We start from the raw sequence: 115,343 nt of genomic DNA, 5'->3' as shown, positions 1-115,343 counted from the left end.
CGCCGGCTAAAAACGAAAGAGAAGTTGCTGATTTTAGTTTAGATGCACCCGAAGAGTCTGTTTCATCCAGCGATGTTCATGAAGAAAATGAACAGCCGCGCCGTTTTGCACGTAACAAACGAAGCAAAACGCCAGTGAGAAGACGTGAAGAGCCGAATTTTGGTGACGATCAAATGCGTATTGATTTTGACACCAGTGAAGCAGCTAGCGCTGATTTTGGCGATGAAAGCTTTAGTGCTAATGAGTCAGGTAATGATGGTGCTGGAAGTACACCAAAGACCGCTAAGTCGTCGATTGAACCTGAGGTTTTAGTATTAAATGTAAGAACGCCAGAAGGCGAGCCCATTTCAGGCGCTGCACTATTACCTATGTTATTAACATTAGGGTTTAAATTTGGCGATCAAGACATCTTCCACCGCCACGTAAACTCAAATGGCAAAGGGCCAGTGTTGTTTAGCCTTGCTAACATGTTTAAGCCTGGGGTTTTCGATATTGATAACCTAGAGAACTTTGAAACCCAGGGTATTTCACTGTTTATGATATTGCCTATTGAGGGTGACCCTCATCAAGTGTTTAACATGATGCACAATGCAGCCCGCAAATTGGCAGATGAGTTCGGCGCACAAGTACTTGATGGGCGCCGAAGCGTATTAACGAAGCAGGGCTTACAGCAATACGTCGAGAAAATTCGTGAGTTCGAGCGCAAGCGCATGATTGCGCGCAGCTAGCGTTAATTTTTCACTTGCGCCTCAATCTTGTGGATTATTCATGTAGGTGCAACAACAAAAAAGGACTTGGCTCATACCCAGGTCCTTTTCTGTTGATTAGGGTCTATTGATCTTTGATGTATAACAAGGGCTAGCAAGCCATAGCATTGTAGCGTGGCTGTACGTTTCACAACCTGACTGAAATAGATCAGATTTTTGCAGCCCATTTGGAACATACAGCGGCTTGGGCGAATAGGCCTTGGCAACGAATTGTAATACTTTTAACTATTTAAACGGCGTGACAACAACTCCATGTCAGATTCTTTAGAACAAGCAAAGCAACAAATAGCAACACTTCGCAACACACTTAATGAGTACAACTATCAGTACTATGTGATGGATGACCCTTCGGTTCCTGATGCAGTATATGATAGAGATATGCAGGCGCTTATTGCGCTAGAAAAACAATATCCTACGCTTCAAAGCCCGAATTCTCCCAGTCAAAAAGTAGGGGGCGCAGCGTTGTCGGCCTTTGAACAAGTTATCCATGATGTTCCTATGCTGTCGCTGGATAACGCCTTTGATGAAGAATCACTGCTTGCCTTCGAAAAACGTTTAAAAGACAGACTAAAAGATTCGGCAACGTTAGATTTTAGCTGCGAACCCAAGCTAGATGGTTTAGCGGTAAGTATTCTGTATGAAAATGGCGAATTAGTGCGTGCTGCCACCCGTGGTGACGGCCAGGTAGGCGAGAATATCACGGCTAACGTGCGTACCATTTCTAATGTGCCGTTAACGCTTCGTGGTGAGCATTACCCTGAGCGCGTAGAAGTGCGCGGTGAAGTGTTTATGCCTCGTGAGGGCTTTGCAAAACTCAACGAACATCAAAAAGAAACGGGTGGTAAGGTTTTTGCGAACCCTCGTAATGCTGCGGCTGGCAGTTTACGACAGTTAGACTCTAAAATTACGGCCAAGCGCCCGCTGATGTTTTATGCTTATTCGCTAGGCGTAGTGCAACCTGAAAATTTTGAATTACCCACAACACACAGCGAGCGCCTTAAGCAGTTGGGTAATTGGGGGCTGCCGCTGTGCCCTGATATCGACACCGCCGAGGGCGGTAAAGGCTGCTTGGCGTACTACAACCACATTTTGGAAAAGCGCGATAGTTTGCCGTATGACATTGACGGCGTTGTGTTTAAGGTCAACCGTATTGATCTGCAAAATGCCCTTGGATTTGTGGCTCGAGCGCCTCGCTGGGCAATTGCGCAGAAGTTTCCTGCGCAAGAAGAAGTAACTAAGCTACTTGACGTTGAGTTTCAGGTAGGAAGGACTGGTGCGATCACGCCGGTTGCCCGCTTAGAGCCCGTGTTTGTAGGCGGAGTTACAGTATCTAATGCTACTCTTCACAATCAGGACGAAATTTCCAGATTAGGTGTTAAAGTTGGCGACACCGTGGTAATCCGCCGTGCGGGTGACGTTATTCCTCAGGTCGTGTCTGTGGTAGAAGCTAACCGCACAGGTAGCGAAACTGACATTAGCTTCCCAAGCCAATGCCCGGTTTGTGACTCGCAGGTTGAAAAACTAGAAGATGAAGCGGTTGCCCGTTGCACCGGTGGGTTAATTTGTGCAGCACAACGCAAGCAGGCGCTTAAGCATTTTGCTTCGCGTAAAGCATTCGATATTGATGGTCTGGGCGACAAGTTAGTCGATCAGTTAGTTGACGCTGATCTTGTGCACAGTCCCGCCGACTTTTTCACGCTTTCGTTAGGCGATGTTGTTGGGCTAGAGCGCATGGCTGAAAAGTCTGCCAGTAAGCTACTGGCATCGCTTGAAGCTTCAAAGCAAACCACGCTTGCCAAGTTCCTATACGCATTGGGGATCCGTGAGGTTGGCGAAGCTACTGCGGCAAACTTGGCTGCGCACTTCGAAACCTTGGAGGCTATTCGCGAGGCGTCGCTTGAAGCACTGGTTGAAGTCCAAGACGTAGGTGAAGTGGTGGCTACCCACATTTTCAATTTCTTCAACGAGTCACACAATACCGATGTTATTGATGCGCTGTTAAAAGAAGGAATTAACTGGCCTGCTATTGAAAAGCCAGATTCGGATAACTTGCCTCTTGAAGGCAAAACGTGCGTTATTACAGGCACGCTCAGCGAAATGGGACGTTCTGATGCGAAAGCCCGTTTGCAGTTACTTGGTGCAAAAGTGGCAGGTTCCGTAAGTAAGAACACTGACTTCCTTGTAGCAGGTGAAAAAGCGGGTTCCAAGCTAACCAAAGCACAAGAGCTAGATGTTGAGGTATGGGACGAAGCTGCGCTTATCGCTTTTTTATCAGAGCATGAAAAGTAGCCTGTTTGGCTTAAATTCAATAAGAGCGCTCGGCGTAGTGGTTTTCTTGAATAGATTAACGCCGAACTCATATTGATTGTTACCAATAAAAAACGCCACTTCTATGAAGTGGCGTTTTTTGTAATTCTTGCTCTGTCTTTTACGGCGTACTTTGTACTGAACGTTGTAAGGGGCTTGAGAAAAGGTAAATATTTCTACAAACCCTCAAGTGTAGGGCTCTCACGCTAGTGGGCTTCTTGATTCCGCATTTGTCTGCGTCTTTCCCAGGCTTTTTTCACTTGAAAGCGCCAAACCCAGTTTAAAGAGAAATAACCCGCTAGTCCAAACACAACCGAGCAAATTCCACACCCGACTAGAAATGCAGGGCCGATGGTATTAATGCTTTCTACAACCCACTGCCAACTAAACTGAAATTCAAAATGCTCAGGCTTGGTCCCAAGTACAGTAGTACCAACCTTGTAAGCCCCATAGAATATAGGCGGGATAGTAAATGGGTTAGTCACCCAAACAGTTGCAACAGATAAGGGCAGGTTTGCGCGAAATGGAATAGCTAAACCGGCAGAAAGCCACATTTGAAACGGTACCGGCCAAAACGCGAAAAATAAACCTATGCCAAATGCACCAGATGCAGAACGACGGTTTAAGTGCCAAAGATTAGGCTCGTGCAATACGCTACCAAAAATTTTTAAAGCTTTGTTTTGCTTAATGCTTTGGTGATCTGGCAAAAAACGTCGGATAAATTTCTTAGGCATAAATATCAATGCATCTCGAAAATAAAATCAAAAAAGACAGAAAAAATAACAGTAAACGGAATTGCGCAACATGAATTTGCACCACCCACATTCACTCACTGTCAATTGCTACGTGAAAACATGGTCAATCGTATCACAATTTGCTTAAGCTGTTTTTGCGCCAGCGCAATAAGTGCAGTTTTCTGGCAAAAACTTCCAAGTACTCACAGCATGGCATTGATGATTGCCATTTTAATTACATCTGTGACTATCATTATATTCATTTCGACGACAAAACCCGCTGAACATCATGTATTTCCAGAGGAGCTGCTATGTTGGGCAGTGAGCGGACTGCTGTCTGGAGTACTTTGGGTGGCGAGTGTAGGGCATTTTTACTACGCTTGGCAACTGCCCCAAGGGAAAATTCAACAAGATGTCACAATTTCAGGTAGAGTTTTGTCGGGGGGATGTGTCTTCGGCACAGCTAGGGTACCGGAAGCGACTTATCAGTATGTTGTCGCTATTGAGTCTGTCGACCGTGAAAGCACAGCGACATTTCTAGACGACGGTATACTTTCCCCCTTGCCTAAGCGTGTTTTAACTAGCACGTTTAATTTCAAAGCTCGTCTTACTCACCAACGTTATGAATTCCCAAATGATCGAAAAAGCGAAAGCTTAGACAATAAGAAAATCGCATATGCTCAACAGGGGACTATAGGCGTGCGGCCTCAATCAGCTTCTCCGTCTCAGGTGAAATTAAATTGTTTGCACAACGGCGATACCTTCACCGCAATTGTAAAACTTAAACCTGCATACGGTACGGCTAATCCTGTTGGAGCTAGCCGACAACAGCAGTTGGTTAGCCAATTTATTCATGCAACTGGCTATATCAAGTCGATAGAGCACGATAAAACAAAGCATAATCACTCAGTGCGTTATGAACTTGCTACAACATTGCAGAAGCTAGACCTTGTTCATGAAAAATGGTGGCGCGCATTGCTGCTAGGGGATAAAACGGGCTTTACGTTGGGTGATTGGACGCTGTTACAACGCACCGGCACTGGGCACATGTTTAGTATATCAGGCATGCATCTATCACTTATCGCTGGGGTCTGCTTATTGTTTTTTAACCCCGTTATATTTTTACTCACGCATGTTACAGGCCTATTAGGCAGAGCGAAATATTGGTTAGTACGTTCAGCCTCCATCAACTATCCGGCAACAGGTCGAAAGAACAGAGAGCAGCAAACAAGTAAGATGTTTCAAACCAGCGCGCCAATTAGAGCCTCTGTGCTTTGTGTGCTTGTCGCTGCTTGTTTTTGTTACGCGTTGCTTAGTGGAAGCGCATTGCCGGTTGTGCGTGCGCTGATACTGGTAACTATGGGGAGCGTGCTGTCTCTTTCTCGACATGCATGGCGGCCAGTAAATGTTGCGCTCACAATGCTTACTTTGAGCTTGTTGCTGTTTCCTCTCTCTATATTAAGCGCTAGCTTTTACTTGAGCATAGGGGCTGTACTGTGCATTTGGTTTTTAGTTGTTGTTTGGGGGCTACAGCGAGCACCATGGTATGTGTCTTTGTTTAAACTACAAGTAGCACTTACCGTAATAATGATGCCCCTAACCCTAATATGGTTTGGTAGCGCCAGTTTTGTTGCAGTTGTTACCAACTTAATCGCCTTGCCTGTCATATCGTTACTTTTACCTATTTGTTTAATTTCGTTGTTAGTCCTTCATTTTGCTGAGTTGCCTTTCGCACAACAAGTTACGGGCATGCTTATGCATTACAGTGATGTGTGTTTAGGGTATTTGTTATCGCTTTTGAACGTTCTTAGTCAGTTTTCTGGGAGCGCTATCAATTTTTACGTAAGTAGTGGTGCGGCACTTTGTCTAATTGTCGCTTTTTTTATTTTTCTTTTGCCAACATGGCGGTACAAAGTTATCAGCGTAGCGATTCTCTTACTTCCATCGCTAAGCATTTTTCAAAAGTGGTTACCTACCAATGAATCGACATGGGCGCTACATGTGTTTGATGCGGGCCAGGCCAGTGCTATAGCAGTGACTGCGGGAGGTCGGGCTATGATTATTGATTCTGGCGCTCAATTTAATGGCAATGCTCACACTGCATTAAAACACCTGTTACCTTTTTTAGAAAGCAAGCATATTTCAAATATAGATGTTGTAGTTCATACGCATAGTGACAACGATCATGCAGGTGGCGCATTAGCCATAAAACAACACGCCTTAGCTAGAAAAGCCACTTTCTACACGCCAACATTAGGTTGTGAGCGAGGAAAGCGTATACGCTGGCAGAACTTAACAATCAATTTTCTATGGCCGCCAAATGGCAACAAAGAAGACAACAATGCCATGTCGTGTGTGGTTAAAATAACAAGCGACTCTAGTAGCGTGTTAATTCCTGGTGACATTGAGAAAACAAGCGAGTACGCGTTGATAACCCATGAAATCAAGGATGGTTTTTCAGAGAACGCTTCAATGGATCCTTTACCGAGCTCTACAAATCTAAGTGCCGACATTCTTATTGCGCCGCATCACGGAAGCAAAACGTCGTCTACCAATATTTTTATAGAACACGTTGCACCAAAAGCTGTGATCTTTACGCAAGGTTATGAGAATAGATGGCAGTTTCCTGCTTATGTTGTGGCTAAACGTTACGAGCGTTTGGGCGTAACGCAATATTTAACAAGCTATCACGGATATATAAGCGCAACCTTCGATAAGGACACTTTCCATATAGATTCCCAACGTGGGACTTTGAATAAACGCTGGTATTTACCAGGCATAGCACCGCGACACCTCAAAGACTAAGTAATATCGTCAAAATTCCAAAAATATTACCTTGTAACGAAACGAAGATGTGCACGAATACCTTTAAATAGATAAGAAGTGGCCACACATTACTCAGTTAGTTGGCAGACTAACCAATTTTGCCGCTATATTAGTGAATTAGAGCGAGAACGAGTACAATACTTTCAACGCGTTTTTGTTAACGTTTCAAACAGGTTAAAAAAACTACATGCAACAAGCCGACAACTCGGATTATCAAATTAAGCGCTTTTTACAGTATCTTAAAGCGTATAAAGTGCCTTTCGTTTTTGCCATCATCGGTATGATTGGTTATTCCGCGGTAGATACTTTTGTATTCTCGCAGCTTCAGCCAATGATTGATGAATCGTTGGGGAACAATGACCGCGACTATCTTCGTTTAGCCGCTTATGCGATTGTACCGCTCTTCTTGTTACGGGGTGTTTTCAACTTTTTAGGTAGTTACACGCTAAGCTGGATTGGTGCACAGGTGGTAATGCGCATGCGCCAGCAGTTGTTTGAAAAATACATTCATCTTCCTGTGGCATTTCACGATAATCATGCGGTTGGCGGGCTTATCAGTAAAGTCACCTACGACACAGAGCAAGTGGCTAATGCATCTGGTAAGGCGCTGCTTACATTGGTGAGGGAAGGCGCACTGGTCATCGGTTTGCTGTGTGTCATGTTCTATTACTCATGGCAGCTTTCGCTCATATTTCTTTTAATTGGCCCGATTGTGGCGGTGATTGTTTCTATCGTCAGTAAGCGTTTTCGCGTTGTAAGTAAAAACATTCAACAATCAATGGGCAACCTAACATCGTCGGTAGAGCAAGCGGTGAAAGGTCACAAAGTTGTGATCATGTTTGGCGGTCAAGAAATAGAGCAAAAGCGTTTCGAGCAGAAAAACAATCACAACCGTCAACAGTCAATGAAGCTGAATGTCACCTCTATTTTGAGTGTGTCTTCAATACAAGTAATAGCGTCAATTGCCCTTGCTGTCGTTCTGTTTATTGCCAGCACGCCCGGTATGCTTGAAAAGCTTACAGCAGGCGTATTTATTAATGTGGTCTTTTGTATGGTGATGCTGCTTAAACCTCTTAAACAGCTCACTACCATTAATAACCAATTTCAAAAAGGTATGGCAGCCTGCGCCAGTATTTTTGAAATTCTTGATGAAGCAGATGAAGAAGATAAAGGAAAAAACAAAGTAGAGCGCGCAACAGGAAAAATTGAATTTGACGACGTTACGTTCTCTTATCCAGGAAAACAGACGCCCGCGTTATCTAATGTGAGCTTTATCGCAAACCCTGGGCAGTCGATTGCTTTGGTAGGGCGCTCGGGAAGTGGTAAATCGACCATCTCGTCGCTGCTTACACGCTTTTATGTACCGCAAGAAGGTGAAATTCGCTTGGATGACACGGCGCTCAACGATATTGATCTTAAAGATCTGCGGGCGCAGTTCGCCGTGGTATCGCAAAACGTTACGCTGTTTAACGATACCATAGCTAACAATATTGCTTATGGTGCGCGCCAAAACGTATCACGTAAAGACATCGAAAATGCGGCAAAGATGGCGCATGTTGATGAGTTCTTATCGAACTTACCTGAAGGGTTAGATACGGTTATTGGTGAAAACGGCTTAATGCTTTCGGGTGGACAGCGTCAGCGTATTGCTATTGCGCGGGCAATACTTGCCGAAGCGCCCATACTAATTCTTGACGAAGCGACATCTGCCCTTGATACAGAGTCTGAACGTTTGATCCAAGACGCATTAGAAACGCTGCAAAAACGATGCACCAGCATTGTTGTGGCGCACCGCTTGTCTACCATAGAAAACGCAGATTGCATTATGGTTGTGGAGCAGGGGCGCATTATTGAAAAAGGTAAACACAACGAATTGCTTGAAAAAGGTGGTCACTACGCGCAACTGCACGCGTTGCAATTTGGTGAGACTAAGTGAGTCAATCTCAAAGTAAAACCAATCACGATAAATGGTATTTCGGCCATCCTTTAGTGTGGCTGCTCTCACCATTTGCGCTGCTGTTCTACTTTATTTCGGCAATTCGCCGGTTACTTTTTAAAATTGGACTCAAAAAGGCCTTTAAGGTTAACGCTCCCGTGATTGTCGTTGGCAACATATCAGTGGGCGGCAACGGAAAAACGCCAGTCGTATTAGCTTTAGCCGATTATTACCAGAAGCAGGGCATTAAGGTCGGTATTTTAAGTCGTGGCTATGGCGCTAAATCACCAGAATACCCGCGATTAGTGAAAGGCGAAGATGATGCGTCTGAAGTGGGTGACGAACCTCGTTTACTGGCCATTAGAAGCCAGTGCGACGTTGTTATCGATCCAGTCCGCGCGCGCGGAGCCGCATATTTAAGTGACGAATTACACTGCGATTTAATTATTTGTGATGACGGCCTTCAACATTACGCGCTTCATCGCGACGTTGAAATTGTAGTGATGGACGATAGAAAAGTAGGCAGTGGTTATTTGCTGCCAATGGGGCCCCTTCGCGAAGGACAATGGCGCCTTGGTACCGTTGATGCGCTAGTACATAATAGCCGTTCAATGCCGACATTTAGCCATGCTGTAGCGCCTCAATATTTAATGACCTTAGTACCAGGGGACTTCACCTCTGTTTCAAACAGAGTAAGAACCAGTCCCCTTGAAGAGATACAAAAAGTGCCGTGCAGCGCAATTGCTGGAATAGGTTCACCTCAGCGTTTTTTCTCTCAGCTTAAAGAAATGGGTATCCAGCTTTCTTCGGCTACACCGCTGGCGGATCATCATGCGATCACACGGTCAGACATACCGAATGGCAGAGTGTTAATGACAGAAAAAGACGCCGTTAAAGCTGCACCTTTTGCTCATAACGACTGCTGGTTTTTACCTGTTACCGCGCATTTAGCGCCAGACTTTTTTAATTTAGTGAATGTGAAACTTGCCAAAGCAGGTTTGAAGATCAACCAAGACGGACAGGAATAATAACAATGGCCTTTGATAAAAAGCTTTTAGAAGTTTTGGCTTGCCCAGTGTGTAAGGGAAAATTAGTTCTGAGTGATGATAGCACCCAGTTAGTGTGTCGATTTGATAGATTGGCTTTCGATATTAAAGATGGCATCCCCGTACTTATCGAAAGTAAAGCAACAGCATTGTCGTTAGACGATGTAGACGCAACACGGTAATAATCCGTTAAACTAAGTGGTAAATAAGGGCGAAACAAAGTTATGTCATTTACAGTTGTAATCCCTGCTCGATACGGCTCAAGTCGGTTTCCTGGCAAACCCTTAGCGCTTATTGACGGAAAGCCGATGATTCAACATGTGGTTGAACGTGCTAAAGAAGCTGGAGCCGATAACGTCATCGTTGCCACCGACGATGAACGTATTCAAAACGTCGTGCTTGGTTTTGCTCAAGTATGCATGACGTCTGTCAACCATCAGTCAGGCACAGAGCGTATTGCCGAAGTTGTCGAAAAAGAAGGCATTGCGAGTTCTACGATTGTGGTTAACGTACAGGGGGATGAGCCATTTATTCCCGCCGAAAACATCAGGCAGGTTGCAGATAATCTTGCCAATGCGCCTCAGTGCCAGATGGCGACGCTATCTACGCCTATCGAAAGTGTTGAGGATGTGTTTAACCCCAATATCGTTAAGGTGTTGGTAAACGAAAAGGGTGAGTCTATCTATTTTTCACGTTCTCCTATTCCTTTTGAACGCGATCACATGATGGCAAACCCACAATCTGCAAATACGTCGCTGTACAAACGCCATATAGGTATTTATGCCTATCGTGCTGAATACATTAAGCAATATGTTGCCTATGCGCCTAGCTCTCTGGAGCAAATTGAATCCTTGGAACAGCTTCGAGCCATATGGTATGGCGATAAGATTCACTGTGAGGTGGCGATAGCGCCACCGCCAGTTGGAATTGATACCCCGGAAGATCTAGAACGTCTTTTAAAGACTATAAGTTAATAAGAAATGAGTGCTGAAATAGGGCTGACGCTTTGTAGTAAATTAGCAACAAGCCTAATCTAAACAGCCAGTTCTTGTAAAAGGTGAGTGAAACCTTTTAAACGCATACACATAGTAACAAGGGAACCGTTATGAACGTAGTTATTACCGGTGGCAACAGAGGCATAGGCCTTGCGCTTACCAAGCGATATAAAGCACGTGGTGCGAAAGTTTATGCTACCTGTCGAAACAGTTGCGACGAGCTAAACAGTGCTGGTGTAACAATCATCAAAGGTGTGGACGTATCCCAACCAGAAATGTTGGCTGAAAAGCTTGCACCTTTAATGGACGTTGACATCGATTTGCTCATTAATAATGCCGGAGTGCTCGGACACGAGAGTATTGACGATTGGGATCCAAATACCATCGATTATCAATTTAGGGTTAATGCATTAGGTCCATTGTTAGTTACTCAAACACTATTACCGGCAATGGCAAAAGACGGTAAAATTGCCATGATTACCAGTCGCATGGGTTCAATGGCAGACAATGGGTCAGGCGGCTACTATGGCTACCGAATGTCCAAAGCCGCACTAAACGCGGCGGGAGTTTCCATGGCGAATGATCTGAAGCCCAAGGGGATTGCAGTAGGTATTTTTCATCCTGGATTCGTTCAAACAGAAATGGTGAATGGAGCGGGAGATATTGATGCTGATACCTGTGCTGAGCGTTTGTCACAACGCATAGATGAGCTAAATGTATCTAACGCAGGTCGCTTCATCCATTCAAATGGTGACGAGTTGCCCTGGTAGGTTTAATGATGGCTTGCCACAAACTCAATCAATAATGCATCACACCAAGAGAGCGCTTACGAAAAGCGCTCTTTTACTTTTAAACTACACCTGTCTTTAACTGTACGTGTCCTTAACTACATCGTTCCAATGCGTCCTAGCTTTAGCGCGTTAAATCATACGTATCAATGATTTGCTTAATAGACCCGTCTTTAAAACGAGCGCTAAGGGCTTGGTTAAACTCTGGAAATAGTGATGCGCACTTTGATTTGGCGGAGATAGCAAAATGTACATTGTTTGATGATATAGGTGACTGGCTTATTCGCATGCCGTCATTTTCTGGGTCGTTCAAGTGGCTTAGTGCTGCGCTTTGTGGTGAAACAGCGTAGTCAGCGCGATGTCGACGTATCATTTCATACATTTTGTCGTGGTCTTTAACTTCGATAATATTCAAGTTTGATTTAATGCTATCGAATTTTTCACCTAAGCTTATTCCTCGAGGCATCACACCAATATATTGCGCGAGTGCGTTAAGCGAAAGGTCGGTACCTCGCGTTTGAGAAAGTGAAGGAGAGAGCACAACGTAAACCTCTTCTGCTGCAAACGGTGCGGTGATAAGCCATTTTCGACTACGAGCTTGGTTCCAATAGTTTCCCGCCAAAATATCAAGCTCGCCCGCGTCGAGTTTGGATTCTATTCGTTTCCAGGGGAGCCCGGTTTCTATCTTTAGTGTGACACCTAAATCCCGTGCTAGCAGGGTTAAAACGTCAAATGCTATCCCCGTAGCTTTCAACCTTCCTTCAAACTCGTTAAATGCGTAGGGAAACCACTGTTGTGCTCCCGCGGTGTGTAAAGTCTTGCACTCTGTACTGGCATATGCACGAGGGTTGAATACGAAAGTTAAAATGAGCACTATGCCAAATGACAAGATGTGGCGGGAAGAGTGTTTCAGTTTGGAGTAGGGTAACATTGCCATATTTTATTCACGTACCACAGAAGATGGCATTGATAGTTTTACTTGTTTAATTGTGTGTAGGGTCTGTTATACATAAAACCCTATCGACTGGCAATTAGCCGATAGGGTTACAAAAATAACGAATAGATGACTTTCGAGTATAGACTGCAGTTAATCGAAAGTTACAGCGCGGGATCAGCGCCTTCGTCTTCTTCGTCTTGGTCTTCAGACAATACTGCCCATACATCGTGTTCGTTAGCGTGAATAACTTCTGCCCATACACGATCGCCAGGTTTTACGTCATAAACGCCGTTTAAATGAACCAGACCATCAACTTCCGGTGCGTCTGCATAGGTACGGCCAACGGCACCTTCTGCATCAACGCTGTCGATAACAACTTGATATTCGTTACCGATTCTCGCTTGAAGTCGCGCTGCGCTTATTTCGCCCTGTACTTCCATAAACCGTGCAAGGCGAGCTTGTTTCACTTCTTCTGGCACTGGGTCGGGGAGGTCATTTGCTCTTGCACCTTCAACAGGGGAATAGGCGAATGCACCAACGCGATCAAGCTGCGCTTCGCGAAGGAAGTCCAATAACTCTTCAAACTCTTCTTCCGTTTCGCCCGGAAAGCCGACGATGAATGTCGAACGAATGACTAATGATGGGCACTGTTCGCGCCACTTTTTAACGCGCTCAAGAACACGTTCAGCGCTACCAGGGCGTTTCATTAACTTAAGAATACGTTTGTTGGCGTGTTGAAACGGAATATCCAAGTAAGGAAGGATTTTACCTTCGTTCATTAGTGGAATTAGGTCATCCACATGCGGGTAAGGGTACACGTAATGTAAACGGACCCAAATGCCCATTTCGCCCAGTTTTTCACACAACTGTTGCATGTGTGCTTTAACCGGCATGCCGTTCCAAAAGCCCGTTCTGTGCTTAACATCAACACCATAGGCGCTAGTGTCTTGTGAAATAACCAATAGCTCTTTAACACCAGCGTCTTTCAAACGCTTAGCTTCATCGAGTACGTTACCCACTGGGCGGCTGACAAGGTCGCCACGCATAGAAGGAATGATACAGAACGTGCAACGGTGGTTACAGCCTTCTGAAATCTTTAAATAAGCATAATGACGAGGCGTTAATTTTACACCATGGTCAGGGATCAGATCTTCAAACGGATTGTGCTGAGGTTTTGGAAGATGATCGTGTACTTGCTCAACTACCGTTTCGTAGGCATGAGGCCCCGTGATAGCCAGTACATTTGGATGAAGCTCTCTAATTTCGTCTTCTTTAACACCTAAACACCCTGTAACGATAACTTTGCCGTTTTCTTTAAGTGCTTCGCCTATGGTGTCTAATGACTCTTCTACCGCCGCGTCAATGAATCCACAGGTGTTAACGATAACCAAGTCGGCATCGTTGTAGGTAGGGACTACGTCATAACCTTCGGTGCGAAGTTGAGTAAGAATACGCTCTGAATCAACTAAGTTCTTAGGGCAACCTAAGCTAACAAAACCAATTCTGCTGCCATTGCTTTGTTGCGAAGGTTTGTTGTCACTTAATACCTTCACTGGCGTTTCTAGCGTGGTGGTTTTATTTACTACTTTGTTTGGATTAAACGTTTCTAATGTCATCTAAAATATCACCTGGAAAATGACTGAGCTTAAAATGGCCGCGGATTATACAGGAAAACACGCTTGTACGCAGTATATATAATTAGCGACCAAGATATAAACTATTGACGCATTTTCACAATACAGTCGTTATTTAGGCACTAAATGTGAAAACAAGTATAAACGGCCACGGGTTTCATTGTAAAAGCGGCGCGAACAAGGTTTAAAAATACCTTACCCACCCCCACGTTAATCACTTCTTGAAAATAAACATTATCAGAGTTGAATGCGCTTTAGGGTTCAAATTAATAAAATAGAAGTGAATGCATGCTTAAATTACCGCTAACTTTTTATGATGAGTCAGGGCGAATCCTTCCTCCCCGTTGGCTTTACAGCGTGTTTATACTTCTATGCATTGACTGGCTCGCGTTCGTCTTTTCTCTGGCTTCCCGCACTCAAACTAGTGAGCTACTTACGTTCTTTTACCCACAAAAAGAAACGTTAGGGTTGGGGTTAGCGGCAAGTTTACCTGTGTTAATTGCGTTATCTTTGGTTAGTCAACGAGATCGCTTATGGAAAAAAGGCTTTTTAGCATGGCGCCGATGGGTTATTCCGCTGGCTCAATTGGGGGTGTTGGCATTGTTGAGTGTTCAGCTTTACTACGCTATGCATCATCACTGGGGGTTTGAAACTATTACGGGTGTAAAAATCGTTTTTTACAGTATAGCCTTGTATGCAATTTCAAAAAGCCGTCATTTAAAGTGGATGGTAGAGGATTGGGAAACACCTAACCCCTGAACCTCATTCTCCAAAAACATCCTTATTGCAAATGTGTTTAATGCACTCAATTGAACAGACGTTAAACTGAGTGCAAAATCTGTGAGAACGTTAGTGGCTGCGTAAGTGGTTCCCCAACGCCTGTTCATAATAGGCAAATACGCTGATTTGACTGTCGTTAACCAGACGTTCATAGCAAATACCCGCTAAGGCATAGGTATTTTCACCAACCTGAAGAAAAACGGCAGGTGCTTTAGGATTTGACTGATCGTAAATCCATTCACCATCTAGCTGCGCTTTTAAAATTTCTCCAACGTATGCGCCAAAGATATTACAGATGGTGAACACTGCTTCATCTTCTAACGCTAAATCGTGATATTTGTCTACGAAACTAAGTAAAATATCGTCCACCAGTGCTACGCTAGCAGGTGAGTAGTCGAGTACAATTTCGAACTCATCAGCTGCTGTAGCCACAGCATCCTTCGCGCAATCTGCCATTAATTTATTGAGTTCATCAGGTGACATGTTGTTCTCCTTCTCACCGATACCTTTGGTATAACAAGTTAACGCTTAAAAAGTCGTTAAGACAAGGTGTTATAAGTTTATGACTATTGTGCGCAAGTTATCGGCCAAAGTCTATTTTTGTCCAGTTAATCTATTTATTACACTTGCAGCGGCAAACATACCAAAGGTGGCGGTTACGGTGACCACAGCACCAAAGCCGCCTGCACAGTCTAGTCGAGTACCACCTTCCATTGCAGATTTGTTGTAACAAACCGAGCCGTCTGGTTGTGGGTAGCGCAATTGCTCTGTTGAATAGATACATTCAACGCCAAAGCGGCGTTTTGGGTTTTTACTAAAATTATAGTTACGTCTAAGCTCACTGCGTAGCTTAGCCGCTAGGGGGTCTTGTGTTGTTTTAGCTAAATCGCCTTTAGTGACTTGAGTTGGGTCTATTTGACCGCCCGCACCGCCAACCGTAACAATGGGAATTTTGTTGCGTTTACAGTGGGCTATCATCGCCGCTTTAGCGCGAATACTGTCAGTGGCATCGACTACAGCGTGCATTTCTTTGGTTAAAAGCGTGGCCGTATTTTCTGGAGTGACAAAATCCTCAATACAGTTCACTTTGCAAGCAGGATTTATCAAGTGAATTCTCGATGCAATAGCGTCGACCTTTGCTTCTCCTATGGTATTGGAAAGCGCGTGAATTTGGCGATTTGTATTAGTTACGCAAACATCGTCTAAATCAATAAGGGTTATAGTACCTATACCCGAACGAGCTAGTGCTTCTGCAGTCCAACTTCCCACACCGCCAATGCCGACTACAGCCACATGACTGTTGGCTAAATTATTAGTTTGCTGTGCGCCATACAAACGCACAATACCGCCTAAACGTGGATCATCAGACATGTTTCACTTCACTTAAAATAAACTAACTCAAAGGCGTGTGTTTTCATAAAAATGTGCAAACACGCTAGCAGGGCGCGCATCATCTCAAAAGTGAACACTAAAGATCAATACACTCCAGTTTTTTCGAATAATAAATCCGATTTTAAGCGACATACGTTCTACCCAATACATGTTTAAATGAATTCATCGTTTAATGAAGTAATAAAAAGGGGCAGGCATATGGGCTTACTCGTTGATGGAAAATGGCAAGACAAGTGGTACGACACCAGCAAAAATGGTGGGAAATTTGAGCGCCAAGCATCTAAATTTCGTGACAAAGTTAGTAATGAAGATGGTTCCACGTTTCCCGCTGAATCTGGTCGCTATCATCTTTATGTCTCGTTAGCTTGTCCTTGGGCCCACAGAGCGCTCATATTTAGAAAGTTAAAGGGCTTGGAAGCGCATATTGATGTTTCGGTGGTACATCCTGAGATGCTTGATCAAGGCTGGGAGTTTAAAGATTACCCAGGATCAACGGGGGATAAGCTTTATAACTTTGATTATGCGCATCAAATTTATACTGAGGCAGCTCCTGAAATAACCACCCGTGTCACTGTTCCAATCCTTTGGGATAAACGAACAGAAACTATCGTTAATAATGAATCAGCTGAAATTATCCGTATTTTTAACAGTGGGTTTAATTCACTGACTAATAATGAAGACGATTATTATCCTAACGCCCAACGTGAAGAAATTGATGCCGTCAACAATATGGTGTATCACGACATAAATAATGGCGTGTACAAAGCTGGATTTGCTACAACGCAAGAGGCCTATGAAGAGGCAGTAACTGCATTGTTCTGCGCCCTAGATAGGGTTGAAGAAAGGTTGAGCAAACAACGTTATTTGGTTGGCAGCAAAATAACAGAAGCAGACTGGCGCTTATTTACCACGCTGATACGCTTCGACGCTGTGTATCACGGGCATTTTAAATGCAATAAAAAGCAAATCGCAGATTATCCAAACATCTACGGCTATATGAAAGAACTTTATCAAGTTCCGGGCGTTGCTGAAACGGTAAACTTCGACCATATCAAAAGGCACTATTACTACAGCCACACTATGATAAATCCAACCCAGGTAATCCCCGTCGGGCCAGAGCAAGATCTTATGTCGCCTCACGGTCGCGATAAAATAGAACGTTAAAGCACACAAAAGGTCGATAATACAAAAAGCTAAACGTGAAGCTCGTAAAAGATAGTGAAGGCTAAGATTTAAGGTAGATACACATTATGTCAGTGGAAGTGAGTGAACAAAAATCGATAGAGAAAGTGGTTACAGGTATGCCAACAAGTGATGGCGCGGGGGTGTCGCTTACTCGTATTATTGGGCAACCTGATCTACCTCGCCTCGATCCCTTTTTAATGTTGGATTTTTTTGGTTCAGATAATCCAGGTGAATACATTGCTGGTTTTCCACCACATCCTCACCGTGGTTTTCAGACAGTTACTTATATGCTTGCAGGAAAAATGCGCCATAAAGACTCTGTAGGCAATGAGGGGGTTATTGATGCTGGTGGCATTCAATGGATGAATGCGGGTCGAGGCATAATACATGAAGAAATGCCAGAGCAGGAGGAGGGCTTGTTACAAGGCTTTCAGCTGTGGGTGAATCTTCCGGCCGTAGAGAAAATGTCAGCGCCGAACTATCAAGACATACAGCCAGATAGTGTGCCTACAGTACACATTCAAGATGCAGTAATCAAAGTGTTAGCAGGTGAAATTGATGGTGTGAAAGGGCCTGTGAAGACAACGGCGGTTGCGCCTACTTTTTTAGACGTTGCACTACGAAGCGGGAGTTCGGAAATTGCACTGGGTTCGGATGAAGCTGCCTTTATTTATGTGTACGAGGGAAGCGTGGTCATTAATAGCGGCGAACTTAGCAAAGAAACAATTGTGTCGCAGGGAGAGCTGGGTGTTTTGTCTCAAAGTGGCAAGCAGCTATCTGTATCCGCTGATACAGGTTGTAAATTTATAGTGGTCTCAGGTAAACCTATTGAGGAGCCTGTGGTCCAATATGGGCCTTTTGTAATGAACACTCAGCAGGAAATTGTTCAGGCATTTAACGATTACCAAAGCGGTTCATTAGCGAAGTAGATACAAGGTTTGCCTGTTTTGATTCGACTATGGGTAATTATCTATGCGGACTGGTAGTAGACTGAGCTTTTAATCAATACCTCTTAATTAGGTTCAGCAAGGAGCAGCACTGTCGATGCAATTTGAAAGCGTCGCCGAAAAACACGTGCTATCACTTTTAGAATTTGAGCGTAGTAACAAAGCCTATTTTGAATTGTCTATAGCACCAAGAGAGGCAGCGTTTTATTCATTGGATGGCGTTGGCTACCACATTAGCGAATTGCTTTACTTACAACAGCAGAAAAGAGCTTGGGGTTATGTGCTTGTTGATGAACAACGAAATAACAAGGTTGTAGCGCGTGCTAACATCGAAAATAGAGCAGGCGACAAGGCGGAAATCGGCTATCGAGTTGCAGAGAAGGATTGTGGAAAAGGCATTGCTTCTCACTGCGTCTCATTTTTAATTGAGGAGGCCAAAAGCATGGGCATAAAATTGCTCACTGCAGAAGTCATGGACAACAATGCCGCTTCTGAAAAAGTCCTTATCAAGAATGGTTTTAGTCCTACGCTGTGCTTTCGCCGAAAGTATCGTCATCAAGGCGCTTTCCATAACAGTATCTACTTCGAACTCGCGCTTTAAACTCATCGATTGAAAACAGCGTTAGCGAAACGTTGCGCTGATTAAATTGAATTAGTAATTCACTCCCTCTAATGATTTAATATCGGTATGTCTAATCTCTTTTACGACAATAACAAAGGGGCGTATGCGCTTTTGTGTTGTAAAAAGCGATAATGTAATCGTAAATAGTTAAAACAAAGGGAATTTCGATCCAAATGGCAACCCCAATTACCTGCTTTAAAGCGTACGATATTCGTGGCGAATTGAACTCACAACTGACTGAAGATGTAGCGTATCGAATTGGCTATGCTTTTGCGCAAGAATTAAATGCGAAAACTGTTGTTGTTGGTAGTGACGTGCGTCTTACGTCAACACCATTAAAATTAGCGTTAAGCGCAGGTCTAATCGATGCTGGTGCAACAGTGACCGATATTGGCATGGCAGGAACAGAAGAAATTTACTTCGCTACCAAACACCTTGGCGTTGATGGTGGTATTGAAGTAACGGCAAGTCATAACCCCATTAATTACAACGGCATGAAATTGGTTAAGGCGGGCTCTGTTCCAATTAGCGGCGACACAGGTCTAAACGCCATAAAAGAGAAAGCGGAAGCATTAGAAGATAGCTTCGTGTCAGAGCGATTAGCACACTACACTGAGGGGGCGTTAATTGATGCCGATGCGTTTTTTAACGGTACGGCCCATGTAAAAGAAGACAAGCTTTCTGAAACCGAAAAATATACGGTTAAATCGTGTATGTCTGACTATGTATCTCACATGCTGTCTTATGTGAATTTAAGTAATTTTACACCGTTAAAAGTGGTAGTTAACGCTGGTAATGGTGCAGCAGGCCCTGCACTTGACGCCATTGAACAAGAAATGAAAGCGCAGGGTGTTCCGATAGAATTTGTAAAAGTACATCACAATGCTGATGGTACATTTCCAAACGGCATCCCCAATCCATTGTTACCTGAAAACCGTGCTGACACTGCTGATGCCGTTAGAGCGTCAGGAGCTGATTTTGGCATTGCATGGGATGGTGATTTCGACCGTTGCTTCTTGTTTGACGCTGATGGTGAATTTATTGAAGGATATTATATCGTTGGCTTGCTTGCTGAAGCCTTTATCGAGAAAAACACCGACAGTAAAATCATTTATGACCCTCGCGTATACTGGAATACAGAAGATATCGTAGCGAATGCAGGTGGTACACCCATTAAGTCGAAAACCGGCCATGCGTTTATTAAGGAGCGTATGCGCAAAGAAGATGCGGTCTATGGGGGTGAAATGAGTGCGCACCATTACTTTAGAGATTTTGCCTACTGTGATTCAGGCATGATCCCTTGGTTGTTAATTGCTGAATTGGTGTGTGTGAAAAAGCAAACACTAGCGAGTATGGTAAAAGCGCGAATTGAAGCGTTTCCATCTTCTGGTGAAATTAACAGTAAACTAAAAGATGCTGATGCAGCGCTGGAACGCGTTACAAGTAAATATCAGCCACTAGCCAGCGTAGTCGATACTACCGATGGTTTGGGTCTGGAGTTTGGTACTTGGCGCTTTAATTTACGTAAATCGAATACTGAGCCAGTTATTCGCTTAAACGTTGAAAGTAAAGGCGACATTGCGTTGATGGAACAAAAAACCGAAGAGCTACTTTCGCTTATTCGCGCTGAATAACCTCGTTACTTTTCGTTAATAACGCTAGAAGTAAAAAACGAAGGCGATAATATAGCGATATTATCGCCTTTTTTTTCGAGATTTAAACCTGTTAAAGCTATATTTATCAATTGCTTATACTGGTTATGCGTAACTTTTTGCTTGAGTTAGAAACTCGCTTAAGCACCGCAGGCTTTTGCCTCTTTTACTTTTTTCGCAATTATCTAATTTTATGTCTCTAAAGCTAAGCTGGTAGTAGTAACGCTAGACGAGCAAGTAAATCATCCAGGCGTGACAGATAACAACGACACTTGTTAATCCCATCCGCAAGCTTATGTAACTTACAATCTGCTCTTTAGGAAGGCTAAGGACAAATTTGTCGTAAATAAGTACTGCAACGTAGCTTAACGATAAAACGCCAAACACCTTCACGTCATGAGAGAACACTAAACACAGCCACCCAATTATGGTCGGCAACATAGCGACTAACATTTGTTTGTCATAACGTTGGTTACTTATCGCATCCCACCAATGAATGCCACCAAAGAAAGACAATAGCACAGCTGAGTATTGGACAAAGTAAACAGCGCTTTGTGTAAGCGATAACAGGTTAAGCTGATAAGCCAGTGGCATAGCCACAAAAGGAATGAGACCGGCAATACCTAGAAAAACCGCTGAATAGGGCATTGTTGTTCCTTGAAGTAATCTTGTATAAACAAAAATAGCGCCATAAAGGCGCTATTTTTACTATTAAGCGTAATACTTAGTTCAGTATTTACTAATTTACTACTTAATTGGCGTGTACTTACGCTGGTTGTGACCAGTGTAAAGCTGACGAGGACGACCAATTTTTTGTTTAGGGTCGCTCATCATTTCATGCCAGTGTGAAATCCAACCTACTGTACGAGATAGGGCAAAAATACACGTAAACATGTTGGTAGGAATACCAATTGCTTTAAGAACGATACCTGAGTAGAAGTCTACGTTCGGGAACAGTTTCTTCTCTGCAAAGTACGGGTCACTTAACGCAATCTTTTCTAGTTCCATCGCTACTTCTAGTAGTGGATCTTTTACGTTAAGCTCGCTTAATACTTCGTGACAGCTTTCACGCATTACTGTTGCACGTGGATCGTGATTTTTATAAACACGGTGACCGAAGCCCATAAGACGGAATGGGTCATTCTTGTCTTTAGCGCGTGCAATAAACTCAGGAATACGATCAACTGTGCCAATTTCTTCTAGCATGTTCAGACATGCTTCGTTTGCACCACCATGAGCAGGACCCCAAAGTGAAGCAACACCAGCAGAAATACATGCATATGGGTTCGCACCAGATGAACCGGCAAGACGAACGGTAGACGTTGAAGCATTCTGTTCGTGGTCTGCGTGAAGCGTAAAGATACGGTCCATCGCACGCTCAACAGCTGGGCTGATTTGATATTCTTCTGCTGGTACAGAGAACATCATGTTCAGGAAGTTAGCTGCATAGCTTAAGTCGTTTCGTGGATAAACAAACGGCTGACCTACATTGTACTTGTAGCACATAGCAACAAGAGTAGGCATTTTAGCAATTAGACGGTGTGCGCTGCGAATGCGCTGTTCTTCATTAGAAACGTCTAAATCGCTGTGGTAGAACGAAGACATCGCGCCAACGGTACCACATAGCATTGCCATAGGGTGGGCGTCGTTGCGGAAACCATGGAAGAACATGTTAATTTGTTCATGTACCATGGTGTGACGAGTAATTGTCTCTTTAAATTCTTCGTACTGTTCTTTTGTTGGTGCGTCACCGTGAAGAAGCATGTGACAAACTTCTAAGTAGTCTGCGTCACGCGCTAATTCTTCAATAGGGAAACCGCGGTGTAATAATACACCTTGAGCGCCATCAATATAGGTAATTGAAGACTCGCAAGATCCTGTCGCCATAAAACCTGGGTCGTACGTGAAATAACCGTGCTGGCCTAACGTACGGACATCGATTACATCTTGTCCTTCGGTGCCAGACAAGATAGGAAGCTCGATTTCCTTACCGCCGGCTTTAAGAATGGCTTTCTGATCTGCCATAAAATGCTCTCCTCAGAATGGTTCTGTTTGCAGCGAAAACGGACGAAAATATCCGCTTCGTTGGGAAAAGTGGGCGTATTTGTACTTTATTATGCACTAACAAGTCAATTTAATTGCATATTTGCACAATAAATATTCCGAATTGCTTAAAAAAATACTAGCAATCAGATAACGATTAATTAACTCGTTGGGATTTCACTTTGCCCGATACGGTGCAATTATCAATGGGTTTTCGATAAAGGTAAACCACCGAACGATAAATATATTAACAGCTTAGTTTAAAAAGTAACCTTTTGATGAGGAATAAATACGCACACAGATTAAAAGTGCTTAATTTCTCGTTGTTATGCATAGTTATTCCATTTAGCTGCTGGTAAACTTCTTAACACTGTAATTGCGCTCGTTTAAACGTGTTGCGCTCAATTTTGATCTCTTTTTATTCAAAATAATTATCATAAAAGTGTATATAGCGACTAAAGTCTTACTACGGCACAAAAAATTGTAATTATATACTACGCTGGATATACTCAGCGGTGCTTTGGAAATGGAATAATTATTCTGTTACAGGCATTAAAGAATAATTCACAAATTGTTAACAACTCAATGGATGAGGCAATTAACAGGTTAAAAATCGAATTCACTTACTCAGGACATAATAAAGGTAAGAAATTCATTATCCCCTACGGATTAAACAGGCATACATTGTGAAAAAGCAAAGACCAGTAAATTTAGAACTCAATACTATTAAATTTCCGCCCTCTGCTATTTCGTCAATTCTCCACCGCGTAACCGGTGTTGCAATGTTCTTCGCGCTACTTTTTGTTATCTGGGCATGGGCAGTTTCTGTTCATTCGCCTGAAGGTTTCGCGGACGTACAAGCAATCATGGACGGTTTCCTTGGAAAATTTGTCGCAATTGGCACAGCTTCAGCGCTGACGTATCACATTCTAGGCGGCCTAAGACACGTTGTTATGGATTTAGGTCACTGGGAAGAATTAGAGTCGGGTAACACAAGTGCAAAAGCAGTAATCGCACTTTGGGTTGTACTGACCGTAGTATTGGGAGTTGCATTATGGTAACCAACCAAGCAAGCATAAAGCGTGACGGCGTACAAGACTACGTTTCACTTCGCGCTACAGCAGCAATTATTTTCGCGTACTCGGTTTTCATGGCGTGGTTCTTTATTACCACCGATAACCTAACGTTTATCGAATGGCGAGGGTTGTTCTCTGGCCTAGCTATGAAAGTTTTCACATTGGCAGCACTTGTAGCAGTGATGATCCACGTGCGCATCGGCCTTTGGCAGGTGCTTACAGACTATGTTAAATCAGCAGGTCTGCGCGCAGGACTACAATATATCTTAAATATAATCGCATTCGGCTATGTAGCTGTTGGCCTATTCGTATTGTGGGGAGTGTAAAATGAGTTTACCCGTTCACGAGTTTGATGCAGTTGTAATTGGTGCTGGCGGTGCAGGTATGCGCGCAGCATTACAGATTTCGCAGTCTGGTAAATCATGTGCACTGTTATCTAAAGTATTTCCAACCCGTTCTCACACTGTGTCTGCGCAGGGTGGTATTACCGTAGCACTTGGTAATTCGCACGAAGACAACTGGGAATGGCACATGTATGACACCGTTAAGGGCTCTGATTATATCGGTGACCAAGACGCAATCGAATACATGTGTAAAACTGGCCCAGAAGCAATTATTGAAATGGAGAACATGGGCTTACCCTTCTCGCGTTTCGAAAATGGTAAAATCTACCAGCGTCCTTTTGGCGGCCAGTCTAAGAACTTTGGTGGCGAGCAGGGCGCTCGCACAGCAGCTGCAGCTGACCGTACTGGTCACGCGCTTCTACACCTTCTTTACCAGCAAAACGTAAAGAACAAAACAAAAGTTTTCTCTGAGTGGTATGCACTTGACCTAGTTAAAAACCAAGACGGAGACGTTGTTGGTTGTACCGCGATTGATATCGAATCTGGTGAAGTAGTTTACTTCAAGTCTCGCGCAGTTGTACTTGCAACAGGTGGTGCGGGTCGTATCTACGCATCTACTACAAATGCACACATCAATACCGGTGACGGTGTTGGTATGGCACTTCGTGCAGGCGTTGCAGTTCAAGATATGGAAATGTGGCAGTTCCACCCAACGGGTATTGCTGGCGCAGGAACATTGGTAACAGAAGGTTGTCGTGGTGAAGGTGGTTACCTTCTAAACAAAGACGGCGAACGTTTCATGGAACGTTATGCACCTAACGCGAAAGACCTTGCTGGTCGTGACGTTGTTGCGCGTTCAATGATGACTGAAATTCGTGAAGGTCGTGGTTGTGAAGGCCCATGGGGTACTCACATTAAGCTTAAGCTTGACCACCTTGGTAAAGACGTTCTTGAGTCTCGTCTACCTGGTATCCTTGAGCTTTCACGTACGTTTGCACACGTTGACCCAGTGAAAGAGCCAATTCCAGTAATTCCTACTTGTCACTATATGATGGGTGGTATTCCTACAAATGTTGATGGCCAATGTCTAACGGTTGATGAAAACGGTAACGACAAGGTTGTCAACGGTCTATTTGCTTGTGGTGAGATTGCCTGTGTATCTGTACACGGTGCGAACCGTCTTGGCGGTAACTCACTTCTTGACCTTGTTGTATTCGGTCGCGCGACCGGTTTACACCTTGGTAAGACATTGTCTGAAATGGCACCAACACGCGACGCATCAGAGTCTGATCTTGAAGCTTCTATGACGCGTTTCAACCGTTGGGAAAATTCAGAGAAAGGTAAGGGCGAAGACCCAGTTCAAATTAAGAAAGACTTGCAGAAATGCATGCAGCTTAACTTCTCAGTATTCCGTGAAGGTGAAGCAATGGCGGAAGGTCTTAAAGAGCTTAGCGAAATTCGCGAGCGTCTTAAGCATGCACGCCTTGACGACAAGAGCGCAGACTTCAATACCCAGCGTATTGAGTGTTTAGAGCTTGATAACCTGATGGAAACCGCGTACAGCACAGCAGTAGCAGCGAACTTCAGAACGGAAAGCCGTGGCGCCCACAGCCGCTTCGACTTCCCGGACCGTGATGATGATAACTGGTTATGCCACAGTATCTACGATCCGAACACTGATAAAATGCTTAAACGTGAAGTGAATATGGCGCCTAAGCTTAGGGAAGCATTCCCGCCTAAAGTGCGTTCATATTAAGAGAGGCAACGATCATGCAATTAACTTTTTCGATTTATCGTTATAACCCAGAAGTAGACGCGAAGCCTCGCATGCAAGACTACACTCTAGAAGTAGAGGAAGGTCAGGACATGATGGTGCTAGACGCGCTACTTGCACTTAAAGAGCAAGATCCGACGCTTTCTTTCCGTCGCTCGTGCCGCGAAGGTGTATGTGGTTCAGACGGTGTGAACATGAACGGCAAAAACGGCCTAGCGTGTATCACTCCGCTTTCTGCACTGGGCAAAGGTAAAATAGTAGTACGTCCACTTCCAGGTCTACCGGTAGTACGTGACCTTGTTGTTGATATGACGCAGTTCTATACACAATACGAGAAGATTAAGCCGTTCTTAATCAACGACAGTAAGCAGCCGCCAGCACGCGAGCACTTACAGTCGCCAGAGGAGCGTGCAAAACTAGACGGTCTTTACGAGTGTATTTTATGTGCATGTTGTTCAACTTCATGCCCGTCATTCTGGTGGAACCCTGATAAGTTCATCGGTCCTGCTGGTTTGCTTCACGCTTATCGCTTCCTTATCGATAGCCGTGATACTGCGACTGAAGAGCGTCTTAACGACCTTGATGATGCGTTCAGCGTATTCCGCTGTCACGGTATCATGAACTGTGTAAGTGTATGTCCTAAGGGCTTGAACCCAACTAAAGCAATAGGCCAAATTAAGTCTATGCTTTTACAACGGGCTGTTTAGTACTATATTCTGTTAACTTCCTAAAGTTACAGATAGTGATGCTCTAAATAGCCATCCCAAAAGGATGGCTATTTTTTTATATATTCGCTGTTATAACACTTGGTTATGCTGAGAATAACCTTATAATACATCTTGATTGTTAACTAGATTTTATAAAACGTAGCAAGGCAAATTAAATGCAAGAAAGCGTGATGAAAGCGTGGTGGGATTCCTCGCACATGGCAGGTGCCAACGCTGCCTATGTTGAAGAGTTGTATGAAACCTATTTAGAAGACCCGCAAAGTGTCTCTGAAAATTGGCGACAAATCTTCGATAACCTCCCCAAAGTCGATGGCGTAGAGTTAGAAACCAATCATACAACAATTAAAAATCAATTTAGGCAACTTGCTGCGTTAGGGCCTACAGCCCGCATGTCTAGTCCGTCTGTGCCTTCTGCAAGTGTTTCAGACGACAGGCAAGTTAAAGTTCTTCAGTTAATTAACGCGTTCCGCTTCCGCGGGCACCAGCACGCTAACTTAGACCCTCTTGGTCTATGGAAACAAGAGCGTGTTCGCGACCTTGAACTATCTCACCACAGCCTTTCTGAACAAGATTTTGATACAGTCTTCAATGTAGGGTCTTATGCTATTGGCAAAGATTCTATGCCGCTTGGTGAACTGTTTAAATCGCTTAACCGCACTTACTGTGGCTCTATCGGTGCAGAATATATGCACATCACTGATACCGAGCAGAAGCGTTGGTTACAACAAAAAATTGAATCTGTTCAAGCAAAACCTGAAATTTCTCGCGATGAGAAGTTAGGCATTCTTAAAGGCCTTACTGCGGCTGACGGAATGGAAAAGTACTTGGGTTCTAAATTCCCAGGTGCAAAGCGTTTCTCGCTAGAAGGTGGCGACGCACTTATTCCAATGCTTAAAGGTTTAATTACCAAAGCAGGCACTGCGGGTACCAAAGAAGTGGTTATCGGCATGGCTCACCGTGGTCGTTTGAATGTTCTAGTTAACGTGCTGGGTAAAAATCCTTCTGTCCTGTTTGACGAATTCTCAGGTAAGCACGACGACTCACTAGGTGCGGGTGACGTTAAGTATCACGCAGGCTTCTCTTCAGATTTTGCAACGCCTGGTGGCAACGTTCACTTAGCGCTAGCATTTAACCCGTCTCACCTTGAAATTGTTAACCCAGTAGTAATGGGGTCAGTACGTGCACGTCTTGCTCGCCGCAACAACGACACCAATACTGTACTTCCAATTACTATTCATGGTGACTCGGCAATAGCAGGTCAGGGTGTAGTACAAGAAACCTTCAACATGTCACAAACTCGTGGCTTTGCTGTGGGTGGTACAGTTCGAATCGTGGTAAACAACCAGGTTGGATTCACGACGTCTAAAACTGAAGATACCCGTTCTACACAATACTGTACTGACATTGCTAAAATGGTACAGGCGCCAATTTTCCACGTGAACTCTGACGATCCTGAAGCGGTTGCCTTTGTTACACAGCTTGCGCTTGAATACCGTAATAAGTTTAAGAAAGACGTTGTAATTGATTTAGTTTGTTACCGTCGTCATGGTCACAACGAAGCGGATGAGCCAAATGCAACTCAGCCGTTGATGTACCAAAAAATTAAAAAGCATCCAGTTCCACGCGTAATCTATGCTGATCAGCTAATTGCTGAAGGTGTGATAGAGCAACGTGATGCAGATCGTTATGTTGAAGAGTACCGTGAAGCTCTTGACCATGGCGCGTGCGTTGTTGAAGAGTGGCGTCCAATGACAGAGCATAGCGTTGACTGGTCTCCGTACCTTGGTCACGACTGGGATACGCCTTACGATGGAGCGCTTTCAGTTGAGAAGCTTAAAGAGCTAGGTGAGTCAATCACTACTATTCCTGAAGAGCACAAGCTTCAGTCTCGCGTAAACAAGCTTTACCAAGACCGTAAAGCGATGGTTGCTGGCGAGAAAATGCTTGATTGGGGCATGGCTGAAAACTTGGCCTATGCAACTATCGTTGATGCCGGCGAAGATATTCGTATTACCGGTCAGGATTCAGGCCGTGGTACTTTCTTCCACCGTCACGCGGTGTTACACAATCAAAAAGATGCGTCGACATATATGCCACTACAGCATATTCGTGAAGGACAGGGTGAAATTGAAATTTACGACTCTGTGCTTTCAGAAGAAGCGGTTATGGCATTTGAGTATGGTTATGCGACAGCGGAGCCTACGTGTCTGACTATTTGGGAAGCACAGTTTGGTGACTTCGCTAACGGTGCGCAGGTTGTTTTTGACCAATTCTTAAGCTCTGGTGAAGCGAAGTGGGGCCGTTTGTGTGGTCTAACCGTTTTACTGCCACATGGTTATGAAGGTCAGGGACCAGAGCACAGTTCTGCACGCCTTGAACGTTTCCTTCAAATGTGTGCTGATCACAACTGGCAAGTGTGTGTGCCTTCTACACCTGCACAGGTTTACAACATGCTTCGTCGCCAAGTGGTGCGTCCTATGCGTAAGCCACTTATCGTAATGTCGCCTAAGTCACTATTACGTCATCCTCTTGCGGTATCTTCACTTGAAGAGCTAGCAGAAGGTAAATTCCATAACGTAATCGGTGAAATTGATGACATCGATCCGAAAAACGTAAAGCGTGTTGTTATGTGTTCGGGCAAGGTTTACTACGATTTGTTAGACCAGCGCCGTAAAAATGAGCAAACAGACGTTGCAATCATCCGTTTAGAGCAACTTTATCCATTCCCACAAGAAGAATGCGCTAAAGTTGTGGCACAATACAGCCATGTAAAAGATTGGGTTTGGTGTCAAGAAGAGCCTCAAAACCAAGGCGCTTGGTACTGTAGCCAACACCACTTCTGGCAAGCAATTCCAGATGGTGCAAAATTAACATATGCAGGCCGTGATGCATCCTCGTCACCTGCAGTAGGTTATGTATCCGTTCACAACCAGCAACAGAAAGCTCTGGTTGAAAACGCACTCACAATTAAATAAGGAACAGTAATGACAATTGAGATAAAAGTTCCGGTTCTACCTGAGTCAGTTGCCGATGCCACCATTGCAACCTGGCACGTAAAGGCCGGTGACGCAGTTAAACGCGACCAGAACCTGGTTGATATTGAAACTGATAAAGTGGTTTTAGAAGTTGTGGCGCCAGCGGACGGTACAATTGGTGAGATCCTAAACGAAGAGGGTGCAACTGTTTTAGGCGAACAAGTTATTGCTAAACTAGAAAAGGGCGGTGCTGCTGCACCGGCTGAAGCTAAAGCAGAAAGCAAAGCAAAAGACGATTCAAAATCAGACGCGGCACCAGCGGCTTCTGGTAAAACTTCTGATGTTAAAGTGCCAGTACTTCCAGAGTCTGTAGCTGACGCAACTATCGCTACATGGCACGTTGCTGTAGGTGAAGCTGTTTCTCGCGACCAAAACCTGGTTGATATCGAAACTGATAAAGTAGTACTAGAAGTTGTTGCTCCTGCAGACGGTTCTCTTGCTGAAATTATCGCAGAAGAGGGCGCCACCGTAACAGCTGAAGAAGTGATTGCTAAATTTGTAGAAGGTGCAGCAAGCGGCGCTTCTGCTCCAGCAGCGTCAAGCGAAAGCGATGACAGTGACGAGAGCAGTGATGCGCTTAGTCCTTCTGTTCGTCGTTTACTTGCAGAAAAAGGCGTTGACGCAGCTAAAGTGAAAGGCACTGGCAAAAATGGCCGTATCACTAAAGAAGACGTAGAGAAATACCTTAAAGGCGGCGACAGCTCAGCGAAGGCAGCGCCTGCTGCGTCTGAATCTGTTTCAGCTGACTTACCAACGGGTAATCGTACCGAGAAGCGTGTTCCAATGACGCGTCTTCGCAAGACAATTGCTAACCGTCTTCTTGAAGCGAAGAACTCTACGGCAATGCTAACAACGTTTAACGAAGTAAACATGAAGCCAATCATGGACCTTCGTAAGCAGTACCAAGACAGCTTTGAGAAGCGTCACGGTATTCGCCTTGGTTTCATGTCTTTCTACGTGAAAGCGGTAACCGAAGCCCTTAAGCGTTTCCCTGAAGTTAACGCGTCTATCGACGGTGATGACATTGTTTATCACAACTACTTCGATGTATCGATTGCTGTTTCTACACCACGTGGCCTTGTAACACCAGTACTTAAAGATACTGACACACTAGGCATGGCAGGTGTTGAAAAAGGAATTAAGGAACTAGCACTTAAAGGCCGTGACGGTAAGCTGTCATTGGCTGAACTACAAGGTGGTAATTTCACAATCACCAACGGTGGTGTGTTTGGTTCACTAATGTCTACACCAATCATTAACCCGCCACAGAGCGCTATTTTGGGTATGCATAAAATCCAAGACCGCCCAATGGCTGTTAATGGCAAAGTAGAAATTCTACCAATGATGTACCTAGCGCTTTCTTATGACCACCGTATTATCGATGGTAAAGAATCAGTAGGTTTCTTGGTAACCGTTAAAGAGATGCTAGAAGATCCAACACGTCTACTTCTAGACGTATAAGACTTTCGTCTCACGGAATTGTGGTTAGGCGCTTAGCTTGTGTATGCTTGCTTTGCGCCTAACGCAACGCTGATATTTGCCCTATAATATCAGTCAAACTAATCAAGTCGCATTTGCGGCTTTTGTCTTACTAAAAATCGGATAGAAACACCATGAATTTGCATGAATACCAAGGTAAGCAGCTATTCAAAGAATACGGTTTGCCTGTTTCTGAAGGATACGCAGCAGACACTGCTCAAGGTGCTGTAGAAGCCGCTGACCGAATTGGCGGAAACGAGTGGGTAGTTAAGTGTCAGGTACACGCGGGCGGTCGCGGTAAAGCTGGCGGTGTAAAGCTAGTTAAAAACAAAGACGACATTCGCGCTTTCGCTGAAAACTGGCTTGGCAAAAATTTGGTGACTTTCCAGACTGACGAAAACGGTCAGCCTGTGAGCAAAATCCTAGTTGAATCTTGCACAGATATCGCTAACGAGCTTTACCTTGGTGCAGTAGTTGACCGTACAACCCGTCGCGTTGTATTCATGGCATCTACTGAAGGTGGCGTTGAGATTGAAACTGTTGCAGAAGAGACTCCAGAAAAAATCCTTAAAGCTGAAATCGACCCAATTGTTGGCCCTCAGCCTTACCAAGCGCGCGAAATGGCGTTTAAACTTGGTCTTTCTGGCGTTCAAATTAAGCAATTCACTCAAATTTTCCTTGGCCTAGCTAAGATGTTTGAAGAGCTTGACGTTGCCCTAATCGAAATTAACCCGCTAGTTATCAAAACTGACGGTAACCTACACTGCCTAGATGCGAAAGTAGGTATCGATGGTAACGCGCTATATCGTCAGCCTAAGCTGAAAGATATGCAAGATCCTTCACAAGAAGATGCGCGTGAAGCCCACGCAGCTCAGTGGGAACTAAACTACGTAGCACTAGACGGTAACGTAGGTTGTATGGTTAACGGTGCAGGCCTAGCAATGGGTACCATGGACATCGTAAACCTACACGGTGGTAAGCCAGCTAACTTCCTAGACGTTGGTGGCGGCGCAACTAAAGAGCGTGTTGCTGAAGCATTTAAAATCATCCTTTCTGACGACAATGTTAAAGCGGTATTGGTTAATATTTTCGGTGGTATCGTTCGTTGTGACATGATCGCTGAAGGTATTATCGGTGCAGTTAAAGAAGTTGGCGTTAAAGTGCCAGTTGTTGTGCGCCTTGAAGGTACCAATGCAGAACTTGGCCGTGAGGTTCTAGCGAACTCAGGTCTTGATATCATCGCTGCTGAATCGCTAACTGATGCAGCACAGAAAGTTGTTGCTGCAGCGGAGGGCAAATAATGTCTGTATTAATTAATAAAGATACTAAAGTAATTTGTCAGGGTTTTACTGGCGGTCAGGGTACATTCCACTCTGAACAAGCAATTGCTTACGGTACGCAAATGGTTGGTGGTGTAACACCAGGCAAGGGCGGTACTGAGCACCTAGGTCTTCCAGTATTCAATACTGTACGTGAAGCGGTAGAAGCAACTGGCGCAACTGCAACAGTTATCTACGTACCAGCTCCTTTCTGTAAAGATTCAATCGTTGAAGCTGCAGATGCGGGGATCGAGCTAATCGTATGTATCACTGAAGGTATCCCAACGCTAGACATGCTTTACGTTAAAGAATACGTTGAAGCAAAAAGCGTTCGCATGATTGGTCCAAACTGCCCAGGTGTTATCACTCCTGGAGAGTGTAAGATTGGTATCATGCCTGGTCACATTCACAAGCCTGGTAAAGTAGGTATTGTTTCTCGCTCTGGTACACTTACGTACGAAGCGGTTAAGCAAACCACTGACGAAGGTTTCGGCCAGTCTACTTGTGTTGGTATCGGTGGTGACCCAATTCCTGGTTCTAACTTCATCGACATCCTTCAGATGTTCCAAGACGATCCGCAAACTGAAGCTATCGTAATGATCGGTGAGATCGGCGGTACTGCTGAAGAAGAAGCTGCGGCGTTCATCAAAGCGAATGTAACTAAACCTGTTGTTTCTTACATCGCTGGTGTTACTGCTCCTCCAGGCAAGCGTATGGGTCACGCTGGTGCAATCATCGCAGGCGGTAAAGGTACTGCTGATGAGAAGTTCAAAGCACTAGAAGACGCAGGCGTTAAAACTGTTCGTTCACTTGCCGATATCGGTAAGGCACTTCGCGAAACAACTGGTTGGTAAGCTAACGCTTTACGAACTTATTTAAAAGCCCGCCTAGCGCGGGCTTTTTTGTGCCTGTTTATTAACATTTCTTCAAGTTTGCATGTAACAAAATTACAACCATTTACGCTAAAAGCCCGAATATACGTATTTTGTGTTGTTAAATTACATATTAATGTGAATATCCTTTGTTAACGCCGTGTTGCACAAATTTTATTGAATACGTATGCAGGCAATTGTGCAAACCCTAGGTCCTCTATAGCATTATGCCGACGAGATGTATTGTCATTTAATTGTCATAAGAACAACAAAAAGACAACAACTATAACCGTATGGGACACCCGTTTTATGAAACAATTTAAACCCAACCTAATTAAAGCTGCGCTTATTTCAGGCGGTATGGCATTTGGTAGTGCACCTGCACTAGCACAAGAAGCAAACACTGATGCTGTTGATGAAGCTAATCTAGAAGTTATTCAAGTAAGCGGTATTCGCGGCAGCTTACAGCGTGCTCAAGCAATCAAAATGGATAACACCTCAATTGTTGAAGCGTTATCAGCAGAAGATATCGGTAAACTTCCAGACACCAGTATTGCTGAATCAATTGCTCGTCTTCCTGGCTTAGCGGGTGAACGCCGCAATGGTCGTACAAGCGGTATATCTGTTCGTGGTTTTAACGAGAACTACGTAGGTACAACGCTTAACGGTCGTGAACTTCTTGGTATGGGCGATAACCGTGGGGTAGAGTTCGATCTTTACCCTACAGAAATTGTTTCAAATATCCTTGTTTACAAAACGCCTGAAGCTGGGCTAATGACACAAGGTATTGGTGGTACAGTCGATATTCAGACTGTACGTCCATTAAGTGCTGAACGAACTTTTGCGTTTAACGGTACTTATGAAGCAAACGAATATGACGCTGGTAACCCTGACTTTGATAACAAAGGGCATCGCCTGTCGTTTAACTATGTAGACCAATTTGCTGATGACAAGTTAGGTGTAGCGTTAGCCATAGCTGATATGGAATCGCCTCGTCAGGAGGAGTACTTTAGAGGCTGGGGTTATGCAACAGCAAATGCAGAGAACGCGGCTGAGGGTGTTGAAGTTCCAGAAGGCACAGTAATACTTGGTGGGCACGATTCTTTCACGCGTTCAGCGATGCTTGAACGTACCTCAATAGCTGGTGTTATCGAATACGCTCCTACAGACGACCTTAGAATTCAATTCGATGCGCTTTACATTGATTTTGAAGAGAATGATGCCCGTCGCGGTGTAGAGGAAGGCGGTGCCGAATGGGGTACCAGTGCTTACACTATTACTGGCGTAGAAGATGGTTTGGTTACATCAGGTTTTTATGACGGCTTCCTTTCAGTAATTCGAAATGATTCGCGTCAACAGAAAGCTGAGCTAACTACATTTGGCTTGAACATAGAATATGCGTTAAACGATAACTGGACAGCTACGCTTGATCTTTCAATGGGTGAAGTTGATAAGACGATCACCGATATTGAGAGTTATTCGGGTGTTGGTCGTGCAGGCGTGGATGGCAGACCCGTTACACCACGTTCATGGCAGATGACTTCTTCAGGCGCAGTATACAGTGCGCATCCAACGCTAGATAGCGTAGACCTTACTGATCCAAACGCAATCTTCCTTGCAGGCCCACAAGCTTGGGGCGGCTCGTTAGCGCCAGTGGAGCGTTTCCAAGGCGTTGAAGGTTTCGGGCCTGAAACGGCGCAGGATGGTTTTGTTAACGAACCTGATTTTGATGAGACGCTTGATGCAGCTCGTATTGATATCGAAGGTTTTGTTGAGTGGGGCATTTTCTCGAAGTTCAGTGCAGGTGTGAATTACCAAGATCGTGAAAAGACGAAAGATAATAACGGTGCGTTCTTAACAGCGCCAACATGGCCCAATGCAGAGCTAGTACCAGATCCAATTGGTGTAGCCGATCTAAGCCACATTGGCATCGATGGTGTTCTTGCGTACGATTCACTTGGTTTATACCGTAGTGGCTTCTATATCGAAACAGAAGCTGAACTATTTGAAAATGGCCGTTTCGGTGATTCATACACAATCAGTGAAGAGCTATTAACCATTTACGCCAAGCTTGATATTGATACAGAAATTAACGGCGTTTACATTTTAGGTAATGTTGGTGTTCAGGTTGTTGACGTTGACCAGCAAGGCAGTGGGTTTAATACGGTTACTGGACCAACCGGCTTTACAGAAATCGCTCCTGTTTCGGACGGTACTTCATATCACGATATTTTGCCAACAATCAATTTAAGCTTTGAGTTTGCAGAAAATCAGTTTATCCGTACTGCAATGGGTAAGGTAATCAGTCGCCCACGTATGGATGACATGAGACCTAATAACACAGTAAGTTTCACCTTTAACGACCAGCAGATTATTTCTACAAATCCAAATAATGGTCCTTGGTCAGCAGGTGCGGGTAATGCGCGTCTTAAACCGCTAGAAGCTAATCAATTTGATATCGCGTACGAGAATTACTTTGCTGATACCGGATATTTCGCAGCAAGTTTCTTCTACAAAGATCTAACTAACTGGCATGTTGCGGGTCGCTCGTTCAATGACTTCTCTAACGTATATATCGAAGGTTTCCACCAAACATCTGGAAATACGGATATTAATGGCGACGGTCTTACAAATGATGCTGATATTGTCGCACCAGGTACTTTTATCGGGCCGGTAGACTTCAGAGAAGATGGTCTAGAAGGTTTTGTTCGTGGATGGGAGCTTCAGGGTAGCTTACCTCTTGAATTGGTTCATGATTCATTAGCAGGTTTTGGCTTGTTTGCGAGCGCGACCTTCTTAGACGGTGAGCTTGATAATGGTGATCAAGTACCAGGTTTGTCTGATGAAACATACTCATTAACTGCTTTCTATGAAAGCAACGGTTTTGAAGTACGTGTTTCGGCAACCAAGCGCGATGAGTTTGCAACTGAAACCCGTGCGCAGAGCTTGTCACTCGCTCAAATTCAGGACAATGGTGTTAAACAAGTTGACGCGCAGATTGGTTATGATTTCAGCGAATCAGGTATTGAATATCTGCAAGGTCTTCGCGTAACGCTTCAGGGTCAGAACTTGACAGATGAACCAACAGTACGTGTTAATCCTGGGGATAGCCGCCAGATTATTGAACACCAAAGCTTTGGTCGTAACTTCTTACTTGGCTTCAACTACACATTCTAAGTGGTTGTTGAAGCAGCGCTTGTTACATGCGAGCGCTTAAACAAGTAACATTAAACAAGCCCCAATTCACGTAATGTATTGGGGCTTTTTGTTGTATAACATTACATGTCATGATATTTAAAGATGATAGTAATGTGGCCACTTAAGCAATGGTGACGGCAAAAAATATGATGAATAAAACGGTAAAAAATGTAGTTATTGTAGGTGGTGGCACAGCGGGCTGGATTTCAGCAGCTGTTATAAAACGTCTTATCGGTGCAGGCGTGAATGTAACGCTTATTGAGTCTGAAGAAATCGGTACCGTTGGTGTTGGCGAAGCCACTATTCCGCCTATCATTACCCTTAACAATGTAATGGGGATAGACGAAAAAGAGTTCTTACGCGAAACAAACGCCACCATGAAACTAGCGATTAAGTTTGAAAACTGGCGGGTAGAAGGGGAAAGCTATTTCCACACTTTTGGCGCCCCGGGTAAAAGCTACGCTTTTTGTCATTTTCATCATTATTTCAAACGCGCTCAAGAGTTAGGGTTATCTGACTCGATATGGGAATACGATCTAAACTACCTTGCCTGTAAAGCGGGTAAATTTGCCCACATCAAGTCTCCCGACCCAATTATAGAAATGCCGTATGCTTATCATTTTGATGCGTCGCTGTATGCTCGATTCCTTCGTAAGAAATGTGAGGCGATGGGCGTTACTCGCAAAGAAGGCATTATTACTGATGTCAAACAGGATGCAGACAGCGGTTTTATTACCGGTGTGACGCTTAAAGACGGTGCTCATATCGAAGGCGACTTGTTTATTGACTGTTCAGGGTTTAAAGGGCTACTTACGCAACAAACACTGAATACCGGCTACGAGGATTGGTCGCATTGGTTACCTTGTGACCGGGCAGTGGCTATGCCTTCAGAGCGCCACGAACAAACCCGTCCTTATACTCGTTCGATTGCGCACTCTGCCGGATGGCAGTGGCGTATACCGTTACAGCACCGTAATGGAAATGGCTTAGTGTACAGTAGTAACTATTACAGCGATGATAAGGCGCTGGACATACTGTCGAACAACTTGGATACCAAGCCTCTGGCGGACCCTAATTTTATTCGCTTTAAAACAGGACGAAGACGCAAGCAGTGGAATAAAAATGTGGTGGCCGTTGGGCTTTCTAGCGGGTTTTTAGAGCCCCTCGAGTCAACGAGTATTCATCTTATTCAGTCTGCAGTAGTTCGACTCATCCATTTATTCCCACATGAAGGGTTTAAGCAATATCAGATAGATGAGTACAACAAGCAGTCTCAGCTTGAATATGAACAAATACGTGATTTCATTATTTTGCATTACCATGTCAATGAACGAACTGACTCGCATTTCTGGAGGGATCTACGAGAAATGGAAGTGCCAGACAGCTTGACGCATAAAATTGAGCTTTTTAGAGCATCAGGTAACTTGTTCAGAGAGCAAAATGATTTATTCCTTGAAAGTTCTTGGCTACAGGTGCTGCTAGGGCAAGGTATAGCACAAGGTGATTACCATCCTCTCGCAAACGCCTTGTCTGAGCAAAAACTACAAGAGCTAATGCAAAATATTAAACGCATTAAGAATGAGCCGATTGGGAAAATTGCGACTCATGACGACTTCTTGAAGCAGTTTTGTGGTTAGCCGTTTAATATGAATAGACCAATGAATATAGTCATAGCCGGGGGCGGGACTGCCGGCTGGATGGCAGCCAATTATTTTGTAAATAAATGGCCATCGGACAAGGTTAACGTCACCCTTGTTGAATCTCCCGATATAGGAATTATCGGTGTAGGCGAAGGTTCTACACCGACATTAAAGCGCTTTTTTGAAGAGCTAAAAATCAAAGAGCGTGATTGGATGCCTAAGTGCAATGCAACGTACAAGGTAAGTATTCGGTTTAATGACTGGAGTCCGGGTTCCGGTGTTAAACAGTATCGCCATCCCTTTATCTCTCAAACAGACACCTTTACCCAGCGTGCTTTTGAAGTAAACTGCCGCACACGTAGGCTAGGTCTTGATAGTCACGTCAACCCAGAAGATTTTTTGTTAAATGGTGTCTTGGCAAAACAGAATAAAGCGCCTCTAACGCCTGAAAATTTTCCATTTAGAATGGAATATGGCTACCACTTTGATAGCGCATTGCTGGGCAACTATCTGCGTGATGTTGCGGTTGAAAGGAGCGTTACCCACGTTAGTGCCGTAATCAGCGACGTGGCACTTCATGCTAGCGGAGATATTAGCCATCTTGTAACAGATAGAGGCAATATCGAAGGAGATTTTTTCGTTGATTGTACAGGATTCTCTTCAACCCTATTGCAGCAGGCTTTGGGCGTTAAATTTAATTCCTATTCTGATAACTTGTTTAACGATTCAGCTGTCGTGCTACCCACACACGCACAGGAGAATATTCAAGTAGAGACCCAGTCGACCGCGCTATCTAATGGCTGGTGCTGGTCAATACCGTTGCAAAACCGCACTGGAAATGGTTATGTTTATAGTGCTTCACATTTAGCAAAAGACAAGGCAGAAGAAGAGTTGCGTCGACATCTCGGGCTGGAAAACAGCGATGTAGAAGCTAGGCATCTTAAAATGAAAGTCGGGCAAGTAGAGCAGCACTGGCATAAAAACTGTTTAGCATTAGGCCTATCGCAAGGATTTATAGAGCCGCTCGAAGCAACGGCGCTTCACCTTGTTCAGATTTGTATAGAGTACTTCTCGGATATGTTTGAAAAAGGCGCTTTCTCAAGTGTTGAGAGAGTATCTTACAATGCATTTGCAAAAGCACGTTTTGACCGAGTGCGAGACTATATTGTGGCGCACTATAAGCTTAATACAAGAAACGATTCTGACTACTGGCGTGACAATAGAAACAATTTGGTGTTGTCTGACTCCCTTAAATCGATCATTAGCACATGGTTTAATCGCGAAGATCTAGGGAATGAAATCAAGCGCCAGAATATAGGTATGCACTGGGACTCAGTATCATGGCATTGCTTATTTGCTGGTTATGGTGCATTTCCGGCGCTAGCACAAAATCAGCCTGGTCGAGGGGATCTGTACATTGAGCAAAACATTGAGCGTTTTAATCAAGGCTGCGCGTTGAATTTCGAACATCATAATGCCGTGCTTCTAGCACAGCAACACGGTGAGTAATAACCCTGAGAGCTAGGGATGGCCTTCAATAATGTTATATTTTTCCCATAAGAAACTCTGCTAATCTCCTAAATCCTTCATTCTAAAAGTTATATAAAACAATTATTCCCGATCTTTGTTTAAATTATGTTTCATGGATGTAAATGAATACGTATGCATAGCATTGCTCCCTTTTTATACAAAACAGTAGTATTTGGTGTTGAACCATAAGCGACATTTTTGGGGGTGGTAGTCCAAAAAGTGTCGATAATAAACAAGGAATGGGACACCAATGAAAACATTCAAACCCAGCACTATCATGGCGGCCTTGATAAGTAGTGGGGTCGCGTTTAGCGCAGCTCCTCTTTATGCCCAAGAGTCACCAGACACGTCAATAGACGAAGTTGAACGACCACAAGAAGATACCTTAGAGCGTATTGAAGTACGTGGTTTTAGTACCAGCTTGATCCAATCACTAAACCAGAAACGCTTCTCCGATACGGTTTCTGAACAAATATCTGCAGACGATTTGGGCGGGCTTCCCGACGTATCTATGGCAGATGCACTGACCCGCTTGCCAGGTATCTCTGCGGTAAGAACCGGGGGGCAAGCCGCGCAGATAAACATTCGTGGTCTATCCGGTGACTTTGTGTTTTCTACATTAAACGGTAGAGAGCAGGTATCGACCAGCGGAAGCCGGGCAATTGAGTTTGATCAGTATCCTTCAGAACTTATTAGTGAGGCGGCGGTTTATAAATCTCCCAAGGCATCGCTTATTGAGGGGGGTATAGCGGGTACGGTAGAACTTAAAACTGCATCACCACTTGCCATTGAAGAGCAACATAAATTCAGCGCCAACATGCGTGGCATGTACAACAATAGAGCGTCAGAGGTGAGTGATGCTACAGAGTATGGACATAGACTGAGTTTCTCATACCAAGGTAAATTCCTTGACGATACGCTAGGTCTATCACTAGGTTATGCTCGTTTATTCCAACCGAGCGTTTCTACTCAATTCATTGGTTTAGCTTATAACGGTCAAGTTGATGTAGACGGACTTGAAGGTGATATAGACGGGCCAGCAGATTGCCCCAATTGTGAACTCATTTCAGAAGGTTTTGAAATGCAGCACAAGGGCGGGGAAGAGACGCGCGACGGCTATGTTGCTGCGTTTGAATGGGCACCTATCGATACCTTTACTCTTAAAGCTGATGCTTTTATCTCGAAATTTGACTCCGAAGCCTTTGCTCGCGGGTTTCGCGTTAAGCTAGGTGGAATAAACGCTGGTATAACTAATCCTGTAGTAGTAAATAACAGCGTAATTGGCGGCACATTTTCTCGTACAGACAACAGCTTTACCCGTGTTGAGTTGGTAAACGACGACAATCAAGATTTTGACAGTGTTACCAACTTAGGCGTGAATGCTAGCTGGGAAATATCGCCAGATTTAGCGGTTCAGTTTGACGTCTCCCGCTCAAGTGCTGAAAGCGACTTTAGAAACGGCTTACTGTGGTCGCTTGTTGGCGAAGACGCGACAGCGGCAAACCCCGTGTTCGACGAAAACGTTCAAATTTCTTATTTGCTCAACGGACTAAACTTACCTGATATCGGTTTTAATCAAAGTGATACTTTTACAGACTTAGACCGTGTAATGGTAAGTAAATACGGCATTTACCCGTATGAAAACAAAGATGAGTTAGACGCCTATCGCGTAGACTTCCAATATTATGTTGATGTGCCAATCATTTCAGGCTTTGAATTTGGCTATCGTTACTCAGACCGGGAATATAACAATGACCGCTCTGTGTTTGAATACGGAAACGATAGTGCATTCTCAGTAAGCGAACCGCCACTTCAGTTAACTTCTGATATGGTCGAAGAGGTAAATTGGAGCGGTGATTTTGGTTATTTTCCAAGTTATCTTTCCGTTGATCTAGAGAGTGCACTTAATGCTTGGTTTCCAAACGGTAGGCCACAGCCTGTTCAAACGTGGGGACCTGGCGCTGCCGGCGTTATTAATGGTCCAGGTACAGGGCCAGCTACTGCGTGGACGCTACAAGAAAGTGGCGATGTATTTGAAACTGTGAATTCTGCTTACTTGATGGCAAACATTAATACAGAAATTGGCAGTATCCCTGTTACAGGTAATGTTGGTGTTCGTTACGTTAAAAGTAAACAAAGTTCAACGACGCTACAGCGTGCTACTCAGTTAATTGAAGACCTTGAGACCGGAACATCGGTTGAAGTTAGTGACCCTACGGCTGGTGCACAAAACATTACCGACGACGTAGGGTTAATTAATAACTTTTATCGCCCAGCGTTGATAAGTCACGAATATTCTGACGTTTTGCCTTCAATTAACCTGAACTTTAAACTTACAGATGACACGCAACTTCGTGTAGCTGCTGCAAAAGTGATGGGCAGAGCGCCAATAAACCGTTTTGCCGCAAATGCGTCAACCACTATTGAAACGGTTACCGCTTTCCAAGACAGAGACTCGGGTGAAATTACGCTTTCCAACCCTACGGCAAGGGTTAGTGGTAGCGCCCGTAACAGCCCTTATTTAGAACCATTCTATGCAACTCAATACGACGTTTCGTGGGAGTATTATTTCTCAGATACGGAAGGTGCATTAGTTGTTGCTGGCTTTTATAAAGACATTGAATCGTTCGTAGAAGACATCGAAATAGAGCCTTATGATTTTGAAGCAAACGGCATTGTAATTCCTGATAACGTAAGTGTGCCGGTTTACTTGACGCCAGAGTTTGCAGGACAGGAAGCCGAACTCGCGCTTGATGAAAATGGCGACCCCATCTTTATTACCGTCCCTACTGAAAATGGTAGCTACAGCACAGCCGTAAACAATGCCGAAGGTGGCTATATTCGCGGTTTAGAAATCGCCTATACGCAAATTTATAGCATGCTGCCTGGCATGTGGTCAGGCTTAGGCGTTAGCGCAAGTTACTCTTACACCGAAAGTGAAATTCAGCGCACGCTAGGTGATGACGTGTATGCCGCTAACTTACCAGGTCTTTCTGAAAACGTTGCTACGCTAACCGTGTTTTGGGAATACGAAGGTTTTGAAACTCGCTTGTCTAGCCGATATCGCGATGCATTTGTTTCGCAGCAAGTAGCGGTAAACGACCAGGTGGTTAACTTTGACGAAGAATTGGTTATTGATTACCAAGCGTCGTACGAGATTAACGACAATTGGAGCGTACTATTTCAAGTTAATAACCTAACAGACGAGCCAACGAAGAGCTATTTCTCATCAGAAGAGCAAACCGGCACTATCCAATACTTTGGAACGCAATATTACCTAGGGATGACATATCAACTATGAAAAACAGCATCTTAGGTAATTTATTTAGCAACACGAAGGAATATTCGGTTGCCAAAAGTAGCGAAAATATTCAGGAGAATTCTATGTTTACTAAAAAAAGAGTAGTGCGCGCTGCGTTACTCGTAGTAGGCGCTTATACACTTGCAGGTTGCGGTGGCTCGGGCGTAGAGTCGGGCACCAACGATCTGCTTACCTGTGAGGTTCCAAATGTACCTAATTCAACAGGTACGGCTTGTGAACCGCCACCACCTATTCAATGCGATGCGCCGCTCGTACCTAATGAAGCGAACGATGCATGTGAAGCCGGTGCTGATCCAAGTTTACCTGCACCTGTATTTACCCCTTCATCTAATCAAGCTGTACTTTATTATAATCGGGCTGCTGTTGACGCTGATAACTCAAGTAACGATGCAGCTTATGAAGGCTGGAGACTACATACTTGGAACAATGACGAGTGTGATGCTTATGCTGACGCAGACACTGATTGGGCCAACGGTCGCATTCATAGCGGTATCGATCCAAACTATGGCGCGTATTGGATTCTAGATCTTAAGGAAGGGTATGGAAGCTGCCACAATTTCATTATCCACAAGGGTACTGACGATGCCGGAAAAGAAATGGGGGGCGGAGACTTCCAAGGCTCTTTAGTACAAGATGATGAAACATTTGTACGCATGAATTTTACACTTTCTGGCGAGGCAACCATATTTGAGTTTCCTATCATGTCTCTTGGGCCTCAGCCTGTTGATATCGAGGGCTTTGGCGCGCATTGGTTAGATGCCAACACTATTTTATGGGACGTACCTGAAACCGTTTCAGAGGTGAAACTTCACTATTCAGCACAGGCTGACTTAGAGAGCACGCTGGAAGAGGGTATTAACGGTACTCAAGTAACGTTAATGAGTACAACACTTACCGAAGAGCAATCTGCCCGTGCGCCGCACTTATCTACTATGCAGGCTTGGGAAGGCGACTGGTCGGTTGAAGATGCTAAAACCGTGTTGACGACACAAGCCGTAGTTGGGGGTTACGATGCTGACGGTGCGCTTGTTGTTGCGACCGGGATCCAACTGGCTAACGGAATAGACGCACTATATACGCTCGGTGAAGACGATGCCGACGAAGCTCAACTTGGTGGTATCTACTCTGATACAGGTATTACTGCCGCATTGTGGGCGCCTACTGCTTCAAATGTTGATCTTCTGATTTATAACGACAACAAGACATTAAACCAACGTATTGAAATGGTTCGTGACGATACCTCAGGTGTTTGGCGCCATGAAGGCGATATGTCCCTTGACCGTCAGCTTTACCGTTATGAAGTCGCTGTTTATCACCCGATTACGGGCAAAGTGGAGACACTGCTTGTAACAGACCCATATTCTGTATCACTAAGCACAAACGGCCGTTTCTCGCGCTTTGTAAATCTAGCGGATGATGATTTAAAACCTGAAGGGTGGGATACTCATACTATTCCGACGGTTGAAAATTATGAAGATGCAGTCATTTACGAAGGACACGTTCGTGACTTTAGCGTACGTGATATGTCTACGTCTGAGGAAAATAGAGGTAAATACCTTGCCTTTACTGAAGAGGGCACAGCACCTGTTGAGCACCTTAAAAAGCTTGTTGAGGCAGGGCTTACCTACTTCCATATCCTTCCAGCGAATGACATCGCAACCATTGACGAAGACCCTACTAAGACCGTTGATTTATACGATACGGTAGGCAAATTGTGTCGCTTAAACAGCAGTGCGGCAGTGTGTGAAGAAGAAAGCGCAAACGCACTGCTAATCGATGTTTACAATTCTTATGATCCACTATCTGAAGCGGGCAAGGCACAACAGCTTACTAATGATTTGCGGAATCTAGATACGTTCAACTGGGGCTATGACCCTCATCACTTTAACGCGCCAGAAGGAAGTTATGCGTCAAGTGCAGAAGGTGTTGAACGAATAGTAGAAATGCGCGCCATGATCCAAGCACTTCACGAGATGGGACTTCGTGTTGCATTAGACGTTGTATACAACCACACCAATGCATCGGGTGTTTTCAGCAAGTCAGTTTTAGACAAAGCGGTACCGGGCTACTATCACCGTTACGAAGTGGATACTGGCGCGATTGTTCGTGAAACATGCTGTGATGACACCGAACCTCGTAATGTCATGATGGAAAAATTCATGAAAGACTCACTGCTTATGTGGACTGAACACTATAAGTATGACTCTTTCCGTTTCGATATTATGAGCCAAGCCACTAAAGACACCATGGTGCGCTTGCGTGATGCTGTTCATTCTATTGACGAAGACAATTACTTTTACGGTGAAGGCTGGACTAAAATAGACCGCGGTTACGAGCAAGCGAGCCAGCTCAATATGGCTGGTACCGAGATTGGTACCTATAACGACCGTATTCGAGAAGCTATTCGCCAAGGCGCTATCTTTAGACCGGAAGATGAAGGGCTATTAAGCGCGCAAGACCGTGTAAAAATGGGCATGATAGGCACGTTGAAAGACTATGTGTTAGAAACGTCTTCAGGCAGTGCTGGTGCAACAAGTAACTTGGGTGGCTATGCTGAAGACCCAGCAGATATCATTAACTACGTGTCAAAGCATGATAATGAAACACTATGGGATCAGTTAAACTACACGCTTCCACAAGATATTACTCTAGAACAGCGGGTTCGTGCCCAAAATGTAGCAATGGGTATTAATCTTGTGTCTCAAGGTATTCCATTTTTACAAATGGGCGGCGACATGCTTCGCTCCAAATCAATGGATAGAAACACTTATGATGCCGGAGATTGGTTTAACTATGTGGATTTCACTTACGAGACCAATAACTGGAATGTAGGCTTACCGCTAGCACAGGACAATGAAGCCCGTTGGGAAGAAATGGGTGAGTTTATTTATAGTCCGAACCGCGCTGCGTCGATGGCAGATATCATGTTTGCCTCAGACGTCTTTGCAGAGTTGCTAAACATTCGTATGACAAGTCCATTGTTTAGATTGACTACCGCTGAAGACATTATCGATCGTATTGGTTTCCACAATATCGGTGAGCGCCAGCAACGTGGCCTCATTGCGATGAGCATTGATGACGGCGTATCTGAAAACAGTGATGAGTCTCGTCAAGACCTAGACATGATGAATGATGCGATTATGGTGCTAGTGAATACGGGATATGAAGAGAAGTCTATCACCGTCAACACTGCAACAGGCTTTTCGCTCCATGCCACACAAATGAATTCAGTTGATGCCACGGTACGCGGCGCCACATTTGTAGAAGGTGAAGAGGGTAATGGAACCTTTACCGTTCCTGCACTAACTATTGCTGTGTTCGTAAAACCACAGTCTGGAGCCCAAGGTTATGGTCTATCCGCGTATGCCACGTCTGGTGCGCCTGATGTTGTTCCTTACGGCGACACCATCGCTTACCTGCGTGGAGATATGAATGGTTGGTCAACTGATGATGCATTTACCTATCAGGGTGACGGTAAGTACACCGTAACAGCTACACTTGAAGGTGGCGTTACATATGGATTCAAATTCGCATCTGAAGATTGGAGTACAGTGAACTTTGGCGCAGCGGATGGTGAAGAAGGTACAGTAATAGCGGGTGAAGAAAAGGTTCTTGCACGTACTAATACCAACCTTTCATTTACACCAGCGACGAGCGCGACCTACCTGTTTACTATTGATGCGACTGATAGCGAAGCACCAATCCTTATGGTAGAGAACGAAGAGCCCTACGTTGGAACACCTGTGTATCTTCGTGGTGCAATGAACGGTTGGGGGACAGACGAGGAGTTCACTTACCAAGGTGGTCGTATCTATACCTTTGCTCGAGATATGGAGCCTGGCACGTACGAGTTTAAAGTTGCATCTGAAGATTGGAGTACCGTGAATTTTGGTGCTTTCTCAGCAGATGACGCGGATCGAAACCTTGCTCCGGGTCAAACTCTAGGTCTCGCTGCAACTAACGATAACCTTATCTTGAACATTGAAACTGCAGACCGCTATGTGTTTGTTTTCAACGTGACTGATTTAGGTGCGCCTACTATTGGTGTATTTAAAGAAGCGTTTTGGGGAGACACTCAAGTCTATATCCGTGGCGGTATGAACGGATGGGGTGCGGTAGATATGTTTGAATATCAAGGAGAAGGAGTTTACACCGCTGACATTGAGTTAAGCGCAGGTAGTATCGAGTTCAAAGTGGCCTCTGAAGATTGGTCAACGGTCAACTTTGGTAACCCCAACGATGCTGCGAGTAATGTTGTCATTCCCAGTGAGCCTAAATTATTGGGGCAAAGTAACAACAATTTGTTGATTGAAATTGCTGAATCTGGTCTTTATGAGTTTAAAGTTACCGGGCCAGATGGTAATGCACCCGTGCTAACTGTGACTATGAAATAAATGCACATAATTCAATATAATTAAAGTTTTAACGATAACTTTGTAAAAACCGCGACTTGTTCGCGGTTTTTTCTTTTTGGCACACCTCTTGATATTCCTGTAGGATAGCGGGTATCGATAGTGGTCATACCAGATAATTGTCAACGTGTTTACAAGGAGAGGGCGGATGAAAAGTGCATTAGTTGTAGAGGGTGGCGCGATGCGCGGAATATTTGCGGCTGGCGTACTAGACAAATTCATGGAGCAAGATTATTACCCTTTTGATTTCACATTAGGCGTTTCCGCTGGGGCGACAAACTTATCGACTTACGTCTCAAAAATGCATGGATTAAGCAAGACCATCATTACCCAATATGCAACGAAGCGCGAATTTTTCAGCCCCCTTCGATTCATAAAGGGGGGGCACATGACAGATGTCCATTGGCTATGGCATCACTCTAAACAGTCCATGAATATTCCCGCGCCTGGGGAAAAGAGCAGCATGCCTTTGTACGTAGGGGTAACAAATGCCGAGTCAGGTGAGTGTGAATATATACAGGCCACCAAGGATAATGTCGATGACTTGATGGTAGCTTCTTGTGCGTTGCCCACCGCATATAGGGATGAAATAATAATAAACGGTACGCGCTATCTTGATGGCGGCGTTGCAGATGCAATACCTGCCATTAAAGCTTACAATATGGGCGCACGAGATATTACCGTGATACTTTCTCAACCACTTGGATTCACCAAGCCCGAAGTAAAATCAACCTGGTTAATGCAAAAGATGTATGGGAACCAGCCTGCGATCCTTGCAAAGATGCTTCAGCGCGCAGCCATTTACAATGAAACGCTCGACTTTTTAAATAATCCACCAGCCGACTGCACTATAAGGGTAATCGCGCCAGACGAAGCTTTCTGTGTAAAACGTCTTACCATGGATAAGAAAAAGCTACTCAGAGGTTATGGCCAGGGTCGACGTATGGCAAGACGCTATATAAAAGCTATTTATTCTGTCGCAAATCAGAAATCGGCGTGAACTTACCATAACACCTCACTACACGTGTAGTAGTTAAGCAACAGTGTCACTTAAAAGCTTGGATTTATCCAAGCTTTTTTGTTTAAAGATGTTAAAACTCAATATCTCAATGGCCTACGGTGTTTCAAATTGGCTACACAATTTTGGCAAGTTATCTACGTTTGTGTTATCGCTCCGCACACATTCGTTGCTCGATCACCTTAAAGAAAACGCACAACATCTTACTATTACAACAGCAACAAAAAAGAATTCTTTTATAGTGTTTATAACTAATTGATACTTATTAACTTTAATAAAAATTTGATAAATGCCGTGTAAACTTTGCATTTGCCTTGCAAAATTTTCATGGAATTGGTCTGTATTTTGCTGAAATAGACCAGGTAAAGTTATAAGATCTTATACACAAGGGTAATCCGGGCCGAAAAATATTGATGATATGTAACATTCGTTTGCTGATAAGCGGACGTTCTTAAAAATATCATAAAAACAATACTTTCTAGCGCTTAATATTGGCGCTGTTCGTGCCCGAAAATCGGGCCGCTATTATTGGTACCCTAATATTGCGTTATGACAATTGTGTATGCGACTTAATACTTATGGCTACTTTTTGGGTTTATGCATAGAAGCATGCTGAAAGACGTGGCAGTATCGAATTATAAATATAAAAAACAAATAAAACGTGCAATTAGAAAATCAAAGAATCTCAATTGGGTTGGTAAACCCGAAAAATCCCGTGAACGTTGCTTCTATTCTGAGAGCCGCTGGCTGCTATGGTGTAGCGAGTGTTTTTTACACTGGTCAGCGTTATCGATTCGCCAAGGATTTTAATGCTGATACGAAAGCGTTCCATAAAGTCATTCCGACCATTGGGGTCGACGACTTAAAAGAAGTAGTGCCTGAAGGAGCGTCAGTTGTAGCGGTTGAACTGGTAGAGGGTGCTACACCGCTACCTTCATTTGAGCACCCGAGCAATGCGTTTTACTTGCTAGGTCCTGAGGATGGCAGTATTGGCGAAGACGTTTTATCTTGGTGCGATCATGTTGTCTACGTTCCTACTTATTCATGCATGAATTTAGCGGCCACAGCAAATGTGTTGCTGTATGACCGTCTGTCTAAGTCTGATTACGTAAGTGGGGATGCACTTATCAGACAAAGTAGAGATACCAATAATAAATCTAAGATTAAATAGAAATCAAATAACTAAGGCTGTCGTTGCGAACAGGAAGTTACCCACAAGCCTAATAATAAATTAAATCAGGGGAACTTTGCGTTGAAGATGAGAACAATGAGCGCAGTTAGAGCGTTTAATGGCGCCGTGTCTAACAAACTGAGTCGACTACCACAAACATTTTCTAGGGTGCTCCCTAAACGTTTCTCACTCGAAGAAAGTATTTCTAGTTTCTTCTTTAGCCGTTATGAACTTGTAATTGCTAACGAAGAAAGTGAAAAGCAGGTGAGCTATAAAACGCGACACAAAGTGTATTGTGAAGAAATGAAGTTCGAGCAGAAAAATGCTACTGCATTAGAAAAAGATAAGTTTGATGATCGCGCGATCAACTGCTATATCAAGCATTTGCCAACAGGAGAGTGTGCAGGCACGATAAGGTTGGTCTTGCCAACTGAAGCTGGCTTGCCACTTCCATTAGAAGAAAAGTGTGCGGAAGTAATTGGCGATGGTACATTGCTACCTTCAAACTTGTCTCCACAAAGCGTCTGTGAAATCTCTCGCCTTGCAATACCGAGAGAATTTAGAGTGCGACAGTTACGCTCTAAAATCCTACCCTCTGAAAAAATTGAAAAAGTTAAACAAAAGAAAAATGTTCCATTTAACGTTGAGCATTTTCCCTATCTTTCAATTGCGCTGTACTTAATGGCAACGAGTGTGTGCCTTCATTTAAACGTTAAGCATGCCTATGTGCTAATGGAGCCTAAGTTAGCAAGGAGAATGAAGGCATTCGGTATTCACTTTACTCCAGTAGGCGAAGCTATAGAATTCAATGGCAAACGTATGCCATATAGATTGTCACCGCATGTACTGCTTGATGATTTAGCAAAACCACTAAAAGGTTTTCACAGAAAGATTCATTCGGAACTAAATAGTGCGTTACAAGCTATTGGCGATGTGGCCGTTCCCACCATTGAGCATACTCGAAAACCGCTTCGCATAGCCCATGCAGCATGACACCATGCTATCTGGAATACTAAGCCGCCTCGTCAGGCGGTTTTTTTATGTTTGAATACGTATGCATGTTTTTTAACATCCAGTTAACGCGTATCCTGTTGGCATAATTTCCGTTTATCACAATGATTACCATGCCAAATTTCCAATTTCGTTTTTGTCTTAAACCCTTGTCAATTGCTATGCTGTCAATTGGATTAACAGCGTGTACAGGGCCGACCTCTCCAGTGAATAATCAAAAAACGGTGATCAAAGACGCTAGCCCGAAACCATTTGGTCAAAGCGACGAAAGTTCAACGCTAAACGATTCGGCTGAAAGGCAAGGTAAACCTGTTGTTTATCAAGTTTTTACTCGCTTGTTTGGAAACACGAATACAAATAACCAGCCTTGGGGCACTATTGAGCAAAATGGGGTAGGTAAATTTAGTGATTTTACTCCCGAAGCGCTAAAGGCCATAAAATCGTTGGGAACCAGTCATATCTGGTATACCGGTGTGCCGCACCATGCGGTGATTAATGACTACACTGATTTTGGTATTTCAAACGACGACCCAGATGTAGTGAAAGGCAGAGCGGGCTCTCCCTACGCAGTTAAAGATTACTACAACGTTAATCCGGACCTAGCCGATGACCCAGCCAAGCGTTTAGAAGAATTTGAAGCGCTAATTGCCAGGACTCACGCAGCGGGAATGAAGGTTATTATCGATATCGTGCCTAATCATGTTGCCCGTGATTACCATTCACTTTCTGCACCTGAAGGTGTGAGTGATTTCGGCGCGCACGACGACACGTCTGTTGAATACGCCCGTGATAACAACTTTTACTATGTAGTAGGTGAAGCGTTTCAAGTGCCCACAGCTGATAACTATCAACCTCTAGGTGGTGAAAAGCATCCACTATCTGACGGAAAGTTCGAAGAGTTTCCAGCAAAATGGACAGGCAACGGTGCTAGAGCTTCGAAACCAGATATAAACGACTGGTACGAGACCGTAAAAGTGAACTATGGCGTGAAGCCTGACGGCACTTACGACTTTCCAGTTTTACCTGAAGAATACAGTGACAAGTCCTTTGAAGCACATGCCGCATTTTGGCAAGGAAAAGACGTACCAGATTCGTGGTATAAATTCAGAGATATAGCACATTATTGGATAGATAAAGGTGTCGACGGTTTCCGCTACGATATGGCCGAAATGGTGCCTGTTGAGTTTTGGTCGTTTCTAAATAGCAGTATTAAACAAAAGGCACCCAATGCGTTCTTACTAGCGGAAGTTTATCAACCAGATAAGTATCGCGAGTATATCCACCAAGGCAAAATGGACTACCTTTACGACAAGGTGGGTTTTTATGACACATTAAAAACGATTATGCAGGGGAGTGGAGAAGTAAGCAAACTGGTTACTATTCATGATGAAATCAATGATATCGCCCCGCATATGCTTCATTTTTTAGAAAATCACGACGAGCAACGTATCGCCAGCCCCGACTTTGCTGGTAGTGCCAAGAAAGGTAAACCCGCGCTTGCAGTGAGTGCGCTTATTAGCAGTTCGCCTACGCTGTTGTATTTTGGTCAAGATGTGGGTGAAGACGGCAGCGAAGAGACTGGTTTTGGAGATCCAACACGTACATCAATTTTCGATTATGTAGGCGTTCCTGCCCATCAGCGTTTTATGAACGACGGGAAGTTTGATGCAGGGAAATCTACCGAAGATGAAAAAGCACTTCACCAATTTTACCAAGACGTGATGGCTATTGCTGCTACAAACCCTGCAGTTACAGGTGAATATCAAAGCCTACACGCGCTTAATCTTGATGTGAAGGATTCAGCCTATACTGAGCAGCAATTTGCTTTTGTGCGCGCGCAAGGTGAGCACGGATTTGTGGTTGTGGCTAATTTTAACGATAAGCCTACAGGTGCAATAAAACTTGTTGTTCCTTCAAATGTTTTCGGTAAGGACAGCGATCGGATTACGCTAGCGCCTATGCTTTCACATGAAGGCATAACACTAGAAAAAGAGGGCATTAACTACAACGCTTCGTTCTCATTGGAAGGGCTTGAGACTAAAGTATTCGCCTTTTAAATAGGTCTTATCACATGCTGCTGAGTTAACGCGAAACACCATGTTTTTTTACATGGTGTTTCGTGAATACGTATGCAGAGCATTGGTCAGATCGGGCGGGCAAGGTAGTATCTCATCACCATCTTGTACTTAACGTATTTTTAACATGGGGTTGATGTGCCAAGACGTAATCGTGTAACGAATGACAGTGGTCATATAAAAATTCAAAAGCGCGCAATTCCGCTTCTTCTCAGCTGTATTACTACATTTCCTTTGTTCTCAGTTCAATCATCTGCAAACAGTGGCATTGATGTTTACCCGCCGAATTGGTGGGTTGGTATGCAAAACAGCAATGTAGAGTTGATGCTTTATGGTGATGATGTTGCCGATGACACGGTTTCAATAGCGAAAGGCGATGTAAGCGTTAAGCATAGCCAAGCCCTTGATAGTGAGAACTATCTATTCGTAACGCTAGACACGTCGAATGTTAGTGCCCAGGAACTCGTTATCAGGCTTACTGACAGCGATGGTACGACCCGTGATTTAACTTACACGTTAGAAAAAAGAGCACAAGGCTCAGCGTCGCGCGAAGGCTTTGGGCCTCAAGATGCTATTTATCTTATTGCCCCCGACAGATATGCCAATGGTAATGTGGAAAATGATAATGTTAAGGGTTATGGCGATCCCGCAGACCGTTCATTCAAAGGTGGTCGCCACGGTGGTGACATTCAAGGTATTGTTGATAACCTCAACTACATTCAGGATATGGGCTTTACTCAAATATGGACAATGCCCATGCTCGAAAATGCCATGGATAAATACAGTTATCATGGCTATTCCACCACGGATTACTACAAAATAGACCCTAGATTTGGTTCCAATGACGATTTTATCGCGTTAAGTACTGAAGCTAAATCAAAGGGTCTTGGCATTATAATGGATATGGTACTTAACCATATAGGCAGTAATCATTTATGGATGAAAGATACGCCGTCACACGACTGGATCAATAACAACGGTAAATTTGTAGGGACAACCCACAAGCGTGAAGTTCTTCACGACCCTCACGCCGTAGCGAGCGATATAAAAGGGTTTAGCGATGGTTGGTTTGTTCCAACCATGCCGGACTTAAATCAGCGCAATCCGCATTTAGCGAACTACCTTATTCAAAACGCGATTTGGTGGGTTGAAAGCGCTGGGCTAAGTGGAATACGGGTGGATACGTACTCCTATCCTGATAAGGCGTTTTTGAGCCAATGGACAAACCGCATAATGGACGAGTACCCGAATTTCAATATAGTAGGGGAAGAGTGGTCAGTTAACCCCGCAATCACGGCATATTGGCAGGCGGGTAGCCACCGCCACGATGATTACGATAGCGCACTACCATCGGTTATGGATTTCCCGCTTCAAGCCGCAGTTGTGAAAGCGTTGAGCAATGACGAAAGCTGGAATTCTGGCTTCAACTCTGTTTACGAAACCTTAGCTACTGACTTTTTGTATGGCGACCCGAATAATTTGGTCATCTTTCCTGATAACCACGATATGAGCCGCATTTTTACTCAGCTCGGTCATGATAAAGACAAATGGAATATGGCTATGACGCTATTGCTCACTACGCGCGGTATTCCACAAGTTTTTTACGGTACAGAAATTTTGATGGGTAACGAAGGCAGTGAAGACCACGGTATTATTCGTTCTGACTTTCCAGGCGGGTGGCCTTCGGACAATGACAAAAACGCTTTTACCGGGCACGGTCTAACGGATGATGAGCGTTGGGCACAGCAGCGTGTGAAGGGGTTACTTCAACTGCGTAAATCACACCCTTTGCAGTTTAAAGGCCTATTGAAGCATTTTGCACCGGAGAATGGGGTTTATACCTATATTCGAGAGGCAAATGTCGATTCAGGCAGTGGTGCAGATAAATCAAATACTCATCAGTCTGATAAAATATTGGTCATCTTAAATAAAAAGCCAGTGGACCTGCCTCTAAACAAGTATGCAGAGGTGCTAAGCACACACCAGACGTTAACACGAGTTAGCGATGGGATATCTTTTAAGACGACGGATACCTTAAGATTACCAGCAATGTCTGCTAGTGTTTTCATTGTGCAGTAATCGTATTAACTATAGTAAAACAATAAATAGAGCAAAGTATGCAAGCAACTCAACCACGCCTTTCTTTCTGGCAAATATGGAACGTCAGCTTTGGCTTTCTAGGTGTTCAATTCGGTTTTGCACTGCAAAACGCAAACGTAAGTCGGATCCTTTCAGACTTAGGGGCAGACCTTCACTCGCTATCACTATTTTGGCTCGTCGCGCCAATCATGGGGTTAATCGTTCAACCAATTGTTGGCTCAGCATCTGACAGAACGTGGAATCGATTAGGTCGACGCCGCCCGTTCATCCTTGCTGGTGCAATCGCCGCAGTATTGGGTATGATTTTACTGCCTAATGCGCCGATATTTGTTGCCTTCTTGGCACCTATGGTAATGGGCGCGTTAATGGTTGCACTGATGGACGCGTCGTTTAACGTATGTTTTCAGCCGTTTCGCTCATTGGTGTCAGACATGGTACCGCCGTCACAACGTAATGTTGGCTATTCGATTCAGTCGTTACTGATTAATATAGGCGCAGTTATCGGCTCAATACTGCCATTTGTACTTACCAATGTTATTGGCCTTGAAAATACGGCACAAATGGGTGAGGTTGCACCTTCTGTTGTTTGGGCTTTCTACATTGGCGCTACAGTACTCCTTGGCACGGTCATTTGGACGGTAGTTCGTACCAAAGAATACGCACCAGATGAATACAACCGCTATAAAGGGCTTACTGAAGAGCAGCCTGCAACTGAAAAAGCGCCTAAAGCACCGCTAGGACAACGCTTAAGTGAGTTTTTCACGTTAGTAAAAGATATGCCAAAGACGATGAAACAACTGGCTGTTGTGCAGTTTTTCTCGTGGTTTGCGCTCTTTATAATGTGGGTATATACCACACCTGCTATTACGCAACATATATGGAATGTAGATAAGCAGTGGTTTGACCCAGCTTATATTGCTGCAGCCCCGATGGTGCCTGAAACCATCATCATGGCCAAGGGAGCTGCTGGTGATTGGGTAGGGATTCTATTTGCTGCGTATTCGGTATTTGCTGCTATTTTTTCTATTTTCTTGGCAAAACTTGCTGACAAGTTTGGTCGCAAAACGGTTTACGCTTCGTCTTTAGCGCTAGGTGGCCTGAGCTACGTAAGCTTCTTGTTATTCCAAGACCTGACGATGATCAACGTAAACTTACTGATTACAGAAGTAACAGTACCTTTGGGCGCAGTGAAGCTGTTAATCCCTATGGTAGGCGTAGGTATTGCGTGGGCTGCCATTCTTGCTATGCCTTACGCTATGTTAGCTGGTGCGTTACCTGCAAATAAAACGGGTGTTTATATGGGTATCTTCAACTTTACCGTTGCCGCCCCTCAAATTGTATCAGGCCTAACTGCTGGCTGGATCCTAAGTTCTATTTTCGACAACGACGCAAAGTACATTATCGTTGTTGCCGGAGTTTCTATGTTAATTGGTGCGGTTTCAGTTTTCTTCGTGAACGAGGCCGATAAGCAAGAAATTGAAGAGGCGCAGGGAGCTTAATATGTCATTTAATCGTACAACAATCGCATTAACGTTAGCTGGTTTATTTTGCTCAGCCTGCTCGAGTACATCTGTTCCTTCATCTAACGATATACAAGAAAACAGCCACGCTATCGTGGGTACCACTACGCCATTTGCTAGCGAAGCGGTGTACTTTGTTGTGACAGATCGCTTTGTAGACGGCGACCCTTCGAACAATCATGAAGAGCAGGGAGGCGATCACCCTACGTGGCAACTGCCCTTAGAAGGTCCTGATGGTAAGAAAGCCTATGTGGGTTACATGGGCGGTGATTTACAGGGTATCTTAAACAACGCCGAATATATTAAGGAAATGGGGTTCACGGCAGTATGGATGACGCCTGTCCACGATAACCCAGACTATGCGTTTAATGGCGATGAACCCATTACTTATGGCGGTGCCTTTAAAGACGGTGGTAAAACCGGTTATCACGGCTATTGGGCAACGAATTTCTATAAAGCTGACGAGCATCTGGTTAGCGCCAATTTAAGCGTTAGTGACTATACGGCGAAAATGCGTCAGCATGGCCTTAAGTCCGTGTTTGATATTGTGGCAAATCACGGCACACCAAGCTTCACCATGGAAAAGGACTTACCCGGCTACGGGGAAATATATGACAGTGATGGAAATCTGGTTGCTGATCATCAAAACTTGGCGCCTGAAGAGCTTGACCCTGAAAACAACCCGCTTCATAGTTTTTTTCACAACTATCCAGATTTAGTAAAGCTTTCTAATCTAGATGACGAAAACCCTGCCGTACGCGATTATCTCATCAACAGCTATTTGTATTGGATTTCTCAAGGTGCTGATGCATTTAGAATAGATACAATCAGGCATGTGCCTCATGCGTTTTGGCGTGAAGCGTCAGATCGTATACGCGAGCAAAACCCTGACTTTTTTATGTTTGGCGAAGCATTTGACTATGAGGCGAACAACATTGCCCAACATACGTTACCGAAAAATGGGGGCGTCAGTGTATTAGACTTTCCTATGCAAAAGGCCATGGTGAGTGTATTTGAAAAGCCGCTAGAGAGTGATTTTGCTGACTTAGAAACGGTGCTTCATCTTACGCACGGGCCATATAACAATCCATATGAATTAACTACGTTCTACGATAACCACGATATGGCGCGCATCAATGCCACTGATGAAGGCTTCATTAATGCGCATAATTGGTTGTTTACAGTAAGAGGCATTCCGGTTGTATACATGGGATCTGAAATTGGCTTCATGCGCGGTACGGCGGAACATGCTGGCAATCGTAACTATGTTGGTCAAGAGCGCCTAGACCAAGCCAAGACACATCCTATTCAACAGGCGCTTACAAAGATTGCCAATGTGCGTAAAAACACGGTAGCACTGCAGCGCGGTGTTCAAGTCAACGTTGAACTTAACGGTCATCAAGCGGCGTTTTATCGCGTCGTTGATACTGCAGACACACAGCAGACTGCGCTTGTATTACTTAATAAGGGAAGTGCCGCACAATCTTTTGAGGTTAGTGACTTTATGCAGTCGGGCGACTGGACGGAACAATTATCTGGAGATACGCAAACAGTAGAATTCGGTGACGCGTTAACCGCAACGGTTGAGCCCAATGGCGTTCAGGTATGGGTGCGCGAAGGTCAAGTAAGTAACAGTGCGTTACTTTCTCAAATTAAGCATCAGTTGGCGCGTCAATAAAACGTGTTTAACGCCCAATAAAAAAGCCCCGTGGTTGTTTAACGCCCGGGGCTCTTTGTTAATCAGTGATTGCTTAATTTCTAGCGTGTAATTTGCGCACGCTTACTCACTGCCACATGACTGCCTAATAATAATATCCGCAGGCATTAAATAATCCTGAACGTCTTCGTTGTTAATGGCTTTTAATAAGGTGTTTACCAATAGCTCACCCGCCAGTTTGGTATTTTGCTGAACAGTGGTGAGCGAAGGCGTGGTGTAGGCCGAAACCGCAATATTGTCATAGCCAACTACGGCTACATCATCAGGCACATTCACTTTTGCCTGGCGCAGCGCTCTCAGCACGCCCATTGCAATAAGGTCTGATGCGCAGACAATTGCTTGGGGAAGTTCGCCACTTTGCAGCAATGATTTCACCGCGTCTGACCCCGCGTCCTCGGTCGAAATAGCATTGCGTTGAACACTTGACTGGTCAAGCCCATGAGATTGAAGTGTTTCAAAATAACCGTTAAAACGCGCTTTAAATTCAGGGGCGTGATCGCCGTTGTCGCCAATAAACGCAAAGGAAGTTTTACCCAAGCCGATTAAATGTGACGTTATACTTTGGCCACCTTGATAGTTATCACAACCGATACTAACTCCTGGGTGAGCTTCATCTGGTGCACCCCAACGAACAAAGTGAGTGCCTTGTGACTCCAGCTGAGCAACTTTGGTTTGATAATCGGTGTAGTCGCCGTACCCAAGAAGAATGATACCGTCAGCCTTGTTTGAGTCTTCATATTCGGCGTGCCAGTCATCTTCTAAATTCTGAAATGATACGAGAAGATCATAATTGGCTCGCGCACAGGCACGAGTAATGCTACCTAGCATCGCCAAGAAAAACGGGTTAATCATCGAATCATCAGAGGTAGGATCTTCAAACAAGAGAAGGGCGATTGTGCTGCTCTTTTGCTTTCTCAAATTACTCGCGTTTTTGTCTACTTTGTAATTGAGTTCTCTGGCAATGCGCTGAACGCGGTCACGAGTTTCTTGGTTGACTAGCGGGCTGTTGTTTAGCGCTCGCGAGACGGTTGATTGCGAAACACCTGCCAAGTGGGCAATATCAAAAGAGGTTGCTTTTTCTTTCATAAACACCATGATTTGCTGCTACGACCTTGTTGTCGCGAATTTAGATTACCATATTTTTATAATGACGCGCGTATTTTGAGACGCAGTCGCACAAATGCCGCGCGAAGTTAGGATTTCGTTAGTACTTATTTATATTTTAAAAGTTATAACGGCATTTAGTTCTAGAGGGTATTTGCAGATCGCTCTTAATTCAATCACTTGTCAGGCTTCTTTGAATAAAACATGGTTGAAGTAATTGCGAGAGTGTTATACTCAGCGAGATTTTGAAATATTACGTGCATAAGGGGAACAAGCGAATGGCCGAGACTGAACACCGTCCGACCAATTTTATCCGTCAGATTATTGATAAAGACCTGTCTAGTGGTCTACATGACGCAATTAAAACACGGTTTCCACCAGAGCCGAATGGCTTCTTACACATAGGCCACGCCAAGTCTATCTGCTTGAATTTTGGTATTGCTCAAGACTACACAGGTACGTGCAATTTACGCTTTGACGATACCAACCCTGCAAAAGAAGACATTACGTTCGTTAATTCAATTAAGGAAGATGTGCAATGGCTTGGATTTACGTGGGACGGAGAAGCACGCTATTCATCAAATTACTTTGACCAGCTTCATGCATACGCCGTTGAACTTATTGAAAAAGGTTTAGCCTATGTAGATTTTTCAGCGCAAGACGTTATGCGCGAAATGCGTGGCACACTCAAAGAGCCTGGTCAAAATAGCCCTTATCGCGATACAGACGTTGAAACTAACCTCAGTGAGTTTGCCAAAATGACGGCAGGCGAGTATAAAGAAGGGGAGTGTAGTCTGCGTGCGAAAATTGATATGGCATCGCCATTTATGTGTATGCGTGACCCGGTAATTTATCGCGTTAAGCATGCTCACCACCATCAAACTGGTGATAAATGGTGCGTGTATCCAATGTACGATTTTACACATTGTATCTCAGACGCCATTGAGGGAATAACGCACTCTCTGTGTACACTAGAGTTTCAGGATAACCGTCGCCTTTATGATTGGGTTATCGAAAACATTTCTATCGACTGCACACCAAGACAGTACGAGTTCTCACGTCTTAATCTAGAATATACGGTATTAAGCAAGCGTCGCCTTATTCAGTTAGTTGACGAAAACCATGTACACGGCTGGGACGACCCACGCATGCCAACCATTGCCGGTCTGCGCCGTCGTGGCTACACACCGGGCTCAATTGTTGAGTTTTGTAAACGCATTGGTGTGACTAAGATGGACAACATGGTTGAAATGTCCATGCTAGAAGCGTGCATACGCGACGACCTAAATGCAAATGCTTCTCGCGCAATGGCCGTACTAGATCCAATAAAGCTCGTTATCGAAAATTATGAGGAAGGCCAGACAGAAACGCTGGTTGCGCCTAATCATCCTAACGATGAAAGTATGGGTACGCGTAACATCGGCTTCAGTCGCGAAGTGTATATAGAAGCAGAAGACTTCCGAGAGTCGGCGAACAAGAAGTTTAAGCGCTTAGTGCTTGATAAAGAAGTTCGTCTTCGCAACGCCTACGTGGTTAAAGCTAATCGCGTTGAAAAAGATGAGAATGGTAATGTCACTACCGTTTACTGCACGTATGACCCTGATACGCTTGGTAAAGATCCGGCTGATGGCCGCAAAGTTAAAGGTGTTATTCATTGGGTGGATGCAGCAACAGCACAGGCAGCGGAGTTTAGGCTTTACGACCGCTTGTTTAACGTGCCTAACCCAGCAGCGGAAGAGAACTTTACCGATGCGATTAACCCTGACTCGTTGGAAGTAAAACACGGTTGGGTAGAAGCCGGATTGGCAGACAATGTTCCTGAAGTAGGAGCATGGCAGTTTGAACGCACTGGCTACTTCTGTGTAGATAAAGACAGCACAGACGACAAGCCGGTCTTTAACCGCACTGTAGGTCTAAGAGATACATGGGCCAAAATGGGCGAGTAGGCACTGGCCTTTAGCCATTTATGCGCTGTAAAAAAAACCGCTTAAGTGCTGCTTAAGCGGTTTTTTTGTTTAACGGAACATTGCTTTCGTTAATTACTTTGGTTGGCAATCAAGTGACTGTCCGGTTGTTTCCTTACTGTCTTCGCCCATAAGATAAAGATACGTAGGCATAATATCTTCAGGTGTTTTTAGTGTATCAGGGTTTTCTGCTGGAAACGCTTGAGCGCGCATTTGTGTGCGGGTACCACCTGGATTAATACAGTTAAAGCGCAGTGACTTATTTCGATATTCATCAGCAAGGGTTTGCATAACGCCTTCTGTTGCGAATTTTGATACGGCGTACGTTCCCCAAAATGCGCGACCTTTTCTGCCTACGCTAGAGGTGGTGAAAATTACCGATGCATTTTCTGCCTTCTCTAAAGCGGGAATAAGCGCTTGTGTCATGAAGACCATGCCATTTAGGTTAATTTGCATCACGTCTTGCCATTCTTGCGCATCAATATCTTTAAATGCACTTAGGTGGCCTAAAATACTCGCATTGTGAAGAACACCATCTAATCGGCCAAACTGGTCAATAATGGTTTGCGTCATTTGCTGATAATGAGAGGGCGTTGCGCCTTTGATATCTAAAGGAACAATGGCGGGTTCTTGACCACCTGCTGCGACAATGTCGTCGTACACAGCTTCAAGTTTAGACACGGTGCGGCCTAATAAAATACAAATAGCGCCATGTGCAGCATACGTTTTTGCGGCTTGTGCACCAATTCCATCGCCAGCCCCGGTGATAAGAATAACTTTATCGCGCAATAAATCCGCTGGTGCGTTGTAATCGTTCATCATTTTCCTTCAAAAGGTTCATTTATATCGCAATGATTGGGGCCTGTAGACCCAATTAAGAATCAAACCCCAGATCATACTCAGCCTGACACACAAGTAAAACAATGAATGAAAATTTCTTCAAACGTAAAAAAAGTTAACAAAAGTAGTTAACAAAACTTTGCAAAGTTGCAACAAAGTCAATAAGATTGAGGAAGATACAACTGGTCTAACATGTTTAAAACTATCATCTACGCCTGTAAAGACAGGGTAGACCAAGCTACTTTTAATAGAGCTCAGTTTTAGACACAGAATAACAACAATGCTTGTAGGGAGTAGAGATGAGAAAACTCGTATTAAGTTCCAGTGTGGCCCTTGCGCTGGGTCTAGCAGGCTGTGGTGGCTCCGATGAAACCCTTTCCGACATTCAGGCCGAAACAGAAGTCCAAACACCATTTTCACGAATCGTTTTTGACCCAGCTAATGGGAACTTAAACATTCCAAACGACCTTCTGATGCTTCCAGGCGATGATGGTTTCTTTGATTACACACTGAATATTCCGGTCGATGACCCTACAGATTTTGCTGACCCGCAAAATGCACTCAACGTGTTAGACGGTTGGTCAACTCAACACCCGTTTGTAATTAATGTAGAAACACCTGCCGGCACATCGCTTGATGCAAGTACGTTATCTTCTGGCGTGTTGCTTTTTGAAGCAACGTTAGGTCTTGACCAAAGTGATCCGGACTGTGCGCAGGTTACAACACCTTCTGCGGGTTGTAAGCTTGGCGATCAACTTACCTTTGGTGTTGATTACGTACTCAGCCTTGCTGATAGCAACACAATCACTTTTGTTCCTCTTAAGCCGCTAAAAGCAGCTCAGGGCTACATGTTAGTAATGACCACTGATTTGAAAGACTCTTCTGGCAAATCGGTTCAGGGTTCAACTACGTGGGACGCAGTAAGGCAAGACATCGACACTAATCCTCTATCAAGTGCAGCACAGCTTCAATTACAAGGCTTAGTTAATTCGTTAGTTAATCCAGTGCTTGGTGCGGGTTTCGACCGTGAAGACATTACTTACGTGTCAGCTTTCACCACACAGTCTGTTGCCAACTCGCTTGATACCATCAAGAAGGTCATGATTAGCCGTTTTGCACAACTGGCTGCTGGCGGTGACCCGTCCGCTCCAACTGCACTACCTGCAATCACGGTAAGCGATGTATCTGCAGCGCCTAATGCCATGGAAGCACTTGGTCTTGTAAACGCTACTGTTGTAGCTGGCGCAGTAGAGCAGGGTAAACAAGGTCTACCAGATAACATTCAAGCAGCGATTGACGCTACTGATTTTAGCTTGTTAGAAACTTGTGCAGGACTTGCGGGTACGGCGTCTGGTCAACTTTCTGCTCAATGGGGTGCGCTGAACGAATTTGCTGTTGGTGTTTCTACGGGCATTTTAGCGCAAGCCGGTCCATTCTGTGCAGCTCAACGTTATGAAGGTAATATTGCATTGCCTTATTTCTTGGGTGTTCCAAGTGCAGAGAACCCACTTGCTCCAGTAAATGATTTCTGGAAGGCAGCTTGTGACAGCGGTATTGTTTTAGCTGGTGCTCCTCAAGAATTACTTGCAGACGCAGAGCCAGGTCCTAATGCAGCAATGTGTTCTTCACTAGGCCTTGCTGACGTTCGTATTAACGGCGAAATGTTAGATAGCGCAAGAAACATTACTAAATTCAACCCATATCCACAGCCTACTGGCGGAAACATGGGTACAGAAACGTTAGACGTTCAGATTACTATTCCTGACCCAGCAATTGCAGGTGCTTTAGGTTTTCCTATCAGCATGCCTGAAGCTGGTTGGCCAGTGGTTATTCTAGCGCACGGCATTACCAGCCAAAAAGAAGATATGCTTGCTATCACAGGTACTCTGTCTCTAGCAGGTATTGCGTCAGTAGCAATCGACCAACCATTACACGGTAGCCGCGGTTTTGACCTTAATGGCGACGGTACAGATGAACTGAACGCGACTACGGTTAGCGCAACTCACTATATGAACCTTGCCAGCTTGCCTACGGCTCGGGACAATCTACGCCAAAGCGTGTCTGATTTACTCGGTTTACGTTTAGGCCTTAATGCTGTTGTAGATACAACTGCAGCACAAAACGTTAAGTTTGATATGTCTCGTGTATCGATTATGGGTGTGTCTCTAGGCGCTATCACTGGTGGTAACTTTGCCGCGGTGGCAAATACGTCGATGGGCGGCGATTTAGCTGCACTTGATGGCATGTTTGCTGTCAAGCAAGCTTCTCTTGAATCTCCAGGGGGGGGCGTAGCGCAGTTCTTATTAGAGTCGCCTTCATTCGGGCCTCTAATTAAAGGGTTATTGCTTTCACAAGCGTCTGAAGACTTTGTTGCATTGCTCAATCAGCTTTATGAAACAACAGATGTAAGTGAAGAGCAGCTTAGTGCAGCGGTTGCCATTTTTGAAGATAATCTAACCGCAGAACAAGCTGCTGAAGTGAATGCTGTATTTGCTGAATTTGCATTCGCTACGCAAACGGTGATTGATGCTGGTGACCCTACTAACTATGCGCAAACCCTAGGAAGTAATACACCAGTTCACATGATGACAGTGGTAGGTGATGGTAGCGCAGAAAACTTACCTGACCAGGTAATCCCTGTTTCTACTGCATTGCCACTTTCTGGCCAGCTTCCGTTAGCGGCTACAATTGGTCTAGAGCAAGTGACTACTACTCAAGGGCCTGGTACAGACCCAATTAGCGGTATTGTGCAGTTTAATAGCGGTGCACATGCCTCTAGCTTAAGTCCAGCGGCAAGCGCGGCGGTAACCACTGAAATGCAAAAAGAGGTGGCAGGATATATTGCGTCTGACGCACTTGCGCTTCCCATTTCTGACGAAAGTGTTGTTGCTAACTAAGCAAGTATAATCTGTTCTAAAAGCAGTGTTACAACTGCTTACATTTTAGTGACTTAAAGCCGGCTTAAAAGCCGGCTTTTTTGTGTGAAAGAGACCATTGTTGTTTGAATGTTTTAAGTTGTTAATGTAGTGTAAAAATTAAGGTTCGATCAGTTTCATTGGTATTTAAAGTCAATGTGTTGAAGATCATTAAAGCACGAGAGAAGGACCTTATCTTTTATTCTTTAGGGAACATTTGCGATGACCAACCAAAACACGTTTACTGCTAAGCGCACGCTAATTGCACTGTCACTCGCCGGGCTACTAACCGCATGTGGTGATAACGACAACGACTTTTCCAATGTAGAGCGTCCAGCGCCGCCCACGTCCACAAACCCAGAACCTACGACTACGCCTATTCCTGCTTTTTCACCGGACGGTAGTTTGTCTGCTGACGTAACATGGACAACCTACGGCGTACCGCACGTAAAAGCCGAAAATTTAGAAAGTATGGCATATGGGGTAGGTTATGCCTTTGCGAGAGATAACCTTTGCGTACTGGCAGATCAAATTGTTAAGTACAACTCTGAACGAGCAAAGTTTTTTGGCCCAGACCAAGTGCCTGGTAGCGGCGACTCTGAACACCTCATCAATGACTTTGGCTTTTTAACATTAGGTATCAGAGAGCTTGCAGAAGAGAATTTGCCCCGCTTGTCTGCAAATTCTCGCGCAATGTTTCAGGGCTATACGGCGGGTTATAACAGATATTTAAATGAAACGCCTCTAGAAGACCAAGACCAAAGCTGTGCGGGGCAGCCTTGGGTCACAGAAATTGATAGCGTCGACCTTTTAACATATTCGTTGGGCGTAGCACTTTTACCCGGTGCGGCTAATTTCTTAGGCCCAATGTTTATTGCTGCGCCACAAGGCGAGAGTTATCTTCCCACACCGGCGTTGTCGTCAAGTGAAGTTGCCTCTTCAATTAAGATCTCACCAGCAGTGGGGCTGCCTGACAGAAATCCTCAAGAAATGGGGTCTAATGGATGGGGATTAGGAAGTGATAAAACAACTAATGGGAAGGGGATGGTTTTAGGTAACCCACACTTCCCCCATACAGGTAACCTACGCTTTTGGAATTTCCATGCCCAAGTACCCGGACACTTGAATGTAACAGGTGGCTCGTTGATGGGATTGCCTGGTGCAGTAAATATCGGATTTAACGAAAACGTTGCGTGGACACACACCTTCTCGACGGCTGAACATTTTGTTGTGTATCAGCTGACCCTCGACGAAAATGATGAATCTGGCCTTACCCATATGGTTGATGGCAACAGACGCACCATCTATGAAAAGCCACTTCAAATTGATGTCGCTGTGGGTGGAGGGCAAACCATTAAGCTAAATAAGACCGCGTATTACACCAACTACGGTCCAATGATTGAAGTGCCTGGTAACTTTGATTGGAATGGTAATAATGCCTTTGCCATAAAAGACGCAAACCTGCCTAACTTCGATATTGTAGACCATTGGCTTGCCATGAATATGGCGACATCCATGGACGAATTCAAGCAGGCATTTAAAGACTATGATGGCGTAATCTTCAATAACACCATGGCTGCTTCGGCTGATGGCCAAGTATTTTATATTGACGACTCTACCGTACCGAACTTAACTGAAACGGCAATTGAGCAACTAACAACGAACCCGTTACTTATACAAACCAAAGCTGCTGCAGGTTTTACTGTATTACCCGGTAACATTTCACAGTTTGATTTTGATGGCCCGGTTCCTTATGAAGAGGCACCTAAGTATGAGGGCACAGATTCGGTTCAGAATTCAAACAATAGCTATTGGCTGACGAATTTAGACGCTCCTATTGTTGTCAGTAACCCACTATTTGGAAATGTAGAGAATCCACAGTCCTTACGCTCACGCATGGGACAGCAGTTTATTGAAAATGAAGCTGGGAGTGATGGTACTTTCACACCTGAGGAAGTTGAGGGACTATTATTTAACAATCGAAGCTACCTGGCAGAAAATATATTGCCATCACTGCTAGAGCTATGCGCAGAACAGGGTGGTACGCCAGTAGATGTAGATGGAGCAAGCGTCGATGTATCGCAAGCCTGTGCAGCATTAGAGGACTGGGACGGTACAATGAACCTTACAAGTACTGGCGCGCACGTTTTCAGAGAATTTGCCTTTCAGTTTAACCAAGCGCCGCAGTGGGAAGTACCATTCTCTCTTGATGCGCCTGTAACTACGCCTTCAGGTTTAGTTCAAAACGATACCACTCTCGAACAATTGGCACGAGCTACACAGGTTATTGAGCAAGCCGGGGTAGCATTTGATGCGCCGCTAGGTGAAGTGCAATTTGTTGAACGTAGCTTACCTGATGGCTCTGCCTCAGGTGTTAAGCTACCGTGGGCTGGTGCACATAATATTGAAGGTGGCTTTAACGTATTTGATGTTACTAGCAGTAGAAATGGAACCCAGTTGCCCAGACACAGCTACCAAACAATAAACAATAATACGGCAATGAGTGCTGAAGCTCAGGGCTACCATATTAACTATGGCACAAGCTGGGCGATGGTTATCAACTTCACCGATGAAGGGCCAAAAGGCCGAGGTATATTGACTTACTCACAGTCTCGTAAGTTCGGCAGTGAGCATTTCTTAGATCAAACGCAACTTTACTCTACGCAACCTACACTGCGGGATATCTATTTCACCGATGAAGAGATTGAAGCAAACAAGATAGAGCAGGTTAACCTATCGTCAGACTAAGTAGAGACTGGTATTATAACGTGATTACATCAGCGGCTTTGCCTTGTATTAGGTAAGGCTGCTCTTTACGTTGTGGGTAAACAACATTGCTTACCCGTTTATTTTACTAGGAGTAAAGTTTGGAGTTTTTGTACGAATACGGTTTGTTTGTTGCCAAAGCAGTAACGTTAGTTGTCGCCTTCGTTGTTGTTGTATCAACTATTGTTGGTGTAGCGAGTAAGCAGAAACAGGGGAAAGGACAACTTGAAATCGTTTCTATATCTGAGCAGTTAAAGGACATTACCAATTACGCTAAAGAAGTCCTATTAGATAAAAACGCGTTAAAAAAGTTAGCAAAAGAACAGAAAAAAGAGGCAAAAGCGAAGAGCAAAGCGAAAGATCAGGGTGATGAGACTGAAAAGTCTCGCTTATATGTTATCGACTTTAAAGGGTCTATGGATGCCAATGAAGTCGAGCATTTGCGTGAAGAGATCACTGCAATCTTATGTGTCGCAAATAAAGAAGACGAAGTTTTGGTTCGCCTTGAAAGTGGCGGTGGTGTGGTACACGGGTATGGGCTTGCTGCCTCGCAGTTACAGAGAATTAAAGAAAAGGGCCTCAAATTGACCATTGCAGTAGATAAGGTTGCGGCAAGCGGTGGCTATATGATGGCTTGTGTTGCTGACAAACTGCTCGCTTCTCAATTCGCCTATATCGGTAGCATAGGTGTTCTCGCTCAGCTGCCTAACTTTAACAAACTTCTGAAGAAAAACGATATTGAGTTTGAACAACATACGGCAGGGGAGTTTAAACGCACGCTAACGGTCTTTGGCGAAAATAACGATGAAGGCCGCGCGAAATTTAAAGAAGAAATTGAAGAAATTCATGTGTTGTTCAAAGACTTTGTACAAAGTCAGCGCCCCGATATGGATATCGACAAAGTTGCTACAGGTGAGTACTGGCCAGGAGTTAAAGCTAAGGCGCTGGGCCTGATTGACGACATTACGACGTCTGATGACTATATTCTCTCTCACTATCCAGCCCGCGAAATATTTAGTGTTAAATATGCGGTAAAGAAAAACGTGGCAGAGAAGTTGGGTATGTCAGCGGCGAATGTAGTTGAGCGTGTATTTATGAAAAGCATGAGCAAAGCTCGTCATTGGTTTTAATACCTACAGGCCATCTATACATATTACAATGTGGCTATTAACATCGTTAATGAGCACAGATGGCCGTTTAACTTCTAACCGACAAAAGATAATAAAAAGAATATGGCACGGCATACTAAAAACGATATATTAGATGCGGCGGAATACTTATTTTCTCAAAGTGGATTTACCCAAACATCTATGCGGGAAATTACTGCAAGAGCAGAAGTGAATCTGGCGTCGGTAAACTATCACTTCGGCAGTAAGAAAAATTTAATTCAAGCCGTGTTTAAGCGATACTTTGATGAGCTAATGCCGCAGGTAAAAGGTTGCCTAGACGCTCTCCCGCCCATTGAAGGAGCCAAGGGCGTCGAGCAGATTTTATATTCTCTAATTCCACCCATGTTAAACCTTAACGCGATTTCGGAGCAGGGTACTGCCACCTTTGTTAAGTTGCTCGGTCGAGGATATAACGAAACTCAGGGTCACTTGCGCAAGTTTTTGATGCATGATTACGGTGACTGTATACGTGCCCTTGTTGACGCTATTAGACGCTGTTTACCTGAACTTCCCGAGGAAGAGCTGTTCTGGAGACTGCATTTTGCTATGGGAAGTTTTGTCTTTTCAATGGCATCGAGCCAGGCATTAACTGAAATTGCTGAGTCTGATTTTCACAAGCACGTAGATATTAAGGAAGTCATCCAGCACCTTGTTCCATTTGTTGCGCAGGGACTTGCTGGAAAATAAGTCAACTAAATTGCCGATGTCAAGACAATACGCTAGCCCCCAGAGCGGCGACTAGGCATCGTGTGAAATGCTTTTAAATTAGCGTGGTAATGTCGCGCCAGGCACTTCGGCGTTTAGCTTTTCTGCCCAAAAATCCTTAACCGAAAAACCCGGTTTTTTAGAAGCAGACGCTTTCTTCTTGGCAGGTTTGGCCGCGATTTTAGTCTCGCTTTTCTCTTTTTTCGTTTCTGTTCCTTCAGGCGAATGCGACGCTAGCGTCTCTGTCATTTCCTGAAGTTGCGCTAGACGCATATTTTTGCCGCCGTCTACGCTGTACCATCCACTTTTACTTTCAATAGACGGTGCTTTGTCGTTAGCTTTTTCATATGCTTTAGTGAAGGCCGCGATAACTGCATCTTTGTCTAGGTTTGCCATGCTTTTTTGCTCTTTATTTTGTTAAGATGACGAACGTTTTTGACTTGTATCACCAATAAGTAACGGCTGATTGGTTAGAGCACAATTTGCTCCCCATAAGGTGAATATAAAGTAGGTGCTGCTTTGAGCAATCCACTTTTTTTCGTTTTCCCGCAATAAGCGCCATTCGACTTATAGGTGTTATACGAAACGTTCGCGTATTTTATAGCGTTTTTTTAACAATTTGTCTAACTTTCAACCGGAGGACTTGTGTCTATTACCCGCTCAGAGCTACAAAAATATCTTGATGGATTGTTAAGGATTAGCGAAATCAGTGATTATTGCCCTAATGGTTTACAGGTAGAGGGCACCAGCAAAATAGAAAAAATTGTTACAGGGGTTACAGCATCTCAGGCTTTAGTAGACGCTGCGATAGAAGCTAACGCCGATGCGCTTATTGTGCATCATGGCTATTTTTGGAAAGGGGAGTCGCAGACTGTGACTGGCATGAAAAAGCGTCGTCTTTCAGCTTTACTTGCTAATGATCTAAATCTGTTTGCTTACCATCTTCCTTTAGATGTTCATCCAGAATTTGGCAACAATCGTCAGCTTGCATCGATTCTAGATATTCAAAATATAAGTGCTGTCAGTAGCGTTAAACCTGTAGGTGTTGTTATGCAAGGTAATCTAGAGGAAGCGACTGAAGGTGTTGCGCTACAGGCTAAAATGAAGCAATTGTTAGGGCGGGATGTGCTGATTGAAGGGCCAGCGTCAAAACTCATTTCAAGTCTTGCTTGGTGTACAGGTGGTGGACAAGGCTTTATTGAGCAAGCAGTTGATCTCGGTGTCGATGCATTTATTACCGGCGAAGTCTCTGAACAAACTGTTCATACAGCAAGGGAAATGGGCATTACCTTTTTTGCTGCTGGTCACCATGCGACAGAACGCTATGGTGTGAAATCTTTAGGGGAATATATCGCGCAGCAATTCGACGTGCATGTTGAATTTATTGATATTAATAACCCAGCTTAACAACGACAGTGGTATATGAACAAAGACCGTATTTTCGATGGTATTGCTGAAAAGTTTTCTAATAACATCTATGGCACGACGAAGGGGCAGCTCAGGCACACCTTGTTATGCGATGTCCTTGAACCTTATTTGACAAAGCCGGTCCGCGTAATCGAAATAGGTGGAGGCACGGGGGTCATGACTGCGCACATAGCTTCAAAAGGACATTCTGTGGTGCTAACTGACGCGTCTAAGGATGTTCTGAAGCAAGCTGAGGTGCTTCTAGCAGATGCGCCCACTATTACAATCAGGCATCAATATTTGCAACAGATTGAAGATTTGAACAGTTTTGATTTGGTGATTTGTCATGCGGTATTGGAATGGCTAGATGCGCCTTTCGATGCTATCGACTTTATGTATAAAAGCATGAAACCCGGCGCCCGTTTAAGCCTGAGCTTCTTCAACCAAGATGCGAATTTGTTTGCTAATGCAATTTACGGCAATTTCGATTACATCGAAAAAGGGATGAAAGCAAAAAAGCAAGTGAGACTAAATCCGAAGCAACCCTTAAGTGCAATGCGTGTGGTTGAACATTGTGAGTCATTGGGCTTTAAGGTTATCGAGAAAGCAGGCATTCGCTGTTTCCATGATTACATGCGCGACATAACCCATCAAAGTAGTAAGTTTGATGACTTACTAGCGTTGGAGCGCCAGTATCACAAGCGAGCACCATACCTTTGGCTTGGAAAGTACTTTCAACTGATTTTAGAAAAAGAAACCGATTAGCGTAGACCAGCATAAATGCACTTTGTTTTATCCGTTATCATGGCAATTTAGAGCGTATTCGCCCCTGTGATGATGTTGTTGAGCGTAGTGGCGGCAATTTCGTGCAGCGCTTCGAGTGTAAAGAACCCTTGGTGTCCCGTTATTAAAACGTTAGGGAAGGTTGTTAAGCGCTGAAAAATATCATCCTGAATAATTTCCTGCGAATGGTCATGAAAGAAAAGTTCGGACTCTCTTTCATAAACGTCTAGCCCTAAATATCCAATTTTCTTCGACTTAAGCCCTTTGATGATAGCGTTATCATCGACAAGCCCGCCTCGAGACGTATTAATAAGCATTACGCCTTGGGGCATTTTATCAATGCTCTCTGCGTTAATTATATGATGACTCTTTTCGTTTAGCGGGCAGTGTAGGGTGACAATGACGCTCTTTTCGAGCAATTCGTTAAGCGTCACATAATGCGCTCCACTTGCAGTTACATCATTATCAGGCTGCGGATCGAAGCAAAGCACACGACACCCGAACCCCAAGAGTATGCGAATAACCGCTTGTCCAATTTTTCCTGTGCCAATTACCCCTACGGTTTTACCGTGAAGCGTGAAGCCCATTAACCCGCCAAGATCAAAATTTCCCTCGCGAACACGATTATAAGCTTTGTGCGTTTTACGGTTTAACGTGAGAATAAGAGCGAGAGTGTGCTCTGCTACCGTTTCAGGGCTATAGGCGGGAACACGGCTTACCTTGATACCGGCTTTTTTTGCAGCCTTCACATCAACATTATTAAAGCCTGCGCACCGAAGCGCAATATGTTTAACCCCGCAGCGCTTCAGTGCGTTTATAGTGGCGGCATTGATGTCATCATTTACAAATACAACAACATCACTGTATCCATTGCAGCTAGCGGCAGTTGACGCATTGAGAGGATGTTCAAAAAACACAACCTTTATAGGTTTGTCATTGTCAACGCTCACTGTTTCCAGTAGCTCGGAATAAAGAGCCCTTTCATAAGGACGGGTACTAAAAAAGGCGATATGTTTTTGCTGTTGGTCGCTTTGGTTTGCGTGTACTTTTTCATGTTTAAGCATTTTCATTTTAGTACCCAATTTTTTCACGTTGACCGCTAAAATTTACCACGTCCATTTCCCAACAGCATAGATGTAGATCAATAAATCAAGCAGAGCGCACAATGCGTTCACTGAGCGCTTTTATTGCTGTTTCTCAGTTTGATTTTGATATTCCGGCCAACGAATTATTACTTTGGGAGTAGCTTTACAATATCTTTTTCAATGGCTTCTGGTTTTACTGTTGGGGCATAGCGTTTAAGCACCTTACCCTGGTCAGTCACTAAGAACTTTGTGAAATTCCACTTTATACGCTTAGTACCAAGAAGGCCTGGAGCTGCGTGCTTTAACTCCTCAAACAGCGGATTGGCATCTGGACCATTGACATTCGTTTTCTTAAATAGAGGGAACGAAACACCAAAATTGAGGCTACAAAACTGAGCGATATCCTCGTCGCTACCCGGTTCTTGATGGCCGAATTGATCACAAGGGAATCCTAGAATCTCAAAGCCTTTATCGCGAAATTTTTTGTATAGTGTCTCTAGCCCTTCGTATTGTGGAGTAAAGCCGCATTTGCTTGCCGTATTAACGATAAGCAATACCTTTCCTTTATATTGTTCTAGAGTAGTCTGTTCACCATTGTTTAACGTAATTGGGTGTTCATAGAGTGCCAAAATTATTTTCCTATATTTTTGTTGTCGTTAAGTCTGTTACTCTTAGGTAATCCAAACATCTTTGTTTCGTATCTAGAGTATATTTTGTATGAGTAATTTAAAAGTGAGTTTTTTGGGCTTGGGTGTGATGGGCTTCCCCATGGCTGGGCACTTAAGCAAAGCCGGATATGCAGTCACTGTTTATAATCGAACTTCCCAAAAAGCACAGCAATGGCTATCGATTTATGACACAGATGGCGCTACCGTCAGCGCAAGCGACAGCGTTGATAAGGCGTGTGAAAACGCTGACATTGTTTTTATGTGTGTGGGTAACGATTACGATGTGAGAGATGTTGGCACTCAAGCATTAGCTGTAATGAAAGCTGGCAGTGTGTTAGTTGATCATACTACCGCGTCTGCTGATATCGCCAGAGAGCTATATGAAACTTGCAAGAATAAACAGATTGGCTTTTTAGATGCCCCTGTTTCAGGAGGTCAGGCAGGGGCAGAGAATGGCCAGTTAACCATTATGATAGGTGGCGATGAAGCGGTATATAGCACTGTAGAGCCAGTAATGTCGAATTACGCGCGACATAGCCAGTTACTCGGTAAAAGCGGCAGCGGACAATTGGCGAAAATGATGAATCAGATTTGTATTGCCGGTATCGTACAGGGCTTGGCCGAAGCGCTGCATTTTGGTCAACGTGCTGGACTTGATTGCAATGCGGTAGTTGACGTTATCAGTAAGGGTGCAGCGCAATCGTGGCAAATGGAAAACAGAGCCAGTACGATGTTAAACAATAGCTTTGATTTTGGTTTTGCGGTCGATTGGATGCGTAAAGATTTGAACATCGCACTTGATGAAGCCCGAAAAAATGGCTCGACTTTAGCGTTAACTGCACTGGTCGACCAATACTATGCGGACGTTCAAAAACTGGGTGGCGGTCGTTGGGATACCTCAAGCTTGCTCACTCGCTTAAAGTAGACACGTTTGTGCAAAAATAGCTTCGCCAAGAGCAAGCAGTTTAGAGATGCTAAAGTGCTTGTTCTTGCGCGGATAAGGTGAGCTGCGCTAAACGCGCCTTGTTTGTGTCGTTTAACGGTAAGCTGGTTATTTTGTCGAGTAGGTGTTTGATACTAAACTTACGGTAAACGCCTGCGTCTGCTTCAATCATGCATTGGAGCAGGTTTAATCCAAAAGCTGCGGTTTCAGGTGAAAGCTGGAATGCATCATAGAAATGCTTCATAGCCTTAGTAAATAAGCCTTCGATGAAAAGCTGAGTGCCTGTCTCATTGATAGAAACAGCCTGCTCATGATTTAAGCCTAATCGTTCTCCGCCTGTAAAAATAAGGGCATCATTCATCACTTGCTCGGATATCGCTTGCAGTTCGGCATTCTTCTGTTTAGCCATTAATAACAGTTCACCCGCTTTACGCTCATCGCCAAGTCCATGGTGTACTTTTGCAGCGATAACCAGAATCGAGGGCTCGGTGCGAAGGTAATTATCAATGTGTTCGCCCTCAAGCAGATGCTCAGCTTTTTCAAGCTCTCCATCTAACACGGCTGAAAACGCCAATAGGTAGTCTCGCTTTTGTAATGTTTGTGGGTCGCCCTGACTTCTACCTGCAATACCTACTAGCTTTCTTGCCTGGGATAAACTTTCTTTTCTATTGGTTTCAGGCGACTCCTCTGCCAGAAACAAGTAGAACTCAGCCAATTCAAAGGTAAAGTCATTGAAGCTGTCTTTAGCACTGCGATGCATAGCTCGCTTTTTTTGCAGAAGATCGATAGCCTCAACGACCTTGTCTTGTTTTTGATAAGCGATTGTTTTTAGCTTGGCTGCGGGTAGGCTTAATTCACTAAACTTAATTTCATTTAAGTATTTTTCTACCTGGTCGTAAGAATCTTGCTCAAAAGATATAGAAGCAAGCCATTCAAATGCTTTATCACGCGCTAAGCTAGAGTTTACCATCTGACTTAAGTGACGCTTGCAATGCGGCCATTGGCCAGAGGCATATTGACACTTAACTTTACCCCATTGCGCCCAGAGTACTTTATCTGACCGAGTTAACACATCTTCATAAATGCTAAGGGCTCTTTGAAGGTCACCACTCTCGTATAGAAGCCGAGCATAAAGCTTGCGAATATCTGCAACTAGGCGAGGAGGAATACCCTCTGAAATTTTCGCCCTTATTACGCCAATAGCACGCTCTACCTGCTTATTGTCTAGGGAATGCAAAACGTTTTTGACAAAGTCACGGTAGCTTAAATAGTGATTAATTTGGCGAGTTAAAGAGGCGATAGTGTAGGGTTTGATGAGCAAAACGTCAGGTTGAAGATCCATGATCCGACCGATTATTTGCGGTGAGCGGTCTGAAGTAAGAAATATGATGCCCGTACTTGGCCTAATAAAGCCCGCTTCTCTTAAATTTTGCACCCACTCGACGCCAGTCTTGCCTTGACCAAGGTGATAATCCATTAACAGCAGCTCAAAATTTTGCTTTTTTAGTGCCGCTTTAAGCTCCACTCCCGAAGCGAAGCTGCTGACAGATAAATTAGCGATAGACATTAAGTGTCCTCGAAGCGCAGTTCGAGCAGTGGCATTGTCTTCTACTATGGCTATTCTGAATTCCACGGCGACCAATAAGGGTTAACTTGCGTCAGTGTAGCTTATCAGCGGCAGCATAAAAGTGCATTATTAAATAGGATAACTTTTATCAGTTATTTCTCGCATTAAAGGCCAAAAGTACCATCTCGTCACAAAATATTTACGCTAGTATTCACTAATTTTAAATAAATATTTACCTTTACGTTTACGTAAGGGGTAGGTGTTGGTTATTGTTATTAAAAAGCAACGTAATTGAAGGTATGTGTAATGAACTTTGAATTAACCGATGACCAGCTCGCCTTTGAAGATACTGCCCGACAGTTCGCCCAACAGGAACTAGCGCCCAATGCAGCGATGTGGGACAGAGAACACTATTTCCCTGTAGAGGCGATAAAAAGAGCGGGAGAATTAGGCTTTTGTGGGTTGTATGCGCCAGAGAGTGCCGGTGGCCTTGGGCTGTCAAGGCTCGATTCTTCAATTATCTTTGAGCAGCTGTCAATGGGATGTACCACAACCACCGCCATGCTAACCATTCATAATATGGCCACGTGGATGATTGCTACTTGGGGTAGTGACGATGTAAAAAACACATGGTGTGAACAGCTGGTGACAGGCGATAAGTTGGCATCTTATTGTTTAACGGAACCTGGCGCGGGTTCAGATGCTGCATCGCTAAAAACAAAAGCGATGAAAGTTGACGGCGGATACGTACTAAACGGATCAAAAGTATTTATATCAGGTGCGGGAAGCACTGATGTTTTAGTCGTTATGGCCCGTACTGGTGAAGATGGTCCTAAAGGTGTTTCAGCGTTTGCAGTACCTGCTAATGCAGAAGGCATCGAATACGGTAAAGCAGAAGAAAAAATGGGTTGGAATGCCCAGCCCACTCGCATGATCACGTTTGATAACGTGAAGTTAGATGCAAGCTGGTTACTCGGCGAAGAAGGGCAAGGCTTTAAAATGGCTATGCAGGGGCTTGATGGCGGTCGAATTAATATTGCAACCTGTTCGGTCGGTACTGCACAGCAGGCGCTTAATGTTACGCGAGACTACATGAATGAGCGTGAACAGTTTGGTAAACCTATCGCAGGTTTCCAGGCTTTGCAGTTCAAACTAGCTGATATGGCGACAGAACTTGTTGCGGCAAGACAAATGGTACGCATGGCGGCTTGTAAACTAGATAATAACGACCCTGACAAAACCACTTACTGCGCTATGGCGAAAAGGTTTGCTACCGATGTGGGCTTTAACGTTTGTAACGATGCTCTTCAGCTTCACGGGGGCTATGGTTATATTAAGGAGTATCCGCTAGAGCGCCATTTCAGAGATGTTCGCGTACATCAAATTTTGGAAGGTACCAATGAAATTATGCGCGTTATTATCGGCAGACGTTTGTTGTCAGACGAGAGAAGTGTACTGTAGTACATCTCGGAAATAACATCACCAGACATGATTTTAAGGATTGTAAAAAGGAGTGGAAATGACAGACGTGGAACCAGTAGTCATTGTTGAAGAGCTAAAAACGTCTAGCGATCACTACACAATAGGCCGTTTGACGCTTAACAAGCCTAAAGCGCTAAATGCTTTAGATCTTGAAATGGCTGGCATTATGCTAGACGCACTTCAGCAATGGCAGTCTCGCAAAGATATTGTGGCTGTTGTGATTGATGCAGCGGGCGAAAAAGCCTTTTGTGCGGGTGGTGACATTGTTTCTATGTACAAATCGATGGTGGAAGCTAACGGGCAAATACCACAATTTTTAGAAACATTTTTTAAAACCGAGTACACGTTAGATTACACCATTCATAACTACAGTAAGCCTGTTGTTGTTTGGGGTAGCGGCATTGTGATGGGCGGTGGAATGGGGCTTCTTTGCGGCGCAAGTCACCGCGTAGTGACCGAAACTTCGCGGTTAGCTATGCCCGAAATCACAATAGGTTTATATCCCGACGTAGGGGGCAGCTATTTTCTGCCTCGCTTACCAGGAAAATCTGGCTTGTTTCTTGGCTTAACAGGTGGGCAGATGAACGGTACCGATGCCCGTTACGTTGGGCTCGCTGATGCGTTAGTCGCGAGTTCAGAGAAAAGTAATTTGTTAAATTCTCTGCTCGAATATCCATGGAATGAAACTGATAGCGAAAGCTTAGCAGGGTCTGTAACGACAATTATCGATAGCTTGAAAAAGCCAGATTTGTCACCTAGCAGCAATGTAGAACCAAACATGCCACTTATCAATAGCCTATGCGCCGCAGATAGTGTGAGTGGAGTAGTGAATGCGATTTTGCGTGCCGACATGAAAGAAGACAAATGGCTTTCACGCGCACAGAGTACCCTGGCTAAAGGGTCTCCTATAACTATGCATTTAGTGTATGAACAATGTCAAAAAGGAGCAGAAATGACCCTGGCAGATTGCTTTCGAATGGAAGCAAATATGTCTTGTCGCTGCGGTGAGAGCGGAGAGTTTCAAGAGGGTGTACGAGCTTTGTTAATTGACAAAGATATGTCGCCTAAATGGAAGTACAAAACGGTTGAGGATGTGCCTGAAGACGTGATCGAACACTTCTTTAGTTCTCCTTGGTCTGCACAAAGCCACCCGTTAGCAGCGTTGTAAAAGCTTCACTTTTTAAAGAGCGTAGTAAAATGATAATTGCAGGCAGTTCCGTAATCGAAAGCCTGCCCAGCGCAACTAATTAGCACAAGTACGCTGTGTGTCTTAAGCCTACTTGTGCTCTATTATTGCCGTTAAGGCATCGATTTTGATATCCTGTATATCAAATTCTTAACAGAAAAGACGTTATCATGTGGCATTGCCCACTTTGTAAATCATCAATCTCGTTAAACTCTACGCCTATACGCTGTAACAATAATCACAGCTTCGATATTGCAAAATCTGGCTACGTTAACTTGTTACCTGTTCAGTTCAAAAAGTCTAAACTTCCCGGTGACGATAAAGACATGGTGAAAGCCAGACGAGAGTTTCATCAATTAAACGCCTACAAACCATTGAAAGACAAAATGCATTTGCTGGTGGAACACTTCCTCACTAAAACTGGTACTGCGAATAATGTTGCAGGTAACGCTACCAAACAAACTGTTTCTGTTTACGACGCGGGTTGTGGTGAAGGAAGCTATTTAGATGCGATGATTCAAGGGCTTTCACGTAATGGCTTTTCAGTAAAAGGTGCCGGCAGCGACATAGCTAAAATTGCTGTTGATTTGGCTGCTAAAGCGTTTAGGTACGCTCAGTTTGTTGTGGCAAGCAGCTTTGAATTACCTCTTCAGAACGAGACGCAAAACGTAGTAATGCAAGTATTTGCGCCGGGCAGTAATGAAGAGTATGTAAGAGTTTTGAAAGAACAAGGGATACTTATTACGGTTGACCCTGCGCCGAATCATTTATTTGAATTAAAGCAGCAGGTTTACGACAATGCGAGGCACCATCAAATTAGTGATGCCCCCCGGGAAGGCTTTACTCGCATTCACAATGAATGCTTTTCATTTCCGATTAAGTTTGCTGACGCTGACCACGCTCTCGCGCTAATAAAGATGACGCCTTTTTACTGGAAGCTCCCACAAGGCAAGATAGATACTATCGTCGCATCGCTAGATAGCGTAACCGCAGACTTTCATATCCAACTATGGAAAAAAGATACAAATAAAAAAGTGTTAAAAGGTCAAAGTAAGGGAGAGCAGGCAAGGAAAGACGATGGTCGATAACAAACAAAAAGCGTTGTTTTTAGACCGAGATGGCGTAATTAATGTTGACCACGGCTATGTAGGTAGCTATGAAGATTTTGAATTTGTGGAGGGTATCTTTGATATTATTCATACATTCCAAAATAATGGTTTTTTACCGGTTATTGTTACTAACCAAAGTGGAATAGCGCGTGGATATTACAGCGAAAAAGACTTTCATGGTTTAATGGAGCAGGTCCAGAAAGAATTTTCCGCCCGCAATATTGTAAACATTCCTGTATATTTCTGCCCACATCACGAGCAAGGTAGTGTTGCCGAATATGCTATAGCCTGCAAATGCAGAAAACCATTACCTGGCATGTTAAACCAGGCCGCAAGAGACCTAAATATAGACTTAGCAAATAGTGTGTTAATTGGCGACAGTTGGCGGGACATCGAAGCTGCGAATGCCGCTGGGTTAACGAAGAGCTATTTTTTGTCAGATAATCGCATTACTGCTGAACAGCTGACTACTATTAGCTCATCTCACCGTGTATCTCAGGTCAAGAGGCTGTCTGAAATATTAGTGAGTGGTTACGTGTAACCCTCTAAGCGGTTGTTACCTAAGGGAATACGGGAAATAGATAGCAGCGATAGCATTGGCTATCACTGCATTAGAGAAAAACTAGTTCTGGGTGGAAAAGCGAGACAAGTGCTTTATAGCCTGGCTCAGCAAGTCGATATTTAACGACTCTTTACTCCGTTTCCCTGTGGCTAAATCACTTATTTCATAGCTACCGTTACTCAGAACGTCAGTGCGTTTATTTTCGTGGAATACCACAATACGTTCGCCCGACGTACTGACTAACCAAGGTCGTGCTGGTGCTAATAAGTTTTGTCCGGTTGAATAGAATGTAGACGGTGCATTACAGCCTAATGCGTTTAAAATCGTTGGTGCCAAATCTTCAGTACTAGCCAGCTTAGCTTTAATATTCAGTGTACTGTATAACATCCCTTTACCGTCTTCGCTACCAAACCCAGTCGCAATAATAACGTCGTGTTTTCTATCTAGTGTATTTTCCACGTAGCTTTTTATGTCTGCGCCTTTCATAAATGCTATGTGCAGCCCTTCATGGTTGTTACTAAGGGGCTGTAAATAGCCAGACAATTGTGGAAGCGGCAACGCTACATCGCTATGAATAGATACTGGCATACCTGACCCCAGTGGAAGGGCAAGCAGCACTGGACGTTTCTTAGACAATGCATCCTGATAAATCTCTGGCACACCAAACAAGGTTGAAATCATCAGTCCTTCAGTACTACTTGCCGTAGAATAGTAGTTAGGGATTTGAATAAGTGCTTTACCTTTTACGTTGCTCAAATCGGTGGCGCTGTCACCGTCAACTTGCACAATTACGGTTAGGTTTTTATCTGTCTCTATTGAGCAATAAACCGGCTCAGCAGGGTAAGTAATATTGTGGATGTCGGTATTAAACTGTAGTTGCTTTCGCTCTTCATAAGCCGCTAAGTCAAGCAAGCCATAACGTGACATTGTAGTCTTAGCGGTAGCAGGGTAAGAAAGCGGAAACATGTTGTCCTGCTTAATGATAGGTTGATACAGCTTGGCATCAGCCCACACATGAATAGCGTGACTTGTTACGAAACAACTTACAAAAAATGTAGTGACAGGAATGCCTACTTTATGACGAGTGAAGCGTTCAACACGTTTCCAGATTGCATTGGCTAAGACCAGCTGGAAGCCAAGCCAAACGATAAACAGAAGAAATAAAAATGCCCACTGTTGCCAGCTTTCTATCGCCATTGTTGACTGAGCTTCACTGCGCAGTAAATCCGCGGCGTGAAAGCTAATATGGAAGCCTGTACGGTTAAATAGCAACGCATCGAAAGCCAAGAGCGCTAGCCCCACAGCTGCAATAATAGACGCGCTGACCTTTATGACTCTGGGGTTATTAACCAAGTAACAAAGAGGGAGTATAAAAATAACAAAGCCAAAAAAGGTCATAAAACCAATATGACCAAACCAGTTGGCGAGAAGATACAAGGTGCCGACACCTGTGCCAGGCATAGGTGATGAGAAAACAAAAATCGAGGCAATAACTATGGCGATGATTATGTTCGCCAAGGCAAACCAATGCCCCCAATTTACCAGTTTAGTAACACGCTGGCGACGAGGTGATTCGGCAAGTATCATGCAATCCCTTAGCTATTTTTAACGCTTTTTTTCAATACATCGGCAAACTGGGTTGCCATGGCTTCGCGATTTTCAGGGGCTACCTGCGTATTTAAAATGTGCGTAATGACATTTCCTAACACCATAAGTGAAAGATCACGGTTTGCACCGCCTTCTTCAAGGGTTAAAATAACGTTATTCATTAGCGTTTCGAATTCGTCGTTGCTATAGCGGCTCTGTTGGGGCATTGCTACGCCTCTTTTTTATGATTTCTTTGATAAAAAGAATGGTTTTACACGTAAAATGATTATAATCGTTGTTTGAGTGAGTACAATCATTCATTCTAAAATCCCGCAATTCTTTGGATATTTCTGACACTTTTTAAGCAACAGGACACCCGATACTCTATGAGTGCACTGATTCATCACTTTGTTGTACATCGTTTGATTGTAAACAAAGAAGAGAAAATTGAAGCAATTCCACGTGACAACTGCTTAGCTGTTACTCCGGAAATCGAGCTTCTTGCCCATCAAATAAATCACAGTTTCAACGCTAAACCTGGAAAAGGGGTTGGCCACTTTGTGACGGAAGTTACCCGTGAAGCAAAAGTAGAAAACGAAGAAGGCGAAGCGACTACGCAAAAAAGCACCGAGAACGTAGCAGAGTTCGCGGAAGGCCTAAAGCAATACATGGATATTCAAAAAGCGGCGGGTGATAACGTTGAAGATGCATTCCATGCGTTTTCGGTATCAGCGACCAATCGCTTAGTTCGCACTTTGGCAGAAACAGGTACGGTTGAAACCGGTTTTCTTATTTTCTGCCAATATGAGTATTTAGCCACACAGTATTTGATGATTGCATTGTTAAATACCCGTTCGCACGTTGAAGTGACAAACTCTTTAGATCTTTCCGCGCGTGAACACTTGGATTTAGCAAAAATGCAGCTAGCTGTGCGGTTCGATTTAACGCAGTTGGATATTCAGCCAGAACAGCAGCGATACGTTAGTTTTATTAAAGGTAGAATGGGACGTAAGGTATCAGACTTCTTTATGCAGTTTGTAGGCTGCGAAGAGCTGGTTGATGTTAAACAGCAAAATAAACAATTGATTTCTACAGTTGATGCCTACCTAGCCAGTGAGTCACTAGACCCGCAAGAGCAGCACCAGCATAGAGAAGAAGTTAAATCGTACTTTAAAGAAAAGATTGATGCGGGCGAGAGTTTATCGGTAGATGAACTGGCTAACCGACTTCCACAAAATGAAGAAACTAGCAGTAACTTTTCTGCGTTCACGCAGTCTATGGAAGTACCGCTTGAAAAAGAAATTCAGCCAGACCCTGCAGCGCTGAAACAACTTGCTAAATTTACCGGTCAGGGCGGCGGTATATCGCTTAGCTTCGAACGCAAATTAATGGGCGAACGGGTATTTTACGACCCAGCTACGGATACGCTAACAATCCGTGGAATTCCACCTAATTTAAAAGATCAGCTTAATCGCCAATCTTCAATGGACTAGTCGCTGCGAAGCAAAGATAAAAAACGTATACTAGTTAGTAGAATATAAACTCGATTCAAGGGTGTTATGCAATTATTTGTAAATGATTTGACAGTGATGGACTTCTCTTACCTTTGCCCAAAACGCGGCATGGTAGGGGAAAGCTGGATTGTCGATGTGATTTTGGACGGTGAGCTCAACGAAGAGAGCATGGTTCAAGACTTTGGTCACGTGAAAAAGAACTTAAAGCGACTAATCGACGAATATGTTGACCACAAGTTGCTGGTGCCGGCTGAATACAGCGGTTCAGAGGTTATTCACGACGACGATTCTGAACAGGTAGAAGCGCGTTTTACCTGCATTGATGGGCGTAGCATCATGCTACATTGCCCCGCTGAAGCTTATGCATTTGTTTATTCTGATGAGATAAACATGGAATCTGTTGGCGTTTACTTAAAAGAAGTATTGGCGACTCATCTTCCAGAAAACGTTGAAAACATTACGCTGCATTTACGTGAGGAAGTCATTAATTCTCCGTATTATCACTATACCCACGGGCTTAAAAAGCACGACGGTAATTGTCAGCGTATAGCGCACGGTCACCGTTCGCGCATTGATATTATCCTAGACGGCAAAGTGTGTGTTGAAAGTCAGCAGTATTGGGCTGATCGTTGGGCCGACATCTATATAGCCACCCGTGAAGACGAAATAGCGTACAGCGACAGAAAGCTTAAAGGTCAAGTTCCAAATGAAGCGGATTACTACTGTTTTGCTTACGAGTCCTCACAGGGCTATTTTGAACTATTAATTCCTAAGTCAGATTGTGAAGTCATCGAAACCGACTCAACAGTCGAGTGTTTGGCGCAGTATCTGCTTGAAGAGCAGAAGAAACGCACACCTAATGGCGTTTGCCAAGTTATTGCTTATGAGGGCGTAGGTAAAGGCGCCACAGTAAAGGGTTAATATTCGATATTGCTCGTTATAGGGAAAGGAAATAGCTATGCCATTCACGCTTTCAAAAGACACATTACGCAATCAAATATCTTCTATATTAAATTGCGTGGTAGTGCTTAGTGCAGTTGCTTCAATATCATTTGTTTCTGCGGCTATAGAATTAAATGAACAAGCCATTAGACTTTCTAATCAAGAGCAAATAGACGTTGTGCTGAACGGTAAGTTTACGCAAGGTGCCTTACTGCGCGGGCAAGCTCCCGCTGGGGCCAAAGTAACGCTTAATGGCGAAACCGTTCAAACCAACAAAGACGGAAAATTTGTTGTTGGCTTTGAACGGGAAGCGCCACTGCAGCAAACGTTGGTTGTAAAATTAGACAACGGCCAAAAGTGGCAGCGAGACATTACTCTTGAAAAACGCGAATACAACATTCAGCGAATTGACGGGCTAGAGCAAAAAATGGTTACGCCGCCAGCAGAAGTGACGGCGCGTATTAAGCAAGACAATATCAACGTAGCTAACGCGCGAAGCGGTAATACTGATTTAGATGCATTATTCACCCGGTTTGAATGGCCTGCTAAAGGCGTGATTTCTGGTGTGTACGGTAGTCAGCGTATTCTAAATGGCGTGCCGAAATGGCCGCATTATGGTTTGGACATCGCCAATGAAACGGGCACGCCTGTGTATGCACCTGTTGATGGTGTGGTAACAATGGCTGACGATCTCTATTATTCGGGTAACACCTTGATTCTCGACCACGGCATGCGCGTGTTTTCAACGTTTCTTCATATGGACACTATAACGGTAGAAGTGGGTGAAACCGTGAAGCAAGGCGAGCAGATTGGGACGATAGGTTCAACAGGGCGCTCTACAGGGCCGCATCTGGATTGGCGTATTAATTTGGGCAACACTCGTTTAGACCCACAGACTATTATTTCCGGGTCGCCCGAACAGTAACCATTAATTTGGTCTAGCTTTAACAGTCATAAAGAAAAAAGCGCTTTCAGATAAATTCTCAAAGCGCCTTTTTAGTTTTTACATTAACTTATAGTATTTACACTACTTTTTAGTTTTTATGCTTCAGGGCCAAGTTATTTCCCCAGCCACTGATTAAGCTTTTCTTCATCAGTGATTTCAAAATAAGCCATTTCTTTTCTTGCCTCAGTTACCTCAAGAGGCAGCGTTAGAAGCCGCCCGTCTCGAATAAGCGTTAACTCCACCTGCGAAGTTTGGGCATTATCTAATAGGCGCTGAAGCTTCTGGGCATTGACGATATGACCGTCTAACCCAATGATGACATCGTTTAAAAGAACACCTGCCTTCATTGCGGCAAGACCCTCAAATACCTGCATTACCGTAAGTCCGAAGGTAGCTGGCTTTAACGTGGCGCCAAGCTGATTTTTAATAGCAGGCAGCGAGGAGGCACCGCCTTTATCTTCACCTGACACGCGAGCACGAACCGCATAGTTAACGCCCATTTCAGATACTAACGAAGCCAATTCTACATCGTCTGTGCCATACACCACGCGATTTAAGTATTCTGAAACATCAATGCCAAAATGCGTTGTACATAGATTTTGGATCACGTCATCAGGCGTACCTTTTTCATCCACTCCATAGTGTTTCCACAATAACTGTATCAAGGTATCTAAATTAACTTTGTTGTTTGACTGTTTGCGAAGGAGTAAATCTAATCCAAGGGCTATAATGCCTCCCTTGGTGTAATAACTGACAATATTGTTAGTAGCGCTAGCGTCTTGCTTATAAAACTTTGTCCATGCGTCGAAGCTACTTTCTGCTGCACTTTGTTTAAAGCGACCAGCGTTTTGCAAAAGTCGACTGACATTTTGCGCAACAATATCGAGGTATTTCTGTGGTTCAATAACGCCGGCTCTAGCAAGTGTGACGTCATCATAGAAACTGGTAAAGCCTTCATAAATCCACAGCTGATTCGTGTACGTTTCCTGAGATAAGTCTGGTTTCACCATTACGCTAGGTTTAATGCGCTTAACATGCCATGTGTGGAAAAATTCATGGCTGCACAGACTTAAGAATGTGACGTAGCTGTCGGTTTTTTTCTCACTTTCACCAACTTGAGGAAGGTCGAAGCGAGGGTAAAGAAGGGCAGTAGAATACTTATGCTCTAAACCGCCGAACCCATTGTCGGCAAGTAGCGTCATAAACAGGTAGTTATTAATAGGTTGTGGAGCACCAAACAAATCTAGGTGGTGCTTGCAAATTGGCGTTAAGTCATTTGCTATGCGCTCATAATCAATACTGTTGTTACCTGAGAAAAGTAACGTAAACGTAATGCCGTCAACCTCAAAGCTGTGAGTGTCTGCAATGCCCACATAAATTGGATGATCAATGAGCTCATCGTAATTTTTTTCAACGAAGTGCCACCGAGACGGGCTTGTGCTTTCACAACGAGAAGGCATTGACGTATAAGCCTTCCAATTCGAGGTTACAGAATCGCTGTCGTTAAGCTCAATGTCCACCTCACACGGCACATTCTCGAAGCCGGAAACGTTTAGAAACGCACTGGTTCCATTTATAAACGCATATTGGTCGTTCATAAAAGCAGAGCGAATAGATAAGTCGTTGGCATAAACCGAGTAAACGACCGTACATGGTTTTCCATCTGTGTCTACACGCCAAGTTTGTTTATCGAGCTTAGTTACCGAAAGGCTATAAACGCTTATATCGCCAACATTTTCAGTAATATGACCTTCAGAAGTGGTTGCAGTTAGCTCGATAATGCTTTTTGCAAAATCGCGCACCATGTAGCTTCCCGGGATCCAGCTTGGAAGGCTAAGCTCAATTGATGAGCCAGAATGCTCAGGTATTTGCAGCGCGACAGTAAATTGATGGGCACGCCAATTGGAAATAGTTAACGTATAGCGAAGAGCAGAGGTCATAAATGTCCGAAAAGATAAGCAAAACTATCCCTCAACTATATCAACCTATTGAATTAATCCCAATAGATTGCCTGCTACTAAGAGGCAATTTTTACGTTTATTGAATATGGTTTTCAATCGTAGTATTGATAAGTTTTTGTTTGATGCGTACATTGAGTTAAATGACATTAAATCCAGCAATAACAAATACAAATGGCTGAAAAAATACAAAGCAACGTACTTAGCGAAGATAATTTGGAATCACTGCGCACGCTAGTACCTGGCGATACGGTAGATTTACAAATTGCTATGCCTGCAGCGCCCAAGCGAGTGAAAACCGATTACATCGGCATGCTTATTGATGAATGTTTGCTTTTTCATATTCCGACTTCCGCAAAATGGATAACGGTAAGGGATGCTCTCACTGTCGGAAACGAGGTTGTAGTTCGCTCTGTACTTGAAGGTGATACTGGGCAAGTTATTGCGTTTAAAGTAAAAGTACTCAAATTGCTTTCTAAGCCGTCTGGCTTACTTATTACAACGTTTCCTAAACGTATAGAAAGTATCGGCTTGCGTGCTGTAAAACGCGCCCAATTGGGCATTTCTGTAACCCTCGAAGCCGATGTCTATCCAGATGACGAGAATGTTACTGGTATTATCATCGACCTCAGCGAAAAAGGTTGCAAAGTTGCACTCCAGATCAAACCAAATTGGCCGGTAATGATCGATGAAGCTGAAGTTAAGCTAAACTATTCGCTGGACGGTAAAGAAGTAGCGCTTTCTGCAAAAGTCAAAAATCACAAACTTGATAATGATGTAGTTTATTATGGGCTCGCCTTTACCTGTGAAGAAAAATGGATAAAAAAGCTGTTGTCCCGACACACATTGTTAACATAGGAAAACAATAGTTGGGTGCTCTTTAGATAATAATCAAAATAAAAGGCTAAGGGGATCTACATGAGAAGTATTGAGCGACTTTTAATGCAGTACGGTGAAAGCCACCAAAACAAGACTAACGTTATCATTCATGCTATTGCCGTACCTAGCATCTATTTCGTAACAGTAGGCTTACTGTGGAGCTTGCCGGTACCTGATGTGATAGCGCAGTTCGATATAACGTGGGCGCACATCATAGCGGTTCCCGTATTGTATTATTATTTTATGTTGTCTGGCCCGATAGGGGCAGCAATGACCCTCTTAACGATTTTGTGTTTTGGCGCAGTAAATACGTTAGCGTATTTTAATATATCAGTTTGGTTATTTTCTCTCGTCTTGTTTGTCGTTATGTGGGGGCTACAGTTTATTGGCCATCATATCGAGGGTAAAAAGCCTTCGTTTTTTGACGATTTGCGCTTCTTGCTGGTTGGCCCAGCCTGGTGGTGGGTGCACTGGCTGAAAAGAATGAATATCAGTTACTGAGCTTAATCAGCGAATTAACATAGCCAAAACATGTCTAATTTCAAGATTTTGCCCTGCGACAAGAAGCATAAGGGGCACGACCAAGACGCTTGGGTCGTGGCAATGCTTGCGTATAATCTTCTTATAAGTTTTTAAATTGGTAATATTGTGAGTCGCTTTCAGCGTGTAATAGAAAGTAATGAACGTTTATTTTGGACATTGCACAGTGCAGGCTGGGCAGGGTTCGCAATAATTTATTACATCGGTTCTTTTCTTCATGATGTAAGACCTATTTGGGTTTTTATCATCATGCTTAATGCCTATGCAGGCTGGTTGCTAACCATTCCGCTTCGCTACATCTATCGATGGGCAAGAAAGCAATCACCGCTCAACATGATCATTATAGTGATTGTGTCGTCCTACTTAATTGCTTTGCTATGGGCAGTGGTAAAAAACATCAACTACTGGGAAATCTACAAGCACGGATATCGCCCAGATGAATGGTATATGTATTTTACCAACACTATTAACTCGTTAATCATGGTAGGTTGTTGGAGTGGTGTGTACTTTGGCATCAAAAACTTCCAGATGCTTCAAAAAGAAAAGCAGAACGCATTAAAAGCGAGCACCATGGCGCACCAAGCGCATATTAAGATGCTGCGCTATCAGCTCAATCCACATTTTCTCTTCAATACACTGAATGCTATTTCAACCCTTATTCTACTGAAAGAGAATGATACAGCAGAAGCCATGGTGTCGCGCTTAAGTGACTTTCTTCGTTACTCATTAGACAACGACCCGATAAAGCGAGTGCCTCTGGGGCAGGAAATAAAAGCATTGCGACTCTATTTAGAGATAGAAAAAGTGCGGTTTGACGATCGCCTAGAAGTGCTATGGGACATTGATGAAGGCTGTGAAAGTGCGTTAGTGCCAAGCATGATTCTGCAGCCCATTATTGAAAACTCTATAAAGCACGCCATATCTAAAATGGAAAACGGTGGTCGCATTTCGATAACAGCACGTACGTTTGGCAATGATCTACTCATGGATGTTGCGGACAACGGACCAGGCGCAGATATCAAAGACGGCACACTGAGCCGTGAAAATGGCGTCGGTTTAGCCAATATAAAAGAACGATTGCAATCCCTTTATCATCGTAATTTTGCATTCTCTATAGAACACAATCAGCCTTCTGGTGTGCGAGTTAGACTTCGCATTCCGTATGAAGTTAAGGACGTATAACATGACAAAGCAAGTGATAAAAACCATTGTAGTGGATGACGAACCTTTAGCGCGAAAAGGTCTTCGTGCCAGGCTAGAACGTCATGAAGATGTACAGGTGCTTGCCGAGTGTCAAAACGGCCTTGAAGCGGTAAGCAGCATTTCTCAGCACCGCCCAGATTTAGTGTTTTTAGATATTCAAATGCCTGGCTTGAATGGCTTTCAAGTAATTCACAAGTTGCGCGAACTGAAACAGCCCATCCCTATGATTGTTTTTGTAACAGCGTATGATAGTTACGCTATCAAGGCGTTCGACGTGCATGCGCTAGATTACCTGTTAAAGCCGGCAGACGACGAGCGTTTAGGTGCTGCGTTAAATAAAGTACGCGAATACTTCTCGACACAGCATCAGGACGAGCAGTCCCAAAAATTGGTAAGCCTTGTTGCTGAACTTACTGGCGATGATTGCGAAGAGATTTTACGCAAGCTAGCCAATGGGGAGCCGGTTGAAACCAATCCATACCCGGATGTATTGGCGATTAAAGATGGTTCAGAAGTTACGCGCGTAAACGTTCAAGACATTCAATGGATTGATGCTGCAGGTGATTATATGTGCGTTCACGCACTGGATGGCATGCATATAATGCGCAAAACCATGAAAGAACTTGAGCAAGAGCTAAACCCTCAATTTTTTGTTCGAGTGCACCGTTCAGCTATTGCTAATATCCGATTTGTTAAAAAGTTAGTCAGTCACATCAGTGGTGAGTACCACTTAATACTTCAAAACGATACAGAGCTTAAAGTAAGCCGCAGCCATCGAGATAAAGTAAAAGCGGCCATGAAGATGTAATGTCGCTTAAAGGGGCGATATGAAAGGCGTTGTTTTGAAGAAACAACGCTTTTTTGTAATAGTTGGTTTTGCGCTGTTTACACGTCGCCTTTTATTCTTACCAGCTGCTGTATCGCTCATTCATAAGTGTACGCATTGCCTCAACATGAGCTTCATTAAGGGGTTTGGTATTTTCCCATGTTTTATGAAGCGGTACAGTAACAGGGCGTTGGTTCACTTCACCCACCATAATATTGGTAATGTCACTGCCGACTAAACTTATCGCGAATTCGCCGAGTGTCGTTGCGAGTAATCTATCTTGGGCAACAGGCGAACCGCCTCGCTGAACATGACCTAAAGTTACCGGTCTGACGTCACTAATATCATGCTTCATTAGTTCTTCAGTGAGGCCAGATAACCCTTTTGGCCATACGTTTTCAGCAACGACAACGATAAAACTAACCGGTCCTTTCAATGCGCGCTGGGCCTTTATTTGGGTAACAATTTTTTCTATCTCTTTGTCAGCAGATTCGAAAAACTCTGGTACCACTACATAGTCAGCTGCAGATGAGAGCGCCGCATTCAATGCTAAAAAGCCCGCGTTTCTGCCCATGACTTCTATAAGAAAAATACGTTCGAATGCATCAGCAGTATCGCGAACTTTATCGATAGAACTCATCGCTGTATCAATAGCGGTAAAATATCCGATAGTTGCATCTGTGCCGCTAATATCGTTATCTATCGTACCGGGTATTCCTAAAATTTGGCCTTTCCACTCTTTCCCTATTTCAGCTGCGCCGCGAAATGAGCCGTCACCACCAATCACAATAAGCGTATCAATCTCTGCCTTCATTAGGTTGTTAGCTGCTTTTTTAATTCCTTCATGACTTTTAAGCTCTTTACATCTAGCACTGTGTAGTATGGTTCCGCCTTGTTGTATCAAGTTGTGAGTAGAGTCGAGTGACAAGGGAATATACTCTTGTTGTAATAATCCATTGTAGCCATGTTTATAGCCAAGCAGCGTATAGTTAGCTTTCTGGCACGCAATAATTGAAGCACGTATACAAGCATTCATACCTGGTGCGTCGCCACCGGAAGTTAAAATTGCGACACGTTTTGACACATTAAAATCCTTCTATTTACCAGCACTCCAGTTAAGGTAGCGTTAAGGTAGCAAGACGTAAAGTGATCATGTGTGTTGTAGAGAATTTAAATAACTGAAAAAAAATTGACCAGCACTATGTCATGAGCGCTTCACTATTTATGACGGCTTTTTATTTTGAATTATAAATAAGCGAATTTGCAGCAAATAACGTAGTTAACAAAAAAAGGATGAGTTATGCGTGTACTGGTAGTATTTATTTCTGTGATGTTTCTTGCATCATGCAGTTCAAAACTGGCCTACAACAACTTAGATTGGTGGGTTTACTGGTACATGGACGACTATATTGAGCTTAAAGATGAGCAAGAAGAAAAATTCGATGACTATCTTCAAAATTGGCTACGCTGGCACAAAACCTCTGAACTTAAACGCTACCAAGCACAACTTCTCGATATTAAACGTCAAATTAGAGAAGGGCGTTTAGATTCAAACTCTGTCCATGACCATCTTGCAAACGCGAGAGCTCATTGGGAAAGAGTGCGTGATGAAGTTAGCCCTGCATTAGCTGAAATAGCAAAAACGCTCGATGACGAGCAAGTCGTTACGCTTTTTGCTGCGCTTGAGAAAGATAACAAAGAGGAAGAAGAGGAACGTAAAGAGTCGCTAGAGAAGTCTGAAGAAGAGCGCCTAGAAAAACGTATTGAGCGTATTGAGGAGACTGTCAGTGAACGCATTGGGAAACTAACTAGCGAACAAAAGCAAATAGTGGCCACGTATTCTACGCAGTTCATTTCCACAGGGGATGAATGGCTAACCTATCGTAGAGATATACAAAATGCGGCACGAAAGCTATTTGTGACCCGCAAATTCAACGATAATTTCGAAGCGGAACTGATTGACCTAATGCAAAATCCAGATCGCTACAAAAGTGATATTTATATGCAAAGTAGCGCCCACAATATGACGGTCAGCGCTACGTTAATCGGCGAGCTCTTTACCACGCTCACTGATAAGCAGCGAGAGACCCTTATCGAAAATATAGACGACCTGATTGATACTGTAGAGAGTTTTCAAAGCTGAATTTAACACAGCCAGTATATGGGACGTTGATAAAAAGAAATGGGGCTAGTTATGAACTATTATTACCACTTTGTTCGCGAAACTCGAAGGTTTAGCCTCATTGTATTCATGAATGCATGTTTGCTTGCTATCATGTATTGGTGGGGCAGAACTTACTTACTCGATGAAGAGTCTGATCCCGTGGTTTTTAGTGTAGTGGTAGTAATTGAGTTAATTTTACTTGGTATTTCAATCTACTTGTGGTCGGTTAATAAAAAGATTGAAATCAAGGTGTCAGCTCGTGAATTTTACTACTGCGACCCTCTGTTTGGGGAAAATGAGTTAGTATTGTGTGTCGACGACATTGACGAAATCATACAGGTACAAAGTGCCACCAATCGTATTCAACGAAACCTTCTACGCCTCAAGGATGGATCGGTACACGAACTCATGTACCAAAATTATAATATTGACAAACAAGCAATGTTCGATGCATTAAAACGAGCAAATCCTAAGATTAAACTACCAGCTAGCATTTGGATTTACGAGCAGACTCGACCACAATGGGCTAAAGAAGTAAGGAAGAAAATGGGCCTTGATGAATAACTATGCGGAGAGTTGTTAAGAACATAACGTCCAAGAGCCTGCCGTTTTTCGTAAACATAGCATCTTACTCAAACATTTTGAACTTATGTACAAGAGTCTAGTTAGTCTTACAATCACTGATCATTTTCCGGGTGCGTGTATCTGACTGTTTGATCATATCGTCTATTAGTGTCGTTTCAGGCATGTTTTTCCAGTACTTCTTAGGCATTTGATTTAACATTGCACTTGTCTTGATACGTGCAGGATTAAATATATTGGCGTAGTAGGTCAGCCAGTAATTTTCAATGCGATCGTGATCTGGTACAACGCTTGAATCGGGGTTATCTTCTAGTACTAGGGTTTCAGTATCCCAGTGTGCCGCACGATAGGGTGTTAAGATTGACCAACGCATATTCTTAAACCGGGTTTGGAAGAAGTTAAGTTTTATTTCTAAACTGAAATGCTCGGGTTCATACCATGCAACAAAATGCTCTTGCCCCTCTAGGCTAATTTCTCTGAACCTTAAGAAGGCACTCATTTTGTACGCGTCGCGTTTTACCGCTTTCGCCATAGCAAAAAGCTGAATAACATCGTCATCAGTTTTGATTTGAATGAGCTGCTTATTTTCATAAACTACACGCCATAACACCCGGTAACACAAGGCAAATCGATTTTCATCGTTATGGCATAAGGCGTACTTTAAAAGCATTAATGTAGATTTAGGAATGCTAAGTTTACTTTGCGGCATTTTTCGGGGAATTTTGCTTCGGCATGGCTCAGCATCGCTACTAAACAGTTCGTTTTGAACTGAATGCGAGTTCTGCCAGATGAGATGTTCAGGGCGAATACGCTCAGCAATACATCGACGCGAGGCTTCGCGCCATTCATCAAAGCCAGGTACTGTAGTAATGGTAATAGTCTTCATGTAAAGCGACCTTTTAATCTGAGGCTGAACATATCTGCGTTATCAGCATACTCAAGCGCCAAATAACTCAAACTGTTTAGGCTGTTTAAACTGAAGCTCAAAATTATTACTATCGAGTAAATGGATATCAGGGAAGTAATCTCCCACGGTGATGAAAGGCTTCAACTTTTTAAGGGGTAGACGCATTTTGGTAAGGTCGATCCAGTTGAGCTTAGTATTACGCCTTATAGATAGAATCTTTTGTACCGTTCGGGCGCCAAGACCAGGAACGCGTAGCAGCATCTGTTTGTCAGCTTTATTTAAATCTATCGGAAACATGTGACGATTGCGAAGTGCCCATGAAAGTTTAGGGTCGTAGTCCATATCTAACATGTCATCTTCTAAGATTTCATCTAAGCCAAAGCCATAAAAGCGCAAAAGCCAATCCGCTTGATATAGGCGGTGTTCCCGTACCAATGGCGCCGGTTTTAATGGCAAAACTTCCGAAGCATCAGGAATAGGGGAAAATGCCGAGTAATAAACACGACGTAGTTTTTGCTCGCTATAGAGCTTTACGCTTGTACCTAAAATGGTTTTATCGTTCGACCCATCGGCACCTATAATCATTTGCGTAGACTGTCCCCCTGGTGCGAAACGGGGAGGGCGTTTTCCCGAAAACGTCTTGTCTACTTTATGCTCTGCAATTTTTTCTTTTAGCGTATTCATCGACCTGTGAATATCACTAAGATCTTTCTCTGGTGCGTACTTATTTAGCGAAGACTGCGTGGGCATTTCCACATTAATACTAAGCCTGTCTGCATAAAGGCCTGCTTCTGCTTGTAATTCTGGCGACGCATTCGGGATAGTTTTAAGGTGAATATATCCTTTAAATCCGTGGTCAATACGCAGCGATTTCGCAATACGTACCATGCTTTCCATAGTGATATCGGGAGATCCCACAATCCCAGAGCTTAAAAACAAACCCTCAATGTAATTGCGCTTGTAAAAGTTAAGGGTTAATTCTACCGTTTCTTTAACCGTAAAACGCGCTCGTTGAACATTGCTTGAAACCCTATTAATGCAATAATGACAATCATAAATACAGTAGTTTGTCATAAGAATCTTAAGCAGCGAAACACACCTACCATCAGGCGTAAAACTGTGGCATATACCCGAGCCACCAGTGAGCGAGCCTATGCCTACTTTTTCGGTTTTCCCCGCTTGTCGTTTACCGGCGGAACCGCTCGCACAGGACGCGTCGTACTTGGCAGCATCGGAAAGAATTTCTAGTTTTTGTATCAGTCTGTCATGCATCTCCGATGTATACTTCCTTTAATTACTCACAGCAAACAAGCTAGTATTTTTCACCAAATCATCGATACGAACTTTTTTGGCACTGGCTAAGTCGCATTATTTTATAGCATGTATATATATACAGTGCAATTGGCAACGCTAATAGGGAATTAAGATTTAATGTTAGCCTTGGCGGCTTACTACAAAGATGAATGGGCAGAAGGCAACACGTTGCTAGAGATAGAAAAGGTAGGTTTGCTTTATAAAAAAGTGATATGTCATTGGCTATCAAAAGCCAATATACTTAGAAAGTTCATCTCGAATGTTTTCGTACTTTTCTTTGTACGGCGCTTTGAGTGTCATGTCATCAATAAGCTTAAACAAACGCTTACATTCGTTTATCAATTTCATTTCGGCCTTATCTTCTTGTATGGCTATCTGAAGAAGACATTGAAGCAAATTTAGTGCAACGCCTGTATTAACCGGGGCGAAACCCTGAGCAAGGGCAAACGAGGCTTTTGCTCGTTCGTAGTCTTGCTGTTGATAATGTTGAATACCTTCGCGGTTAAACTGTTGGTAACTAGCTAGGTTTTTCTGCGCTTTTTTAGCCTGTGCCTGTAGCATGGTCACGCTATTTTGGTCGAGTTCGTCACCTCTCGATGACAGAATAGAGTCAAGTTGCAGCGCGTCGTCATATTCTCCCAGTTTGTACATGACGTTAATGCTATCCGGAATAAAAGCAGTGGGAACCTCGGTATATTTATCGTCTAGTAGTGTTTGAGAAGTATTTAAGTGACGTTTAGCATCGATTAATTTTCCGTCTATCGCACTTATTCTGGCATTTACAATATTGCCAAAAATATCAACGTCAAACTCTCTGTCTACTTTTTGTAAATGTTCATCAAACTTACCTCTCTGAAGAGTAAGCAAGGCTTCTTGTTGATACTTATTGCGCTGCTTTTTATCTTCAGCAAACTCAGCAACATCGAGTAAACTACGAATAATGCCGCACCAGTGTAAGCTTTTCTTATTCACCGTGCGTTTAGACAAGTCCCAAATAGCCTGGCTGGATGTTGCGGCTAATATCAAATCGTCATTCTGACGACCAATTTCGCAGGCTTTAAAATGTCGAGGTAATGAAAAGGGAGAAAGCTTTATAGCCTCTTTTATCGCTTCCAATGCCTTTTCACCAGCTTCCAAAGCCTGATGTGCCTGTGCAAGCATGTCATGAGCGTCGGCATTGAACCTGTTGCGCTTCAGTATTTTCTTGGCAACCGATATCGCTTTTTCATATTCATTAAGAAGAAGATAAGACCTTCCAATGGCAACTTGCGCCCATAAAACTGGTTTACTGTCTATGTAATCACGTAGAACATCAAGTGCTTTTTCAGGCTGTGATATTCTCCAATAAAGTTCCACTAAAAGCTGCTCGCAGTGCCCTTTGTAATGACGAGGGTTTTCTAAAAGCGTTTCAATTTGGTCTATCGCGCTATTAATTTCACCTTGCTCAATTAAATTGAATACATGCTGAAGGAATTGTCTTTTCTGCCAGGCCCGAATAATGCGAGATTTTAGTTGTACTTGTGAGAAGGGTTTTATCAGAAAGTCGTCTGGTCGCCGCTCAATACTACCTAGTACCACAGGTCGTGCGCTATCAGCGCTGATTAGAATGAAAACAGATGTGGGGCCAATAAGCCTGCGGGTACGTAACTCTTCGATAAGTTCATAGCCATTTTTATTCTCTGCTCCCAAGTGTAAGTCACAGATAACAATATCAAACCTATGCTTTTTGCACAGGGATACAGCTTGTTCAGCGGAAGATTTAGTGACTACATCGGATGCCCCCATCGAATGCATTAACCCTTTCAAAAGTAGTAGGAAAGGGCGTTGATCTTCAACAATCAATACTTGTTTGTTGCTAAATTGCATTTCAAATCCGTGAATGAGCGCAGTATTTTACCTCTAACAAGTATATCTAACTTTTAAAAATAAGCTTAAGAAAAACATTATCTTGCCGAAAACATGCGTATACATATAAAACGTTTAGTATGAATGTCGGCAGATATAACTTCAGCGAGTGAACAAACAACAATCGACCCCAGTATTTACTGGGAGCGAAGTGGTGTACTTGCGCGTGCCTCGTCTGAGGGGGCTTTGTTCTCTTTATATCTTGCCATGCAGCAGCACAGTGTTGCAGAGCCTTTCGAAATTGAAGTCGCAACTTCCGCTAACGACAATGGTCGGAGCATAGAGGCACAGCTCGCTTCGCTTAACCATTACAGGCGGCCATCATTATCGGCTAATGAAAGCGCGTGGGAGAATATGCGGGTATATTCAAGCATAGCATCTAAAGATTTCGAGAACGCGCGACTGTTCCTTCATATGAAACCATTACCACTCGCGCAAACTGATGACGCGAAACGGTTACCTGATGACGTCGTACAAAACTGTAGTTTATCTGCCCAGAAGCGACTCAAAAAACAGTATGGTAATACGCTAAAAGAAGATAACACGTTACTTTACGATATTCTCTCGGCACAAGGCGAAAGCCGAGCTACGAACGAGAGCAATAACAAACAGGCTCAAACCGGTTGGTCGTCTTTTGAGAATATTGCCTAAATAAGCGGATCGTACCTAGAACAATCAGAATAGCCCGCTCCCGTATCCGGCCTAGTTTTTAGCGCTTTTTTTTGTTATATTCCGCGCCGCATTTTTGCACTGGTCTTACGCTCCAATCAGCAAAGGTTAAAATATGTCTAAATATATTGTATGCGCAATGTATAAATTTGTTGCGCTTGAAAACTTCAAAGAAATTCGCCAACCGCTTCTAGAAACCATGGAAGCTAATGGCATCAAAGGTACACTCCTTCTTGCCCACGAAGGCATTAACGGTACAGTCTCTGGTACTCGCGAAGGTATCGACGCGTTACTCGCTTATCTAAATAGCGACGAGCGCATTAACCCAATTTCTTACAAAGAGTCACTTCACGATGAACAGCCGTTCTATCGCACCAAGGTAAAACTCAAAAAAGAAATCGTGACCATGGGCGTTGAGGGTATTGACCCTCGCAAAACCGTAGGCACGTACGTAAAACCTAAAGATTGGAATGCACTTATTAGCGACCCAGATGTTACGGTAATTGACACGCGGAACGGTTATGAAATTGAAATTGGTACGTTCAAACACGCTATCGACCCTAAAACCGAAACATTCCGTGAGTTTCCTGAATACGTTGCGAAAGAGCTCGACCCGTCAAAACATAAAAAAGTGGCTATGTTCTGCACCGGTGGTATTCGCTGTGAAAAATCGACGGCTTACTTGAAAGAGCAGGGGTTTGACGAGGTTTATCACTTAGAAGGCGGTATTCTGCAGTATCTTGAAGACGTACCAAAAGAAGAGTCATTGTGGGAAGGCGACTGCTTTGTATTTGATAATCGTGTTGCAGTTAACCATGACTTAGAGAAAAGCCATTATGAGCAGTGCTATGCGTGCAGACTTCCAATTACTGAAGAAGACAAGCAGAGCGATAAGTATGAGCCGGGTGTGAGCTGCCCACACTGCTTTGGTACCCATACCGACGATCAAATTGCTCGCTTTAGAGAACGTGAAAAACAGGTTCAGCTGGCAAAAGAGCGTCAACAAGAGCACGTAGGAACGGAAGCGCGTTTGACTATGGAACAAAAGCGTCAGGAAAAAGCAGAAGCTCAACGTTTACGCGCTCTTAAAGCAAAAGAAAATCAGGCGTAGACAGCTAGAAAGAAGGGCGTTACACTCGTGCTTATTGCAGTTGAAATAAGGAATGCGAGTGAGCACTCAACTTTCAGAATCAAAAATTGAAGAAATTAGAAAGGACTTCAGCTTTTTCGATCGTGATGGCAACGGCCAAATCGATTTGCCGGAGTTCATCGAACTTCTAACTGTTATTTCACCAAAAACGAAAGCTAGCCACGTACAAGAAGGCTTTAAGCTTATCGATAGTAACGACGATGGTTACATCGACTTTGAAGAGTTTTTGGAGTGGTGGCAAGAAGGATGGTGGGAGTACTAGGTTTAAACTTAGTAATTCTTATCGTCGACTGAGGCTTTTCGGAACGCTAGGCTAGGCGTGAAAACGAGGGCTAGGCCACGTAAAAAAACAATCAAAAACGAGTGCTTTTAAGCACTCGTTTTTTTATGTGTTGAGTTTGGCCATTCGTGTTGGGAGTGAGATATAGCTTCCTTTAAATAGCCTTCAATGTCGGCTTCGAGCGTTAAGCGGACCTTGAAGGTTACTAACGCGCTTGTCCGCTGTAGGCCTGAAGTAGGCGTTTATATAAGATTACAATAGATAACCACTTAATCTTCCCCTCAAATAACTGCCTTTTTTCTTTTAAACGCAGTCAAGCTTTCCGAGAGTTAATTGTTTTAATATTTTCACTTCGTTCCGATGTTTAGGGCGGTATAGAGTATGTACCCACAGCATGTGCTACCAAATCACTCACCCCCTCAGAGTACAGAGAAACCTCCCCAACCACGAGAGTACGGCCGACTTTTATCAGAGAACATTCCGCAATGATTCTCTCATTTGCCGATGGCTTACGTAAGAAGTTGATGTTAAGGCTAGTTGTTACTGCTAATGGCACGATGCCAATTTTACCAAGTATCGCCACATAAAGTGCCACATCAGCCACACTCATTAAAACAGGCCCCGAAACCGTTCCGCCAGGACGTAATTCATCCTGACCTACATGATGAGATACAGTCGCTCCACCGTTGCTCACTGCTTCCACAACGCATTTGCTTTGTGGAAACTCCGATTTCATGAAAGCGATAACTTCTTCTTTTGTAGCTGTCATTGAGACTCCTTAAATATTTATTCACGTTTATAGGCACCTGGTGAAGCGTTGCTCCAAGACTTCTATACCCCATTGTAAGCCTAGTTTCTCTTCCACCAATGCAAAGCCCTGACTTTCGTACAGAAGCTAGAATTTTATCGCCCCGTTTGATCGTCCAAATCTCATTGCTTGGGTTATCCAGTCTTCCAATAAATTCCGCCATGCTGCTCACCACTGAACACGCAAATTCCCGACCAAAATCAGCCACTGACTGAGTTGAGAGACAAGTGGAAGCTATGAACTGTTAATCAAGTTCGACCACTATTTTACCAATCTGCTGATTTGACTCCAGATAGTGATGCGCTGCCACTATCTCTTCAAATTTAAAGCTTCGATCAATGACAGGCTTGAGTGTTCCCTCGGATAAACCCGAGAGGATAAATTGCTTTGCTCTGCGAAAACGCTCGATGTCTTTTATAACTTCAGTAAACACATAGCCCCTAACTGTCAGACTTTTACGAAGTGCTATTTTTAAGGGAAAAGGAGTTGTTTCGGGACTTAATGCTCCGTGAACTATTATTGTTCCTTCAGGGCTCATTGCTTCAGCAATTTCAGCTATCTGCGGCCCACCGACAGCATCAAATGCGATTTTTAAATTGTTTTCTCCCAAGATACTTCTCAAGCTATCCAGCAGCGGTTCTTCTTGGGTTGCAATCACATGGGCCGCGCCAGCCTTGAGCAAAGCAGCCTTTTTAGCTCCTGTTTGAGTTGTAGCGATAGGGATACCCCCTAGAGCCTTCACAATTTGAATCGCAGCCAATCCAACACTGCTCGATGCGGCGGTTATCAGTACTGCATCGCCTTTTTGCACGTTAGCAATTTCGACCAAAGCGCCATAAACTGTCAGGTACTGCATCCAAGCTGCTGCGCCTTCATCAAAGGTTAGCCCTGCTGGTTTGAGTGCCACATATTCACTTGGTACGACAATCTCTTCTGCGTAGCAGCCATTCTGAGAAAGCCCCATCTGAGGGACAATACAAACCTCGTCCCCACGGCGAAAATGATTTACCTCTTCCCCGACTTCAATGACTATCCCGGATGCTTCATAGCCGATTCGCGAAGGGAAGTCAGCCTTTTCTATATAGCTGCCTCGCCTAAACATGGCATCAGCACGATTGAGCCCAACAGCTTTGACCGCAATACGTACATCAGTGGCCTGCAAACTTGGACTCGCCAGCGAGTCAATAGTTAATACCTCGGGACCACCTAATTCATGGAAACAAACAGTTCGAACTAGTTTTCTTGGGCTCATATGCATCCTCAACAATGACTTTTAAGCAATTACATCAATAACTACTTTACCCATGGACCCCAACTCTACGGCATTATGTGCATCCATTGCCGTGTCTAGGGAAAAGCGTAACGGATCGAGTAGTGGCTTAATTTGTCCAGCTTCAACAAGCGCCGTAATTTGCCGCAGAATGTCACCATGATGTTTGCGCCCCTCTCCGCTGAGCTGTGGGTGTAACACAAAAATCGCTGACAATGTTGCAGAGCGTAATGACGACGGTGCCAGGTTATGTGAGCCGAATGCAGCACAGCTTAAAATATGTCCATAATGTGCAATGATACCTAATGAGGCATCGAGTACAGAGCCACCGACAGTGTCGTAAATGATATCGAATCCTTTGCCTTGAGTGTATGCGTCCACGTAGTCAGCAGGGCTTGCAGTGTGATAATCAATTGGCGTGGCACCAAGCGCCTTGAGCAGTTGTTGTTTTCCAGTCGATGCAGTGGCATAAACGTCGGCACCTAAGGCCTTAGCAATTTGCACAGCTACATGCCCAACTCCGCCAGCTCCACCTTGGATAAGGACTTTCTGGCCCGCTTTAACATTCGCCTTGTCAACCAAACCTTCCCAAGCGGTAAGTGCAACCAGAGGTAAAGCCGCAGATTCACGCATGGACAAATTTTTCGGTTTGAGAGCAAGTAACTCAGCATCTACATTGGCATATTCAGCCAATGTTCCTTGCAATCCTCGCACTCCGCCAGTCAGACCATAAACTGCATCGCCTACTGCAAAGTCGGTGACGCCGTCGCCGATCGCAACAATTTCTCCAGCTAAATCGGTGCCAAGTACTGCGGGTAATTCCGGCATAGCATAAGGAGCGATACCTTGGCGGATCTTGTAATCAATAGGGTTGACTCCACTTGCAAATATTTTTACTTGCACCTAACCTGCTGATGGAGAGGGTAAGTTAATCAGGGCATCCCGGAATACTGTACCCTCTTCATAGCTATCTAATACCAAAGCACGCATTTGTCTGTTTAACGCTGTCATCAATAACCTCACAAAATGAATATTCAGCGGGTGGTTAAATCACCCGCTGGTTAATAGATCTTTTATTAAACGAATTAAAATTCTTGAACAGTTGGGCGCAGAACAATCTCGTTGATATCCACATCCGCAGGCTGCTCAATTGCGTATGCGATAGCACGAGCAACAGATTCAGATGGAATTTCATTTTGCTGATAAAAATCTTTTACAAAGGCTGCCCCCTGAGTATCTGAACTTCCATGTTTTAATTCAGATTCGACTGCACCTGGTGAAATGATTGTTGAACGAATTTTACCCCCAACTTCATGGCGCAAGCCTTCGGCAATAGCGCGAACAGCGAATTTGGTTCCGCTATAAACCGTGCCGCCGGGACTGAATACTTTGATACCCGCTACGGACGAAATATTGATAAAGTGGCCGGATCCCTGTTCCTGAAAGATCGGAAGCGCTGCGGCTACTCCATACAGCAGACCTTTAACGTTGATGTCAATCATGCGATCCCACTCGTCAACTCGAGTCTCAGCTAACGGTGCAATCGCCATTAACCCTGCATTATTGATAACCACATCAACTTTACCGAAGCGCTCTTGTGCAAGATTTACAAGGGCCTTCACTTCGTCCTGGCAAGTCACATCTGTCGCTTGAACCGCAACTTCTCCGCCCGCTGTGCGTATGTCAGCAGCAATCGCTTCAAGCTTGTCGATGCGTCGGGCACCTAAAACAACAGATGCGCCAAGGCTAGCTAAATGTCTTGCCGTGGTCTCGCCTAAACCGCTGCTACCACCAGTGATAACAACGACCTTACCGTTGATGTTGTTTGCTAAAACACTGCTCATAGTTAATATCCTCAAACCAGTTGAATAAATGACTCTGTCTAAATAACGAGCAAATTATCCCTTACCGTCAAAAATCAATAAATGGAAACGTTTTAATTTCACAATTCCATAATTTGGAATAATATTTATGTATTGATATCAAACCTAAATGTGACTGTGATGCTTAACAGATTGGAAATGCTCCGGATATTTTGTACTGCTGCTGAGTCTCGCAGCTTTAAAGAAGCGGCTAACCGTCTGGGAATTTCTCCTCAGGCAGTCACACGAGCAGTGAAGGAGTTAGAGCGATTGCAAGGGGAGCTTTTATTTCATAGAAATACTCGACACATACAAGTGACCCTAGTTGGAGAAAAATTTGCTGTGATAGCAAAAGAACGCCTGCGCTCTGTAGATGAATTGTTTCAAACAAGCACCCCTAATTCGGGTAATGAATTACAAGGGCGGGTTCGTATCGCAGCGCCTGTTGGTTTTGGTCATAAATGCTTAATGCCAGTATTACTGGAACTTTCAACAATACATCCTCAACTGGATATAGACCTGACACTCAGTGACGAGCGCGTGGATGTAGTTGACGAAAAAATAGATATTGGGATTCGTATCGGCTTCATGAGAGATAGTCGATTTATTGCCCGCCAGCTCACCAAAATTAATATGTATGTCGTGGCTTCGCCTGAGTTAATAAATAGAGTGGGAAGGCCTACGTCTATTGAAGAACTAAACCACTTGCCCGTTACAGGGTTAGTAGATCGCAATACGGGAAAGCTTTGGCCATGGGTTTTTTCCATGGACAGACAGTGGACGCCATCCATAACACGTTTTCGAAGTGCCGACACCGAAGCTGAATTAATGGCTATACAAAATGGACTAGGTTTTGCTCAAATTCCTGACTTTTTGGTCCAAGACTTATTACGCCAAGAGAAACTTATAAGAGTGTTAGAAGAGGTCGAGCCGGTGCCCTGGGATTTATATATTTATCGCCCTCAACGTGGTCCAGTACCACAACGTATTCGATTGGTTTTTGATCACTTGGTGTCAAGATTGAGTGTCCGCTAATGGCACAAAACGGAAGTAGTCGAATAAAAGTAGAATTGTCAGTATCTTCTCCCAAACGAACCTTTAACACAAACGCTACTCTAAACAATCACCGGCGCCCTAAAAAGCAATTCTTGGTGAATATAAATTACCAATCAGCGCTGTATACTTTGTTGGCTGCGGACGCTTCTACTTCTAGTGGGGCTTTATCGTAACCGTATTCAGCCAAGTCGAAAAAGTGTTGGGTGACAACTTCATCTAAACTGGCTCGTTCAATCTGTAATACATGCACTAATTCGTGGGCTAACTTGGGTCTATTAAGCTCGAAATCTTTACGAGCATAAATCGAATAGCCGAAAACTTGTGCGTTATTTATTATTCCTTCTCCAACAAGTCCAACGGCTTCGCCAAACACTTTAAGCGCGAAGTTTTCGTAGGGATATGGCACTTCATCTACATAAAAAATTCTTACTTTCTTAGGCTGTTTTATGCCTATTTCCGCTGCTAGCGCCAGTTCTTCTTCATTCAACGGTTGACCTATTTTTAAGCCTTTTTTATCTGTTTCACGTGCCCACTCTATGTACTGGGGCAACAATACGCGTGCTATTATTTTTTCATAGGAGAGTGCCACAACGACAATTACTATAAACAAGGCTAACGATACGAACTTTATAAATTTCATGTGGTTAAAATCCATTTTAAAGGGGGAGTGTGTGCCGCTTACACGCTTTGTTACAAACAGTTGAAGCGTGTAGTTAGAACAATCGACTTGTTGCTACATGCGTAGTACAGCATATGATGGCGAGGTGTACTATCAAAGTGCTGTAAGAAAATGTGATTAAAAACAAAGTGAAAGGTTACACACCGCTATTCAATAGTTAATTGTGACTAGCGGCGGTGATGGTTCAAACTACGATATAGAGTTTTATTCGTCGTCGTCAGACAGAGTGTTTCTTGGCTTGCGTTTCACAGGAACCATACCAATATCTTCTCCAGACATGGTATCGACACGCTTTTTAGTGCCAGGTTTTGCTGGCTTCGCTACGCGCCTTTTACTATTTTTCGCATTTGATTTTTTCGACACTTTTTTCTTCGGCGTAAAGCCTTTAAAAGACGCCGAGAATTCGTCATGCGCTGAACACTCTAACGCATATTGAAGGTGATTCTTAAGCCCTTCGAAACTGTTCCAATCACGAGGGCCAATTAGCGAGAATGCTTCGCCTTTTTGCCCAGCACGGCCTGTACGACCGATACGGTGAATGTATTCATCCGCGTTCTTAGGAAGGTCAAAGTTAACCACCAATCCTACTTTTGATAGATCTAGTCCACGAGAGGCGAGGTCAGTAGTAACCAGAATACTGTGCTGTCCACGAGCAAACGCACTCATTACTGCTGCGCGTTGGCTTTGTAACATATCACCACGAAGCGCAATAGCTTCTAAGTTCTGTTCGTTAAGCAGAGCTGCAATTCTATCAGTATCTTCACGGGTAGCAGTAAATACGATAGCTTGGTTGTAGGTACGATTGGCTAGCTCAAACTGTAAAATTTGATCTTTGTTATCAACATTGTCTGCAAAGAAGCATTTCTGTTCGATATCGCCATGCTCTGCGGTTGAGTCTCCTACAGCTACACGAACAGCGCCTTTGGTTAACTGCGTTGTCATATGCTTTAGCTCAATATTATCGAGCGTGGCAGAAAACAGCATAGTTTGACGCTTTCTGTGATCAGCATAGTCGTTAATCATTTTAAGCTGAGCAGAGAAGCCTAAGTCTAACATACGGTCGGCTTCATCAAAGATAAGTAACTCTAAACCGTTTAAATACACACTTTTATCTAATAGATGATCGGCTACACGACCAGCGGTACCAACGATAATGTGAGGGTTACGGCGAAGCGCTTTAACTTGGTCGTTATAATTTTCACCGCCCACAATAAGTGAACAAGTAAGATTTAGCCCGGTACACATTGATTTAGCTTCAATGAAAACTTGTTTGGCTAGCTCACGAGTTGGCGCAAGAATAAGTGCGCGTGGGTCTTGACGACTAAGGGCTTTTTGCGACATTAGCCTGTTTATAGCTGGCACTAAAAAGGCGAAGGTTTTACCTGACCCCGTTTTTGATGACGCAATAATATCTTTGCCCTGAATAGCAGGCAGCATAGTGCGTTCTTGAATTTCGGTTAGCGTCGAAATGTTTTTCGTTTCGAGCTTTGAAATAATTTTGTGGTGAACAGGTAAATCAGTAACTAGCAAGAAGGTATAGCCTTTTTAAAATGACATTCGAGCGCATTATCCCTTAATGCACCGTGCATTTAAAGGTTTAATGGAAAGGCTTATAAGTTTGCATAACTAAGGCGGGCACTTGTAACATTCGTTACTCAACGAAGAATATAAAGTTAAAGCAAAAATGTGAGTTAACTCAATGGCGCGCGCTTACCACAAGAGCATAATTGCTGAATGATAAGCGCGACATTGCTAAGCACAATTAAATGAGAAGCTCAATTAAACGCAGAGTTTAAATGAATTAGTTTAAAACTGCATTTCAGGTACATTGTCAGGAACAACGAGCTTTCCGCCCGTTTTCTCTTTAATTTCGTCAACGCTGACGCCCGGTGCACGCTCTTGAAGCACAAATGCACCGTCTTCAACACTCAGCACTGCTAAGTCGGTAATAATGCGCGTAATACAGTTCACTCCGGTTAACGGTAAGGTGCATTCGCTAAGTAGTTTTGGGTTACCGTGTTTGTCGGTATGGGTCATAGTAACGATGATGTTCTTTGCGCCAGCAACTAGGTCCATAGCGCCGCCCATGCCTTTAACGAGTTTGCCTGGTATCATCCAAGACGCAATATTACCTGACACATCAACCTCAAATGCGCCAAGTACAGTAAAGTCGACGTGGCCGCCGCGGATCATGGCAAAGCTCTCAGCGCTACTAAAAATAGACGCGCCCGTGATAGCCGTTACCGTTTCTTTACCCGCGTTTATCATATCAGCGTCAATTTCATTTTCAGTCGGGTAACGTCCCATACCCAAAAGGCCGTTTTCTGACTGTAGCATCACACTGATGTCATCTGGCACATAGTTAGCTGCAAGGGTAGGGATACCTATGCCTAAATTGACGTAATCGCCATCTTTAAACTCTTGAGCGACGCGCATTGCGATTTGTTCTCTACTAAGCATTACACTGACTCCTTGCTAACTACACGGCGTTCAATACGTTTTTCAAATGAACCTTGAATGACACGGTTTACATAAATCCCGGGAGTGTGGATCTCGCTAGGGTTCAATTCACCAGGCTCTACAATTTCCTCTGCTTCTACCACAGTGATTTTACCTGCAGTAGCGGCCATAGGATTAAAGTTTTGTGCTGTATGGCGATAAATACAGTTTCCGTAAGTATCTGCTTTCCATGCTTTTACAATGGCAAAGTCGCCAGTAATAGCATGTTCAAGAATATAAGGGCGACCGTTGAATTCTTTGACTTCTTTTCCTTCACCAACTGGCGTGCCGTAACCTGTGGCAGTGTAGAATGCAGGAATGCCAGCACCACCGGCGCGCATTTTTTCAGCCAGCGTTCCTTGAGGTGTAAGTTCAACTTCCAACTCACCGTTCAGCAGTTGTTTCTCAAACAGGGCATTTTCACCTACATAAGAAGAAACCATTTTGGCTATTTGCTTATCTTCCAATAAAAGGCCCAAGCCAAATCCATCTACACCACAGTTATTAGAAACTACAGTAAGTCCAGAAACGCCCATTTTCTTAATTTGGCCTATCAGTCCTTCAGGAATGCCACACAAACCGAAGCCGCCCGCAATAACTGTCATCCCATCTTCAAGGCCAGTCATTGCTTCTTCGTATGAGGATACAACTTTGTTAAATCCCGCCATTCTCTATCTCCAATGCATTTGTTAAAAATAAGTATCGACATTGTTGCTTCATTTGTAAAATCGAATTAATCTTGCAATTAATAAATATTGTTTATTAATAGATGGGCTCAGTTGAAAAATTTATGGATGTTTCATACCGTCAAATAAAAGCGTTTGTAGAAGTGGCAAAGTCATCAACCTTTGCTGAAGCAGCGGTAAATCTACATTTAACACAGCCAGCTTTATCATCGGCAATTAAAAAAATGGAAGAGCAGTTAGGCGGTAAGTTATTTCAACGCAATACACGCAATGTAAGTCTAACACCGGAAGGAGAGGTGTTGTTTCCAAATGCTTTGAGGCTACTGCACGACTGGGACAATACTTTTTCTGATATTCAAAATTTGTTTGCTATGGCGAAAGGGCAGCTTACCATTTGCGCTATGCCGTCATTTGCCGAGTCTCATTTACCAAATATCTTGTCAGTATTTCATCAACGAATTCCAAACGTAAACTTACGAATTGTCGATGTAGTTATGGAACAGGTAATTCATGAAGTTACTACTGGTCGTAGTGAAATTGGTTTCTCGTTTGAACCAGAGCGCAAAGATGGTTTAGTGTTTAAAAGCCTATTCGCCGATGAGTTTGTTGTTGTGACCAACAAAGCACAATCAGCCCATTTAGGGGACAAGTTGCATTGGCAGGATTGTCTTAAACTGCCATTAGTAATGATGAATAGGGGATCTGCGGTACGCCACTGGACTCAATCTAAGCTAGCACAATATGGTGAGTTAAATATAATCGCGGAAACCGGGCAGCTATCTACCCTCGGAAAGCTTATTCTAAATGGATTAGGTATATCCATTATGCCAGCGATTTGTAAAGCGCAAATGGAGGGATTGGGGCTAGTAACAAAAGAAATTAGTGACATGCCTCTGGTGAAAAATATTGGAATAATTCGAAACGCGCGAAAAGGGTTATCTCTGCCGGCTCAATCTATGTGGGACATGGCCGTAGCGCATTATGAGTGAAATAATGCGCTTTATTCTTAAGAAAAGGTTCGACCTACCACTTCTTTTTAGGTGCGAACAACTCGTCTAATTCGTCTCTTTCTTCTTCTTGCTTCTTGGCGCGATCTTTTTCGTTCACGCTCTTAAGGTTGCTTTGTATGTCGTGTAACCACTCGTTAAGTGTAGAAAGTTTAGACATTGAGTATTCATCTTGAGGGTTTTGATTTTCTAGTGCGTTTTTCGCCTTTTCAAAATACTGTCTGGCAGACCCAAGCATATTGGTTTGAAGCGCAGCGCGGCCGCGCTTAATCAATGTTTCTACATTTACTTTTACCTGCAAGCGTTCAAGCTGCTTATCTTCATCCATGAATACTTTAGAATCAATTTGACCTTTGCTGTGCTCAGAGCGAAGGATAATACGAAGTTTTTTAACCGCTTGAATATACTGAATAATCATTTTGTCGTTGTCGGGTAACGAGAACTCCGTCGTAGCGCCAGAGTTGTCAGAGAGTGCCGCAGCCGTCGCTTGCTCACTACTAGAAATTCTTTGCTTTAACTCAGCGGTGCTTGATAACTCGTTCATCGCTTTAAGTGCATTAAGAATACGATTATGAAGAATGCCCATAATACGTGAAGATACCGGCATATTTACACTTGCAGCGATAACGTTTTCCGTTTCATCGACAAGGGTACGTTGCTTAGCAAGTTCAGTACGTCGCTCCGCCTCTTGCTTTTGTCGATGTTGTTGTATTGCATTTATGAAAATAGCTGCAATAAGCAAGACAACAATTAAAATAATAATAATCACGTACATGCGTGTGTTTCCGTCTGTTTTTATTTCTTATAACGTCAGTTTTTTCTTAAACGCGAGCGTTACTTTCTGAATTATCTATTGTTATCGGACAATACTACGGTATTTTTACTTCAAATACACTTCCGCCGAAACATCCACCATTTGATAGGGCAATAGTGCCATATCTATCGCCTTGCGAATGCGCACTTGCAATAAGTTTGGCAAAGAATAGCCCCAAACCTGTCCGGCCTTGGCTTAATTCAAAGTCACACAAATCTTCGTGGCTTTTGGATAACATTTCGTCTGGGTAACCACTACCATCATCTTCAATTTTTAATGTCATAAAATCATTATCGTCGACATGCGCTGAAACAAGTATTTTTGATGTCCCATAGCGCATAGCGTTTATAATGACGTCGTTCAAAAGCAAATAAATTAACTCACTGTCCAAATACCAGCTCAAGTCTTCTTCAATATCAATGACTATATCAATATTTTTTTGAGCTACGTACAGCGCATTTGAGCCGATAACGTCTTCTACAAGATCTTTTAGAAAACTTTCGTCAACCGTTATGGGAAGGCTTTCTAGCTCTGCTCTGTATAAAGAGAGGATCTGAACAAGGTTAGTGTTAAGCCTAGACGCTTCATAATGAACACTGGCAACTTGTTCTCTTGCTTTTGTGTCCCGCGGAGAGAGGGTATCGCTTAGCGTTTCAATAGACTGAATCAAAAGAAAAAGTGAGTTTTTCATATCGTGTACAGCTGCAGCTAGTACCGATGAAAAATCAATTGTGGATGTAACCTGTTTACTGCTACTCATTAACTATTAAACGCCGTGCGACTATTTCACCCTAAACATACTGTAGAAGAGATTGAACAATGAAGGGCAAATTACGCGTAAATTTGTAAAAAAATAAACAAATTCAACTTTATAATGCAAATTTTGTAATAGCAACTAGTAAAAAACAGTAGTTTTGGTTATAACGGTGGGAGTAAAGTGTCAGTCTATCCTTTGAACGGTGTAAAATATGAAGCTACAGCAACTACGGTATATCGTAGAAGTCCTCAATAATAATTTGAACGTGTCGGCAACTGCAGAAAGTTTGTATACCTCTCAGCCTGGTATTAGCAAACAAGTTCGCATGTTAGAAGATGAGCTAGGCGTTCAAATTTTTGGCCGTAGTGGAAAGCACCTTACACACGTTACTGATGCAGGCAACGATGTAATTAATATTGCGCGTGAAATCTTGGCGAAAGTTGAAAGTATTAAAGCCGTGGCTAGAGAGCACACACTTCCTGACCAAGGTAAACTTAATATTGCGACTACCCATACGCAGGCCCGTTATGCATTACCTGATGTGATACAGGGTTTTATGGGCAAATACCCCAAAGTTTCACTGCATATGCACCAAGGTACGCCATCGCAAATTAGCGACTTAGCAGCTAAAGGCGAAGCTGATTTTGCTATTGCCACAGAAGCACTGCACTTATACAACGATTTGGTCATGCTTCCCTGTTATCACTGGAATCGCAGTGTAATCGTAAACAAAGATCATCCGCTGTCGAAAAAGGGCACTATCGATATTTCTGATATCGCAAAGTATCCATTAGTTACGTACGTTTTCGGTTTTACAGGACGTTCTGAGTTAGACCAAGCCTTCGAAAGGGCTGGGCTAACGCCAAAGATTGTATTCACTGCTACCGATGCCGACGTAATTAAAACTTATGTACGCCTAGGAGTAGGTATTGGCGTAATAGCCTCTATGGCCGTCAGTGAAGAACTAGATGATGACTTGGTAAAAATAGATGCGAGTCACTTATTCGATTACAGCACTACCAAAATTGGCTTTAGAAAAGGCTCGTTCTTAAGAAGCTACATGTATGACTTTATTGAACGTTTTGCGCCACACCTAACAAAAGACAAGGTCGAGAAGGCCATGATGCTGAAAAATAACGAAGAAGTGGAAAAGATGTTTAAAGGCGTAACGCTTCCAGTAAAGTAAACGTAGCGCTTGTTAAAAACGTTCATGTAAAAAGGGGCTATCTGCCCCTTTTTTGCAATTCACACACTATCTAGTTCGAACGAGACGCTAACATTCGATAATATTTACCGCGAGTCCACCTCGCGCCGTTTCTTTATACTTAGTCTTCATATCGTTACCTGTATCGCGCATCGTTTTAATAACCTTATCTAATGATACCTTCTGCTCTCCGGTTCCTCGCAATGCAAGGCGAGATGCGTTGATGGCTTTTATCGCGCCCATGGCATTTCGCTCAATGCATGGCACCTGAACAAGGCCACCAACAGGATCACAGGTTAGACCTAGATTATGCTCCATTCCTATTTCAGCAGCATTTTCAACCGAAGCGGCTGTGCCACCCATAATTTCCGCTAAGGCTCCTGCAGCCATTGAACACGCAACACCCACTTCACCTTGGCAGCCTACTTCAGCACCAGAAATCGACGCATTCTCTTTATAGAGAATACCAATAGCGCCTGCAGTAAGCAGGAAGCGGCTTGCTACTTCTTCATCCACTGGTCTGATAAATTTATCAACGTACTGTAGCACCGCTGGAATAACACCCGCTGCACCATTAGTTGGTGCGGTGACAACTCGACCTCCAGCTGCGTTTTCTTCATTTACTGCTAAAGCGAACAAGTTTACCCAGTCCATGGTCTGCATGGGATCGTTGGTATGTTCAGTTTGAAGACGACGATACAAGCCAGGAGCACGACGTACTACTTTCAAACCGCCAGGCAAAATCCCTTCGCTTTCAATACCGCGTTGTATGCAGGCTTTCATTACTAACCAGATATTATGAAGTTGTTGTTTAACTTCGTGCTTAGGCCTAAAAGTCGCTTCGTTTCGCAGCATTAATGAGCTAATACTCAAACCATTATTCTTGCACAACGCTAGAAGGTCGCCAGCGGTTTTGAAAGGAAAGGGAACAGATTCCTGCAGACTGGCTGCGTGAGCTTTAGTGGCGTCAAAGTCCTCATCTTTTATGATAAAGCCACCACCAATACTGTAGTAAGTTTGCTCTTTGACCAACTCGTCTTTTGAATACGCATAAAAAGTTAATGCGTTCGCGTGCTTTGGTAGTGTTTTTCGACGATGGAAGACAATAGCGTTTTTATTAGGAAAGCGCACTGACTTTAGGCCGTTAAGACAGAGTTTTTCGCTGTTGCGAATTTCTTCAAGTTTAGTTTCTATACTGTCTACGTCGACAACGTCGGGTAACTCCCCCAAAAGGCCCAAGATAACGGCTTTGCCAGTACCATGGCCGATACCAGTTTGACCAAGAGAGCCAAACAGTTCAACTTTCACGCTATCCACTGAATCAAAAAGCGCAGCTTCCTGAGCGAGTTCAGTGACAAACTCGGCGCCTGCTTTCATTGGTCCTACGGTGTGCGAACTCGATGGGCCAATGCCCACGCTGAACATATCAAATACACTGATCATAAACTTTAAAAATTAAAACAAAGTAATAGTAAGATCATGCATCCACCGCGTAAAAACCACAATACAGAAAAGCTAATAAAGGGATTAGTTTTGCTAATACGCTGTAAAGTTTAATTTATAGTACACACAAGAGCGGATAAGCAAATACAAAGGCTATGGGTGAATATGATGAGATAGATTGCGTAACATTGCCGCCGTTGCGCCCCATATCATACGGTTTTTCCATGGGATAAAGTAAATTGGAAATGCCTTTTTATCGCGATGCGTCGTGTGAACTAAATGATTTTTTCTGTCTAACACATGTGCCAGAGGCACCTCAAAAGCGCTTTCTACCTCATTTTTGTCAATAATCGGTGTAAAGTCAGGCTTTACAAAGCCAACCACTGGCGCGATTTCATATCCACTGATGGTTCGGTATCTAGGCAACATTCCTACTACGTCAACGTGGGTAGCGGGTAAACCAACTTCTTCTTCAGCTTCTCTAAGTGCTGCGTCAAAAAAAGAGTTGTCAGCTTCGTCGACCGCTCCGCCTGGAAAACTGATTTGACCTGGGTGATGCTTGAGGTGGTGAGCGCGTTCGGTAAGCAGTAATTGAAGCGAATTCCCGTAATCTATCAGGGGGATAAGTACAGCCGCAGGGCGTCCTGTTTTTCGCAACGGAAAATCTGGCTCGGTGTGGGGCTGCCTTAAGTGGTGAAACTGTGATAGGAACTCGTTCTTTGTCATAGATATTTGCTTACAACCTACATGCTTACCTTTCTGCTAAAACATTACATACAGCATACTATGCTATTGGTTAATTGATTCAAGTACTGGCAGTATTCTAGACACTTTATCAAGAGTTTCTTGATATTCTTCGCTAGAAACAGAATCTAGCACAATACCACCACCGGCCCAGCAATGTAATCGACGGTTCTCTGCCAGTACGGTTCTAATACAAATACTTGAATCCATGTCTTCACGAAAACCCATATAGAACACGCTGCCACAGTAGATATTCCGGCGGTGTGGCTCAAGCTCATCGATAACTTCCATCGCGCGGATTTTCGGCGCTCCAGTTATTGACCCTCCAGGAAATGCCGACGCCAGAAGGGATAAAGGCGAAGAAGACTCATTTAATTCACCGGTTACCGTACTTACTAAATGGTGCACAGCCTGATAACTTTCAAGAGCAAAGAGTGCAGGTACGTTTACCGAGTGAGGTTTGCAGTGCTTTGAAATATCGTTGCGCAGCAGATCTACAATCATAAGATTTTCTGCACGGTCTTTTTCTGCTGAGAGCAAGCTCTGTGCACTGGCTGCATCTTGTTGTTTGTCTTCAAATCGCGGGCGTGTACCCTTTATCGGTTTTGTTTCTACAACCCCATCTTTAACGCGTAAAAAGCGTTCTGGTGAAATGGAAGCAATACAACCTTGGGGAAGGTTATAAAAGGCTGAAAATGGCGCTTGATTTTGATTGCGTAGCTCACAATATGCTTGCCACATATCCCCTTCAAACGCTGCACTAAAACGTTGCGCCATATTTACCTGGTAGCAGTCACCGGCACGCAAATAGGCGTGTATTTTATCCAAACAAGCTTCATATTCCGTTTTAGACAAATTTGATTCGAACCGCGACGTTAACTTGAAATTTGGCTCAGATGTTTTGTCGCTGAACGAAGAAAAAACCTGAGTCAGCGGTTGACTATCAACCGAGCAATAATAG

The 115,343-nt window shown here is 43.8% G+C and carries 93 protein-coding genes (2 of these 93 cut by a window edge); 60 read left to right on the top strand and 33 right to left on the bottom strand.

Annotated features, from left to right (window positions below; genetic code table 11):
- Positions 1-728 carry the 3' portion of a cell division protein ZipA gene (zipA, locus tag RJ41_RS10875; protein WP_039220450.1) on the top strand. The gene continues 850 nt to the left of window position 1, outside the view, so the window shows 728 of its 1,578 coding nt (coding positions 851-1,578); the start codon falls outside the window, past its left edge; it ends in the stop codon at positions 726-728.
- 291 nt (positions 729-1,019) lie between these two features.
- The gene (ligA, locus tag RJ41_RS10870) at positions 1,020-3,056 is read left to right on the top strand and encodes an NAD-dependent DNA ligase LigA (RefSeq protein ID WP_039220448.1); all 2,037 of its coding nucleotides are present in this window, start codon (positions 1,020-1,022) and stop codon (positions 3,054-3,056) included.
- Positions 3,057-3,280: 224 nt separating this feature from the next.
- Here the strand turns inward: ligA and RJ41_RS10865 are convergent, their stop codons facing one another.
- Positions 3,281-3,808, bottom strand: coding sequence for a DUF2062 domain-containing protein (locus tag RJ41_RS10865; protein ID WP_014949426.1), 528 nt, complete (start codon positions 3,806-3,808; stop codon positions 3,281-3,283).
- Between the two features lie 210 nt (positions 3,809-4,018).
- Here RJ41_RS10865 and RJ41_RS10860 point away from each other — a divergent pair, with 210 nt between their 5' ends.
- The 6 genes from RJ41_RS10860 to RJ41_RS10835 all read left to right on the top strand — a co-directional run bounded on the left by RJ41_RS10860 (position 4,019) and on the right by RJ41_RS10835 (position 11,381).
- Positions 4,019-6,613: a DNA internalization-related competence protein ComEC/Rec2 gene (locus RJ41_RS10860; RefSeq protein WP_039220700.1), complete on the top strand. Its 2,595-nt coding sequence runs from the start codon at positions 4,019-4,021 to the stop codon at positions 6,611-6,613.
- Positions 6,614-6,821: 208 nt separating this feature from the next.
- Positions 6,822-8,570, top strand: a complete 1,749-nt coding sequence (msbA, locus tag RJ41_RS10855; protein WP_039220446.1) for a lipid A export permease/ATP-binding protein MsbA — start codon at positions 6,822-6,824, stop codon at positions 8,568-8,570.
- Positions 8,567-9,598, top strand: coding sequence for a tetraacyldisaccharide 4'-kinase (gene lpxK / locus RJ41_RS10850; RefSeq protein ID WP_039220443.1), 1,032 nt, complete (start codon positions 8,567-8,569; stop codon positions 9,596-9,598). The genes msbA and lpxK overlap by 4 nt, the downstream gene beginning before the upstream one ends.
- 5 nt (positions 9,599-9,603) lie before the next feature.
- Positions 9,604-9,798, top strand: a complete 195-nt coding sequence (locus RJ41_RS10845) for a Trm112 family protein (protein ID WP_014949430.1) — start codon at positions 9,604-9,606, stop codon at positions 9,796-9,798.
- A 42-nt stretch (positions 9,799-9,840) separates the two neighbouring features.
- Positions 9,841-10,590 (top strand): 3-deoxy-manno-octulosonate cytidylyltransferase, encoded by a 750-nt coding sequence (kdsB, locus tag RJ41_RS10840; RefSeq protein WP_039220441.1) that lies wholly within the window; start codon positions 9,841-9,843, stop codon positions 10,588-10,590.
- A 131-nt stretch (positions 10,591-10,721) separates the two neighbouring features.
- Positions 10,722-11,381 (top strand): SDR family oxidoreductase, encoded by a 660-nt coding sequence (locus RJ41_RS10835; RefSeq protein WP_039220438.1) that lies wholly within the window; start codon positions 10,722-10,724, stop codon positions 11,379-11,381.
- Positions 11,382-11,523: 142 nt separating this feature from the next.
- Here the strand turns inward: RJ41_RS10835 and RJ41_RS10830 are convergent, their stop codons facing one another.
- Both RJ41_RS10830 and rimO read right to left on the bottom strand, forming a co-directional pair.
- Positions 11,524-12,336: a substrate-binding periplasmic protein gene (locus RJ41_RS10830; protein WP_039220437.1), complete on the bottom strand. Its 813-nt coding sequence runs from the start codon at positions 12,334-12,336 to the stop codon at positions 11,524-11,526.
- Positions 12,337-12,497: 161 nt separating this feature from the next.
- A complete protein-coding gene (gene rimO, locus RJ41_RS10825) occupies positions 12,498-13,952 on the bottom strand; it encodes a 30S ribosomal protein S12 methylthiotransferase RimO (RefSeq protein WP_039220436.1) in 1,455 nt (484 codons plus the stop codon).
- Positions 13,953-14,258: 306 nt separating this feature from the next.
- Here rimO and RJ41_RS10820 point away from each other — a divergent pair, with 306 nt between their 5' ends.
- Entirely contained in the window at positions 14,259-14,729 is a 471-nt protein-coding gene (locus RJ41_RS10820) for a DUF2919 family protein (RefSeq protein WP_014976532.1), read from the top strand.
- A 90-nt stretch (positions 14,730-14,819) separates the two neighbouring features.
- Here the strand turns inward: RJ41_RS10820 and RJ41_RS10815 are convergent, their stop codons facing one another.
- Both RJ41_RS10815 and tcdA read right to left on the bottom strand, forming a co-directional pair.
- Positions 14,820-15,233 (bottom strand): hypothetical protein, encoded by a 414-nt coding sequence (locus RJ41_RS10815; RefSeq protein ID WP_039220432.1) that lies wholly within the window; start codon positions 15,231-15,233, stop codon positions 14,820-14,822.
- 111 nt (positions 15,234-15,344) lie between these two features.
- Positions 15,345-16,121 (bottom strand): tRNA cyclic N6-threonylcarbamoyladenosine(37) synthase TcdA, encoded by a 777-nt coding sequence (gene tcdA / locus RJ41_RS10810; protein WP_014949437.1) that lies wholly within the window; start codon positions 16,119-16,121, stop codon positions 15,345-15,347.
- A gap of 219 nt (positions 16,122-16,340) precedes the next feature.
- Between tcdA and RJ41_RS10805 the strand changes: the two genes are divergently transcribed.
- The 4 genes from RJ41_RS10805 to RJ41_RS10790 all read left to right on the top strand — a co-directional run bounded on the left by RJ41_RS10805 (position 16,341) and on the right by RJ41_RS10790 (position 20,530).
- Entirely contained in the window at positions 16,341-17,306 is a 966-nt protein-coding gene (locus RJ41_RS10805; protein WP_039220430.1) for a glutathione S-transferase family protein, read from the top strand.
- Positions 17,307-17,392: 86 nt separating this feature from the next.
- Positions 17,393-18,256, top strand: coding sequence for a pirin family protein (locus tag RJ41_RS10800; protein ID WP_039220427.1), 864 nt, complete (start codon positions 17,393-17,395; stop codon positions 18,254-18,256).
- A gap of 115 nt (positions 18,257-18,371) precedes the next feature.
- Positions 18,372-18,875 (top strand): GNAT family N-acetyltransferase, encoded by a 504-nt coding sequence (locus tag RJ41_RS10795; RefSeq protein ID WP_039220426.1) that lies wholly within the window; start codon positions 18,372-18,374, stop codon positions 18,873-18,875.
- Between the two features lie 194 nt (positions 18,876-19,069).
- Positions 19,070-20,530, top strand: coding sequence for a phosphohexomutase domain-containing protein (locus RJ41_RS10790; RefSeq protein ID WP_039220423.1), 1,461 nt, complete (start codon positions 19,070-19,072; stop codon positions 20,528-20,530).
- Between the two features lie 243 nt (positions 20,531-20,773).
- Here the strand turns inward: RJ41_RS10790 and RJ41_RS10785 are convergent, their stop codons facing one another.
- Together RJ41_RS10785 and RJ41_RS10780 are read right to left on the bottom strand one after the other, a co-directional pair.
- Entirely contained in the window at positions 20,774-21,196 is a 423-nt protein-coding gene (locus RJ41_RS10785; RefSeq protein ID WP_039220421.1) for a DUF3429 domain-containing protein, read from the bottom strand.
- 99 nt (positions 21,197-21,295) lie between these two features.
- On the bottom strand, positions 21,296-22,573 hold the full coding sequence (locus RJ41_RS10780) for a citrate synthase (RefSeq protein ID WP_014949444.1): 1,278 nt from the start codon (positions 22,571-22,573) through the stop codon (positions 21,296-21,298).
- A gap of 704 nt (positions 22,574-23,277) precedes the next feature.
- On the opposite strand from RJ41_RS10780, the gene sdhC reads away from it, so the two are divergent.
- From sdhC to RJ41_RS10680, 20 genes are all read left to right on the top strand, one after another.
- Positions 23,278-23,652 carry a succinate dehydrogenase, cytochrome b556 subunit gene (gene sdhC, locus RJ41_RS10775; protein WP_014998321.1) on the top strand — a complete coding sequence of 125 codons (375 nt, stop codon included), beginning with the start codon at positions 23,278-23,280 and terminating at the stop codon, positions 23,650-23,652.
- Positions 23,646-23,993: a succinate dehydrogenase, hydrophobic membrane anchor protein gene (gene sdhD / locus RJ41_RS10770; RefSeq protein WP_014949446.1), complete on the top strand. Its 348-nt coding sequence runs from the start codon at positions 23,646-23,648 to the stop codon at positions 23,991-23,993. The genes sdhC and sdhD overlap by 7 nt, the downstream gene beginning before the upstream one ends.
- 1 nt (position 23,994) lies before the next feature.
- Positions 23,995-25,767 (top strand): succinate dehydrogenase flavoprotein subunit, encoded by a 1,773-nt coding sequence (gene sdhA, locus RJ41_RS10765; RefSeq protein WP_014949447.1) that lies wholly within the window; start codon positions 23,995-23,997, stop codon positions 25,765-25,767.
- Between the two features lie 14 nt (positions 25,768-25,781).
- Positions 25,782-26,492, top strand: coding sequence for a succinate dehydrogenase iron-sulfur subunit (locus tag RJ41_RS10760; RefSeq protein WP_012518362.1), 711 nt, complete (start codon positions 25,782-25,784; stop codon positions 26,490-26,492).
- 176 nt (positions 26,493-26,668) lie between these two features.
- Positions 26,669-29,488, top strand: a complete 2,820-nt coding sequence (gene sucA / locus RJ41_RS10755) for a 2-oxoglutarate dehydrogenase E1 component (RefSeq protein WP_039220411.1) — start codon at positions 26,669-26,671, stop codon at positions 29,486-29,488.
- 9 nt (positions 29,489-29,497) lie between these two features.
- The gene (odhB, locus tag RJ41_RS10750) at positions 29,498-31,009 is read left to right on the top strand and encodes a 2-oxoglutarate dehydrogenase complex dihydrolipoyllysine-residue succinyltransferase (protein WP_039220408.1); all 1,512 of its coding nucleotides are present in this window, start codon (positions 29,498-29,500) and stop codon (positions 31,007-31,009) included.
- Between the two features lie 152 nt (positions 31,010-31,161).
- On the top strand, positions 31,162-32,328 hold the full coding sequence (sucC, locus tag RJ41_RS10745; RefSeq protein WP_014998325.1) for an ADP-forming succinate--CoA ligase subunit beta: 1,167 nt from the start codon (positions 31,162-31,164) through the stop codon (positions 32,326-32,328).
- Positions 32,328-33,200: a succinate--CoA ligase subunit alpha gene (sucD, locus tag RJ41_RS10740; protein WP_039220406.1), complete on the top strand. Its 873-nt coding sequence runs from the start codon at positions 32,328-32,330 to the stop codon at positions 33,198-33,200. The genes sucC and sucD overlap by 1 nt, the downstream gene beginning before the upstream one ends.
- A 327-nt stretch (positions 33,201-33,527) precedes the next feature.
- Complete coding sequence (locus RJ41_RS10735) at positions 33,528-36,395, top strand: TonB-dependent receptor (RefSeq protein WP_039220405.1); 2,868 nt, start codon at positions 33,528-33,530, stop codon at positions 36,393-36,395.
- A 170-nt stretch (positions 36,396-36,565) separates the two neighbouring features.
- Complete coding sequence (locus RJ41_RS10730) at positions 36,566-38,053, top strand: tryptophan halogenase family protein (protein WP_039220696.1); 1,488 nt, start codon at positions 36,566-36,568, stop codon at positions 38,051-38,053.
- A gap of 9 nt (positions 38,054-38,062) precedes the next feature.
- Positions 38,063-39,565, top strand: coding sequence for a tryptophan halogenase family protein (locus RJ41_RS10725; protein ID WP_039220402.1), 1,503 nt, complete (start codon positions 38,063-38,065; stop codon positions 39,563-39,565).
- A gap of 271 nt (positions 39,566-39,836) precedes the next feature.
- Positions 39,837-42,887: a TonB-dependent receptor gene (locus RJ41_RS10720; RefSeq protein WP_039220399.1), complete on the top strand. Its 3,051-nt coding sequence runs from the start codon at positions 39,837-39,839 to the stop codon at positions 42,885-42,887.
- Between the two features lie 83 nt (positions 42,888-42,970).
- On the top strand, positions 42,971-47,302 hold the full coding sequence (locus RJ41_RS10715) for an alpha-1,6-glucosidase domain-containing protein (RefSeq protein WP_039220693.1): 4,332 nt from the start codon (positions 42,971-42,973) through the stop codon (positions 47,300-47,302).
- A gap of 166 nt (positions 47,303-47,468) precedes the next feature.
- Complete coding sequence (locus tag RJ41_RS10710; RefSeq protein WP_039220396.1) at positions 47,469-48,320, top strand: patatin-like phospholipase family protein; 852 nt, start codon at positions 47,469-47,471, stop codon at positions 48,318-48,320.
- Positions 48,321-48,999: 679 nt separating this feature from the next.
- Entirely contained in the window at positions 49,000-49,509 is a 510-nt protein-coding gene (locus RJ41_RS10705; protein ID WP_039220394.1) for an RNA methyltransferase, read from the top strand.
- A 96-nt stretch (positions 49,510-49,605) separates the two neighbouring features.
- Positions 49,606-50,502 carry a PEP-CTERM/exosortase system-associated acyltransferase gene (locus RJ41_RS10700; RefSeq protein ID WP_039220392.1) on the top strand — a complete coding sequence of 299 codons (897 nt, stop codon included), beginning with the start codon at positions 49,606-49,608 and terminating at the stop codon, positions 50,500-50,502.
- A 122-nt stretch (positions 50,503-50,624) separates the two neighbouring features.
- The gene (locus RJ41_RS10695) at positions 50,625-52,577 is read left to right on the top strand and encodes an alpha-amylase family protein (protein WP_039220390.1); all 1,953 of its coding nucleotides are present in this window, start codon (positions 50,625-50,627) and stop codon (positions 52,575-52,577) included.
- A 156-nt stretch (positions 52,578-52,733) separates the two neighbouring features.
- On the top strand, positions 52,734-54,674 hold the full coding sequence (locus RJ41_RS10690) for a glycoside hydrolase family 13 protein (RefSeq protein ID WP_039220388.1): 1,941 nt from the start codon (positions 52,734-52,736) through the stop codon (positions 54,672-54,674).
- Positions 54,675-54,712: 38 nt separating this feature from the next.
- A complete protein-coding gene (locus RJ41_RS10685) occupies positions 54,713-56,194 on the top strand; it encodes an MFS transporter (protein WP_039220385.1) in 1,482 nt (493 codons plus the stop codon).
- 1 nt (position 56,195) lies between these two features.
- On the top strand, positions 56,196-57,893 hold the full coding sequence (locus tag RJ41_RS10680) for an alpha-amylase family glycosyl hydrolase (RefSeq protein ID WP_039220382.1): 1,698 nt from the start codon (positions 56,196-56,198) through the stop codon (positions 57,891-57,893).
- Positions 57,894-57,995: 102 nt separating this feature from the next.
- Here RJ41_RS10680 and RJ41_RS10675 read toward each other — a convergent pair whose 3' ends face one another.
- Positions 57,996-59,018: a LacI family DNA-binding transcriptional regulator gene (locus RJ41_RS10675; RefSeq protein ID WP_039220690.1), complete on the bottom strand. Its 1,023-nt coding sequence runs from the start codon at positions 59,016-59,018 to the stop codon at positions 57,996-57,998.
- Positions 59,019-59,314: 296 nt separating this feature from the next.
- On the opposite strand from RJ41_RS10675, the gene glnS reads away from it, so the two are divergent.
- A complete protein-coding gene (gene glnS / locus RJ41_RS10670; RefSeq protein ID WP_039220378.1) occupies positions 59,315-60,982 on the top strand; it encodes a glutamine--tRNA ligase in 1,668 nt (555 codons plus the stop codon).
- A 93-nt stretch (positions 60,983-61,075) separates the two neighbouring features.
- On the opposite strand, the gene RJ41_RS10665 is transcribed toward glnS, so the two are convergent.
- Positions 61,076-61,819: a YciK family oxidoreductase gene (locus tag RJ41_RS10665; protein ID WP_039220376.1), complete on the bottom strand. Its 744-nt coding sequence runs from the start codon at positions 61,817-61,819 to the stop codon at positions 61,076-61,078.
- A 320-nt stretch (positions 61,820-62,139) separates the two neighbouring features.
- Between RJ41_RS10665 and RJ41_RS10660 the strand changes: the two genes are divergently transcribed.
- The 4 genes from RJ41_RS10660 (at position 62,140) to RJ41_RS10645 (ending at position 69,377) form a co-directional block, all read left to right on the top strand.
- Positions 62,140-64,737: a VolA/Pla-1 family phospholipase gene (locus tag RJ41_RS10660; RefSeq protein ID WP_039220374.1), complete on the top strand. Its 2,598-nt coding sequence runs from the start codon at positions 62,140-62,142 to the stop codon at positions 64,735-64,737.
- Positions 64,738-64,977: 240 nt separating this feature from the next.
- Positions 64,978-67,503, top strand: a complete 2,526-nt coding sequence (locus RJ41_RS10655; RefSeq protein ID WP_039220370.1) for an acylase — start codon at positions 64,978-64,980, stop codon at positions 67,501-67,503.
- 119 nt (positions 67,504-67,622) lie between these two features.
- Positions 67,623-68,651: a protease SohB gene (gene sohB, locus RJ41_RS10650; RefSeq protein ID WP_039220367.1), complete on the top strand. Its 1,029-nt coding sequence runs from the start codon at positions 67,623-67,625 to the stop codon at positions 68,649-68,651.
- 102 nt (positions 68,652-68,753) lie between these two features.
- Positions 68,754-69,377 carry a TetR/AcrR family transcriptional regulator gene (locus RJ41_RS10645; protein ID WP_039220365.1) on the top strand — a complete coding sequence of 208 codons (624 nt, stop codon included), beginning with the start codon at positions 68,754-68,756 and terminating at the stop codon, positions 69,375-69,377.
- A 78-nt stretch (positions 69,378-69,455) separates the two neighbouring features.
- Here the strand turns inward: RJ41_RS10645 and RJ41_RS10640 are convergent, their stop codons facing one another.
- Positions 69,456-69,791 (bottom strand): hypothetical protein, encoded by a 336-nt coding sequence (locus tag RJ41_RS10640; protein WP_039220363.1) that lies wholly within the window; start codon positions 69,789-69,791, stop codon positions 69,456-69,458.
- Between the two features lie 249 nt (positions 69,792-70,040).
- Here RJ41_RS10640 and RJ41_RS10635 point away from each other — a divergent pair, with 249 nt between their 5' ends.
- Positions 70,041-70,802: a Nif3-like dinuclear metal center hexameric protein gene (locus tag RJ41_RS10635; protein ID WP_039220361.1), complete on the top strand. Its 762-nt coding sequence runs from the start codon at positions 70,041-70,043 to the stop codon at positions 70,800-70,802.
- Positions 70,803-70,817: 15 nt separating this feature from the next.
- Positions 70,818-71,567 carry a methyltransferase gene (locus RJ41_RS10630; protein ID WP_039220359.1) on the top strand — a complete coding sequence of 250 codons (750 nt, stop codon included), beginning with the start codon at positions 70,818-70,820 and terminating at the stop codon, positions 71,565-71,567.
- A gap of 47 nt (positions 71,568-71,614) precedes the next feature.
- Here RJ41_RS10630 and RJ41_RS10625 read toward each other — a convergent pair whose 3' ends face one another.
- Together RJ41_RS10625 and RJ41_RS10620 are read right to left on the bottom strand one after the other, a co-directional pair.
- Positions 71,615-72,649: a 2-hydroxyacid dehydrogenase gene (locus tag RJ41_RS10625; protein ID WP_420805505.1), complete on the bottom strand. Its 1,035-nt coding sequence runs from the start codon at positions 72,647-72,649 to the stop codon at positions 71,615-71,617.
- 167 nt (positions 72,650-72,816) lie between these two features.
- Complete coding sequence (locus tag RJ41_RS10620; protein WP_039220358.1) at positions 72,817-73,299, bottom strand: glutathione peroxidase; 483 nt, start codon at positions 73,297-73,299, stop codon at positions 72,817-72,819.
- An 88-nt stretch (positions 73,300-73,387) separates the two neighbouring features.
- Here RJ41_RS10620 and RJ41_RS10615 point away from each other — a divergent pair, with 88 nt between their 5' ends.
- Positions 73,388-74,263 carry an NAD(P)-dependent oxidoreductase gene (locus RJ41_RS10615; RefSeq protein WP_039220355.1) on the top strand — a complete coding sequence of 292 codons (876 nt, stop codon included), beginning with the start codon at positions 73,388-73,390 and terminating at the stop codon, positions 74,261-74,263.
- Between the two features lie 49 nt (positions 74,264-74,312).
- Here RJ41_RS10615 and RJ41_RS10610 read toward each other — a convergent pair whose 3' ends face one another.
- Complete coding sequence (locus RJ41_RS10610; protein ID WP_084081854.1) at positions 74,313-75,896, bottom strand: response regulator; 1,584 nt, start codon at positions 75,894-75,896, stop codon at positions 74,313-74,315.
- 258 nt (positions 75,897-76,154) lie between these two features.
- Between RJ41_RS10610 and RJ41_RS10605 the strand changes: the two genes are divergently transcribed.
- The 4 genes from RJ41_RS10605 (at position 76,155) to RJ41_RS10590 (ending at position 80,166) form a co-directional block, all read left to right on the top strand.
- Positions 76,155-77,309, top strand: a complete 1,155-nt coding sequence (locus tag RJ41_RS10605; RefSeq protein ID WP_039220350.1) for an acyl-CoA dehydrogenase family protein — start codon at positions 76,155-76,157, stop codon at positions 77,307-77,309.
- Positions 77,310-77,367: 58 nt separating this feature from the next.
- Entirely contained in the window at positions 77,368-78,498 is a 1,131-nt protein-coding gene (locus RJ41_RS10600; RefSeq protein ID WP_039220348.1) for an enoyl-CoA hydratase/isomerase family protein, read from the top strand.
- Between the two features lie 188 nt (positions 78,499-78,686).
- Positions 78,687-79,604 carry a putative RNA methyltransferase gene (locus RJ41_RS10595; RefSeq protein WP_052235451.1) on the top strand — a complete coding sequence of 306 codons (918 nt, stop codon included), beginning with the start codon at positions 78,687-78,689 and terminating at the stop codon, positions 79,602-79,604.
- Positions 79,594-80,166, top strand: a complete 573-nt coding sequence (locus tag RJ41_RS10590) for a D-glycero-alpha-D-manno-heptose-1,7-bisphosphate 7-phosphatase (protein WP_052235450.1) — start codon at positions 79,594-79,596, stop codon at positions 80,164-80,166. Before RJ41_RS10595 ends, RJ41_RS10590 begins: the two co-directional genes overlap by 11 nt.
- A gap of 81 nt (positions 80,167-80,247) precedes the next feature.
- Here RJ41_RS10590 and RJ41_RS10585 read toward each other — a convergent pair whose 3' ends face one another.
- Positions 80,248-81,774: a DUF3413 domain-containing protein gene (locus RJ41_RS10585; RefSeq protein ID WP_039220340.1), complete on the bottom strand. Its 1,527-nt coding sequence runs from the start codon at positions 81,772-81,774 to the stop codon at positions 80,248-80,250.
- Between the two features lie 8 nt (positions 81,775-81,782).
- On the bottom strand, positions 81,783-82,001 hold the full coding sequence (locus RJ41_RS10580) for a YejL family protein (protein ID WP_014949499.1): 219 nt from the start codon (positions 81,999-82,001) through the stop codon (positions 81,783-81,785).
- A 159-nt stretch (positions 82,002-82,160) separates the two neighbouring features.
- Here RJ41_RS10580 and yejK point away from each other — a divergent pair, with 159 nt between their 5' ends.
- From yejK to RJ41_RS10565, 3 genes are all read left to right on the top strand, one after another.
- Positions 82,161-83,267, top strand: coding sequence for a nucleoid-associated protein YejK (gene yejK / locus RJ41_RS10575; protein WP_039220336.1), 1,107 nt, complete (start codon positions 82,161-82,163; stop codon positions 83,265-83,267).
- A gap of 66 nt (positions 83,268-83,333) precedes the next feature.
- The gene (locus RJ41_RS10570) at positions 83,334-84,209 is read left to right on the top strand and encodes a 6-carboxytetrahydropterin synthase (protein ID WP_039220326.1); all 876 of its coding nucleotides are present in this window, start codon (positions 83,334-83,336) and stop codon (positions 84,207-84,209) included.
- A gap of 37 nt (positions 84,210-84,246) precedes the next feature.
- Positions 84,247-85,155: a M23 family metallopeptidase gene (locus tag RJ41_RS10565; protein WP_039220324.1), complete on the top strand. Its 909-nt coding sequence runs from the start codon at positions 84,247-84,249 to the stop codon at positions 85,153-85,155.
- 134 nt (positions 85,156-85,289) lie between these two features.
- Here RJ41_RS10565 and RJ41_RS10560 read toward each other — a convergent pair whose 3' ends face one another.
- Positions 85,290-87,116, bottom strand: coding sequence for a M61 family metallopeptidase (locus RJ41_RS10560; RefSeq protein ID WP_039220321.1), 1,827 nt, complete (start codon positions 87,114-87,116; stop codon positions 85,290-85,292).
- A 192-nt stretch (positions 87,117-87,308) separates the two neighbouring features.
- Here RJ41_RS10560 and RJ41_RS10555 point away from each other — a divergent pair, with 192 nt between their 5' ends.
- From RJ41_RS10555 to RJ41_RS10540, 4 genes are all read left to right on the top strand, one after another.
- Positions 87,309-87,992 (top strand): PilZ domain-containing protein, encoded by a 684-nt coding sequence (locus RJ41_RS10555; RefSeq protein ID WP_039220318.1) that lies wholly within the window; start codon positions 87,309-87,311, stop codon positions 87,990-87,992.
- Between the two features lie 60 nt (positions 87,993-88,052).
- A complete protein-coding gene (locus tag RJ41_RS10550; protein WP_039220312.1) occupies positions 88,053-88,514 on the top strand; it encodes an Mpo1 family 2-hydroxy fatty acid dioxygenase in 462 nt (153 codons plus the stop codon).
- 147 nt (positions 88,515-88,661) lie between these two features.
- Positions 88,662-89,735, top strand: a complete 1,074-nt coding sequence (locus tag RJ41_RS10545) for a sensor histidine kinase (RefSeq protein ID WP_039220310.1) — start codon at positions 88,662-88,664, stop codon at positions 89,733-89,735.
- Position 89,736: 1 nt separating this feature from the next.
- The gene (locus RJ41_RS10540) at positions 89,737-90,564 is read left to right on the top strand and encodes a LytR/AlgR family response regulator transcription factor (RefSeq protein WP_039220307.1); all 828 of its coding nucleotides are present in this window, start codon (positions 89,737-89,739) and stop codon (positions 90,562-90,564) included.
- A gap of 97 nt (positions 90,565-90,661) precedes the next feature.
- On the opposite strand, the gene RJ41_RS10535 is transcribed toward RJ41_RS10540, so the two are convergent.
- Positions 90,662-91,666, bottom strand: a complete 1,005-nt coding sequence (locus RJ41_RS10535; protein WP_039220304.1) for an ATP-dependent 6-phosphofructokinase — start codon at positions 91,664-91,666, stop codon at positions 90,662-90,664.
- A gap of 216 nt (positions 91,667-91,882) precedes the next feature.
- Here RJ41_RS10535 and RJ41_RS10530 point away from each other — a divergent pair, with 216 nt between their 5' ends.
- Complete coding sequence (locus RJ41_RS10530; protein WP_039220302.1) at positions 91,883-92,725, top strand: DUF6279 family lipoprotein; 843 nt, start codon at positions 91,883-91,885, stop codon at positions 92,723-92,725.
- A gap of 51 nt (positions 92,726-92,776) precedes the next feature.
- On the top strand, positions 92,777-93,310 hold the full coding sequence (locus RJ41_RS10525) for a hypothetical protein (RefSeq protein WP_156964776.1): 534 nt from the start codon (positions 92,777-92,779) through the stop codon (positions 93,308-93,310).
- A gap of 97 nt (positions 93,311-93,407) precedes the next feature.
- Here RJ41_RS10525 and RJ41_RS10520 read toward each other — a convergent pair whose 3' ends face one another.
- The 3 genes from RJ41_RS10520 to RJ41_RS10510 form a co-directional block, all read right to left on the bottom strand.
- Positions 93,408-94,214: a TIGR03915 family putative DNA repair protein gene (locus RJ41_RS10520; RefSeq protein ID WP_039220295.1), complete on the bottom strand. Its 807-nt coding sequence runs from the start codon at positions 94,212-94,214 to the stop codon at positions 93,408-93,410.
- Between the two features lie 51 nt (positions 94,215-94,265).
- Complete coding sequence (locus tag RJ41_RS10515; protein WP_039220293.1) at positions 94,266-95,507, bottom strand: putative DNA modification/repair radical SAM protein; 1,242 nt, start codon at positions 95,505-95,507, stop codon at positions 94,266-94,268.
- A 267-nt stretch (positions 95,508-95,774) separates the two neighbouring features.
- Positions 95,775-97,415 carry a response regulator gene (locus RJ41_RS10510; protein WP_039220289.1) on the bottom strand — a complete coding sequence of 547 codons (1,641 nt, stop codon included), beginning with the start codon at positions 97,413-97,415 and terminating at the stop codon, positions 95,775-95,777.
- A gap of 123 nt (positions 97,416-97,538) precedes the next feature.
- Here RJ41_RS10510 and RJ41_RS10505 point away from each other — a divergent pair, with 123 nt between their 5' ends.
- From RJ41_RS10505 to RJ41_RS10495, 3 genes are all read left to right on the top strand, one after another.
- Complete coding sequence (locus RJ41_RS10505; protein ID WP_039220286.1) at positions 97,539-98,105, top strand: VC2046/SO_2500 family protein; 567 nt, start codon at positions 97,539-97,541, stop codon at positions 98,103-98,105.
- A 133-nt stretch (positions 98,106-98,238) separates the two neighbouring features.
- Positions 98,239-99,234 carry an oxygen-dependent tRNA uridine(34) hydroxylase TrhO gene (gene trhO / locus RJ41_RS10500; RefSeq protein ID WP_039220283.1) on the top strand — a complete coding sequence of 332 codons (996 nt, stop codon included), beginning with the start codon at positions 98,239-98,241 and terminating at the stop codon, positions 99,232-99,234.
- A gap of 58 nt (positions 99,235-99,292) precedes the next feature.
- Entirely contained in the window at positions 99,293-99,535 is a 243-nt protein-coding gene (locus RJ41_RS10495) for an EF-hand domain-containing protein (protein WP_012518428.1), read from the top strand.
- 382 nt (positions 99,536-99,917) lie between these two features.
- Here RJ41_RS10495 and RJ41_RS10490 read toward each other — a convergent pair whose 3' ends face one another.
- From RJ41_RS10490 to RJ41_RS10475, 4 genes are all read right to left on the bottom strand, one after another.
- A complete protein-coding gene (locus tag RJ41_RS10490) occupies positions 99,918-100,322 on the bottom strand; it encodes a PaaI family thioesterase (protein WP_039220269.1) in 405 nt (134 codons plus the stop codon).
- Between the two features lie 283 nt (positions 100,323-100,605).
- Positions 100,606-101,613 (bottom strand): zinc-dependent alcohol dehydrogenase family protein, encoded by a 1,008-nt coding sequence (locus RJ41_RS10485; protein ID WP_039220265.1) that lies wholly within the window; start codon positions 101,611-101,613, stop codon positions 100,606-100,608.
- A gap of 21 nt (positions 101,614-101,634) precedes the next feature.
- Positions 101,635-102,534, bottom strand: a complete 900-nt coding sequence (locus tag RJ41_RS10480; RefSeq protein WP_240485778.1) for a zinc-dependent alcohol dehydrogenase family protein — start codon at positions 102,532-102,534, stop codon at positions 101,635-101,637.
- A 182-nt stretch (positions 102,535-102,716) separates the two neighbouring features.
- A complete protein-coding gene (locus tag RJ41_RS10475; RefSeq protein ID WP_039220263.1) occupies positions 102,717-103,475 on the bottom strand; it encodes an SDR family oxidoreductase in 759 nt (252 codons plus the stop codon).
- A 159-nt stretch (positions 103,476-103,634) separates the two neighbouring features.
- Here RJ41_RS10475 and RJ41_RS10470 point away from each other — a divergent pair, with 159 nt between their 5' ends.
- Entirely contained in the window at positions 103,635-104,528 is an 894-nt protein-coding gene (locus tag RJ41_RS10470; RefSeq protein WP_039220261.1) for a LysR family transcriptional regulator, read from the top strand.
- A gap of 127 nt (positions 104,529-104,655) precedes the next feature.
- On the opposite strand, the gene RJ41_RS10465 is transcribed toward RJ41_RS10470, so the two are convergent.
- From RJ41_RS10465 to RJ41_RS10450, 4 genes are all read right to left on the bottom strand, one after another.
- Positions 104,656-105,189 (bottom strand): hypothetical protein, encoded by a 534-nt coding sequence (locus tag RJ41_RS10465; protein WP_039220679.1) that lies wholly within the window; start codon positions 105,187-105,189, stop codon positions 104,656-104,658.
- A gap of 243 nt (positions 105,190-105,432) precedes the next feature.
- On the bottom strand, positions 105,433-106,758 hold the full coding sequence (locus RJ41_RS10460) for a DEAD/DEAH box helicase (protein WP_039220258.1): 1,326 nt from the start codon (positions 106,756-106,758) through the stop codon (positions 105,433-105,435).
- Between the two features lie 276 nt (positions 106,759-107,034).
- Positions 107,035-107,688 carry a CoA transferase subunit B gene (locus tag RJ41_RS10455; protein ID WP_039220256.1) on the bottom strand — a complete coding sequence of 218 codons (654 nt, stop codon included), beginning with the start codon at positions 107,686-107,688 and terminating at the stop codon, positions 107,035-107,037.
- Positions 107,688-108,395: a CoA transferase subunit A gene (locus RJ41_RS10450; RefSeq protein WP_039220254.1), complete on the bottom strand. Its 708-nt coding sequence runs from the start codon at positions 108,393-108,395 to the stop codon at positions 107,688-107,690. Before RJ41_RS10450 ends, RJ41_RS10455 begins: the two co-directional genes overlap by 1 nt.
- Positions 108,396-108,517: 122 nt before the next feature.
- Here RJ41_RS10450 and RJ41_RS10445 point away from each other — a divergent pair, with 122 nt between their 5' ends.
- Positions 108,518-109,402, top strand: coding sequence for a LysR family transcriptional regulator (locus RJ41_RS10445; protein ID WP_014949521.1), 885 nt, complete (start codon positions 108,518-108,520; stop codon positions 109,400-109,402).
- Positions 109,403-109,436: 34 nt separating this feature from the next.
- Here the strand turns inward: RJ41_RS10445 and RJ41_RS10440 are convergent, their stop codons facing one another.
- A complete protein-coding gene (locus RJ41_RS10440) occupies positions 109,437-110,195 on the bottom strand; it encodes a membrane protein (RefSeq protein WP_039220252.1) in 759 nt (252 codons plus the stop codon).
- Between the two features lie 94 nt (positions 110,196-110,289).
- A complete protein-coding gene (locus tag RJ41_RS10435; RefSeq protein ID WP_039220250.1) occupies positions 110,290-110,994 on the bottom strand; it encodes a sensor histidine kinase in 705 nt (234 codons plus the stop codon).
- Positions 110,995-111,202: 208 nt separating this feature from the next.
- On the opposite strand from RJ41_RS10435, the gene cysB reads away from it, so the two are divergent.
- Positions 111,203-112,177, top strand: a complete 975-nt coding sequence (cysB, locus tag RJ41_RS10430) for an HTH-type transcriptional regulator CysB (RefSeq protein ID WP_039220248.1) — start codon at positions 111,203-111,205, stop codon at positions 112,175-112,177.
- 87 nt (positions 112,178-112,264) lie between these two features.
- Here the strand turns inward: cysB and RJ41_RS10425 are convergent, their stop codons facing one another.
- The 3 genes from RJ41_RS10425 to pabB all read right to left on the bottom strand — a co-directional run.
- Entirely contained in the window at positions 112,265-113,638 is a 1,374-nt protein-coding gene (locus tag RJ41_RS10425) for an L-serine ammonia-lyase (protein WP_039220246.1), read from the bottom strand.
- Positions 113,639-113,791: 153 nt separating this feature from the next.
- Entirely contained in the window at positions 113,792-114,364 is a 573-nt protein-coding gene (locus RJ41_RS10420) for a CoA pyrophosphatase (protein WP_039220243.1), read from the bottom strand.
- Positions 114,365-114,427: 63 nt separating this feature from the next.
- Positions 114,428-115,343, bottom strand: partial view of an aminodeoxychorismate synthase component I gene (gene pabB, locus RJ41_RS10415; RefSeq protein ID WP_039220238.1) — the 3' portion only. Its footprint extends 524 nt past the window's final position; the window shows 916 of its 1,440 coding nt (coding positions 525-1,440); its start codon lies beyond the right edge, outside the window; it ends in the stop codon at positions 114,428-114,430.

It is taken from the genome of Alteromonas marina (genome assembly GCF_000808575.1).
In the GTDB taxonomy this organism is placed as follows: Bacteria; Pseudomonadota; Gammaproteobacteria; order Enterobacterales; family Alteromonadaceae; genus Alteromonas; species Alteromonas marina_A.
The sequence above is the reverse complement of the archived record's forward strand: the minus strand, read 5'-3'. Positions and strand labels throughout refer to the sequence as shown.

What these genes read in the sequence shown, in the direction of transcription:
- RJ41_RS10780 (WP_014949444.1), bottom strand. Translation starts at nt 22,573, where the DNA reads ATGGCAGATCAGAAAGCCATTCTTAAAGCCGGCGGTAAGGAAATCGAG.
- RJ41_RS10440 (WP_039220252.1), bottom strand. Translation starts at nt 110,195, where the DNA reads ATGTACGTGATTATTATTATTTTAATTGTTGTCTTGCTTATTGCAGCT.
- RJ41_RS10550 (WP_039220312.1), top strand. Translation starts at nt 88,053, where the DNA reads ATGAGAAGTATTGAGCGACTTTTAATGCAGTACGGTGAAAGCCACCAA.
- RJ41_RS10590 (WP_052235450.1), top strand. Translation starts at nt 79,594, where the DNA reads ATGGTCGATAACAAACAAAAAGCGTTGTTTTTAGACCGAGATGGCGTA.
- RJ41_RS10420 (WP_039220243.1), bottom strand. Translation starts at nt 114,364, where the DNA reads ATGACAAAGAACGAGTTCCTATCACAGTTTCACCACTTAAGGCAGCCC.
- RJ41_RS10865 (WP_014949426.1), bottom strand. Translation starts at nt 3,808, where the DNA reads ATGCCTAAGAAATTTATCCGACGTTTTTTGCCAGATCACCAAAGCATT.
- RJ41_RS10505 (WP_039220286.1), top strand. Translation starts at nt 97,539, where the DNA reads ATGTCGGCAGATATAACTTCAGCGAGTGAACAAACAACAATCGACCCC.
- trhO (WP_039220283.1), top strand. Translation starts at nt 98,239, where the DNA reads ATGTCTAAATATATTGTATGCGCAATGTATAAATTTGTTGCGCTTGAA.
- RJ41_RS10485 (WP_039220265.1), bottom strand. Translation starts at nt 101,613, where the DNA reads ATGAGCCCAAGAAAACTAGTTCGAACTGTTTGTTTCCATGAATTAGGT.
- RJ41_RS10475 (WP_039220263.1), bottom strand. Translation starts at nt 103,475, where the DNA reads ATGAGCAGTGTTTTAGCAAACAACATCAACGGTAAGGTCGTTGTTATC.
- RJ41_RS10630 (WP_039220359.1), top strand. Translation starts at nt 70,818, where the DNA reads ATGAACAAAGACCGTATTTTCGATGGTATTGCTGAAAAGTTTTCTAAT.
- glnS (WP_039220378.1), top strand. Translation starts at nt 59,315, where the DNA reads ATGGCCGAGACTGAACACCGTCCGACCAATTTTATCCGTCAGATTATT.
- sdhA (WP_014949447.1), top strand. Translation starts at nt 23,995, where the DNA reads ATGAGTTTACCCGTTCACGAGTTTGATGCAGTTGTAATTGGTGCTGGC.
- RJ41_RS10455 (WP_039220256.1), bottom strand. Translation starts at nt 107,688, where the DNA reads ATGCTTAGTAGAGAACAAATCGCAATGCGCGTCGCTCAAGAGTTTAAA.
- RJ41_RS10565 (WP_039220324.1), top strand. Translation starts at nt 84,247, where the DNA reads ATGCCATTCACGCTTTCAAAAGACACATTACGCAATCAAATATCTTCT.
- RJ41_RS10735 (WP_039220405.1), top strand. Translation starts at nt 33,528, where the DNA reads ATGAAACAATTTAAACCCAACCTAATTAAAGCTGCGCTTATTTCAGGC.
- RJ41_RS10655 (WP_039220370.1), top strand. Translation starts at nt 64,978, where the DNA reads ATGACCAACCAAAACACGTTTACTGCTAAGCGCACGCTAATTGCACTG.
- RJ41_RS10760 (WP_012518362.1), top strand. Translation starts at nt 25,782, where the DNA reads ATGCAATTAACTTTTTCGATTTATCGTTATAACCCAGAAGTAGACGCG.
- RJ41_RS10525 (WP_156964776.1), top strand. Translation starts at nt 92,777, where the DNA reads ATGAACTATTATTACCACTTTGTTCGCGAAACTCGAAGGTTTAGCCTC.
- RJ41_RS10580 (WP_014949499.1), bottom strand. Translation starts at nt 82,001, where the DNA reads ATGCCCCAACAGAGCCGCTATAGCAACGACGAATTCGAAACGCTAATG.
- RJ41_RS10815 (WP_039220432.1), bottom strand. Translation starts at nt 15,233, where the DNA reads ATGTCACCTGATGAACTCAATAAATTAATGGCAGATTGCGCGAAGGAT.
- RJ41_RS10660 (WP_039220374.1), top strand. Translation starts at nt 62,140, where the DNA reads ATGAGAAAACTCGTATTAAGTTCCAGTGTGGCCCTTGCGCTGGGTCTA.
- RJ41_RS10470 (WP_039220261.1), top strand. Translation starts at nt 103,635, where the DNA reads ATGCTTAACAGATTGGAAATGCTCCGGATATTTTGTACTGCTGCTGAG.
- RJ41_RS10570 (WP_039220326.1), top strand. Translation starts at nt 83,334, where the DNA reads ATGCAATTATTTGTAAATGATTTGACAGTGATGGACTTCTCTTACCTT.
- RJ41_RS10425 (WP_039220246.1), bottom strand. Translation starts at nt 113,638, where the DNA reads ATGATCAGTGTATTTGATATGTTCAGCGTGGGCATTGGCCCATCGAGT.
- RJ41_RS10715 (WP_039220693.1), top strand. Translation starts at nt 42,971, where the DNA reads ATGTTTACTAAAAAAAGAGTAGTGCGCGCTGCGTTACTCGTAGTAGGC.
- RJ41_RS10540 (WP_039220307.1), top strand. Translation starts at nt 89,737, where the DNA reads ATGACAAAGCAAGTGATAAAAACCATTGTAGTGGATGACGAACCTTTA.
- RJ41_RS10805 (WP_039220430.1), top strand. Translation starts at nt 16,341, where the DNA reads ATGGGCTTACTCGTTGATGGAAAATGGCAAGACAAGTGGTACGACACC.
- RJ41_RS10515 (WP_039220293.1), bottom strand. Translation starts at nt 95,507, where the DNA reads ATGCATGACAGACTGATACAAAAACTAGAAATTCTTTCCGATGCTGCC.
- sucC (WP_014998325.1), top strand. Translation starts at nt 31,162, where the DNA reads ATGAATTTGCATGAATACCAAGGTAAGCAGCTATTCAAAGAATACGGT.
- cysB (WP_039220248.1), top strand. Translation starts at nt 111,203, where the DNA reads ATGAAGCTACAGCAACTACGGTATATCGTAGAAGTCCTCAATAATAAT.
- RJ41_RS10615 (WP_039220355.1), top strand. Translation starts at nt 73,388, where the DNA reads ATGAGTAATTTAAAAGTGAGTTTTTTGGGCTTGGGTGTGATGGGCTTC.
- RJ41_RS10830 (WP_039220437.1), bottom strand. Translation starts at nt 12,336, where the DNA reads ATGGCAATGTTACCCTACTCCAAACTGAAACACTCTTCCCGCCACATC.
- RJ41_RS10710 (WP_039220396.1), top strand. Translation starts at nt 47,469, where the DNA reads ATGAAAAGTGCATTAGTTGTAGAGGGTGGCGCGATGCGCGGAATATTT.
- tcdA (WP_014949437.1), bottom strand. Translation starts at nt 16,121, where the DNA reads ATGTCTGATGATCCACGTTTAGGCGGTATTGTGCGTTTGTATGGCGCA.
- RJ41_RS10795 (WP_039220426.1), top strand. Translation starts at nt 18,372, where the DNA reads ATGCAATTTGAAAGCGTCGCCGAAAAACACGTGCTATCACTTTTAGAA.
- msbA (WP_039220446.1), top strand. Translation starts at nt 6,822, where the DNA reads ATGCAACAAGCCGACAACTCGGATTATCAAATTAAGCGCTTTTTACAG.
- RJ41_RS10645 (WP_039220365.1), top strand. Translation starts at nt 68,754, where the DNA reads ATGGCACGGCATACTAAAAACGATATATTAGATGCGGCGGAATACTTA.
- RJ41_RS10605 (WP_039220350.1), top strand. Translation starts at nt 76,155, where the DNA reads ATGAACTTTGAATTAACCGATGACCAGCTCGCCTTTGAAGATACTGCC.
- ligA (WP_039220448.1), top strand. Translation starts at nt 1,020, where the DNA reads ATGTCAGATTCTTTAGAACAAGCAAAGCAACAAATAGCAACACTTCGC.
- RJ41_RS10785 (WP_039220421.1), bottom strand. Translation starts at nt 21,196, where the DNA reads ATGCCCTATTCAGCGGTTTTTCTAGGTATTGCCGGTCTCATTCCTTTT.
- RJ41_RS10730 (WP_039220696.1), top strand. Translation starts at nt 36,566, where the DNA reads ATGAATAAAACGGTAAAAAATGTAGTTATTGTAGGTGGTGGCACAGCG.
- RJ41_RS10450 (WP_039220254.1), bottom strand. Translation starts at nt 108,395, where the DNA reads ATGGCGGGATTTAACAAAGTTGTATCCTCATACGAAGAAGCAATGACT.
- RJ41_RS10640 (WP_039220363.1), bottom strand. Translation starts at nt 69,791, where the DNA reads ATGGCAAACCTAGACAAAGATGCAGTTATCGCGGCCTTCACTAAAGCA.
- RJ41_RS10520 (WP_039220295.1), bottom strand. Translation starts at nt 94,214, where the DNA reads ATGAAGACTATTACCATTACTACAGTACCTGGCTTTGATGAATGGCGC.
- RJ41_RS10725 (WP_039220402.1), top strand. Translation starts at nt 38,063, where the DNA reads ATGAATAGACCAATGAATATAGTCATAGCCGGGGGCGGGACTGCCGGC.
- RJ41_RS10720 (WP_039220399.1), top strand. Translation starts at nt 39,837, where the DNA reads ATGAAAACATTCAAACCCAGCACTATCATGGCGGCCTTGATAAGTAGT.
- RJ41_RS10490 (WP_039220269.1), bottom strand. Translation starts at nt 100,322, where the DNA reads ATGACAGCTACAAAAGAAGAAGTTATCGCTTTCATGAAATCGGAGTTT.
- RJ41_RS10835 (WP_039220438.1), top strand. Translation starts at nt 10,722, where the DNA reads ATGAACGTAGTTATTACCGGTGGCAACAGAGGCATAGGCCTTGCGCTT.
- RJ41_RS10560 (WP_039220321.1), bottom strand. Translation starts at nt 87,116, where the DNA reads ATGACCTCTGCTCTTCGCTATACGTTAACTATTTCCAATTGGCGTGCC.
- RJ41_RS10665 (WP_039220376.1), bottom strand. Translation starts at nt 61,819, where the DNA reads ATGAACGATTACAACGCACCAGCGGATTTATTGCGCGATAAAGTTATT.
- RJ41_RS10680 (WP_039220382.1), top strand. Translation starts at nt 56,196, where the DNA reads ATGTCATTTAATCGTACAACAATCGCATTAACGTTAGCTGGTTTATTT.
- RJ41_RS10600 (WP_039220348.1), top strand. Translation starts at nt 77,368, where the DNA reads ATGACAGACGTGGAACCAGTAGTCATTGTTGAAGAGCTAAAAACGTCT.
- sucA (WP_039220411.1), top strand. Translation starts at nt 26,669, where the DNA reads ATGCAAGAAAGCGTGATGAAAGCGTGGTGGGATTCCTCGCACATGGCA.
- RJ41_RS10585 (WP_039220340.1), bottom strand. Translation starts at nt 81,774, where the DNA reads ATGATACTTGCCGAATCACCTCGTCGCCAGCGTGTTACTAAACTGGTA.
- RJ41_RS10860 (WP_039220700.1), top strand. Translation starts at nt 4,019, where the DNA reads ATGGCATTGATGATTGCCATTTTAATTACATCTGTGACTATCATTATA.
- RJ41_RS10695 (WP_039220390.1), top strand. Translation starts at nt 50,625, where the DNA reads ATGATTACCATGCCAAATTTCCAATTTCGTTTTTGTCTTAAACCCTTG.
- RJ41_RS10435 (WP_039220250.1), bottom strand. Translation starts at nt 110,994, where the DNA reads ATGAGTAGCAGTAAACAGGTTACATCCACAATTGATTTTTCATCGGTA.
- sdhD (WP_014949446.1), top strand. Translation starts at nt 23,646, where the DNA reads ATGGTAACCAACCAAGCAAGCATAAAGCGTGACGGCGTACAAGACTAC.
- RJ41_RS10845 (WP_014949430.1), top strand. Translation starts at nt 9,604, where the DNA reads ATGGCCTTTGATAAAAAGCTTTTAGAAGTTTTGGCTTGCCCAGTGTGT.
- RJ41_RS10625 (WP_420805505.1), bottom strand. Translation starts at nt 72,649, where the DNA reads ATGCTTAAACATGAAAAAGTACACGCAAACCAAAGCGACCAACAGCAA.
- RJ41_RS10700 (WP_039220392.1), top strand. Translation starts at nt 49,606, where the DNA reads ATGAGCGCAGTTAGAGCGTTTAATGGCGCCGTGTCTAACAAACTGAGT.
- RJ41_RS10445 (WP_014949521.1), top strand. Translation starts at nt 108,518, where the DNA reads ATGGATGTTTCATACCGTCAAATAAAAGCGTTTGTAGAAGTGGCAAAG.
- sucD (WP_039220406.1), top strand. Translation starts at nt 32,328, where the DNA reads ATGTCTGTATTAATTAATAAAGATACTAAAGTAATTTGTCAGGGTTTT.
- RJ41_RS10510 (WP_039220289.1), bottom strand. Translation starts at nt 97,415, where the DNA reads ATGCAATTTAGCAACAAACAAGTATTGATTGTTGAAGATCAACGCCCT.
- RJ41_RS10595 (WP_052235451.1), top strand. Translation starts at nt 78,687, where the DNA reads ATGTGGCATTGCCCACTTTGTAAATCATCAATCTCGTTAAACTCTACG.
- kdsB (WP_039220441.1), top strand. Translation starts at nt 9,841, where the DNA reads ATGTCATTTACAGTTGTAATCCCTGCTCGATACGGCTCAAGTCGGTTT.
- RJ41_RS10685 (WP_039220385.1), top strand. Translation starts at nt 54,713, where the DNA reads ATGCAAGCAACTCAACCACGCCTTTCTTTCTGGCAAATATGGAACGTC.
- RJ41_RS10555 (WP_039220318.1), top strand. Translation starts at nt 87,309, where the DNA reads ATGGCTGAAAAAATACAAAGCAACGTACTTAGCGAAGATAATTTGGAA.
- rimO (WP_039220436.1), bottom strand. Translation starts at nt 13,952, where the DNA reads ATGACATTAGAAACGTTTAATCCAAACAAAGTAGTAAATAAAACCACC.
- RJ41_RS10675 (WP_039220690.1), bottom strand. Translation starts at nt 59,018, where the DNA reads ATGAAAGAAAAAGCAACCTCTTTTGATATTGCCCACTTGGCAGGTGTT.
- RJ41_RS10800 (WP_039220427.1), top strand. Translation starts at nt 17,393, where the DNA reads ATGTCAGTGGAAGTGAGTGAACAAAAATCGATAGAGAAAGTGGTTACA.
- RJ41_RS10790 (WP_039220423.1), top strand. Translation starts at nt 19,070, where the DNA reads ATGGCAACCCCAATTACCTGCTTTAAAGCGTACGATATTCGTGGCGAA.
- yejK (WP_039220336.1), top strand. Translation starts at nt 82,161, where the DNA reads ATGAGTGCACTGATTCATCACTTTGTTGTACATCGTTTGATTGTAAAC.
- RJ41_RS10530 (WP_039220302.1), top strand. Translation starts at nt 91,883, where the DNA reads ATGCGTGTACTGGTAGTATTTATTTCTGTGATGTTTCTTGCATCATGC.
- odhB (WP_039220408.1), top strand. Translation starts at nt 29,498, where the DNA reads ATGACAATTGAGATAAAAGTTCCGGTTCTACCTGAGTCAGTTGCCGAT.
- RJ41_RS10820 (WP_014976532.1), top strand. Translation starts at nt 14,259, where the DNA reads ATGCTTAAATTACCGCTAACTTTTTATGATGAGTCAGGGCGAATCCTT.
- RJ41_RS10465 (WP_039220679.1), bottom strand. Translation starts at nt 105,189, where the DNA reads ATGAAATTTATAAAGTTCGTATCGTTAGCCTTGTTTATAGTAATTGTC.